Source organism: Halomonas zincidurans B6 (genome assembly GCF_000731955.1).
Lineage (GTDB): Bacteria > Pseudomonadota > Gammaproteobacteria > Pseudomonadales > Halomonadaceae > Modicisalibacter > Modicisalibacter zincidurans.
In genome coordinates, this window is record NZ_JNCK01000001.1 from 505065 (window position 1) to 617907 (window position 112843).

The window sequence follows — 112843 nt, forward strand, 5'->3', positions numbered from 1 at the left end:
CGACGAGGTTGTGGTCGGCCTGCTCGGCGACCACGATGGCGCCGTCCACCAGCATGCCGGCGACCAGGATCAGCGCGAACAGCACCACGATGTTGAGCGTGTAGCCGACCGCCCATATCAGCAGGATGCCGATCAGGAAGGCGCCGGGGATGGTCAGCCCGACGAGCAGCGCCGAGCGTAACCCCATGGTCGCCAGGATCACGATCAGCACCAGCACCACCGCGGTCAGCACGTTGTTGAGCAGGTCGTCGAGCAAGCGCTCGACAGTAGTCGACTCGTCCATGATGATGCGCACGTCGAGGGTCTCGGGCAACTGCGGCCCGGCCTCGGCGAGCAGCGCCTTGACCGCGTCGATGGTGGCGATGATATTGGCGCCGGTGCGCTTGGAGATTTCCAGCACCATCGCCGGCTGGTCGTCGATGCGCGCGTAGCCGGCGGGGTCCTTGAAGGTGCGGTTAATGGTCGCGACGTCGCCGAAGGTGACCACCCGGTCGCCGTCGACCTTGATCGGCATGCCGAGCAGGTCGTCGAGGTCCTCGATCACTCCGGGCACCTTGATCGCCAGACGACCGGCGCCGTTGTCGATGCTGCCGGCGGCGACCAGCTGGTTGTTGCGCGAGACCAGATTGAGCAAGGTGTCGAAGTCGATGCCGTAGCTGTCGAGGATCAGCGGGTCGACGACGATCTCCATCAGGCGTTCGCGCTCGCCGGCGATGTCGACCTCGAGCACCTGGGGGATGCTCTCGATAGCGTCCTCAAGGCCGCGTGCCGCGGTCATCAGCTCGGCGGCCGACAGCGGTCCCGACAGACCCACCGAGAGCACCGGGAAGCGCGATACGTTGACTTCCAGGACCCGCGGTTCCTCGGCCTGCTCGGGCAGGGAGCTGCGCGCGATATCGATCTTCTCGCGCACGTCGGCCAGCGCCTGGCGGGGATCGAAGCCGGCGTCGAACTCCAGGGTGATCGAGGCGAAGCCCTCGCTGGCCTGGGCGGTCATCTTCTCGATGCCCTCGATGGCGCGCAGTTCCTGCTCCATGGGGCGCACCAGCAGGCGCTCGGCATCCTCGGGGCTGACCCCCTCGAGGCTCATCGAGACGTAGATCATGGGAATCGCGACGTCGGGATTGGCTTCCTTGGGAATCGCCTGGTAGGCGAGGCCGCCGGCCACCAGCAGGAACGCCAGCAGCAGCAGGGTGGTGCGCGAGCGATCCAGCGCGGCATCGATCAGCGCACGCATCAGCGATCACCCGGGGCGGGTGAGGCGGGTTGGGCCGTGGATCGCTCGGCCGCCACCGCCTCGACGCGCTGCCCGGCTTCGACGAAACCGCCGCCCAGGGTGATCAGGCGCACCGCGTCGGGCAGGCCGCCGACCCAGGCCTGATCGGCATCGGCGCTGATGAGGTCGACCGGCATGAAGCCTACCGTGGCGTCGTCCGAGACGGTCTTGACGCCCATTCGGCCGCGTGCGTCGAGCACCAGCAGGGCCGGCGAGATGCGCTGTGCCGGCCGTTCGGGCAGGGCGATGTCGAGTGTCGCGCTGGCTCCGGCGATGCGCAGGCGCTGCGGGTTGGCCACGCGGACCTCGAGCGGGTAGCTGCGAGTGGCGTCCTCGGCGCTGCTGGCGAGGAAGCTGACCTGTCCCTCGAGGATGCGCCCATCGAGCAGCGTGACGGTAACCGGCATGCCTTCGCGGACCTCGTCGGCGCGGCGCTGGGGTAGCCACGCCTTGGCCTCGAGCTGGGCGATATCGACCAGCAGGCCGATCTCCTCGCCGGCTTGCAGATACTCGCCGATGTCGACCTCGAGCCGGTCGAGCACGCCGGCGAAGGGGGCCTCGATCTGCGTGTCGGCGAGCGACTCACGCAACTCGGCAAGCTCGGCACGGCTTTGTGCCAGCGCGCTCTTGAGGCGCAGCAATTCGTTGTCGGAGATCAGGTTGCGGCCGCTGAGCTTTTGCCCGCCGGCGAGTTCCGAGCGGCTCAGGGCGAGCTGCGCTTCGGCGCGCTCGATCTGCGCCGGCAGGTCGCCGGGGTCGACCTCCACGAGCTGCGTACCGGCGTCCACCCTGGCGCCCCGGGGCTGCGGCAGGGCGATGACCTCGCCGGCCCGGCGAGCGCGCAGGGTGACCTCCTGACGCGATTCGAGCTGCCCCTGGAGGATGACGTGAGGCGTATACGCCTGGGCCTGGGCGGTCTCGACCTCGACCCGCGGCAGGCTGGATTGAGCGCTCGCTTGCGCCTCGGGGGGCCGCTGGCGAAAGCGCTGCATGTCGCCGAAGGCCAGCCAGACCAATAGCGCCACGCCGAGCAACAGGGCGAGCCATGCAGGGGACAACGAGAATCGCCAACGCATAATAGAAGTAACCATCCCTTGGCCAAGATGGCCCGGGCCATCGTCCGTGTAAACGCACCTGCCCCGGGCATGGCCGGGGCAGTCAGTGTATCAGGCAAAGATGATTCAGGAAGCCGTCATCGACTCATGCCGCGTCTCATCGGCGTTGCGGCTCGGCACGCGGGTGGCGCGCGGTGTCGACTCGGCAGGGCGGCTGGAAGCGGGGTCGGCGGCGCCGAGCTTGAGGATTCGATGCGTCTCGCGGCGTACTTCGCCGAGCCGGGTTGCGTCCTTCTGCAAGGTCTCGGCGCGCACCGGCACCAGGCGCTTGAGACGCGCCTGCCACTGTACGGAGGCGAAGCGCTCGGGGAAGCAGCGCTCGATCAGGTCGAGCATGATCGAGGTGGCCGTCGAGGCGCCGGGCGAGGCGCCCAGCAAGGCGGCCAGGGAACCGTCGCTGGCGGTGACGATCTCGGTGCCGAACTGAAGTGTGCCTCCCCGCCGGGGATCCTTCTTGATGATCTGAACGCGCTGGCCGGCGACTTCGAGTTGCCAATCCTCGGCCTGGGCGTCCGGATAGAAGGCGCGCAGTTCCTCGACGCGTTGAGCGTGGGAGAGCCGAACCTGTTCGAGCAGGTATTTCATCAGGCTGACATTGCTGCGCGCGACGGACAGCATCGGGCTGAGATTGGTCGCGCGCACGGTCTTGACCAGATCGAGGATGGAGCCGTTCTTGAGAAACTTGGTGGTAAAGCCGGCGAAGGGGCCGAACAGCAGGGAGGGCTTGCCGTCGACATGGCGGGTGTCGAGATGCGGAACCGACATCGGCGGCGCGCCGACGGCGGCATTGCTGTATACCTTGGCCCGGTGCTGCGAGACGACCTCGGGCTTGTCGCAGCGCAGCCACTGCCCGCTGACGGGAAAGCCGCCATAGCCCTTGGCTTCGGGAATGCCGCTTTTCTGCAGCAGGCGCAGCGAGGCCCCGCCGGCACCCAGGAAGACGAAGCGCGAGCGTACGACGCGCTGCCCGCCAGCGCGGGTCTCGATCTGCAGATTCCAGGTGCCGTCGGCGTTGCGCGCGAGATCCCTGATTGTCTGGCCCGTGCGGATGCCGACCCGATCGCTGTCCTGTTCGGTCAGGCGGGTCAGCAGCCGGTTGGTCAAGGCCCCGAAGTTGACATCCGTGCCGGCTTCGACGCGGGTCGCGGCGACCGGTTCGTCGGCCGTGCGCCCTGCCATCAGCAGCGGGGCCCAGGCGGCGATGGTCGCGGGATCCTGCGAATACTGCATCGACTCGAAGCAGTGGTGGTTGCTCATGGCTTCGTGGCGAGCGCGCAGGAATCTCACGTTCTTCTCGCCACGCACGAAGCTCAGGTGCGGCACCGGCGACAGGAAGTCGGCGGGGTCGCCGAGGTTGCCATGCGCGACCAGAGCGCTCCAGAGCTGCTTGGATTCCTCGAACAGGGTGTTGATGCGGATCGCCTTGTCGATGTCGATCGAGCCATCGGCGCCGGGCGGCGTGTAGTTGAGTTCGCACAAGCCGGCGTGCCCCGTGCCGGCATTGTTCCAGGCAAACGAGCTTTCGCTGGCCATGGAATCCAGGCGCTCGACGAGCTCGATACGCGCCGTGGGTTCCAGTTCATGAAGCAGTGTTGCGAGCGTGGCGCTCATCACTCCGCCACCTACCAGTACGACGTCAACGGCCTCTTGCATGGTTGGTTGTCACCCTTTGGGCTGATTCAAATAAGCCCATTATACCGGTCGGCGCGGAAAAGACGAGCCACTCAAAAGGTATGGGTTATGCAGGAGGCGTTAGTCATAAGCAAAACATTGTCTTTGTGGTGGCCGAAAAAAATCCGCTTAGTCAATGACTTGAGCGGATGTCTGGCGAGGGTGCCGATGCCGCGATGCAGCATCTCTAGCACGGCTATTTTTCTATCGCAGGCTTATGATTCGCCAGTTACGTGCGCGGGCGATGCTGTCGAGGGTGGCGTCGGGGTCCACGGCGATCGGATGATCGACTTTCTCGAGCAACGGCAGGTCGTTGTGCGAGTCGCTGTAGAACCAGGCGTCATCAAGACTGACGTCGCGGTTCGCCAGCCACTCCTCGAGGCGCTGGATCTTGCCTTCGCGGAAGCTGGGGGTGCCCGATACGCGGCCGGTATAGCGACCTTCGCGAATTTCCGCATCGACGGCGATCAGCTCGTCGACGCCCAGGCGCCTGGCGATCGGCCCGGTGATGAAGCGGTTGGTCGCGGTGATGATCAACAGGGTGTCGCCGCGTTCGCGATGCCGGGCCAGCAATTCCTCGCCCTTGGGCAGGATGTGCGGCTCGATCTTGCTGGCCATGAACTGCTGATGCCAGGCGGCCAGCTGTTCGGGACTATTTTCGGCGAGCGGTTTGAGGGCCATGGCCAGGTAGGCATGAATGTCCAACGTGCCGTCCTGGTAGGCCGCGAGAAAACGCTGGTTGGCCTCGCGATAGCTGATCGGATCCACGGCGCCCTGTTCGACCAGGAACTCGCCCCAGGCATGGTCGCTGTCGATGCCCAGCAGGGTGTTGTCGAGATCGAAGATGGCCAGGCTCAAGAGCACTCTCCTCTGGTTGGTGTCAGGCTGGTTGATGTCAGGCGCAGCCGGCGGTTTCAAAGGCGGCGGCGATTATTGCAGAACGCCCGGCGCTTGCCCACCGTCGCGGGTTTTCGGCCGTGTGTTGATGCGCTTTCGACGTTTGTGGAAGAATGAATCCAATATCGGATTCATAAGGTGAAGCCCGTGATCGACGCTGACGGCTTCCGCCCCAACGTTGGTATCATCATTACCAACCCTGAGGGCCAGCTGCTCTGGGCGCGTCGGGTTGGGCAGAATGCATGGCAGTTTCCTCAAGGAGGCATCAAGGGTTACGAGTCACCGCAACAGGCGCTCTACCGGGAATTGGAGGAGGAGATCGGCCTCACCCCCGACGACGTCGAAGTGCTGGCCTGTACCCGAGGGTGGCTGCGCTATCGCCTGCCCCGGCGCATGATACGCACGCAATCGCGGCCGATATGCATCGGCCAGAAACAGAAGTGGTTCCTGCTCAAGATTCGCTGTCAGGACAGTCGCATCTGCATGGATACCACGGCTAAGCCGGAGTTCGACGGCTGGCGATGGGTCAGTTATTGGTATCCGCTGGGGCAGGTCGTGCCCTTCAAGCGGGAGGTCTATCGCCGTGCCCTGCGAGAGCTGGCGCCAAGCGTCCAGCGACTCGCCCTGGGCGAGCGTTGACGCTGCGGCACCCCCCGATCCTTCGACTACAAGAAGAACGCCCATGCTCGATGTACTAAGACGCATCGTCCAGGAGGTCAATGGAGCACGCAGTCTTGAGGCCGCGTTGGCCACCATGGTGCGACGCATCCGCAAGGCCATGCACACCGATGTGTGCTCCATCTACCTGTTCGATGCCGCCCAGGACCGCCTGGTGCTGATGGATACCATCGGTCTGAATACCCAGGCCGTGGGTCATGTCTCGATGCGCCTCGGCGAGGGCCTGGTCGGCCTGGTCGGTCAGCGCGAGGAACCGCTGAATCTCGAGGATGCCCCGGCGCATCCGCACTTTCGCTATTTCGAGGAAACCGGCGAGGAGCGCTTCTCGAGCTTTCTCGGCGTGCCGGTCATCCATCAGCGCCGCGCGCTGGGGGTGCTGGTCGTCCAGCAGCAGGAGAAGCGTCGCTACGACGAGGGCGACGAGGCCTTCCTGGTGACCATGGCGGCGCAGCTCGCCGGCGTGCTGGCGCATGCGCTGGCCACCGGCACCCTGGCGCGACCGACGCGGGCCGACGGCATGGCGACCTTCAAGGGCATCGCCGCCTCGCCGGGCATGGTGATCGGCAAGGCGGTGGTCATCGCGCCACCGGCCGATCTGGACAACGTGCCCGACCTGATACCCACCGACATCGAACTCGAGATTCGCCGCTTGAGCGAGGCGATCGAGCGGGTGCGCCACGAGATCCGGCGCGCCGGGGAGCGTCTCGCCAGCCGCATTTCCAGCCAGGAACTGGCGCTGTTCGATGTCTACGAGCAGATGCTGGCCGATGCCGCGCTGGGTCAGGAGGTCGAGAAGCGCATCCGCGAGGGCCAGTGGGCGCCCGGCGCGCTGGCCGACGTGGTACGCCGCCACGTCCAGTACCTGGAGCGCGTCGACGACGATTACCTGCGTGAACGCGCCGCGGACATTCGTGACCTGGGGCGCCGCGTGCTGGCACATCTGCAACAGGATGCCGGCGAGAGTTTCGATGGCTTTCCCGAGCGCTGCGTGGTGATCGGCGACGAGCTCAGCGTGGCGATGCTCGGCGAGGTGCCCCGCGAGCGCCTGGCGGGGCTGGTCTCGTTGAAAGGCTCGAGTACCTCCCATGTGGCGATCCTGGCTCGGGCGATGGGCATTCCCACCGTGCTGGGCATGGTCGATCTGCCGTTGCCCCGCCTCAACGGTGCGCCGGTGATACTCGACGGTCACCGTGGGCGGTTGCTGGTGCGTCCCGACGATGACCTGACCCGTCATTACCAGAAGCAGATCGACGAGGAGCTGGCGCTCGCCGAGGTGCTCGAGCACGAGCAGCACCTGCCCAGCGAAACGCTGGACGGTCATCGCGTCCCGTTGATGGTCAATACCGGCCTTGCGGTGGATGCGGTGGCAGTGCTCAAGCCGCGTATCGCCGGGGTCGGGCTGTACCGTACCGAAGTGCCGTTCATGATCACCGAGCGCTTCCCGGGCGAGCACGAGCAGACTCGGCTCTATCGCGAGCAGCTGGAGGGGTTTGCGCCGTTGCCGGTGGTCATGCGCACGTTGGACATCGGCGGCGACAAGGACTTGCCCTACTTCCCGATTCACGAGGCCAATCCGTTCCTCGGCTGGCGCGGGATTCGCGTGACCCTCGACCATCCCGAGGTGCTGATGGTCCAGCTGCGGGCGATGCTGCGCGCGTCGGCCGGGCTGGATAACCTGCGCATCATGCTGCCGATGATCACCAACGTCGACGAAGTCGACGCCGCGTTGCGTCTGCTCGATCGGGCGCTGGCCGAGCTCAACGACGAGATCAACGAAGAGGGCGCTAGGATCAAGCGGCCCCAGGTCGGGGTAATGATCGAGGTCCCCGCGACGCTCTATCAGCTCGAGGCGCTGTCCCAACGGCTGGATTTCTTCTCGGTGGGCAGCAACGACCTGACCCAGTACCTGCTGGCGGTGGATCGCAACAATCCGCGTGTGGCGGGTCTTTACGACGCCTGCCATCCGGCGGTGCTGTCGGCGCTGGCCAGGTTGTCGGAAGAGAGCCATCGCCTGGGTGTTCCCACGTCGGTGTGCGGCGAGCTGGCCGGGGATCCCTGTGGCGCCTTGCTGCTCACCGGGATGGGCTTCGATGCGCTGTCGATGAATGCGCCGAGTCTGCCGCGGGTGCGTGCGGCGATTCGTCGCGTGTCGATGAGCGCGGCCCGGGAGCTGGTCGAGGAAACCCTGCGCTTCACCACGCCGACCGCGGTGCGCGCGCACCTGCGTGCGCGCTTCGCCGAATGGCAATTGACCCACCTGTTGCCGCCGCGCGACGACGCATAGCTATAGCGGCGTCTGGGTGCCATGCTCACCGCTATCGGGAATAAATTCGCTATCGGGAATAAATTCGCTATCGGGAATAAATTCCCTCCCACAAGGGCAAGCTCCCACAAGGGCAAGCTACCGGCAGAGATTGTGGGAGCGAACTTGTTCGCGATGATCCGAATATTTCGATTCTTACGCCAGGGCCGCTACCGGCAAGCGACATTGGCGGTGCCCGGCCGCAATGCCGCCGGGTTCGAAGCTTCGCTCGGCGATGACGATCTCGCCGTGCGCCCGCCATTCGAGCAGCGTGCTGGCACGCGTGCCATAGTCCTGGCCGAGGATGAATGCGGCCGAGAGCTGGCGCTCCAGCGTCAACCCCACGCCGGTGTCCGGAAGGCTCTCATCGTCGGCTTGCCGCGCATCGCTCAACAGCGTCCAGGCGTCGTCCAGAAAGTTGCGGCGGGGATCGTCGAGCAGCCTGGCCAGGTGCTCACGGGCCTGGGTCAGCTTGGGCCAGGGCGTATCGAGACTGGCGTTGGAAAGACCGTGCAGACCGGGTTTCACCTGCGCCAGCCGGGTGTCAAGGGGGCCATGGTGGAGATGCCAGAGCGTCTCGCCGTCGCATGCCAGCAGATTGAAGCCGGCATACGCCTGCGCCGCCTGGCTGGCAAGCCGCTCCAGCCAGGCGCCGAGCTCGGCTTCGACAAGCGCCTGATGAACCAGATGACCGCGGCTCGGCCCGGCCGCGCCGGCCTTGAAGCCGGGGGCGCGAACATTGGTGATCGCGGCCACGCGGCCGCCTGAGTGCGCGGCCAGCCAACTGCCGCCGGCCTCGAGGTCGCGACCGCCGAGGATCGCGGGACAATCGCGCCAGCGTGCCAGGGGGGCGGCGGGGCGGTCATGGCGCTCGTCGCGATTGGCGGCAAGGCGCAAGGGGGCGGCGCTACCGGGGCGCCAGTCGAGAACGATCAGACACATGGCATTGTCTCAAGGACGAGGGCAAAGCGCGGCATGACAGGTTACGGACGCTGAGCGTACACTCTGGCGATTGTCGATGACAGGGGTTGGGATGCAGGACATCTCCGAAGGTAAACGGCCAGCCCGGCCTGACATGCCGAGCGGCGGGCCGCCGAGGCTGTCGGCGTGGCTGTGGGGTCTCGAGGCCGGCCTGACATTTACCTGCCTGCTGGTGGCGGTGCTGGTTGGCCAGCGCTTCAATGCCGAGATTCGCGATGCCCTGGTGATGATCTGGCTGTCAGGCAGTCTGGTCTTCGCCCTGTTGGGCTGGCGCGGTGCCCGCCAGCGTCAGCGGCTCGAGCGCTTTCAGGCCGCGGTCCGGCTCAGCCAGCTGGTGCGCGAGTCCGATGTGCCCGAGCCTCTGCCGCCGGATCTCGATGCGGTGATAAAGGTGCTGGAGGAGAGCCTGCCGCAGCGACAGGCCGAGAGTCGTATCGAGGACCTGCTCGAGTCCTTGCCGCAAGCCGCCTTCCTGGCTGGCGGCAACCGGCTGGTGACGGTCAACGATCGTCTGGTTCAGCGTCTTGGGCGCTCGCGCCGCGACCTGCAGGACGTGTCGATCGATGCGCTGGATGCCAGCGAGCCCTTTCTTGGCGAGTCCGCCGACTACGCCGTACTCAGCGATGCCCACGGGGAGCGCCATGCGTTCCGCATCGATCGTCGCCTGGCTGCGCGGGGCCAGGCGTTGGGACTGTTGCACGACGACAGCGAGTCGCACCATCAGCTTTACCATCTCAGGCAGGAGCGCGATCGTGCCCGACAGGAATCGCAGCTCAAGTCGCGCTATCTCGGCCAGCTTCGTCGCGAGCTCGAAAGCCTCGAGGTAGCGCCTGGCGACGCCGAAAGCGGCTCATTGCTGGGCGAACGCCTCGCGGGGCTTGTCGCGCTGCTCGAGCGTGTCGCCGAAACCGAGGCCGACGAGGCGGATCAGGCCGGACGCGCGGACAGCGCCGCCTCGGGCAAGCGGGTATTGATCGTCGACGACGGCCCGGTCAATACTGCCCTGGCGCGACGGGTACTGACTGATCAAGGCCTGTTGGTCGATACTGCGCGCAGCGGCGAGGAGGCCCTCGAATTAGCGATGGAGCATCGCTACGCGCTGGTCTTCATGGATATCTACATGCCGTCGCTGGACGGTGTCGAGACCACCCGGCGCTGGCGTCAGCGGGAAAGCGTGCGGGGCGGGCGCAGCGTGATGGTGGCGCTGACCGCCAACACCAGCGCGACCGATCGCGCACGCTTCTTTGCCGCTGGCATGGATGACTATCTGGCCAAGCCCTATCGCCCCCAGGCGCTGATCGACGTGGTGCAACGCTGGCTGCCCGGCATGATCGCTCCTTCGATAGTATCTTGACTCATCTACTTGCGACTTTTTTGGACAAAACACTAAGGAGACGACATGCTCGACTATCCGCAGATCGACCCGGTGGCCATCGCCTTGGGACCGGTGAAAGTCTACTGGTATGGCCTGATGTACGTGGTCGGATTCATCGCTGCCTGGTGGCTAGGGCGGTTGCGGGCGGCGCGCTTGGGACTGAAGCCCGACGATATCGGTGACATGCTGTTCTACGGCGCACTGGGGGTGGTGCTGGGCGGACGCATCGGTTACGCGCTGTTCTACGGCTTCGAACGTCTGTTGGCCGATCCGCTATGGCTGTTTCAGGTCTGGGATGGCGGCATGAGCTTTCACGGCGGTCTGCTCGGCGTGTTGATCGCGGCGCTGCTGTTTGCCCGCAAGCATCGCCTGGGATTCTTCCAGACGACCGATTTCATTGCTCCGCTGGTGCCGATCGGCCTGGGCGCGGGCCGCATCGGCAACTTCATCAATGCCGAACTGCCGGGGCGCGTCAGCGACCTGCCCTGGGCGATGGTCTTTCCGGGGGGCAGTCAACCGCGCCACCCCTCGTCGCTCTATGAGTTCGCCCTCGAGGGTGTGGTATTGTTTGCCATCCTGTGGACGGTGTCGCGCACGCCGCGTCGTCGCGGTATGATTTCCGGCCTGTTCCTGGTGCTTTACGGCACCTTCCGCTTCGCCGTCGAGTTCGTTCGCCGGCCGGACCCGCAACTCGGCTTCATCGCCTTCGACTGGCTGACCATGGGCATGCTGCTGTCCCTGCCGATGATCCTGGCCGGCCTGGCGCTGCTGGCCTGGGCACGGAGCCAGCCGGTGGACGGCGACAAGCGCGAGGCGCGCGAAGCGACATCCTGATTCTGCGACAGGCGAGTTATGCAGCCCTACCTTGAATTGATGCGCCGGGTACTCGACACCGGCGTCAAGAAAGCCGACCGCACCGGTGTCGGCACGCAGAGCGTCTTTGGTCACCAGATGCGCTTCGACCTGGCCGACGGCTTTCCGCTGGTGACCACCAAGAAATTGCATCTGCGCTCGATCATCCACGAGCTGCTGTGGTTTTTGCGCGGCGATACCAATATCGCCTACCTGCGTGACAACGGCGTGCGTATCTGGGACGAGTGGGCCGATGACAACGGCGACCTGGGCCCGGTCTACGGCTATCAATGGCGTAGCTGGCCACGCCCCGATGGCGGCCATGTCGACCAGATCGCCAAGCTCGTCGAGCAGATCCGCCGCAATCCCGATTCGCGGCGGTTGATCGTCAGCGCCTGGAATCCGGCGCTGGTCGACGAGATGGCGCTGCCGCCGTGTCACGCCCTGTTCCAGTTCTATGTCGTCGAGGGTCGGCTGTCCTGCCAGCTTTATCAGCGCAGCGCCGACGTCTTTCTCGGCGTGCCGTTCAATATCGCCAGTTATGCACTGTTGACGCAGATGATCGCCCAGGTCTGCGATCTGGCGCCCGGCGAATTCGTGCATACCCTCGGCGACGCCCACCTGTATCTCAATCATATCGAGCAGGCCGAGCTGCAGCTCACCCGCACGCCGCGTGCGCGGCCGACGCTGATCCTCAACCCCGCGATCGACGATGTGTTCGCGTTTCGCTTCGAGGATATCGCCATCGAAGGCTACGACCCGCATCCGCCTATCAAGGCGCAGGTGGCGGTATGAGCGACGCAATACTCGAAGAATCGCGGGTGCCGGTGGCGATGATCGCCGCGGTGTCGCGCAATGGCGTGATCGGCATCGACGACCAGCTGCCCTGGTACCTGCCCGAAGATCTCAAGTTCTTCAAGCGCATGACCCAGAGCAAACCGCTGGTGATGGGCCGCAGGACGTTCGCCTCGATCGGCCGTGCGCTGCCCGGCCGACTGAACATCGTCGTCACCCGCGATGCCGGTTTCGAGGCCGAGGGCGTGCGCGTCTGTCACGATCTCGACGAAGCCCTGGCGCTGGCCGGCCATCAGGCGATCATCGACGGCGTCGAGGAGGTCATGGTCATGGGCGGCGGCGAGGTCTACGCTCAGGCCATGCCGCGGGCCTTGCGGCTGTACCTGACCGAAGTCGCCGTCGAGATCGACGGCGATGCGCGCTTTCCGGCCATCGACCGCTCGCTGTGGCGGGAAACGCAGCGCGTACCGGGCGAGGAAAGCGGCCGGCAGGGCCGGCCCACTTATGATTTCGTCGTCTATCAGCGTCGCTGAGCATGGGACGGCATGGACGAGGCTTGCCTTCTCGCCATGCGGACACGGCGACGCGAGCGAACGATAACAATAATGGCTGAATTTCCGGCGCAGGCTGACGCTGGCTAAACGCTGAGGCCAGCTATACGAAAGCAATGGAGGTTGCCCTTGATGACGCAACGCATAGTCGCGCTATTCGAGTCCCTTGAGCAGCATGTTCGGCATGAGCGCCAGGAGATTGCCAGCCTGCGGCAGCGACTAGCCGGTCTGGAGAGCGAGAATCAACAACTTCGCCATTCGCTGGCGAGGCAGGCCGAGCCTGCCGAGCGCTCCAGCGATATCGAGTCGCCTGCCCAGGCGAGCAATGCCGAACGCGGTTACCCCTTGCCGCGCCGGGTGGCGTCGTCGGCACCGACGCCCGAAGTCGCTGCCGAGACCCAGCGGCAAGCCGCCGTTACGCCTACCGAGGAACAGGGCTCCCGGAGTGGCCTGGCGATCGGCGAGGCACCCTCGCCGCAGGCGCTGCTCGACGAATGGTACCGGCGTTATACCGATACCTTCTTCAAGGGGCACACTCGGCCGCTGAAGATCGGCATTCACGAGGATCTGGTCGCCAGCGAACCCTGGCCCGACAAGCTGGTGCGCCGCGCGTTGGCCTGTTACGTCAACCTTCCGCGTTATCTCAAGGCCGTGCGCGCCGGCGCCGAGCGCGTCGACCTGGCTGGCCAGCCAGCCGGCGCCGTCACCCCCGGCGAAGCGCGCCATGCGCATAAAAAGCTGGAAGCGCTACAGGCCCAGCAGCGCAAGCGCGACAAGACGCTGCAGCGGGAAGAGCGCCAGAATCCGAGCGCCCGGCTCGACCGCAAGCTGGGCGACCTGTTGGCCAAGCATGGCAAGCATTAGCGCAGCGATTCGTGGGCTTACGTTAACCAGCCGTTGGAAAGCGCCGGCTATGGCGTTTATTAGGCGTCTTGCAATCAGTGGGATGGCTGACCATCATGAACAGCGTTCGCGTTTGTCACCTGGCGGTCATGAAAAGGCGCTAGGGTCATTGCGTGACGCGCTGCCGGCATGTTCGGTATCGGCAGTGTGCAGGGAATCGCGGGTAATGTAGCGATGAAACGGCGAGATTAAAAACAGTGTTTTTTCTTGTTGCGTTCCGCCAGAGCCCAGTATAAGGTTCCTCTGCGAGCATTGGATAATAACAAGGCTTCGCTAAGGCAAGAGCGCTTCACACCAGAATCTCAGGGGCGTGCCTGGCAAGCCGGTTGCAAACAACGATCGAACAGTAAGCTAGTTAAGGAACTATCGTGATGAAAAAGACGCTCTTAGTGACTGCTATTGCCGGTGCCCTGGGTGCCTCCGCTGCCCAGGCCGCCACTGTTTACAATCAGGACGGTACGCAGGTCGACCTGTACGGCAATATTCAGTTGATGTACATCTCTGAAGATATGGGCAGCGAATCTGACGATCAGATTGCTGACAACGGTTCCACCCTGGGTGTCGCCGCCGAGCATCAGGTCAACCCGGGCCTGATCGCCTACCTGAAGCTCGAACTCGACGGCTTCTCCGCCGACGAAATGAAGACTGCTCAGTACAGCAGCGGCGATACCGCCTACGCCGGCATGAAAGGCAACTTCGGTGACGTCAAGCTGGGTTCCTACGACGTGCTGGTCGACGATTGGGTCAAGGATCCGGTCGACGGTTCCTGGTACGCCGGTGTCTACAACTCCAGCCGCTATATCGGTAAAGTCAACGGCAGCGCCAATGTCAACGCTGAATACGTCAATACCGACCGTGAAGGCGACCAGCTGACCTACAAGTCACCGTCCTTCGGTGGCCTGCAGTTCGCCGTGGGTACCCAGTTCAAGGGTGACGCCGAGACCGACAACGACGCAGACCAGAACACCAATGGTAGCTCTGCTTCCTTTGTGGGTGGCGTGAAGTATACCGTTGGCGCTCTGCAACTGGCTGGTGTCTACGACAACCTGGACACCTACGACTATGACGCCAACGGTCAGAGTTATGATGCTGGCGATGCCTACGGCCTCTCCGCTCAGTACGCCATGAACGCGCTGACGCTGGCTGCCAAGTGGGAGCGTTACGACGGCAGCGACGACACTCGCACCGACAAGTCCGACATGTACGCCGTCAAGGCCAACTATGCCTACGGCATGGGTAACCTCTACGGTACCTACCAGTATGTCGACGAGCAGAACAACGGTACTGTTGCCGACGAGACTTACAACCAGGTGATGCTGGGCGCCGACTACAGCCTGACGCCGGCGGTCACCTACTTCGTCGAAACCACCATGTACGATCAGGCCCAGGACCAGGGCGATTTCGTCGCTACCGGTCTGGCCTTCACTTTCTAAGACCCTTTCGGTCGCTAGAAAGTGTGAAACCGAAGCCGGCCCCTCGTGGGCCGGCTTTCTTTTTAGCCGGGTTGATGCGAGAGGGCGCGCAGTGCAAACTCGTTGGCGCCATTCAGTTCAATTCGGCACCTCCCTGATTTTGTATGGATAGGACACTCGCTATGAATCATCGGTTTCTGGCTCCCGTTCTGCTCGGTTTCGGGTTGTATGCCGCCTTGCCGGTCGCCCAGGCCGATATGCCGCCCAATTATCAGGGGTCGACCATCGATGTGACGAAAATCTTCTCGAGTCGCAGCGATGCGAAGAGTCAGAGCTTCAACTTCGGGGGCTGGAACGAGCACACGTTCACCGTCGAGAAAGCCGGGCGCTACCTGATCGAAAGCTCGTCCCGGGCAGGCATGTCGACGCGCTATCGCATCGAGGCGCAATTGCTGGATGAGCGGGGCAATCTCGTCGCCGAGAGCGAAGCGCTGGGCTCCGACGACGGCGGCCTTGAAATGTCACAGCAGCTCGAACCCGGCGATTACGTGCTCAAGGTCAAAGCCCGGGAGTTCGGCGATACCAAGCTGAAGGGCAACCGCTATACCATCAGCGTGGCCGGGTTGAACGCTCAGGGCAAGCGCCTCAGCGGGGACGAGAGCGGGGTCGAGGGACCCAGCGGCATCGGCTTCGATCGCCAGGCCGAAGGGCCGACGACAGCCTTCGTGCGCTCGCCGGATGCCTCGGCGGCGCTCGCCGCGCCGGTTTCGCAGGCTTTCTCGGCGAGTGGCGCCGACGCGACGGCCGATACGAGCCAAGGCGATGCGGCGGCCTCGCAGGCCGCCGCGGCTTCATCCTCGAGCGCCGGGGCGGCGGATGGCGCCGGACAGGCAGCCGCCGAAGCCGACGGCACGCCGCCCGAGGGCTTCAAGGAGATCGTCACCGACGTCAATATGCGCAAGCGCGGCAAGGCGCTGAGTTTCGACGTCCGGCAGGCGGGGACGGTGTCGGTTTCCACCTCGACCATGAGCGGCTACGAGGGCACGTACCGCATCGAGGCGCGGATTCTGGATAACGACGGCAATGTCGTCGCCAGCGAGCAGGGCTCGCGCTTTGCGGGGGATATCGATATCCAGACGGTACTGCAGTCCGGCACCTATAGCGTGTGGGTTTCCGGTCAGAATTACGGCAATCCCAACGAGGTGGCCAACAACTATGCCCTGAGCGTGAAGCAGCTCGACGTGCGTTGAGCCTAGCTGTGTACACTTGGCAACGCGAAGACGCCCTGCTCGAGCAGGGCGTCTTCGTTGCAGCTTGGGTTGGAGTCTGTTTGGGCGCTTCACCGTGGCTGCGACAAAGGCCCATCAGGTGCAGAACATGGCGTGAGAAGCGTGCTTGGGTTATTCAACCAGCGCGCCGGCAATGCGCAAGATGGCGAGGCAGTCGTCAAGCAATCTGCAAGCCCGGTGCAACCTGAGCGGACCGCGGTCGACTGCGGCCTACAGCGACAGGAAGAACAGCGTCAGCGGCGGCGACAGCAGCGACAGGATGAACCCGCTGACCACGGCGATCGGCACGCAGGCGACCCCGCCGTGCTGCTGGATCACCGGCAGCGTGAAATCCATCGACGTCGCCCCGCCGAAGCCGATGGCCAGCGGTGCCCAGCGCCGGATCACCAACGGAATCAGCAGAAAGGCGATCAACTCGCGGGCCAGGTCGTTGAAGAACGCCACCCCGCCGAGCACCGGCCCCAGCCGATCGCCGACCAGAATCCCCGACAGTGAATACCAGCCGAAGCCCGAGGCCAGCGCCAGCCCCTCGTTCCAGCGCAGCGACAGTAGCGGCGCGGCGAGCAGCCCGGCGACCAGCGAGCTGACGGCGACGGTGACGGCGATCGCCAGGCCGTGGCGGTTGAGCAGGATCTGCCTGAGCGGCATGCCGGAATTGCGCAGCTGACAGCCGATCAGCGCGAGCAGCGCGTAGAGCACCCACTCGGCGAGTCGCTCGGCGAGCGCCGGGGCCGCCACCCAGCCCAGCCGGCCGAAGACGATGCCGACGACGATACCCAGCACCACCACCCCGGCCAGCATCAACGACCCGCGCATCGCGGCGAGCTTGCTGGTCGGCGCGCCCTCGACCACCGGCGAAGTGCCGGCGCGCAGCCGGCTGCGCCGCGATAGTGCGTACAGCGCGAGCAGGTTGATCGGCGCGATCACCGCCAGCAGCGTCGCCGCCTGACCGCCCATGCGACCAAGCTGGCCGGCCAGGTCGTCGAGCCCGGTCAGGCTGACGCCCATCAGCGCCAGGATCACATAGATCGAGCCGTTGACGCCGTGGTTGATCGCCGCCTGCAGCCCGGCATGGCGCACCGGCACCAGATAACCGAGGATCAGCGGTAGCAGGATGATCACTAGCCCTGAAACCATGCCTAGTCTTCCTTGTCGGTGGGCGCGCGGCTCGGATGGCCGCGCAATCGAGCCGGTCAGCTTACCAGAGCGGTGGGTCGGGCGGGGGTGGGGCGATAGTGACATTCGCTGATGCCCCATCAGCGCGGCTGATCGTCCGCGATGGAAACGTTAACCAGGCTCAAACGACTACGGCGCTCGCCATCGCGGCGGTAGCTCATGCCCAGCAGCAGCCCCGGCACGTCGCGATGGAAGGTCAGCGTCAGGCGCCGTTCGGGCTTGTCCGGCGACCAGGCCTCGACGGTCACGGCGGGAAAGCGACCCGCCGGCGTGGCGCGACTGTCGAGGCCCAGCACCCGATAGTCGAGGGCCTTCCGCGCGCCTTTGTGGTCCAGGTAGCCAATCGTGCAGGGCGTGGCGGCCTTGCCGCGACACGCGGCAGTGGGCGCCCGGCGCGCCAGGCTGAACAGCGCCGTCTGACGGTCGGGCAGCGTGGCGAGCTGGTCGGCGTCGAGGCGAAAACGCTCGCCGAAGCCCATCAGGCTATAGCGGCTGGTATACAGCAGCGCCTCGACGTTGCCGTCGACCATCCGAAAACGACTCGTCTCGCGAGCGCGGGCGATTGAGATCTCGGCCTGCATGCGGCTCTGCCAGTGATCGCTCTGCCGGCTCAGGCGATGAGCGATGGTCATGTCCGGCCAGCCATCGAGTGTCAGCCGGTAGCGGGCCTCGAAGGCGACCGGCGGCTGCGCCGCCCCGGCCGTGGCGGCCAACGGCGCCAGGATCAGCCAGGCCGCGCTCAGCAGAGCCTGCCACAGGGCGAGCGGTGGGCATCGACGATGGCGCATCGAGTCGGGCATGGCGGTGGCGACGCTCAGGGCCGGATGCGATAGCCGGTGCGAAAGATCCACGCCACGATGGCCAGGCAGACGCCCAGAAACAGCAGGATCATGCCCAGGCTGGCGGCGAGGCTGACGTCGTTGATGCCGAAGAAGCTCCAGCGAAAGCCGCTGACCAGGTAGACCACCGGGTTGGCCAGCGTCAGCGTCTGCCAGATGGCGGGCAGCATGTCGATGGAATAGAAGGTGCCGCCGAGGAAGGTCAGCGGCGTGATCACCAGCAGCGGCACCAGTTGCAGCTTCTCGAAGTTGTCCGCCCAGATGCCGATGATGAAACCCAGCAGGCTGAAGGTCATCGCGGTGAGTAGCAGAAACAGCAGCATCCATAGCGGATGGGCGATCTGCAGCGGTACGAACAGGCTGGCCGTGGCCAGGATCAGCAGCCCCAGGATGACCGACTTGGTGGCGGCGGCGCCAACGTAGCCGAGCACGATCTCGAAGTGCGAGATGGGCGCCGAGAGCAGCTCGTAGATGGTCCCCGAGAACTTGGGAAAGAAGATCGCGAACGAGGCGTTGGATACGCTCTGGGTGAGCAGCATCAGCATGATCAGCCCGGGCACGATGAACGCGCCGTAGCTGACACCCTGGATCTCGCTGATGCGCGAGCCGATCGCCCCGCCGAAGACCACGAAGTACAGCGAGGTCGAGAGTACCGGCGAGACGATGCTCTGCAGCAGCGTGCGCCGGGCGCGGGCCATCTCGAAGCGGTAGATGGCGCGGACCGCGGTGAGGTTCATTGGCGCTCCTTGACCAGGTTGACGAAGATATCTTCCAGCGAACTCTGCCGGGTATGCAGGTCCTTGATCTCGATGCCCGCCGCGCTGACCGCGTCGAGCAGGCCGGTGATGCCGGTCTGCTGCTGCTGGGAGTCGTAGCTGTAGACCAGCTCGAAGCCGTCGTCGGCGAGTTCCAGCGGATAGCCGGCGAGTGCGGGCGGAAGCGCCGCGAGCGGCTGCTGGAGCTGCAGAGTCATCTGCTTGCGCCCCAATTGGCGCATCAGCTCGCGCTTGTCGCGCACCAGGATGATCTCGCCTTTGTTGATCACGCCGATGCGATCGGCCATCTCCTCGGCTTCCTCGATGTAGTGGGTGGTGAGGATGATCGTCACGCCGGCCTCGCGCAGGCCTCGCACCACGTTCCACATGTCGCGGCGCAGTTCCACGTCGACCCCCGCGGTGGGCTCGTCGAGGAACAGGATCTGCGGCTCGTGGGACAGCGCCTTGGCGATCAGCACCCGGCGCTTCATGCCGCCCGACAGGGTGATCAGCTTGTTGTCGCGCTTGTCCCACAGCGCCAGGTCCTTGAGCACGCGCTCGACATGCGCCGGATCGGCGGGCTTGCCGAACAGCCCGCGGCTGAAGCTGACGGTGTTCCATACGCTTTCGAAGGCGTCCGAGGTCAGCTCCTGCGGCACCAGGCCGATGCGCTCGCGGGCCGCGCGGTAGTCGCGGACGATGTCGTGGCCGTCGGCCAGCACGGTGCCGCCGCTGGGGTTGACCAGCCCGCAGATGATGCTGATCAGGGTGGTCTTGCCGGCGCCGTTGGGGCCGAGCAGGGCGAAGATCTCGCCGCGGCGGATCTCCAGGTCGATCGGCTTGAGCGCCTGGTAGCCGGAGGCGTAGGTCTTGGTCAGGTTGCGAACGCTGACGATCGCCGGCGCGACGTCGCTCGGGGCGGTCGTCGCGCGGGAATGCTGCGTCGCGGTCAGGCTGTCGTTCATGGGATGTTCCGGGCGGCCTTGCTGGGTGTTTGCGGGGCAGACACCTTATCATATCGGCGACCCGCTTCGGGCCGGGCGGCGCCTCAATAGCCCGCACCGGGGTCGATGGTCTCGACCTCCCCGCCGTTGTCGAGCGCGGTGATCAGCGCGGCGACCTGGTCGGCGGCGTCGCGCACCGGGGTCGGCGCGGCCATGTGCGGGGTGATGCGCACCCGCGGATGGCTCCATAGCGGGTTGTCGCGAGGCAGCGGTTCCTCGCTGAAGGCGTCGAGCAGCGCGCCGCGCAGCCGGCCTTCCTTGTCGCCGGGGCCGAGCGCGGCGAGCAGCGCGCCCTCGTCGATCAGCGTGCCGCGGCCGGGGTTGATCAGGCTGGCGCCATCGGCCATCAGCGCCAGCGTGCGGGCGTTGACGATGCCGCGGGTGCTGGCGGTATCCGGCAGCAGCGTGATCAACGTGCGCACCGTGCCGAGCAACTCGTCCAGGCCCGCGTCGCCATGATGGCAGGTGACGCCGTCGAGCGCTTTCGGCGAGCGGCTCCAGCCGTGCACCGGGAAGCCGTCCTCGGCCAGCGCCTGGGCGACATGCGCGCCGATGGCGCCCAGGCCGAGCACCCCGAGCGGCCAGTCGGCCTTGTCGACGAGCGGCGATTCGTGCCACACGGCATGCGTCTGTTGGGCGAAGTAACGATCGAAGTCGCGCTGAAAATACACCACGCCGAAGCGCACGTAATCGCTCATCAGCGGTGCCATGCCGGCATCGCGCAGCTTGACGATCGGCACGTCGCGGGGCAGGCCCGGATTGTTGAGCAGCGCATCGACGCCGGCGCCGAGATTGACGATGCCCTTGAGCCGGGTCTGGCTCTCGAGCAGTTCGGCGGGCGGCTTCCAGACCGCCAGGTAATCCGCCTGTTGGGGTTGGCCGTCGGCCTGCTCGCTGGTGATCACCTCGGCGTGGGGCAGGCGTTGGGCCAGCGCGTCGCGCCAGGTGGCGGCGTCGTCGATATGTACTAGTATGCGCATCGGCTCTCCTCTCCAAGCAGTCTGTGAGCGATTGTCGCGGCGAATCAGTAGACCATTGCCAGCATGGGTGGCGGCGCCTCGTTGAGCAAGCGGGCGACCAGTTCGAGGCCACGATCGAGGCGCTCGATATCGGGTTCGGCGCCGAGGCTCAGGCGCACGCGGCGCGGCGGCGGGGTTTGCTCGACCATGAACGGCTGCGAGGCGGTCAGCGCCAGGCCCTCCTGTTCGGCCTGTTGGCGCAGCTCCTCGGCACGCCATGCGGCGGGCAGCGTCACCCAGACGTGCAGGCTCGAGGGCCGTGCGGCGATCTCGTGGCCCTGCAGGCGGCGCGCGGCCAGGCGCTGGCGTTCGGCGAGCAGGCTGCGCTGCTGGGCGGCCAGCGCCTCGACGCTGCCGTCGGCCAACCAGCGGTCGGCGATCTCGAAGATCAGCGGCGTGGCCATCCAACTGGTCGCGCGCAGGCGCGGCAGGGCATGATGGAGCTGGCCGCGCGGCACCGTCAGATAGCCGGCGCGCAACCCCGGCACGGTGACCTTGGTCAGGCTGGTGACATGAAAGCTCTGCCCGGGCAGGCGGGCGGTGAGCGGGGCGAGGCCCGGTGCTTCGAGCAGCGCATGCACGTCGTCCTCGATCAGCCAGATGCCGTGGCGCTCGAGTATCGTGGCAACGGCGTCGCGGCGCGCCTCGCTCATGGTCGCGCCGGTGGGGTTGAGCTGGCTCGGGGTGAGGCACACGGCGCTTGGCTTGAAGCGGCGGCAGGCGGTATCCAGCGCCCCGGGGACGACGCCTTCGGCATCGACCGCCACGCCGCGCAGCTGAAAGCCCAGGGTCCGCGACAGCGCGATCAGGCCGTGATCGCTGAGCGCTTCGGTGAGCACCACGTCGCCGTGCTGGACCACCGTGGTGATCGCCACCATCAGGCCATGGGCGGCGCCGTTGCAGAGAATGCGCTCCTCGGTGTCGCCGGGTACCCCGAGCCGCTCGCGCAGCCACTGGCCGGCCCGCTCGCGCTGATACACCAGTCCGGCGATCGGTCGGCAGGCCGAAATCACTTCGGGCGAAGCCGATTCGGCGAGTTCGGCGAGCGTCTCGCGAAAGCGCAGATGGTGGGTCGGCGGGCATACCGGGTGGGCGATCGACAGGTCGATCAGCGCCGCTTCGGGGCGCGTTTCGCCGGTGCGCAGGTATTCCGTCTCGCGCTTGTCGTCGAGTGTGTTGATCCAGGTGCCGCTACCCACCCGGGCCTGGACCAGGCCCATCCTGTCGGCCTGGGCATAGGCCCGCGAGACCGTCTGCACGCTGACCCCCAGTGCCTCGGCGAGCTGGCGATGCGGCGGCAGGCGCGTGCCCGGGGTCAACTCGCCGTGGCGGATCGCCTCGGACAGCGCCCGGGCGATGGCCAGGTACTTGGGGCCGTGCGACGACAGGTACGGCGTCAGGTCAATTGTCATGATTCAATAAAGCCTTTGACGGCTGGCTCAGCCTTGGTGCTAGTATCGCCGTAGGACATTGGCAGGTAATTGTCATGTTTTCAACAAACTCAAGTCATGACAATTTCGGTGTCGGCTTGTTACCAAGCGTCCAGGCAAGCGGCTCGGCCTCCCGCATGGCGGCGAGGGCCGAATTTGGCGATTCGTGTTGGGACGAGGTCCATGATCCAGGTGACCCTGCCGTTCACGCGTGAGGAATATGCTCAGCGTCTGTGGAAAGTACGTAGCTCGATGGCCAGCCGGGGCATCGATGTCTTGATCATCAGCGATCCCTCCAACATGGCCTGGCTGACCGGCTATGACGGCTGGTCGTTCTATGTGCACCAATGCGTGCTGCTCGGCCTGGAGGGCGAGCCGGTGTGGTACGGCCGACGCCAGGACAGCAACGGCGCGCTGCGCACCTGCTGGCTGGATCCCGACAATATCACCTACTACCCGGATTACTACGTCCAGAATCCCGACATGCACCCCATGGAATACCTGGCCCAGTCGATCATGCCCGAGCGTGGCTGGGACCGCGGCGTGGTGGGCATGGAGATGGACAACTACTACTTCTCGGCGAAGGCCTATCAGAGCCTGCTCAAGGAATTGCCGCATGCGCGCTTTGCCGATGCCAACGCGCTGGTCAACTGGTGTCGGGCGATCAAGTCGCCGCAGGAAATCGAATACATGCGGGTCGCCGCGCGGATCGTCGAGTGCATGCATTCGCGGATTCTCGAGGTGATCGAGCCCGGCCTGGCCAAGAGCAAGCTGGTCTCGGAGATCTATCGCGTGGGCACCGAGGGCTGGACCGACGGTCAGGGCACGGTGTTCGGCGGCGACTACCCGGCGATCGTGCCGCTGTTGCCGACCGGCTCCGACGCCGCCGCGCCGCACCTGACCTGGGACGACACGCCGTTTCGCAAGGGCGAGGGCACCTTCTTCGAGATCGCCGGCTGCTACAAGCGCTACCATGCGCCACTGTCGCGCACGGTGTTCCTGGGCACGCCGCCCAAGGAGTTCGTGCGCGGCGAATCGGCACTGCTCGAGGGCATCGAGAACGGCCTGGCGGTCGCCAAGCCCGGCAACCGCTGTGCCGACATCGCCATGGCGCTGGGCGCGGCGATGGACAAGTACGGCTTCGACCGCGGCGGCGCGCGCTGCGGTTACCCCATCGGCATCAGCTATCCGCCGGACTGGGGCGAGCGCACCATGAGCCTGCGTCCCTCCGACGAGACGATCCTCGAACCGGGCATGACCTTTCACTTCATGCCCGGCATGTGGATGGACGACTGGGGTCTCGAGATCACCGAGAGTATTCTGATCACCGAAAACGGCGCCGAGCCACTGGCCGATTTCCCGCGCCAGCTTTTCGTCAAATAAGGCGCGCCAGCCGTTCGAAAAAATGGAGAGAGCCCCATGAGCCAACGTCCCAGCCAAATGCGGCCCAGCCCCATCTCCGCGACCGTCGACTTCGATGCCGACGGCGTCCAGCACGGCTTTCTCAAGCTGCCGGTCTCCACCGACGAATCGGCCTGGGGCGCAGTGATGATTCCGATCACCGTGGTCGGCAATGGGGAGGGTCCCACGGCGCTGCTGACCGGTGGCAATCACGGCGACGAGTACGAGGGCATCACTGCGCTGCTCAAGCTCGCCAATTCGCTAAAGGCCGGCGACGTTCATGGCCGGGTGATCATCGTGCCGATGATGAACGTGCCCGCCGCCCAGGTCGGCCGGCGCACCTCGCCGATGGACGGCGGCAATCTCAATCGCAGCTTTCCCGGCGACCCCGACGGCAGCGTCACCGAGCAGATCGCCGATTATTTCACCCGCTACCTGGTGCCGCTGGTCGACGTGGTGCTCGACCTGCATTCCGGCGGGCGCACCCTCGACATCATCCCGTTCGGCGCCTCGCATCAGCTTGACGACAAGCAGCTCCAGCGCCAGGCCGTGGAGGGCGCCAAGGCGTTCGGCGCGCCCACCGCGATGCTGATGTTCGAGCTCGACGCCGCCAAGCTGTTCGACACCGCGGTGGAGAGCCAGGGCAAGGTGTTCGTCGCCACCGAACTCGGCGGCGGCGGCTCCACCAACCCCGAGCGCATGGCGATCGCCGAGCGCGGCATACGCAACTTCCTGATTCATTACGATCTGATCGACGGCGAGCTGGAATTGCCCGAGACGCCGCAGGTCTACGTCGACATGCCGGATGCCTCCTGCTACGTGCAGAGCGAGCATACCGGCCTGCTCGAGTTGACCCTGGCGCTCGGCGGAACGGTTCGCGAGGGCGAGGTGATCGCACGCATCTACGACATGACCCGCACCGGCGCCGCGCCGGTCGAATACCGCGCCAAGCGCAGCGGCGTGCTGGTGGCGCGGCGCTTCCCGTCGCTGGTCAACATGGGCGACACCATCGCGGTGATCGCCGAGGTGGTCGATTCCCTCGACGCCTGATTCAGCTCAACGTCCGTCGGCGCCGCCGGCGGCCTCGACAACGGACCCGCATGAAGCTCGACCGCTACGATCTCAAGATCCTGGAAATCCTCGCCACGGACGGGCGCATTACCAAATCGCGGCTGGCCGAGGCGATCAACCTGTCGGTCAGCCCGTGCTGGGAACGGGTGCGCCGGCTGGAAGCGGCCGGAGTCATCGAAGGCTACTCGGCACGCATCAACCCGCGGACGGTCGTCAAGCGCAACCCGGTATGGATGCAGATCGAGCTCAAGGCGCACAACGCCGAGAGTTTCCAGCGCTTCGAGAACGCCATGCGCGGCGAGCCCCTGGTCACCGAATGCGTGGCGGTGGGCGGCGGCGTCGACTACCTGGTCAAGGTCGAGGCGACTTCCATCGACGCCTACCAACGGCTGATCGATGACTGGCTGTCCTCGGAGCTGGGCATCGAGCGCTATTTCACCTACATCGTCACCAAGACCGTCAAGCATCAGGCGCCGCCGATAGCTCTCGACGCAGAGGACTCATGAGGCCATCCTGAGAGGGCGTTTACAAAATACCATGCTCTCTCGTTGACCGGGGCGTTCTGCATGCCTGCATCTCAACCGACTCACGCCAGCCCGCCCGCCGATGGCTACGACGATCAGCGAGCCCGGCCATTGCGCGATTTCGGCGATCCCGCCGAACAGCCGGTCACTCTGACGCTCAACGACACGGCCATGGTCACCTTGCTGGCGAGCCCCGAATCGCTCGAGCCGCTGGCGCTGGGCCATGCCTTCACCGCCGGCTGGATCGAGCGCGCCGCCCAGGTCGAGGCGATCGAGCTGTCGCACTTGCGCCACGGCCTGAGCGTGCGCCTGTCGGTGGCGCCGCGCATCGCCGAGCGCGCCGCACGCTTGCAGCGCGGCGGGCCCTCGGTATCCAGCTGCGGCGCCTGCGGGGTAGCCGAGGAGGCGCAGCTGATGTTCGGCCTGACCCGCTTGCCGGCGCATCCGCCGCTGGCGGCGGATGCGCTGCAACGGGGTTTCGAGGCGCTCAGCCAGGGCGGGCGCGCCGGGTTGCACACCGCGCTGGGTCTGGACGAAAACGGCGAGGTGATTTTCAGCGGCGTGGATATCGGCCGTCACAACGCGCTGGATCGGGTGATCGGCGCGGGGCTCGCGGCTCGCGCCATGCCCGTCGCGGTGCTGCTGTCCAGTCGCTGCAGCCTGGAACTGGTACAGAAGAGCGTGCGCGCGGGCATCGCCACGCTGGCGACCCTGGCGTTGCCCTCGGCGTTGGCGGTGGAAGTCGCTCGCGCCTGCGAACTCAACCTGATCTGCTGCCATCGCGGCCGCCGGCTGGAACTGCTCAGTGGCGGCGGCTGAGCCGGCATCGCACCGTCGCCGAAAAAAACCGCTTTGACGCCGCGCTTTGCAGAAAAAAACCGCCTTGGCGCTGCGGCGAACAGAAACACCCCTGGCGCCGAATCCTCTAGCCTGACAGGCAGACGGGTAGCGATACCCGGCCATGTCATTTGAGGTTCGTTTCAGGGAGGCTGACCATGAAACTCAGCGACCTGCGGTTATTCCGCCAGTACGCCTACATCGACGGCAAGTGGACCCACGGCGATGCGGGCCGCGAACAGGCCGTGACCAACCCGGCCACCGGCGAAGTCCTGGGGCATGTGCCGCTGCTCGAGGCGGAGCAGATCCGTGGCGCCGTCGGCGCCGCCGACCGGGCCTTCGTGCACTGGCGCGGGCTGCGCGTCGACGAGCGCTGCGACCGGTTGCTGGCCTGGTACAACCTGTTGCAGGCTCATCGCGAGGACCTGGCGACGCTGATGACCCTCGAGCAGGGCAAGCCGCTGCCCGACGCCCGGGGCGAGGTCGAGTACGGTGCCAGCTTCGTGCGCTGGTTCGCCGAGGAGAGCAAGCGCACCTTCGGCCAGACGATTCCCAGCCACATCCCCAACTCGACGCTGGGCACCCTCAAGGAGCCGGTCGGCGTCGCCGCGCTGATCACGCCGTGGAACTTTCCGCTGGCGATGATCACCCGCAAGGCCGGCGCGGCGCTGGCCGCCGGCTGCCCGGTGGTGGTCAAGCCGGCCGGCGAGACGCCGTTCACCGCGCTGGCGCTGGCCGAGCTCGCCGAGCGCGCGGGCATCCCCGCCGGGGTGTTCAACGTGGTGCTGGGCGATGCGCCGACGGTCTCCGAGGTGCTGTGCAAGGATACCCGGGTCATGGCGCTGTCGTTCACCGGCTCCACGCCGGTCGGGCGGCTGCTGCTCGAACAGTCGGCCAGCACCGTCAAGCGCGTGTCGCTGGAACTCGGCGGTAACGCGCCGTTCATCGTCGGCCCTGACGTCGACCCCAAGGAAGCCGCGCTGGCGGCGGTGGCGGCGAAGTTCCAGACCGCCGGGCAGGATTGCCTGGCCGCCAACCGCATCCTGGTCCACGAGGACATCCACGACGCCTTCGTCGCGCACTTCGCCGAACGCATGAAGGCGCTGACGGTGGGCAACGGGCTGGACAGCGAGGTCGATCTCGGCCCGCTGATCCACGAGCGGGCGGTGGAGAAAGCCACCGCGATCGTCGACGACGCGCTGTCCCGCGGCGCGACGCTGGTGCACGGCGATCAGTCCCAGGCGCCGGGGCGCAACTTCTTCATGCCCACGCTGCTCACCGGAGTGACCGCCGAGATGCAGGTCTGGCGCGAGGAGAACTTCTCGCCGGTGGCCGGCATCACCCGCTATCGCAGCGACGACGAGGTGATCGAGATGGCCAACGACACCGAGTACGGGCTGTCGGCGTATCTCTACACCTACGACGTGCGGCGCATCTGGAAGATCATGCGCGCGCTGAAGAACGGCATGGTCGCGGTCAACACCGTCAAGATGACCGGGCCGCCGATCCCGTTCGGCGGGGTCAAGCAGTCCGGTCTGGGCCGTGAGGGCGGCACCGCGGGGATCGAGGAGTTTCTCGAGACTAAGTACTACTGTATCGGTGGATTGGGAACACTATCCGGAAGCTGATTGAAACTGGCTGCGCTCGGCCAGGCGTTGTTGAGCCATTGACGTGAAATGCTCATGGACAATAGTCCACTCCGCTTTCCCGCCAATGCCTCGCCTAACCTGGCCATCGCTCGCTCAGTTTCACACTGAATAAGAACGAATCTAATCACTTGTATTTTGAGGAGCGTGCCGTGAGCACCCATCAGGATCTGATCGATCGCGACCGCAAGGTCACCTTTCATGCTTCGACGCACCTGCGCGACTTCGCCCATGGCGACGCGCCGGGTCGCGTGATTACCGGCGGCAAGGGCATCTCGATCGTCGACAAGCAGGGCCGCGAGATGATCGACGGCTTCGCCGGGCTGTACTGCGTCAATATCGGCTACGGGCGCACCGAGATGGCCGAGGCGATCTATAAGCAGGCCCTCGAGCTGTCCTATTACCACACTTACGTGGGCACCTCGAACGAGCCGCTGATCGAGCTTTCGGAGAAGATTCTCAAGCTCGCCGGCATGGGCATGTCCAAGGTCTACTACGGCATGTCGGGCAGTGACGCCAACGAGACCCAGCTCAAGCTGGTGCGCTATTACCACAACGTGCTCGGCCGTACCGAGAAGAAGAAGGTCATCGCGCGCAGCCGCGGCTATCATGGCTCGGGCATCGCCTCGGGCTCGCTGACCGGGCTGCCGACCTTTCACAACCATTTCGACCTGCCGATCGCCGGTATCCTGCACACCGAGGCGCCGTACTACTATCGGCGCAGCGATGCCCAGGCGGGCATGAGCGAACGCGAGTTCGCCAGGGATTGCGCGGCCAGGCTCGAGGCGATGATCCTCGCCGAAGGCCCGGACACCGTGGCCGCCTTCATCGGCGAGCCGGTGCTGGGTACCGGCGGCATCGTCGCTCCGCCGGAAGGCTACTGGGACGCGATCCAGCAGGTCCTGGCCAAGTACGACGTGCTGCTGATCGCCGATGAAGTGGTCACCGGCTTCGGCCGCATCGGCACCGATTTCGGCAGCCACTACTTCGGCATGCGCCCCGACCTGATCACCGTCGCCAAGGGCCTGACCAGCGCCTATCAGCCGCTGTCCGGGGTGATCGTCGGCGACAAGGTCTGGCAAGTCCTCGAGCAGGGCACCGGCGAGTTCGGCCCGATCGGCCACGGCTGGACCTACTCCGGCCATCCGCTGGGTGCCGCCGCGGGCCTGGCGAACCTGGCGATCATCGAGCGCGAGGGGCTGACCCAGAACGCCGCCGAGACCGGCGCCTATCTGCAGCGTCAGATGCAGGCGACCTTCGCCGAGCATCCACTGGTCGGCGACGTGCGCGGCATCGGCCTGCTGGCGGCGCTGGAGTTCTCGCCCGACAAGGCCAACCGCGCGCACTTCGCGCCGGGGCTCAAGGTCGGCCCGCGGGTCAGCGCCGCGGCGGTCGAGGAGGATCTGATCGCCCGGGCCATGCCGCATGGCGACATTCTCGGCTTCGCGCCGCCGCTGGTGATTACCCGCAACGAGGTCGACGAGGTCGTCGCCCGCGCCAAGCGCGCGGTGGACAGGGTTACCGATGAGCTCGTCCGCTCGGGTGATTTCAAGGCGTGAACGGGCTGCGCTCGGCCAGGCGTTGTTGAGTCGCTGACGGGAAATGCTCATGGACTCCAGTCCACTCCGCTTTCCCGCCAGCAACTCGCCTAGCCTGGCCTTCGCTCGCCAACGTTCACTCACCTGCAATGGGTAACTAGTCATCGCCGCGGAAGTCCTGCTTTCGCGGCGCTATCGTTTATGGTGAATGGAAATTTGCGAGGTAAACCATGACCCAGCCCAGCCACGGCGTGACGCTGGCCTCGATTTATCGCGCGCGTGCCAATCTCGTCGGCCAGGTCGTGCGCACGCCGCTGATTCGTTCGCAGGCGCTGTCGCGGCGTTTCGATGCCGAGGTGTTCCTCAAGCTGGAGAACCACCAGCCGAGCGGCGCCTTCAAGCTGCGCGGCGCGACGCACATGATCCGCACGCTGATCCAGCAGCACGGTCCGGATGCGCTGGCGCGCGGCGTGACCACGGCATCGACCGGCAATCATGGCCGCGCGGTGGCGCTGGCGGCATCGAATCTCGGCGTGCCGGCGGTGATCTGTCTGTCGCGGCTGGTGCCCGACAACAAGGCGCGCGCCATCGAGGCGCTGGGCGCCGAGGTGCGTCGCGTCGGCAACAGCCAGGACGAAGCGTTCGGCGAGGTCGCGCGGCTGGTCGACGAGCAGGGCATGACCCTGATCCCGCCATTCGACGACCCGTTGATCGCCAGCGGCCAGGGCACCATCGGCGTCGAACTGCTCGAGGACCAGCCGGAGCTCGACCGGGTGTTCGTCGGGCTCTCCGGCGGCGGTCTGTTGGGCGGCATCGGCGCGGCGCTCAAGGCGATCCGCCCGGCCACCCGGGTCACCGGGATCAGCCTCGCCCAGGGCGATGCCATGTGGCAGAGCCTGCAGGCCGGCCGGCCGGTGGAGGTCGACGAGGTCGAGAGCCTGGGCGACTCGCTGGGCGGCGGCATCGGGCTCGACAACCGTTGTACCTTCGCGCTGGTGAACGAGGTGATGGACGATCATTACCCGGCCAGCGAGGCGGCGATCGCCCGCGCCATGGTCGCCATGCTGGCCGACGAGAAGATGCTCGTCGAGGGCGCGGCGGCGGTGGGCCTGGCGGCGCTGGACGAGCACGCCATCGACATTCGCGGCCAGCGCGTGGCGCTGATCGTCTCGGGCAACGGCGTGGCGCTGGAAACCTTCGATCGCGCCCGGGCGCTTGCCAAATCCGATTAATCTTGCTGCGCTTGGGAAACACCGCACAAAATGCCTGCGCGGGCAAATCGCTGCGTTGCGCGGTGCTCGGAATCCTCACCTATACCCCATAGGCTCCGGTTCCTGTGCTCCGTGCGCCTAGCGCTTCACACCGCTCGGCAATTTTGTTCAGCGTTTCACTTTAATTTCTTTAGGACAAAGGACCTCCGCCATGCAGCTCTATCAACGCGACGCCATCGAGTCGGCGGTCAGCATCGACACGGCCGCCCTGGAAGCGGTGGAAAACGCCTTCGCGGCGCTCGGCCGCGGCGACGTCGTGCAGCCGCCGATCCTTTCCATGGCGATCGAGGAATCCAACGGCGAGGTGGACGTCAAGACCGCGCATATCCGCGGCGGCGAGCGCTTCGCGATCAAGGTCAGCCCCGGCTTCTTCGACAACCCCAAGATCGGCTTGCCGAGCCTCAACGGGCTGATGATGGTGTTTTCCGCCAAGACCGGGCTGGTCGATGCGGTACTGTTCGACGAGGGCTATCTGACCGCGGTGCGCACCGCGCTGGCCGGAGCCCTCGCCAGCAAGCACCTGTCCCGCGAGGACAGCCGGCGGGTGGCGGTGCTCGGCGCCGGCGAGCAGGCCGAGCTTCAGGTGCGCGCGCTGCAACTGGTCCGCGATATCGACACCGTCGACGTCTGGGCGCGCAGCCGCGAATCGGCCGCGGCCTATGCCGAACGCGTGCGCGGGCTGGGGCTTTCCGTCAACGTTCACGACGAGGTTCGCGCCGCCTGCGAGCAGGCCGACATCATCGTCACCGCGACGCCGGCCCGCGAACCGATCCTCACCGCCCAGGACCTGCCTGACGGCGTGCACGTCACCGCCATGGGCTCGGACAGTCCCGACAAGCGCGAACTCGACGAGGAGGTGATGATCCGCGCCGACGCCTTCGTCTGCGACACCCGCGCCCAGAGCGAGGTCAACGGCGAACTCAAGGCGTTTGCTCGACAGGCCGCGAACGCTTCGACCAGCTCGGGGAGCGGTTCGGCCGGTTCGAGGACTGATTCAGCTGGCTTCGGGGCTAATTCAGCCGGTTTCGGGGCCGGTTCGGCCGGCTTCGGGGCTGATAGAGAGCGCCAGCGGCAGCCGCCGTTCAAGGTCTACGAGCTGGGCCGGGTGATCGCCGAGGGCCAGCGCCTGCGCGTCTCGGACGCCAGCATCACCGTCTGCGACCTGACCGGCACCGGGGTGCAGGACACCGCGATCGCCAGTTTCGCCCTCGCTCGCTTGAGCTGAGCCAAATCCGCTTCAGCGATCGATTCATGAAACAGGGAAGTTTCGATGCGACATTCCGCCAAGCCGCTATTCGCGGGGTGGAACTGCCGCTGACGGCCCGGTGGGCGGGGAGCTGCTGAAGCTGTGGCGCTGACTCGTGCGGGCCGTTTAGTGCACCGCGAGACCGCTGGCTTCGTCGAGCCCCAGATGGATGTTCATGCTCTGTACCGCGGCGCCGGCAGCGCCCTTGCCGAGGTTGTCGAGGCGAGCCACCAAGGCGAGTTGTTCTTCGCCGCCGTAGACGAACAGGTCGACGCGGTTGGTGTCGTTGGCGCCCTGAACGTCGAAGAAGCCGTGATCGAGGCTGGCCTCGTCTGCCAGCGGCATGACGTTGACGAAGCGCTCGCCGGCGTAGTGCTCCAGATACGTCTCGCGGATCATTGCGCCACTGGCGCCCGGCGCGAGCTGGCTGACGTGCAGCGGCACGGTCACCGCCAGCCCCTTGAGAAACGGCCCGACCACCGGGCTGAAAATCGGTGAAAGCGTAAGCCCGCCATGCACGCGCATTTCCGGCAGGTGCTTGTGGCTCATGTTCATGGCGTAGGGGCGCGGCGCGCTCAGGTGGCCCGCCTCGGCGGCCTGATACTCCTGAATCAACGTCTTGCCGCCGCCGCTGTAACCGGTCAGCGAGAACGCCGAAAGCGGGTAGTCGGCGGGCAGCAGGCCGGCGTCGACCAGCGGGCGCACCAGCATGACGAAGGCGCTGGCGTGGCAGCCGGGGTTGGCGATGCGCTTGCTCCGGCGGATGCGCTCGCGCTGGCCGGGGGCCAGTTCCGGCAGGCCGTAGGTCCAGCCGTCGGCGATGCGAAACGCCGTGCTGGCGTCGATCAGGCAGGTATCGGGATTGTCCAGCAGCGCGACCGCTTCGCGCGAGGCGTCGTCCGGCAGACACAGGAAAGCGACATCGGCGGCGTTGAGCAGGCGGCCGCGCTCGGTGCTGTCCTTGCGCTTGGCAGGGTCGATGCGCAGCAGCTCGAGGTCGTCGCGCGCCTCGAGATAGTCGAGCAGGCGCAGGCCGGTGGTGCCTTCCTGTCCGTCTACGTATACCTTGAATGCCATCGGGAAATTCGGTGCCTCATTGAGCGGATCCGTACATGCCGACAGCGCTTGTCAGCGTATCGACCTCCATTGTGCGGTGATGCGAACGCGCTGTCACGTTTCGGGCGTCAATCGGCAGGGCTATCGCAGTTGGCGTTTCGCTCGGGGCTGATCCGTCGATAAGCCCGCGAGGAGGCGCTGTGAATACCTCCATGTACGCTACCGACGCCATCCATGGCGCCGGACCTCCTCTTCGGCTTATCCCCGGCGCCCTTCGTCAGTTCAACTGCGATGTCAGTTCAACTGCGATAGCCCCTGCGTCAATCGGCAGGCCGATCTCGATCGTCGTAAAGTGTCTACCGGCCAATGCGTGGCCAGGTATCGGCGATACGGTAGCCGGCGGGCCAGGGGTCATGCGGGTCGAGCGTATGCTGATGGGTGCCGGTGATAAACGCGCGCCCGCGGATCAGTGGCGTCACCGCTGCCTTGTCGCCAACGCGAGTGGTACCGTCGAGCCGGCAGACAAAGCGTGAATCGATGATCGATTCACCAATGAAGGTCTCGCCCACTCGGAGCTTGCCCTGGGCGTGCAGCAGTGCCATGCGCGCCGAACAGCCGGTACCGGTGGGAGAACGATCGAGCTTGCCCGGCTGAATCACCACCGTGTTGCGCCCGAGCCAGGCATCGCCCTTGCGCGTCAGCGGTGCGGCAATCTGGCAGAATGAGACGTGCCGCCAGTCGGGATTGGCGGGATGATGGAAGCCGAACTGCTCGTTGACCGCATTGGTGATGCGGATGCCGGCCTCGACCAGTTCCCGCGCTTCGTCCGGCACCAGCCTGAAGCCGAGATCGGCGGCATCGACGATCACGAAGCTGTCGCCGCCGAACGCCGTATCGACGCGCAGCGTGCCGAGCCCTGCGACCTCGAGCTGCAGGTCCTGCCGGTCGACGAACGCCGGCAGGTTGCGCACGGTAACGTCCAGTACCCGGCCGTTCTCGCAACGCGCCATGATCTCGATCACCCCGCCCGGCGCTTCCAGCACCAGTTGCGTCTTCGGTTCCTGCATCGGCAGGATACCGGTCTCGAGCAGCACGGTCGCGACACACAGGCTGTTGGAACCGGACATCGGCGGCGTGTCCTCGGGCTCCATGATGATCCAGCCCATCTGCGCGCGCGGGTCTTTCGGCGGCACCAGCAGGTTCACATGACGAAAGACGCCACCCCGCGGCTCGTTGAGCATGAAGTGGCGCAGCGTCTCGTCGCGGGCGATCCAGCGCGACTGCTCCCACAGCGTCTCGCCGGGCGGCGGAGCCACTCCGCCAACGATGACGTCACCTACCTCGCCTTCGGCATGGCAACTGACGCTATGAATCACACGAGTGGTCTGCATACGCTTCTCCGATGCTCAAGAGCGGGCTGACGTTCCTATCCACCGGCGTCTTGTCATTCACCCATGCCCAGATAGGCCTTCACGATCGACTCGTCCTCCCGGATCCTGGCGGCCTCGCCCTGCATCCGGATCTCGCCGTTTTCGATCACGTAGGCATAGTGCGCCAGACGTAGCGCCAGCCGCGCATTCTGTTCGACCAGCAGGATGGTGGTCCCCGCTTCATTGAGGCGCTTGATGATGCGCATGATGTCGGTGACGAGCTTCGGCGCCAGCCCCATCGAGGGCTCATCCAGCAGCATGACGCTGGGGCCGTGCATCAAGGCGCGCCCCATCGCCAGCATCTGCTGCTGGCCGCCGGAGAGCAGCGAGCCGTCCTGATGACGGCGTTCGTGCAGGATCGGAAACAGCGCGTAGACCTCGTCGAGCCGCTGGCGACGTAGGGCATTGTCCTTGACCGTGAACGCGCCCAGCTCCAGGTTTTCCTTGACCGTCAGGCCGCGCAGGATGTGGCGGCCTTCCGGCACGTGAACCACCCCGCGGCGGGCGATTTCGTGGGCGGCCAGCCTGGCGATCGATTCGCCCTCGAGCTGGACGTCGCCACGCTGTGCTCGCACCAGCCCAGAGATGGTCTTGAGCGTGGTCGACTTGCCGGCGCCGTTGCTGCCCAGCAGGGTGACGATTTCTCCCTCGTGAACGGCCAGCGTCACGCCTCGCAGGGCCTGAATCTTGCCGTAGAAGGCTTCGACGTCGCGGATACTCAGGCGCACCTTGCCAGGCCGTGTGGCGCTGGCCGGCGGGTCGGTTTGAGTGATGGTTTCCGTCACAGCGCCAGCTCCTCGTCGTCCTGGCCGAGATAGGCCTCGATCACCTTGGGGTCGTTCTGCACCGTTTGCGGATCGCCTTCGGCAATCAGGCTGCCGTGATCGAGCACGCTGATATGCTCGGAGACATTCATCACCAGCCCCATGTCGTGTTCGATCAGCAGTACAGCCACGCCGCGTTCGTCACGGATGCGCCGGATCAGTTCGATCAGCGCCTGCTTCTCGCCGCTGTTGAGACCCGCCGCCGGCTCGTCGAGAAGCAACAGCTTGGGTTCGGTGGCCAGAGCGCGGGCGATCTCGACACGTCGCTGATGGCCGTAGGCGAGATTGGTCGCCAGCCGATCCTGATGTCCCGTCAGGCCCACGAAATCGATGCACTCGAGGCTGGTCTCGAGAATTCGGCGCTCCTCGGCGCGCTGGCTCGGCAGTCGCAGGATGGCCGCCAGCGCACCGGCTCGGCTGCGACAGTGCTGTCCCGCCATGACGTTCTCGCGCACCGACATTTCGCGAAACAGTCGCACGTTCTGGAACGTGCGCGCGATACCCAGGCGCGTCACGGCATGTGGCTTGCGCTTGACGATGGGCTCGCCATCCAGCGTGATCTCGCCTTGCTGAGGGCGATAGAAGCCGGTGATCACGTTGAACATCGATGTCTTGCCGGCGCCATTGGGGCCGATCAGGCTGTGGATCCGGCCCGCGTCGACGCCGAAATTGACATCATACAGTACGGTGTTGCCGGCGAAGCTCAGCGACACCTGTTTCAGTTGCAGCAGCATCGCTTCCCCCTAGGAACGCTTCTCGGGCCAGATACCGCTCGGCCGGAACAGCATGATCAGCAACAACAGCACCGCGAATATCAACAATCGCAAGGTGCCGAAATCCCGCAGCAATTCAGGACCGAGGACCACGATAAACGCCCCCAATATGACGCCGGGTATCTTGCCCATGCCGCCAAGCACCACTGCCAGCAGAATCAGTACCGACTGCTGGAAGCTGAAGCTCTCCGGCGAGATGGCACCCAGATTGACCGAGAAGAAGATGCCCCCAATCGCCCCGAAGATAGCGCCGATGACATACGCCGCCAGCTTGGTTGTGACCCGATTGATTCCCATCGCCTCGGCGGCGTCCTCGTCGTGGCGCACATAGAGCCATGCTCGCCCCAGGCGGGAATCGAACAGCCGCTGGCTGGCGATGTAGGCCAGCACCGCCAGCACCGCGAAGACATAGTAGAAGTCGATCGAGCTGTCGATATACCAACCGAACAGCGATGGCTCCGGAATCTGTGACAGACCGCTGGCGCCGCCGGTGATCTCCAGGTTGCGCGCGGAAAACCGCACGATCTCGCCAAAGCCCAGCGTCACGATGGCCAGGTAGTCGCTGCGCAGGCGTAACGTCGGCCCGCCGATAATCACGCCGGCGAGTGCTGCGGCCATCAGCGCGAAGGGAATCGCCGCCCAGAAATTGACGCCGAACTGCTGGGTCAGAATGCCCGCGGTGTAAGCGCCGACAGCAAAGAAAGCGGCGTAGCCGAGATCGAGCAGTCCGGCATAGCCGACCACGATATTCAGTCCCAGACAGAGCACCACGTAGAGCAATGCGTTAGTCAGGATCACCGTGGTGTACTGACTCGAGATCCACGGCGTGACAATCAGGATCACGAGAATCACCGCATGCAGCGCACGCCGTCGTCCCGGCGACTCGAAGGCCGCATACAGGCGTTGAAACGGATTGCGTGACTGCGGCTCGTCGGCATCCGACGGCGTGGATAGCGAATGTTTGTCCATGTCACATCCTCTCCACTTCGGATTTGCCCAGCAGGCCGGTGGGCTTGAACACCAGCACCAGGATCAGGATCGAGAAAGTGAAGACGTCTTTCCACTCGCTGCCGATAAAGGGAATGTGCGTCCCGAAGGATTCCAGCAATCCCAGGATCAGGCCGCCGAGCATCGCCCCGGTGATGCTGCCGATCCCCCCGATCACTGCGGCAGTGAAGGCCTTGAGCCCGATCAGAAAGCCCATGAAGTACCAGATGCTGCCGTAGTACGCGCCCGCCATGGTGCCGGCAGCCGCTGCCAGACCAGAGCCGATGAAGAACGTCACCGCAATGACGGCGGAGACGTTGATTCCCATCATTCGGCACATGTCCTTGTCGATGGAGACCGCACGCATGGCACGCCCGTACAACGTCTTGGAGACGAACAGCTCGAGCGCGATCATCAATACCGCGGCGGTCGCGACCAGCACGATCTGGTTGTAGGAGAGAAACAGGTTCCCCAGGTTCAAGCCGCCGAACCCAAGCTCGGTGCGAAACGCGGTGTACTGGCCGCCGGTCAGTGCCAGTGCCGCGTTCTGCAGCACCAGCGAAACGGCCAGTGCGGTAATCAGGATCGACAGCCTCGGCGCGCCAAGCATGGGATGATAGGCCACCCGCTCGATCAGCACGCCGAGACATCCGACCGCCAGCATTGCCAGCAGCATGGCGACGAAGATGCCGAGCCAGCCGGCGCCGAGAAATCCAGAAACCAGCGACAGTCCGCCGAAGCCGACGAAGGCACCGGTCATGTAGAGATCGCCGTGGGCGAAGTTGAGCAGTTTGATGACTCCGAACACCATGGTGTAACCGAGCGCCACCAGGGCATAGAAAGAGCCCAGCACCAGCCCGTCAACGAGCTGCTGTAGAAAGGAATCGTACCAGGTCATGAGCGTGCATCTCTGGACAGCGGAAAGGGCGGACGAACAGGTTGCACTACGTCATTTTCAGCAACGTCATTTTCAGCAACGTCATTTTCCGCGACGCGTATCGTCATCTCCGGCTCGAGCTAAAGCTCGAGCCGGAAAGCTAGCCGTTATTTTTCGTAGCGGGTCCACTTGCCGCCTTGACCTTCGAGGACCACGAAGTTACTGCGTGCCAGCGTATGCTGCGGGGTAAAGGAGATCGGGCCGGCCAGCCACTCCTGGCCATCGGCACTGTTCAGCGCCTTGATGATGGCATCGGCGTCTGTCGAGCCGGCCTGGTTGATGGCCCAGACCATCAACTGCAGGCCATCGTAGGCGAGTGGCGCATACGGCCCCGGCGCGTTATCGAACGTGGACCGATAGTCGCTGATGAACTGCTGGGCGGCCGGCAGGAAGTCGGCGGTGGGGTTGGAGAAGGCGAACACGCCCTCGGCGGCCTGGCCGGCGATATTGAACAGTTCCGGCGAGTTGGAGCCATCGCCCACGGCGATGGTGCCCTGGAAACCGCGCTGACGCAGCTGGCGGATCAGCAGGCCACCGTCGGCATAATAGGCGGTCCAGAATACGGCCTCGGCACCGGAGCCGCGAATCTTGTTGACCAGCGCGGAGAAGTCCTGCTCGCCCTTGTTGACGTATTCGAAGGCCGAGACGGTGTGGCCTGCCTTGGTCCAGGCATCGCGGGTCAGGTTGGCCAGATCCTGGGAATAGGCATCCCCTTGATTGACGATGGCCAGCTTCTCGATGCCCTTGCCTTCAAAGAAGTCGAGAGCGGTCTTGGCCTGATCGTTGCCCGTCGAGTTGATCATCACCGCGTTGCCCGGATTGGCCGGGATCAGTTGCGTCGAATTGGCCGCCACGATCACGAACGGGATATTGGCGTCACCGTAGATCTTGAGCGTGGGCTGCGTGGCGCCGGAGCAATACCCGCCCACCACCCCGACGACTTCCTGTGACGCCAGGCGACTGGCCGCGTTGACCGATTGCTGCGGATCACAGGCGGTATCGCCGGTCACCAGCTCAATCTGGCGGCCGCCCAGCAACCCACCGTCGGCATTGATCTCGTCGGCAGCCAGCGATATGGCATTGAACATATCCTTGCCGTAGGTCGCTTCGGAGCCGGTCGTCGGTACCTGAACGCCCAGTGTGATGGGGTCTTCCTGCGCCATGGCAAGAGAGCCGGTGGCGAGATTGACGATGGCCGCGGAGGCCATCAATTTGAGAAATTTATCCATACAGCGATTACTCCCTTTAGCGCTTATTGTTACTTGTTTGTTCGTACTGCAAAGGGGTCGGACGTTGCGCCCTTCCGAGCTTGGGCCGCGTTGAATGCGGTTTTTTCATCCTGCCATGGAAAGTTACGTTCTGACACCATGCTTTCTGTTGATACCGACTATCGATATCGACTGCCGATACTGATCGTTTGTATAAAATATACAGAAGCGCCGTCAAGCAGCATTTCGTTGTATACGTCGCCTTTTGGGGCGTGCATGCCTCCAACGTCTGCAGCGTCGCAGCACAGGTGTATCAACAACCCGCTAGGGCTCGCTCAGCCTTTCCCTTTCCTGACAGGGCTCGGCCCGCCTAACCGAAGCGGGCGAGTCGATAGGGTTCGAGTGGTGGCAGGTTCTCTCGATCGATTGACGTGACGGGCGCGCCATGCTCGCTTGGCCCGGCTAGATCGGCGATCAGCTCGGCGGTGATCGCCGACTGGGTCAGTCCCAGATGGTGATGGCCGAAGGCCAGCAGTACGCGGCCGCCGTACACATGATCGATGATCGGCAACGAATCCGGCAGCGAGGGGCGAAAGCCCATCCACGGCGTGGCGCCCTCGACGTCGAGATCGGCCTTGAACAGGCCTCGGCTCAGGTGGTGCAACTGCCATGCCCGCGCCATGTTGGGCGGTGCGTGCAGTCCTGCGAATTCCACGGTACCGGCGAGCCTGAGCCCGGTTTCCATCGGCGTCATGATGAAGCGGCGTTCCAGCGAGGTGACCGCGAAGGGCAACCGATTGTGTTCGCGAGGCAGCATCAGGTGATAGCCGCGCTCGGTATCCAGCGGCACGCGCTTGCCGGTGAGCTGGGCGGTCAACGCTGCCGAATGCGCGCCGCAGGCGATGAGCACCTGGCGGGCCACGAGCTGTTGGCTGTCGGTGACGAGTCGAACGCCGGACTCGACGACTTGCGCCGAGCGCACCGTCTCCTGGGCGAAGCGCACGCCCTGGCGGCGGGCCGCTTCCACCAGTGTGGTGACAACCCGCCAGGGATCCAGCACATGTCCTGTGGCAGGAAAGAACAACCCGCCGAGCAGATCCTCCGAAAGCTGCGGTGCCGCGCGCTGGATCGTTTCGCGCTCCCACCACTCGACCGGCACCTGCTGTTCGCGCATGCGCGACTCGAGCGCTGCGAGTTTCTGACGTGACTCGGGTTTTTCGTAGACCAGCAGCGACCCACCCACTTTCAGCAGATGAACGCTGTCGACCGACGCCAGCAGGCGTTGCCACGCCGCCAGGCTGCGCTCGTTGAGGGCGCGGATGCCGGCCACACTCTGGCGGAACGGTGCTGGTCGCAGGTTCAGTACCAGCTGCGTCAGCCACGGCAGCGCGCGGGGCAGATATTTCCAGTCCAGCCGCAGCGGGCCCATCGGATCCATCAGCATGCCGGGCAGGGATTTCAGAATCGACGCATCGGCGATCGGGAAGACCTGTTCGGTGGCCAGATGGCCGGCATTGCCGTAGGAGGCGCCGCGCCCCGGCTCCTGGGTATCGAGTACCAGTACGCGGTGCCCCTGACGCGCCAGCGCCAGAGCGCTGGTCACGCCGACGAGGCCGGCACCGACGACGACGATATCGATATCGGCCGACGCCGAATGGGATGGGTCCGACATGCGCTACCTCATGACCAGGGCGATAACGAACGAGTAATGGCTCACGCGCTACGCAGGCTCTTGTCCAGCACCGCCGCGATGCCTTCCGCGGCGTCCTTGATATGAGTTTCCAGTAGCTGACAGGCCTGGTCGATGTTGCCCTGCCGAGCCAGCTGCAAGAGCTCGCGGTGTTCCTGTTCGGCCTTCTCGATCTCGCGGGTATAGAGCAATTGCATGCGGATATAGCGTCCCGCCTTGGTGTTCAACTGACCAACCATGGCCAGGGTTTCGGGCAGCGCGGAGGAGGCATACAAGGCGTGGTGAAACGCGCAGTTGTAGTCGCTCCAGTTGTCGATCTGACTGCCGGAATCGAGCGCTGCATCGTATTGGCGAAGAATGCCTTCGGCACGATCGAGATCCGCCGCCGTCAGATTGGGGATCGCGTAGCGCAGTACGTATGTCTCGAGCAGAATGCGCAGATCGAACAGCTCGCGAATCGCGGCCACGGAGAGCTCGGTGGTGAACGCGCCGCGATGGGCGTGGAACTCCACCAGCCCCTCGGACTCCAGGGTCAGCAGTGCCTCCCTGACGGGAATGCGGCTGACGTCGTAATCTCTGGCCAGCGCGTCCTGTCGCAGCTGGGAGCCGCCCTTGAATTCGCCGCCGAGAATACGTTCGCGCAGGTCGTCCGCGACGTGCTGGGCTCGGGTCTTGAAAGTTGCCATGGTTAGCGAATATCCCGTTGATTTTCGGATATTGTATCCAATCCAAAAATCGAACGCCGACTTTTCAGGCGGCGCTGGTCTGGGCCGACCACTGCGCATACCATTCGCGGAACAGCGCGTACTGAGTCTCGACGTAACGCCGCTGTGCTTCGCTCAAGGCATCGCTCTCGTTGAAGTGCAGCTCGTAGGCGCTGTCGCCATTGAGCACCATCAGTTGCTTGTAATAGAGCACCAGGTCGACCCCCTCATCGAAGGAGGAGAGCACCGCCAGCGCGGATTCCAGTTCGTGGGCCAGGCGTCGCGCCTCGACGTCGCCCTTGGCGGCTTTCTGGCTCAGCGCGATCAGTTGCAGTACTTCCCGGGGCAGCGCGTTGCCGACCCCGGTGATCGCGCCGGTGGCGTTGCAGTTGACGAAGCCGTGGACGACCTGGGTGTCGACGCCGATCATCAGGCTGACATCGTTGTCCTGGGAGGTAATGTGCTCCGCCGCATAGCGCAGATCGTCGGCGCCACCGAACTCCTTGAAACCGATCAGATTCGGGTGCTCGCGACGCAACTCGAAGAACAGCTCGGCACGGGTGGTGAAGCCGTAGTACGGGCTGTTGTAGATCACTGCCGGCAGCTCGGGGGCGGCGTTCAGAATCGCCGCGAAGTGCGCCTTCTGAGCGGCCGGTGCGGTGCCGCGGGAGAGCACGCGGGGAATCACCATCAGCCCTTGCGCGCCGACCCTGGCGGCATGGGTGGCGTGAGAGACCGCTTCTTTTGAGTTGACCGCGCCGGTGCCGACGATGGTAGGCACGCCGGCGGCGACCAGCCTCGTCACCCCTTCCTGACGCTCGGCTTCGCTGAGCAGCGGCCAGTCGCCCATCGAGCCGCAGTAGACCACGGCGCGCATGCCGAGATCGACGAGCTCGCGCCCCTTGGCGACCAGCGCATCGTAATCCGGTGCGCGGTCGGCCGTGCACGGGGTCATCAAGGCGGGAATACAGCCGGAGAAGATGGAGTGGTTCATGGTTGTCCTCTGGAATCTCTGAGTATTGTGGTCGGAACAGTGTCTCGAAGCGTTGCTATGACGCGGTGATGCCCCAGGCAAACGGGTCGTTGTCGTCGATCAGTAGCGTGGCATCGGCGGTGACGTAAGCGTTGCCGGTGATGGAGGGCAGTACTCGATCGTCCCGCCACTCGTAGCGTCCTTCGAAGCGGCTACCGGTGATGCCGGCCTGCACCCAGGTCTCGCCGGGGGCCAGCTTGCCGTCCGCCGCCAGGCAGGCCAGCTTGGCGCTGGTACCGGTGCCGCAGGGGGAACGGTCATAGGCCTTGCCCGGGCAGAGTACGAAGTTGCGACTGTCGGCCGGTGTAATGGTATCGGCGTCGGTGGCGACGTCATCGGCGAACAGCTCTATGTGGTCGATGTGGCCGCCGTTCTCGCCGCTGATTGCCTGCGTATCGAGCGCTTGGCGGATCGCCCAGGTAAAGGCTGTCAGTGCTTCTTCGTTGGCCAGCGTCACCGTCTGGTCATGCTCGCCGACCAGAAAAAACCAGTTGCCGCCCCAGGCGATATCGCCATGCACCACGCCGTAGCCGGGCACCTCGACCGGGACGCGCTGGCGATAGCGGTAGGCGGGGACGTTGCGTACCGTCACCGCGCCGTCTTCGTGCAGCGTGGCGCTGACCGGTCCGACGGGGGTATCGATCCTGTGATCGCCGGGCTGGATCAGGCCGAGATGCTGCAGCGATGCCACCAGGCCGATCGTGCCGTGACCGCACATGCCCAGATAGCCAGTGTTGTTGAAGAAGATCACGCCGCAGGTCGCGCCCGGTGAAACGGGTTCGCAATAGAGCGCACCGACGAGAACATCGTTGCCACGCGGCTCGAGCAGACAGGCACGACGCCAGTGGTCATGGGATTCCCGCAAGGCGTCGCGCTTTTCGACCAGGGTTTCGCCCGGCAGGGCCGGGAAGCCGTCCATCACCAGACGCGTCGGTTCGCCTCCGGTGTGGGAATCGATGACATGGATGCATTTCATGCACGCTTTCCTCTGCTCTGGCGGGTCCATGACGCATGCGGCAAGGGCCGAATGAATGAGCGACCAAAATGTTGTAGATTTTATACAATCTCTAGAAGTGTTCGTGCAAGTGACTTTCAGGTCAATCGGCTTGTCGTGACTCGAAAAAACGACCAGTTTGAGAGAGATTGGAGATTCTCCAGCAATTCAGGCAAGCGTGATAAGGACGACCCATGAGCAAGCGCGCACTGGCTTTCGATGTCTACGGTACCTTGATCGACACCCACGGCGTGGTCGAGGAACTGAGCCGGCGGATCGGCGAGCGTGCCGGCGAATTCTCGCAGCGCTGGCGCGAGAAGCAGCTCGAATACGCTTTTCGTCGCGGCCTGATGGGTGCCTTCGTCGATTTCTCGCAATGCACCCGCGAGGCCCTGGAATTCGTCGACCGGGCGCTGGGTACACGGCTGTCCGACACCGACAAGGAACGGCTGATGGCTACCTATGGCCAGTTGCCGGCGTTTGCCGACGTCGCGCCGGCGCTGGAACGGCTCGGGCAACTCAGGATGCAGCGAGTGGCATTTTCCAATGGCAGCCGCCAGGCGGTCAGCCAGTTGCTTGATCAGGCCGGGGTGCTCGATCGTTTCGACGATATCGTCAGCGTCGAGGAGCTCAAGCGCTTCAAGCCGGATCCGGCGGTCTACGCCCATCTTCATCAACGTATCGAAGCCGACGCCCACGACACCTGGCTGGTCTCCAGCAATCCCTTCGACGTGATCGGCGCCAAGCACGCCGGCCTGCGTGCCGTATGGGTACGGCGCAGCGCCGAGGCACCGTTCGACCCCTGGGGCGGCGAACCCGACATGACCGTCGCCGATCTCGGCGAGCTGGCGTCGGCATTCAGTCAATGAACCTGTTCTGCTCATGAATCTTCGAGTTCCGGGCAAGCTGAAGCTCGTCAGACGCCGCGTCAGCGTGGTTCTGGTCGTGCTGGCGGCGCTCGTGGCGCTGTTGCTGGTCGTCTGGCTGTGGGTGTTGCCGGCGTATATCGACCAGCGTTTCAGCCGGATGCTGGCTGACAAGACCGGCCGTCAGGTGGATATCGAGGATGTCGCCATCACGCCGTGGCGCTCGCGGGTAACGCTGGAGGGGTTGAGCATTGCCGGCCAGGGCGATACCCCGGTGTTCGCCAGTCGCCGGGTGGTGGCGACGCTCGACTGGCGCTCGTTGACTGCAACGGGCTGGCGTTTCGAACGGATCGATCTTGAGGCGCCGAGGCTGCAACTGATCTGGCGCTCGAGCGGCGAATGGAACCTGGCCCAGCTGTTCGGCGGCAGCAGCGGCGGCAATAAAGAATCGATGCAGCTACGTATCGCTCGGCTCAACGTCAGCGATGGCCGGCTGGACTGGATCAACCGGCGGCCAGACCAGCCGTTGACGCTGACTCTAAAGGGCCTCGAGCTCGAGGCCCGCGACTACGACAACACCGCGCAGCGGCCCTTCGGCTTGAGCGGCCAGGCGGACTGGAACGGCGGCACTCTCAACGGCGAGGGCGAGATGGGCTTCTCGCCATGGACGCTGGATGTCGATCTGAGCGCCGAGCAGGTGCCGCTGACCACGCTGTCGGGCTACCTGGCCTACGTGGTTCGCGCCCAGCCGAGCGCCGGTGAAATGGGCGCGCAGATTCGCCTGCGTGCGGGCCGGGCCAGCGATGCCGGCACGCGGGTCTCCGGCGCCGGGGCAATCGAGGGCCTCCAGATGCGCGACCCCGAGGACGGCGATCCCATCGCCCGCGCCGAGCGCTTCGCCGTCGAGGGGCTGACGTTCGCCAGTGCGCAGCCCGAGCTGACCGCCAAGCGAGTGACGCTCGAGGCCCCCTGGCTCAGGACGACCATCGACGAGCAACTCGACACCAATCTCGATGCCTGGCGACCGCCGAACGATGGTTCGGGAGGCGCCGGCATGCGCTACGCGATCGACACCCTGGCCATCGAGCAGGGCGCCGTGGCTTTCAGCGACCGTCACCTGCCGCGCCCGTTCACCATCGATTTCTCGGCCTTGACCGGCGAGTGGCGTGACATCAATTCCGGCCGGGAAGGCGACGGCCAGCTGTCGCTGAAGGGCCAGGTGGCCGATGGCTCGCCGCTGCGTATCGAGGGTGCCTTCGACCCGCTGGGCGATACCTTGAGCGGCCGCCTCAACCTGCACTTCGAGCGCCTCGACCTGAAAACCTTTGCGCCTTATCTGCGCGCGTTCGGCGGCTATGCGATCGAGCAGGGCCAGGCGACGCTGGATCTCGATTATCGACTCGAGCAGGGCCGGTTAGAGGCGCAGAACCATCTCGTCCTGCGTCAGTTGCAACTCGGCGAAGAGGTCGACGCCTCGGCCACCGATCTGCCGCTCAAGACATTGATCGGCGTGCTGAAGAACGACGATGGCGTCATCGAGCTCGACATCCCCATGCGTCTCCCGCTGGATAATCCCGGTTCGGTGGATTTCGGCAGTGTCGCCGGCCAGGCGATCCGCGAGGCGCTCGAGAACCTGGTTTCCTCGCCGCTCGAGACGCTTTCCGAGGTGGCCGGGGGTGGTGGTGAAGACGGTTCGGACGCCGGCAATGACAGCGGCACGGGCCAAACGAGCGCTGCCCGGAGCGATGCCGAGTCCACGGAAAGCGACGAAGACGGTCCGACGGCGCTCTACGAGCGGGCCCGCACTCGCCAGTGATCTTGCGGCGCCCGATTGGCTGATGACGGTCGCGCTGGGCTAGTCTGAACACAGCATCACTCGATTGCACGGGGAAGTCATGTCGCCACGAGACCCGGACTCCAGCCGTTATCGCCGCCTGCTCTGGCTGACCTGCCTGCTGGGCGCGATGCTGCTGGCCTGGGCGGCGAGCGCCCAGCAGCCGTCCCAAACCCAGCGCCATGCGCTGGTATTGACGCTGCAAGGCAGCGTCGGTCCGGCGACCAGTGACTACTTTCAGCGCGGCCTGGAAAAGGCCCAGCGCGACGGTGCGGCGCTGGTGGTACTGCGCCTCGATACGCCCGGCGGGCTGGCCGTGGCGATGCGCGACATGATCAGCGCGATGCTCGCATCAACGGTGCCGGTGGCGGTGTACGTCGCCCCCGAAGGCGCGCGTGCCGCCAGCGCCGGCACCTATCTGGTATATGCCAGCCATGTCGCGGCGATGGCGCCGACCACCCATCTGGGCTCGGCGACGCCGGTGCGTATCGGCGGCGGCGAACAGCCCGATGAGAGCGCGGACGAGGGCGATGCCAGCGGCAACCAGGCTGAGGATGAAGGCCCGCGGCGCGGCGACACCGCCATGCAGCGCAAGGTACTCGAGGACGCGGTGGCCTACATTCGCAGCCTTGCCGAGCGCCAGGGGCGCAATGCCGAGTGGGCCGAACGCGCGGTGCGCGATGCCGTCAACCTGACCGCCCGCGAGGCGCTCGATGCCAACGTCATCGAGGTCATCGCCGGCGACGTTGCCGAACTGCTGGAGCGCATCGACGGCCGTGAGGTGGTGATGGCCGACGGCACGCGCAGCCTGGAAACCGCCGGGCTGTCCCTCGAACGTTTCGATCCTGACTGGCGCACCAAGCTGCTGAGCGTGATCAGCGACCCCAACGTCGCTTACCTGCTGATGATCGTGGGTTTCTACGGCCTGGTCTTCGAGCTGATCAATCCCGGCATGCTGGTGCCAGGGGTGGTTGGCGGCATCAGCCTGTTGCTGGCGCTGTTCGCCTTCCAGGTGCTGCCGATCAACTACGCCGGGCTGGGGCTGATCCTGCTGGGGCTGGCGCTGATCGTCGGCGAGGCGATGATGCCCAGCTTCGGGGTGCTGGGCATCGGCGGTATCGTCGCTTTCGTGGCAGGCTCGGTGATGCTGATGGACGATCGCAACCTGGCGGTGTCGCTGCCGTTGATCGGTGGGGTGGCGCTGGTCGCCTCGGGGTTCATGCTATGGGTGATGCTGCGTTTCATGCATCTGCGGCGCCGCCCTCCACGTGCCGGGCAGAGCGAGCTGATCGGCGCCGAGGCTTGCGCGCTGGAGGCTTTCGGTACGCCCCAACAGCGGCACGGCCACGTGCGGTTGCGCGGTGAACGCTGGCGGGCGCGCAGTGCTCGGCCGGTAAGCACCGGCCAGCGGCTGCGCGTGGTCGCGGTCGATGGACTGACCGTCGAGGTTACTACCGAGCCTGGCGTATCCACGCAGGAAACACCCGCATCGAATGCTCTTTCACGGCCGAAACCAGGAGGTCCGACATGATGCTTTACTATCTTGTGCCGATCGTGCTGCTGCTATTGCTGATCGCTGCTTCGATCCGCATCCTTCCCGAGTACAGGCGCGGAGTGGTGTTCTTCCTCGGGCGTTTCCAAGGGGTCAAGGGGCCGGGGCTGTTCATCATCATCCCGGTGATCCAGAAGATGCAGGTGGTCGATCTGCGGCTGGTCACTCTCGATGTGCCCGAGCAGGACGTGATCTCCCAGGACAACGTCACCGTCCGCGTCAACGCGGTGCTGTACTTTCGCGTCGTCGATCCCGAGAAGGCGATCATTCAGGTCGAGCACTTCGCCACCGCCACCAGCCAGCTGGCCCAGACCACGCTGCGCTCGGTGCTCGGCAAGCACGATCTCGACGAGATGCTCTCCGAGCGCGATCGGCTCAACGACGACATCCAGGAGATCCTCGACGTGCAGACCGAAAGCTGGGGAATCAAGGTGGTCAACGTCGAGATCAAGCACGTCGATCTTGACGAGAGCATGATCCGCGCCATCGCCCGTCAGGCCGAGGCCGAACGCGAGCGGCGCGCCAAGGTGATTCATGCCGAGGGCGAACTGCAGGCCTCGCAGAAGCTGCTCGAGGCGGCCAACGTGATGTCGGCCAACCCGGCGGCGCTGCAGTTGCGCTACCTGCAGACGATGAGCGACATGAGCGCCAAGAACGCCTCGACGATCGTCTTTCCGTTGCCGCTGGACGTGATGGAGGCGTTCCGCGCGATGCGCGGCGAGCACGCCACGCCCCCGACCGATGACCCTGCAGCGCCTGAGCGTCAGCGTCCATAGACGCGCTGCATCGCCTCATCGCTGTAGGCGCGACCATAGCGGCGCAGGGCATACAGGTACATGGCCAGCCCGAAGATCATCCAGCCGCCGAACACCAGCCATTCGACCGCGGTCAGCGCCGAGGGGCTGCCGGGCAGGTACAGGCAGGCCATGGCGAAGGACAGCACCACGGCGAGACCGCCCACCAGCTTGCCTCCGGCGACCCGGAACGGCCGCTCCATCTGCGGCTCGCGCGAGCGCAGCACCATGAACGACAGCGCCACGAACAAATAGGCGATCACGATGCCCAGCCCACCGGCATCGACCAGCCAGACCATCGCCGGGCGGCCCAGGAAGGGGGCGATGCTCGACAGTGCGCCGATCATCACGATGGCATTGGTGGGCGTTTTATAGATCGGGTGCAGCTTGCCGAGGAAGGCGGGCAGCATGCCGGCGTGAGCCAGCGCGTAGATCGCCCGCGAACCGCCGATGTAGAAGGCGTTCCAACTGGTGATGATCCCGGCAATGCCCGCCAGGACCATCAGCTTGCTGCCCCACGGACTGGCGAAGACCGCGGCCATGGCGTCCGGCACGCTCAGCGAACTCGTGGTGAGCGCCTCGTGGTCGAGCATCAGGCTGGTGCCGAGGATGATCAGCGAATACCAGGCCACCGCCATCAGCACCGCGATGATCAGCACCTTGCCGATATCGCGAAACGGCAGGTCGATCTCCTCCGCAGCCTGGGGAATCACGTCGAAGCCGACGAACAAGAACGGCACCAATACCAGCACCGCCATGATCCCGCCGGCCCAGCCGCCGCTGGCCTGGTGATTGAACAGCGGGGCCATGTTGACGCCGTCCCCGGCGAACAGCGCACCGGTTATGAACAATACCCCGACGACCAGGATCAGCCCGGTGACCAGCTTCTGGACCAGCGCCGCCGTGCTGATGCCGAGGTAATTGATGGCCATCATCGCCAGCGAACCGATCACGCCCACCGCCACCCAGGTGGCCTTGACGTCCCAGCCGGCGACGGTCCACAACAGGCCGACATCGTAGCCGGGCAGCAACTGCTCGAAGACGGTGGGAAGCGCCACCGCCTCGAACGACACCACGCTGACGTAGCCCAGCACGATGCTCCAGGTGCACAGGAAGGAGGCGAAATGCCCCAGCGCGCGGTAGCTGTAGACGTGCTCGCCGCCGACCTTGGGCATCGCCGCGGCCAGCTCGGCGTAGGTCAGCCCCACCAGCAGCACGGCGATGCCGCCGAGGATGAAGGCGAGGATGGCGCCGAGGCTGCCGCCATCGAGGATCGCGTTGCCGGTCAGCACGATCCAGCCCCAGCCGATCATGGCGCCGAAGGCCAGCGCCAGTACGTCGCCCCGCGCGAGTACGCGTACTAGTGTGTGGTCATGCGAAGTCTCATTCATGGGTATTCCAGCCGTGTTGGTGGTCGTCCGTGATGGTCCGCCGCGAGTGGCCGGGCGGGGCCTGTCCTTCAAACCTATTCATCAAAATAGCAGTGGGGCGGAGCCGCGTTGTACAGCTCGCCAGGCTGGCGTTGAGTTGGATTGGCGATATCACCGAGGTCTAGGCTAACTTGCCTTGTTAGGCGCAGTTGTCCGCGACCGCTGACCTGCGCATGAAAAGCCAGGTAGGGCATCCAACTTTCAAGGAGATTGATCATGCATATTACTCGGAAATCGATTTTCGTCACGGGCGCCGGTAGCGGCATCGGCCGTGCCACCGCCGTGGCGCTGGCACGCAAGGGCGCGCGGTTGACGCTATCGGGCCGACGCAAGGAACCCCTCGAAGAGACGGCGCGCCTGGTACGAGAGGCCGGCGGCGAGGCCTTGGTATTGGCCGGAGACGTCAGCGACGAAACCTGGCAGCAAAGCACCCTGCGCCAGATCGTTGCGCATTTCGGCGGTTTGGATGGCATCGTCAATAGCGCGGGGAGCGTGAGTGCGGGCGAGCTAGAAACGATCGAGCCCGGCGATATACGCAAGCAAGTGGAAGTCAATCTCATCGCACCGATACTGCTCATTCGCGCCGCCTTGCCCAGCCTGCGCCAGAGTGAAGCGGCCGTTATCGTCAATGTTTCGTCTTCCATCGGTCTGGTCGGGATGCCTTTCTATGCGCCTTATGCCGCGACCAAGGGCGGGCTTGCGCGGTTTGGCGAGGCCCTGCGGCGGGAACTCTCCGATGAGCGCGTACACGTCATGACCGTCTACCCCAGTGCCACGGATACGCCGATGATGGAGACGGCCGACTCCGGCGATAAAGCGGGCTACGAGACGCCCGAAGCGGTCGCCGACGCGCTGGTGGCCGGTCTCGAAAACGACGCTATCGATGTGATCCGTGGCGGGGATGACTTCATTGATCTGGTTAAAACCAATCACGACAATCCGCGCAAGGCCGACAGCCTGATCGAGGAAAAGAAAGCCAGTCTCGAACAGCGCGCTGCGCGCCATCGCAGCATGTGAGAGGTGTCCGGCTTGAGGACCTAATAGTTGACGGCATGATCGGGAAGCTGCGTGTCGATCGAGGCGGGCTTGATCAGCGTCACCGCGATGGGTGCCCGCTCCTGCTCGGTTTCGAGCCGAAAGGCATCGATGAACCCTTTGATCGCATGCTTGGACGCCGAGTACATGCCCTGAACCGGAAGCGCGAACTCGCAAGCGGCGCTACCCACCGCGATGATCGCGCCCCCGTATTGCCGCAAATGTTTGCGGGCGGCGGGCGAGCCGAAAACGACACCCCAGAAATTGGTATTGAACAGTCGGCGGTACTCCGCCGACGAGGGCGCATCCTGCCGCTTTGCGCAGCGTCTGGTTGATCGACATCCTTGCCTTCCTGTTCTTCCGTAACTTTTTTCGTCATTTGGGCCATACGGCCGGGGATGCTGGCGTTATCGCGCTTTCAGGAAACGACCCAGAATTTCCGCGACCTCATCCGGGCGTTCTTCGGTAATCCAGTGCGCGGCGTCTACCCATTCGAGGCGTGTATTGGTAGCGTCGCTTTGAGCTTCTCCGCGTACTCGGGTTTCTGAAAGGGATCGTGACGCCCCAGAGCACATCCGGCTCTGCGCTTCGATGGAGACGTTGGCATCGTCGGGCTTGTCGGACTTGCCGTAGTTGAGCAGGTCCGGCGCGATCACGCGATGCGTGCGTGCCAGGGGCGGGATGACGTTGCGCCAGAGCAGGCTGGACGTCGGAATGCCATGCAGCAGAAGCACCGGCGGGCCCGCGCCCTGCTCGAGGTACGCGATGCGATGGCCGCCGACGTGTAGGTATTGATGATTGAAGTTGCTCCATCCATGCGTTTTTTCCTTGGCTGTTCCTTCAACTGTTCCTCCACTCTAGTTGTCATTGGAGGCGGTTTCTTGCATGAATTTAACTCTTTTTGCCACCGATCGCAGACGCTCACTTCGAAGCAGTGACGACGATTCCGGTTGGCCAGGACGCGGCGAATGATCTAGTTGTACCAGTGGTTCCATTTGCGTTGCGGTGAGTGGTTCGCCAAACGCATGCCAACACCGCATGGGCGGAAAGGAGGCATCATGCCCCGGCATATCATATTCGACGTGAACGAGACGCTGCTCGACGTTGCGGCGCTCGATCCTTTCTTCGAGCGGCTGTTCGGCGATGCTCGTACGCGTGTCGAGTGGTTTCTGACCCTGGAAGAGAGCTGGCTTACGGCAACCGTCATCGACCGCTACCAGCCCTTCGGTGAGCTGGTCCAAGGCGCCTTGACCATGACCGGTCGGCGACGGGGAATCGACGTGACCGACGCTCAGCGACAGGAACTGGTGGAGGGACTCAAGACGCTGCCGCCCCATGCGGACGTGCTGCAGGCATTGCAATCGCTGCGCGACCATGGCCTGCACCTCACCGCCTTGACCAACGGCAGCCTGGACACGGCGAAGCAGCAACTGGCATCGGCCGGATTGACGGACTGCTTCGACGCCATCATGGCGGTGGAAGAGGTAAAGCGCTACAAGCCAGCCCCCGAACCCTACCGGATGGTCGCGGAGCGCCTGGGCATCACCACGGCCGAGATGACGATGGTTGCGGCACACGCGTGGGACATCGCCGGTGCGGCGAGTGCCGGCTGCCAGACGGCGTTCGTCGCGCGGCCGGGCAAGGTGCTCAACCCGGTGGGGATCCAGCCGGACATAAAGGGAGACGACATGCGAGAGGTCGTCGAGAAGATCCTCGCTCGCCAAGCCTAGGATTTTCGCACCGCAAGTCGATCGAGACGCAGTCGCTCACGCGCGTCGAAGAGCCGAACCCGTCAACTCGCACTGCAGATGAATGAGGCCGGTCAGCGATGGACACTGAAGCGAGATCGCATGGCGGCCTGGCGGCCACCCAGCATGCCCTGGATCAGGCCGACGTCGAGTAGCAGGTCTGTCGTGAACCGATAGCGGAACACGGCGGCGATGTTGCCGACCTCATCGGGCCGGGGCAGGCCGGTGACGGTTTCCAGCGGTTGGGCATCGAGGCGCTGCTCGACGGCTTGTTGAGCAAGCGTGAGGATCTCTTTCTTGCGCGCGCGGTAATCGTCCGATTCGACGCGTGCTTTCACTTGCTGCCAGACCGTGGAAAGAAACGCCGGCCAATGGGCGATCCCCCGATAATAACTGGCGACCCCCGGGTGGGCATGAGTAGCCTTTATATCCTCGAAGATCGCTTTTACATCGGCCGGCGCCTCCTGCTCGCTCAGCATGGCGAGCGCCCGCGTGCCGGGCGCTACGGCGCGTGGCAGGATGGCGCTATCACGCGGAGCGGGAACGAGCCCAAGGTCGAGACAGGTCGCGAGCAGTACGAGCTTGGGCAGGACGTAGTGGATGCTGTCGGTAAACGGTTGGATATCCTCCAGCGCCCCGAGCGCCGACCAATCCGTGTCGGTGGGGAGTGGATCGAGTATGGCTGCCGCCCTGAGCTCATCGGCGACTTCTTCGAATGCGTACGTGCCGACGCCAGGCGCCAATGCGCGCCATGCGCCATCGAAATAATCCGGCCAATTGGCAAGTGCACGGAAGAGAAAATTGTTGAACGGCACGCGCAGTATCGTCTGTATAGACTCATAGGTCTCGCGAATCTGGGCATCGGCCTTGTCCGGCGTGATGTCGGTCAGGGAAGGGAGAAGGGCTTCGCCAGCGGCCAGGCGCTGCTGATCTGCTTCGTTCATGGGCATTCCATCCAAGGCATCGAGGTGTTTACAACAACGATAGGCGTCGCTCTTCTCTGGAGCAAAACCCATCGGGCCGGACCGGTTCTTGTGCGGGTCCGTAATTCATTGCGTTGGAGAGAAGAGGGGCATATGCCTACCCTGTGCAGACAGAGCAAGGATTGGGTAGGACAGCCGCTGTGCATGATGCGGCGGACACTCTCGAAGGAGCGAGTGATGAGCGATGAACGGACGACCCTGGGCGATGCACAGTCTCGCCTGGAGGCGATCTACAGCGATCTCGATATTGCCGAGGAGACGCGGCGTCGGCTGGCGCAACCTGCGCTGACCCTGCAGGTAAGTATCCCCGTACGCATGGACAACGGCTCGTTACAGGTCTTCCAGGGCTGGCGTGTGCAGTACGACGATACGCGGGGACCGGCGAAGGGGGGGTCCGCTTTCATCCAGACGTTACCGCGGACGAGGTGACCGCGCTCGGCTTCTGGATGGCGATCAAGTGCAGCGTCCTCGATCTGCCCTTTGGCGGGGCGAAAGGGGGCGTGTGCGTCGACCCCAAGGCCTTGTCGCGGCTCGAGCTGGAGCGGATCTACCGCCACAAGCACGCGACCCGCGAGCTCAAGGGCATGGTCTATTGCGAGTCGTCGCTGTGCGAGGAATCCGGGGTCGAGCGCATGAGCAACGCCGACCTGCTGGCGCTGGGTGTCGATGTGCTGGTGCTCGCTCGCCGCCCTGGAAAACCAGATCGATGACGCCAATGTCGGTCAGGTGCGGGCCAAAAGCATTCTTGAAATCGCCAATGGGCCGATCACCGCGAATGCCGACGCCACGCTCGAGGAGCGCGGCGTTACCGTCCTTCCGGATGTGCTGGCCAACGCTGGGCCGGGCTCCTGGCTGGGCAACGCCTTCGCGGTGATGGCGGCGTTGGCGATGGCCTCGAACTTCACGCTGTGCCGCACCCGTCCCGGCGTCGACATGACGCCGATGCTGGTGCTCTCGGGGCTGCTGGTCGCCGCTGCGGCGTGGCTGGCAGGGCTGGCCGCCGGAGACGCCGTGGTCGTGCCCACGGCGGCCCAGGCCGGCTACCTGGCGCTGCTCTGCCTGGTGCTGCTGCCGCTGGGCTTCACGCTGATTCAGCGCGGGCCGCTGTATCTGACGGCGGCCGATGTCAGCCTGCTGATGCTGCTGGAAACCGTCACCGGCACGCTATGGGTGTGGTGGCTACTCGGTGAGACGCCTGCGCCGCTGGCCTTCGTCGGCGGCGCGTTGGTAGTGGGCACGCTGATGACCAAGGGCCTGCTCGACCGGCGTCGCGAACGCGCGGCAAGCGGCCCCGCGCGGGGTGAAGCCGCTGGCGATAGCTGCTAGACTCCGCCACTTGTCGTCGATAGCCTTTAGACCAAGGTCGCAACCTTTCGACGGCTGACGCACACACCCGGCTACCAACCACGGGATCGACACGGCCATGCCCTCGAGTGCCGCGAGCAGTCCACCCTAGCGAACCGCCTGCCTCCCCGCGTGCCCGGCACGCCGCGACGTGAGCGTGCCTTGGGCATTCTCCGCTCGCCGCCGTCTTGCTGTGCCCGACACTCAGTGCAGAGATCATCGCCATTCATGGAGCGGCCGGCTCAGGGCCGCGTTGACTGCGCGCTGCGTCTCCGACAACAACGGAACCGAGAATGATTCGCTCCCTTCGACAGACCTGGTTTTCCAACATCAAGAACGACTCGCTGGCCGGCATCGTCGTCGCCCTGGCGCTGATCCCCGAGGCGATCGCCTTCTCAATCATTGCCGGTGTCGACCCCAAGGTCGGCCTCTATGCATCTTTCTCGATTGCCGTGATCACCGCCTTTGCCGGCGGCCGGCCGGGGATGATCTCGGCGGCCACCGGCGCCATGGCGCTGTTGATGGTCACCCTGGTCCGCGAATATGGCCTCGAGTACCTGCTCGCCGCCACGCTGCTCACCGGCGTGCTGCAGATCGTCGCCGGCTACCTGCATCTGGGCGAGCTGATGCGCTTCGTCTCGCGCTCGGTGGTCACCGGCTTCGTCAACGCCCTGGCGATCCTGATCTTTCTGGCTCAGATTCCCGAGCTGACCGGCGTCACCTGGCATGTCTATGCGATGACCGCGGCCGGACTGGGCATCATCTACCTGTTCCCGCTGCTGCCGAAGATCGGCAAGGCCGTGCCCTCGCCGCTGATCTGCATCGTGGTGCTGACCCTCGTCTACTTGGTCAGCGGCATGGACATTCGCACCGTCGGCGACATGGGCGAGCTGCCCGACACGTTGCCGATATTCCTGTGGCCCGACGTGCCGTTGAACGTCGAGACGTTGGCGATCATCTTCCCCTACGCGGTGATGCTGACCGTGGTCGGCCTGCTCGAATCGATGATGACCGCGACCATCGTCGACGATCTGACCGATACGCCCAGCGACAAGAACCGCGAGTGCAAGGGGCAGGGCATCGCCAACATCGGCGCCGGGCTGTTCGGCGGCATGGCCGGCTGCGCGATGATCGGCCAGTCGGTGATCAACATCAAATCCGGCGGGCGCACCCGGCTGTCGACGCTGATCGCCGGCGTCGGCCTGTTGCTGCTGGTGGTATTCCTCAGCGACTGGGTGTCGCAGATTCCCATGGCCGCGTTGGTGGCGGTGATGATCATGGTCTCGATCGGTACCTTCAGCTGGGAATCGCTGCGCGATCTGAAGAAGCACCCCATGAGCACCAATATCGTCATGGTGGCCACGGTCATCGTCGTGGTCGTCACCCATAACCTGGCGATAGGAGTGTTCGTCGGCGTGTTGCTGGCCTCGCTGTTCTTCGCCAACAAGGTCGGCCGAGTGCTGTATATCGGCAATGCCATGAGCGAAGACGGGCGTACCCGTGAATACCGCGTGGTCGGCCAGGTGTTCTTCACCTCGGCGGATCGTTTCACCGACGCCTTCGATTTCAAGGAAACCGTCGAGCGGGTGAGCATCGATCTGACCCATGCGCACTTCTGGGATATCACCGCGGTCGGCGCGCTCGACAAGGTGGTGATCAAGTTCCGCCGCGAGGGCACCGACGTCGAGGTGATCGGCCTCAACGAGGCCAGCGCGACCATCGTCGATCGCTTCGCCATCCACGACAAGCCGGACGCCGTCGAGAAGCTGATGAGCGGCCACTGATAATAAGGAGCGACTACTAATGCGAGAGATAATGGCATGTATCGATGGCTCCAGCTTCTCGCCTGCCGTATGCGATGCCGCAGCCTGGGCCAGCCTGGTGGGTAGCACCACCACCGACATGATCCGCCATGCCAGCGTCCCCGTCCTGATCATCCGTTGATCGCCTGGCCTGGCTTCGACAGGCGCTGGGGTTCCGGCTGATCGGACCTGGCGCCATCGAAAGGGGCTTCTCGCGGTGCAATACCGGATGGCGGCCCGGAAAGGCCCTAAGCGCCTGCTCTGGGAGCAGGCTGCAGGCAGCGCGCTAACAGGGAGCTTCGATCATGAGTTACAAGGATGTCGTCAAGCAGTATCCGGGAGTTCTCGCGCTTTGCTTCATAGCGGTCTTTTCGGGAAACCTGGGACAGACCTTCGTCGTCGGATTCTTCCAACCGGCCATTTCCGAAACCTTTGCACTGACCAACGGGCAGTTCGGCATGGCCTACTCAGCGGTAACGCTGATCTCCGGTTTCTTGATCTTCTTTATCGGGCCTACGTTGGATTGGGTCCCCGCCCGCCTGTTTGCAGCATTTATCGTACTGGCCATGACGCTGGGGGTTCTACTTCTTACGCTGACGTCATGGCCCATTACGGCGCTTATCGGGCTCGGGTTGGTCCGGTTTTGTGGCCAGGGCTTGCTCACTCACCTGGGTACGACGGTTGTCGCCAAACAGGTCGCTCAGGCCCGTGGCCGCGCGCTTGCACTGGTCACCCTGGCGATGCCGATCGGCGAGGCGATACTGCCCTCCGCCATTGCGGGGGCCTTGCTTGTCATGGGCTGGAGGGAAGTGTGGTGGGTAATGCTGGCGACATTGCTGGTTATCTGGCTGCCTGTATTGACCTTGACTGACACTTGGCCAACGCCATCCCATCAGCATCATCCTAAAACAGATAAAAGCGACACCGACTCGTCTCCCCGGCCTTTGAGTGACATGCGCTTCTGGCGGCTCAGCTTGATGATGATGTCGATCGGGATAGTCAACACCGGAATTTTCGTATTTCAAGCGGACCTGGTCGGAGAGTTCGATGCGACGCCCTCGGCCTTTGCCGTGGGCTTTGCGCTGGCAGCAACGGGGCGCGTATGCGGCGCCCTGATCGCAGGGCGTCTGGTCGATAGGCTGGGTGCGGCAATGATGGCGCGTTTATATCTGTTCCCGCTGATGGCGGGTCTATTGATCGCCGTCGGCCTTCAAAATGCCTATGGAATTTTTGCCTACATGCTCTTGTCGGGCCTGGTCACCGGCATGCAGGAGCCGACTATAACGAGCCTGCTCATTCAAATATGGGGAAGCAGGAACCTGGCGACGCTGCGCTCGGTCTTTGCAGCGGGGATGGTATTCTCGTCAGGCCTGGCGCCTGCGGTGTTCGGCCTTCTGCTGGATGCCGGCATAGCGTTCACGACGATATTGTTGTTGATGGTCGCCATGGCCGCTATCGGATGGTTGCTGGCCTGGAAGCCCCTGCAGGAAGCTGCTCGTGGCGTCAGCCGGCAATAGAGCGGCTTGCCGTAATCACCTCTGTGCGTGGCCTTAATCTGCGCAGTCGATGCACTTGAGTACGGTCGGGTCCCATTGCAATCTTGCTAATGAAATCCATTCGCCACAGTCGATGCACTCGCCGAATTCGCCTGACTCGAGTCTCGCCAGTGCAGACCGGATTTTACGCAACGTGACTTGGCGTCTTTGCTCTTCGGCCTTGGCCATTGCCTGGGCCTGCATGGCGTCCATCCGCGAAAGACGGCCCACCGATGTCTGATCGAGCATGACCGTGGCACGCGAGTCGGTGCTATCGGCACTCTCTTCGAGCAGCTTGTCGCGGGTGCTGTGCAGCTTCGCAATGATGCTTTCGACATCAATCTCGGGGTGATTCATCGAACTCTCCAGTACGCTCGCGACAGGACCACGGCTAAACGGTAAGCCATGGCGAAATTCTAGGAGATCCAGATCCGGCTGTGTAGCGATTGCCCCGGGCCGATGCATGATCCACAGGCGACCGGGCTTCGCAGGATAGCCATGGACGGATGCCCTCGAGAGGCTGGTGAGCCGACTCCGATCGTCCCGGGGATGTGTCGGGTGCTGTTCACGGCGCACCGGATGAGTTAGAAACGAGGTAAATGGACAGAGAGGAAGGACGCGCGCGATGAGTGAGCAAGTCATGGCCTGTATCGACGGTTCCGGCTATGCGCCGGCGGTCTGCGACTACGCGGTATGGGCCAGCCAGCGGTTGGCTGCGCCATTGGTGTTCATGCACGTGCTGGACAACCATCCGCCACCGCAGGCCGGCGACCTGTCCGGCAATATCGGCCTGGGCAGTCGCGAACACCTGCTCGACGAGCTTGCCCAGCTCGACGAGCGGCGCGCCAAGGTCGCCCAGCAGCAGGGCCGGCTGATGCTTGACGAGGCCCGTCAGCGCGCCCAGCAGGAAGGCGTCGCCGAGCCCCAGACCCGCCAGCGCAACGGCGAGCTGGTCGAGACGCTGAGCGAACTCAGCGGCGACATCCGGCTGCTGGTGTTGGGCAAGCGCGGCGAGTCGGCGCACCGGGCCAGTGAGCATCTGGGCTCGAATCTTGAGCGCGTGGTGCGGGCGATGCATCGGCCGATCCTGATGGTGCCCGAGCGCTATCGCGCGCCCGAGCGGGTGATGATCGCCTTCGATGGCAGCAAGACCACCCGCAAGGGCGTGCAGATGATCGCCGATAGCCCGCTGTTCAAGGGCCTGGCCTGCCATGTGGTGATGATCGGCGCGGATATCGCCGATATCCAGGCCCAGCTCGACTGGGCGCTCGATATCCTCAACGACACGGGGATCAAGGCCCACGGGGCGATTCGCGCCGGCGAAGTGGAAGCCAGCCTGCACGAATACCAGCACGAGCACGCCATCGACCTGCTGGTGATGGGCGCCTACGGTCATTCGCGAATCCGCCAGTTGCTGGTCGGCAGCACCACCACGGCGATGCTGCGCAATGCCGACATTCCGCTGCTGCTGCTACGTTGAACGCCCAACCGACGGTACCCGCGCTATTCAAGGAGCCAACAGCATGATTCAGCGTCACGATATCCAGACCCGCATGAGCCGGGCGGTCATCCATAACGGCGTCGACGCATTGCTTGGCGAGGTCGGCGATCAAGGCCGAACACACCCAGCCGACCCCGCAGACCCGGCTGTACTGAGCCGCCGGGCGAGCGCCAGGGTCTACAGCGCGCTCTCGTCGGCGATCGCCGGCGGCGAGGGTTGGAACTGCAGCAGCGGTGCCAGGCGTTCCGCCCGGACTTCGCCGACCCGGCACAACTGGTCGGCGATCTCGGCGTACTGGCGCAGGATCGGCTCGATCAAGCGATACTGCGCAGGGTCGTTGCGGGCTTCGTCGGCGGTATCGGCGAGCCATTCGAAGAGCCGTGCCAGGCGGTGGTAGTTGGGATCGCCGCGCCCGGTATTGCCGCGTAGCGCATCGAGTCCCAGGCAACGCTGCACGCTGCGCTTGTTGGGATCGAGGCTGTCCTTGGCAAGCAGCATTTCGGCCTGATGAACGAAGCGCTCCATCAACTGGGCGGTCTCGAGACTGCGCTGCTGGCGTTGCTGGCCGGCCAGACTCTCGATCAGCGTCTGCTGCTGGTGACGCTGCTGGGCGACGATCACCACCAGCAGCACGACCAGGCCCATGGCGGCGACCAGCGCCAGGCCATAGACCCCGAATAGCGCCAGGGTGTCCGGCGCCAGCGGCCAGCTCGGCGCACTGGCGACGATGCCCAGCCCGCCCAGCAATAACGTGGCGACTACCACGAAAACGATCAGTGTTGTCACACCCGGCTCCCGGCTCCGGCGAGGCGGAACCCACCTCATCTCTGGCTGTTATCGGCTGCACGGACGATAACTTGACGATGTCGCTCGTCGCTGGACAGCTGCGTCAGCACAGCCCGCCATTGACGGCCAGCGTCTGGCGGGTGATGTAACCGGCATCGGGGCCGCACAGGAAGCTCACCGCGCCGGCCACTTCGTCGGCGCTGCCCAGGCGCTGCATGGGGATCGCCCGGCGCGCCTCGGCGAAGTCGCCGTCGGCGGTCATGTCGCTGTCGATCAGCCCCGGCGCCACGCAGTTGACGGTGATGCGGCGCTTGGCGAGCTCCACGGCGAGCGCTTTGACCGCGCCGATCAGGCCGGCCTTGGCGGCGCTGTAGTTGACCTGGCCGCGATTGCCGATCAGCCCCGAGACCGACGACATCACCACGATGCGCCCCGGCGCGCGGCGGCGGATCATCGGCATCACCAGCGGCTTCACCACGTTGTAGAAACCGTCGAGGCTGGTGTCGATCACGCTGTCCCAGGCCTCGTCGGTCAGCGCCGGGAAGGCGCCGTCGGCGGTGATGCCGGCGTTGCAGACCACGCCGTAGTAGGCGCCGTGTTCGGCGATGTCGGCTTCGAGAGTGGCGCGCGCCTGGGCGCGCTCGGTGACGTCGAAGCACAGCACGCGGGCTCGACGGCCCAGCCCGCGAATCTCCTCGGCGACCGCCTGAGCCTCCGCGATCCGGCTGCGGCAGTGCAGCACCACGTCGAAGCCGTCGCGGGCCAGGCGCAGGGCGATCGCCCTGCCGATGCCACGGCTCGAGCCGGTCACCAGGATCGTGCCGGAGACGCGGGCGGTCGTGGAGAGCGAGGCGTTGTCACGGGTCATGGGCGGCGTCCTGGGGCGGCTGATAGATGGTCAACCGGCCCTCGGCCAGCGGCGCGGCGCCGGGAGTATCCACTGCCAGGATCTCGCCGCTGAACTGACCGAGGCCGTTGGCGGCGACGCAATCGCAGCCAATGCGCACCTCGAACGTCACGCCAATCGAAAAGTGCGGTCTGCAACTGGTGTAATGCCGACTGCCCACCAGAACACCCATCGCCGACGACTCGCCGCGTTGCGCGGCCTGCCAGCCGGCCCAGGCCGCGACCGCCTGGGCCAGCCACTCGATGCCCACCCAGCCGGGGATGCCCTGGGCAGGCATTCCTGCGGCAGGCGCCCCTGCAGCCTCGGCGAACAGATCGTCGGCGCGCGGCGCGAGCCGGGCGGTCAGGCCGTGTTCATCGGCAGCGATTAGCGTGTCGAGCAGGCACATGCCCGCAGCGTGGGGGACATACTCGGCGATGGGTCGGGGCAGGGCGAGGGCGATGTCGGGGGGCGAGGCGTAAGTCATTCAATCCTCCCGGCTCAACAGCAGGCTGGCATTGTTGCCGCCAAAGGCGAAGGAGTTGCTCAGCGCATGGCGTGGCGGCCGGGCGGGCATGGGGTCGTCGACCAGCGTCAGCGGCGCCAACTCGGGATCGTAGGCGCCGTCGTAGACGTGGCGCGGCAATCGGCCATGCGCCAGCGCCAGCCAGCAGAACGCCGCCTCCAGCGCGCCGGCGGCGCCCAGCGTGTGGCCGGTCAGCGCCTTGGTCGAACTCACCGGCGGCGAATCGGCGAACAGCGCGCCGACCGCCAACGCTTCCATGCGATCGTTATGCAGCGTGCCGGTACCGTGCAGATTGAGATAATCGACCTGCTGCGGCGCGATACCGGCCTGCTCGAGCGCGCCGCGCATGGCCGCCAGTGCGCCGCTGCCGTCGGGGCGCGGCGCCGAGATATGGTAGGCGTCGGCGCTTTCGCCGACGCCGGCGAGCTGGATGCCGCCACGCTCGGCGGTGACCATGAACAGCGCCGCCGCCTCGCCGAGGTTGATGCCGTCGCGATGCGCGGAAAATGGCAGGCAGGGACGCTCGCTGACCGCCTCGAGGCTGGCGAAGCCGTTGACGGTCAGCCGGCACAGGCTGTCGGCGCCGCCGGCGATCACCGCGTCGCACTCGCCGGAAAGCAGCAACCGCCGGGCGCTGGCCAGCGCCCGGGCGCTCGAGCTGCAGGCGGTGGACAGCGCATACATCGGACCGGTCAGCCCCAGTTGCTCGGCGACGAAGCGCGCCGGCGCGCCGAGCTCCTGGCGGGCGTAGCGAAAGTTGTCGGGCAGCGGCGCCGAGCGTCCGGCGGTGGCCAGCGCCGCCTCGGTCTCGCCGATCCCCGAGGTGCTGGTGCCGATCACCACGCCAACACGCCTCGGTGAATAGCGCGTCAGCGCCGCCTCGAGGCTTGCGTCTAGCTGTTCGCCGAGCCGTTCCAGCGCGAGTGTCAGCAGCTGGTTGTTGCGACTGACATGCTCGGCGGGCCAGGCGCTGGTATCGGCCAGTGGCGTCGCGACCTGGCCCACCGGTAGCGGTCGTCCTGGCGTGAAGGCGTCGCTGACGGTGAGACCGCGGCGGCCATTGAACAGCGCTTCGGCGATGCGCTCATTGTCGTCGCCGAGGCTGCACACCATGCCGGGCGGCGAGAGTCGGCAGGGTACGCAGCGGGACGCGGCGTCGCTCATGGGGAATCCTTCAGCGGGATGATACGTAAACGGTACTGACCCTGACGATCGTCGAGCAATACCGGCTGGCGAGTGCCGGCGTGACTGTCGGCGGGGCTGATGCGGGCGATCAACTGATCGCGGTAGCGAATCTCCCGCGAGCGCTCGCTCAGCGTCAAGCGCCATGGCGTGCCGGCGAACGCCTCGCGCAGCGCCTCGGCGGGCCACAGGCACCACTGCAGCCGCGCCGCCAGCCAGTCGGCCGGCGGCAGGCGCTGCTCGATCTCGGCGAGCGGCACGTCGCCGGCGACGTAGCGACTGCCGCCGACGTCCTGGACCAGCGTCACCAGGCGCTGGCCGTAGGGAGTCAGCAGCGCCACGCGCAGCTCGCTGCCAGCGAGGCGAATCAGCGCGATCAGCGTCTGGGTCTCGCGGCGGTCATCGCGCTCGAAGATCAGCTGACGCTTGAGCGTCGCCGGCTCGGCGAGCACCGGCTGGCTGGGCGCGGGCGGCAGCGGCGGGGCCAGCGAACAGCCGGCGAGCAGCGCCAGCAGCAGCGCGGCGCCGAGCACTCGGGGATAGGCGATGCGACTCATTTCAGCGCACCGCGGCGGACGCGGCGCCGATCACGATCACATCAGCGTCGAATGCTTGCTGACTAGTCATGCGTTCTCCTGTCGCGTCGTCATGTCTGGCGAACGGACCCAGGGCACCAGCAGCCAGACCAGGGTCAGGCCGATCAGGCAGGTCAGGCCCAGGTTGTGCAGCGCCGGGGTGGCGCTGAAGGCCAGCAGGCCGAAGGCCAGCACGCTGGTCAAGGTCGACAGCGTGATCGCCAGCCAGGTGGCCGGATGGCGGCCATGCTCGGCGCTGAAGATGCCGGCGTCGAGGCCGATCCCCAGTACCAGTAGCATACCCAGTTGGCTGAACAGATTCAGCGGTATGCCGGCGATCGCGAACAACGTGAGCACACCGAGCAGCGCGCCCAGCGCCGGCGCGGCGACCCGCCAGGCGCGGCGGCGATAGCGCCAGGCCAGCACCAGCATGAGCCCCGCCAGCGCGGCGGCCACCCAGCCGGCGATGTGCCTGCGCAGCTCGCCGAGCAGCGCCGACAGCCGGGCGACACGGTCGACGTAGCTGACCGCGTCGTCGCCGGCGGCCAATTGCTGCAGCGCGGCGACCTCGTCGGGGGCGTCGACGCCGGTCAGCAGCAGCGTCGCCGCCAGCATGCCGGCTTGGTCGCCGCCAGCAGCGTCCACGCGACCCAGCCACAGCCGGCGATCGCGTTCGCCGGCGGGCATCGCCAGCCAGTCGGCGACGCGCAACAGCGGCACGTCGTCGAGAGTGGCCCGGGCGCGGGTCAGCGTCTGCGGTGGCAGCCCGGCGCGCTCGACCAGCGCGGCCAACGGCGCGCCGTAGAGCCGGCGCACCCGCGCGAGGTTGGCCCGTTGCTCGGCCGGCGGGGGCACGCGCTCGGCGAGGTTGTCGTAGCCGATCGCCAGGCCGGCGTCGATCCGCGCATCCAGTGCGTCGCCAAGCGCGGCCAGACGTTCGAGCAGGGCGGCCTCGTCACCGGCGCGTACCAGCAGGTAGTGGCTGCCGGTGTCGCTGCCCAGCAGCGTTTGCACCTGGCGCTCCTCGGCGAGTCGCTGCGGCGACGACGGATTGAGCAGGCGCAGGCTGTCGTTGACCTCCAGACGCCCGGCGACGATCGCCAGCATCAATGCCACGCCGAGCAGCGCCACCCCTGGCGACAGCCGCCGGCGCGGCGTGGTGGCGCGCCACAGCCGCTCGGCCAACCGCGCGGTGGCGGGGTGCGCCGGCAAGCGCAGCCGCGGCAGCCACAGCACCACGCACAGCCAGGCGCCGATCAGTCCCAGCGCGGCGAATGTCGCCATCTGGCGCAGCCCGGGCAGCGGCGTCAGCGCCTGGGCAAGATAGGCCACCAGGCTCGAGGCGAGTCCCAGCGCGAGCCCCGGCAACAGCGGACGCAGCCGAAAGCTCGCTCCCCGGATTGCGCGGTCGCTCTGCAGATGCAGGGCGTAGTCGATGGCCACGCCGATCAGGCTGGCGCCGAACGCCAGGGTGAGCAGATGCAGCCGGCCGAACAGCGCCAGGGTCAGCGGCAGGGCGAACAGCAGTCCCCCGATCAGCGGCAGCAACAGCGCCACCAGCGTGCGCGGCGAGCGAAAGACCGTCAGCAGGATCACGATCAGTCCGGCGAAGGCGCCAAGGCCGATGGTAGAGATCTCGCTGCGCGCCTGACGGGCGCCGGCGGCGGCGTGAAAGATCAGCCCCGATTGCAGCAGCTCGGCCTTGGGGTGGGCGCGCTCGAACGCCGCCAACTGCGCGACGAGGGCCTGCTGGGTCGGCAGCGCGTAGGGGCTGCCCGCCAGTTGGCCGGCCAGCAGGGCGCGGCGCGTGCCGGCGCCGTCGCGCACCGTCAACAGGCCCTGCCAGGCCTCGATGCGCGCGTCGTCCTGAACGTTCAGCCAGCGTGCGAGCAGGCCGAACGGGTCGCGCACCGGTTGCGGCGAGCCGAGTGGCGAGAACAGCCGTTCGAGGGCCGGCTCGATCAGCGTGGTACCGCCGTCGGCATCGATCGTCGCCTGCAGTGCCGGGGTCAGCAACCGATAGCGATAGTCACCCAACGTCTCGCTGGGGTCGGCGTCGGCAAGGTCGACGTCCCGCCAGTCGAGGCAGGCGAGATCGGGGAGCTGGCTCAAGCGTTCGGCCAGCGCGGCGCTGGCCTTGGGCAGATCGTCGGCGGCGAGCAGCAGCACGAAGCGATTCTCGAAGGGCTGGCCGAGCTGCGCGGAGGCCTGCTCGATCAGCGACGCCTGGCGATCCTCGGGCAGCAGTGCGGTGAGCCGGGTGTCGCTGGGCAGCCCGTCGCGCAACTGCCAGGCCAGCAGCAGCGTGCAACCGACGAGGATGGCTGCCCAAAGCCAGGCCAGGGGACGTGGGGAGAGCCAGGCTGCGGGGCGCGAAGAAAGCCAGGCCAGGCGGCGATGCGGCTCACTCGCCATCCGCGCTCTCGCCGTCCTGGGGCCTGTCCGCGTCGAGTGGGCGCTGGTCGCTGAAGGTCACGTTGAGCGTGTCGTCGTTGGCGGCGCGCAGGCGGAGCGTCTGAGGGTAGCGGCCGCCGGCGAGCTGAATGCTGTCCAGGCGTTGGCGAACGGCCTGCTGGCGCGGTACCAGGTCGACGCGCCAGGCCTTAGCGTCGCCGGCAAGGGTGATCTGAAAGCGCTGCTCGAGCGCGCGCCAGTCGCCGTCGAGCAGGCTCAACAGCAGCTCGGCGGCCTGCTGGCGGCGGCGATCGCCTTCGCCCCCCGACTCGTCAAGGCGCGTGGCATCCTGCGGGGTGAAGACCAGGCGCTTGTCGATCGGGGTCTCCAAGGTCCATACCACCCGCGTGTCGCGTTCGTAGCGAAAGCGCCCGCGGCTGACCAGCTCGGTGTCGAGATCGGCCAGATAGCGCGTCTGCTCGAAACGTCCGGCAATGTCGGGGGTCGCCGCCAGTCGCGCCTGCAAGTCCTCCAGCTCGAAGGCCCGCGCCGGGACGCTCCACAGCAGTAGCAGCAGTAGGCTCAGGATACGCATGGCGGGCTCCTTCTTGTCAGTGGCTTGGCGGCGACTCATGGTGCGCCGCGGTACAGCGGCGCGGCGAGCGTCTCGAGCTCAGCGCACAGCCGGCGCAGCTCGCTGTCCAGCGCGCGGTCTTCGCCGAGCGGGGCGATGCGCGTGCGGCATACGGCGACGAAGCCGGCGAGCGCCGGCGGCGGTGGGCCGGCCTGAATCTGGCGCAACTCGACGCCCTGACAGGCGGCGTGCAGCACCCCGGCGGCGACCTGTTCGGCGAGAGTCAGCACGCGCAGCGCATCGCGGGCGGCGATGGTGCCCATGCTCACCTTGTCCTGGTTGTGGCTTTCGGTGGAGCGCGAGAACACGCTGGCCGGCAGGGTGTGCTTGAGCGCCTCGGCGGTCCACGCCGAGACGCCGATCTGCAGCGCCTTGTAGCCATGGTTGAGCGGCGCGCGCTCGACACTGGCGCCGCTCAGGTTGGCCGGCAGGCCATGGTTGTAGCGTTCGTCGACCAGCAGCGCGAGCTGACGGTCGAGCAAGTCGGCGATATTGGCGACCAGCGTCTTCAGCGAGTCCATGGCGAAGGCAATGTGGCCGCCGTAGAAGTGGCCGCCATGCATCACTGTCTCGCCGAGCGGGTCGATCAGCGGATTGTCGTTGGCGCTGTTGAGCTCGCCCTCGATGAAGCCGCGCAGCCAGTCGAGGCTGTCTTCGAGCACACCGATCACGTGCGGCGCGCAGCGTGTGGAATAGCGATCCTGCAGGCGCGAGGCGTTGCGCGGCGGCTGCGCGTCCAGGGTGGCCAGATCGCCGCGTAGCCGCGCGGCGCAGCGTTGCTGACCGGGATGCGGCTTGGCGGCGAACAGCGTGGCGTCGAAGTGATAGGGATTGCCGGCCAGCGCCCAGACGTTGAGCGCCGTCAGGCGCGTGGCGAGCCTTGAGAGGCGCTCGCCGCGGGCGTAGGCCTGGCAGGCCAGTGCGGTCATCACCGCGGTGCCGTTCATCAGCGCCAGGCCTTCCTTGGGGCGCAGCCGGTAGGGCGCGAGGCCGCGCTCGGCGAGCGCCTCCGCCGCCGCGCGCCGGCGGCCATGGTCGTAGACCTCGCGCTCGCCGCAGAGCACCGCGGCGAGATACGACAACGGGGTGAGATCGCCGCTGGCGCCCACCGAGCCTTCGCTGGGAATCACCGGCACGACGTCGTGCTCGAGCAGCCAGGCCAGCCGTTCGAGCAATTCCCAGCTGACCCCCGAGACGCCGCGACACAGCGACACCAGGCGCACCAGCACCACCGCGCGGGCGGCCTCGACGTCGAGCAGCTCGCCCAGCCCGCAGCCATGGAAGGTGTACAGATGGTGGGGCAGCGCGGCGAGCTGCTCGGCGGGCACTGCACGGGTGCAGGCGTCGCCGTAGCCGGTGGTCACGCCATAGACCACGCCATCCTCGGCGAGCAGCCGTTCGAGAAAGGCCGGGCCGGCCTCGATGCGCGCCCGGAACGCGGCGTCTGCGGCCAGGCGCACGTGCGCCTCGCCACGGGCGACGCGGCAGACATCCTCGATGGCCAGCGGCGTGCCGTCGAGCACCAGGGTCGGGGTGTCGGGGTTCTCAGCGCTCATCGGCATGCCAGTAGGGAAAGAAGTTGAACCATTGCAAGGGATACTCGCGGCACTGCTCGCCGAGCCAGCCGACATAACGCCGCATGGCGGCCTCGCGCCACGCCTCGCGTTCGGCGCGCTTCAGGTGCGTGGTGTCGTCGAACGGCTGGAAGCGCACCCGGTGATGATCGCCCTCGCGCACGCAGCTCAGGGTATAGAGCGGGCAGCGCAGCAGCGTCGCCAACCAGAACGGGCCTTCGGGAAACGACGCCATGGCGCCGAGGAACTCCAGATCGCGGGTCCGGCCGTTCTCGGCGAGTGGCACCCGGTCGGCGGCGATCACCACGAAGCCGCCGTCGTTGATGCGTTGCGCCAGGCGCATGGCGGTGGCCGGGGTGATCTCGCTGACCTCGACGATCTCGGGGCCGCTTTGCTGCGTGGCGCGCTCCATCAGGGCATTGAATTTCCGGGCGTTGCGGGTGTGCATCAGCTGCGAGACGTGAAAGTCGTCACGGGTGTCGCTCATCGCGCTGCAGATTTCCAGATTGCCATGATGCGAGACCAGCATCAGCCCGCCGCGCCCGCCGGTGATGGCTTCGTCGAGGCAGGCGCGGTCGGCGGCGTCGAGGCGCACGTCGAGCGGCACGCCGCTCCAGGCGTCGACCTTGTCCATCAACGACTGACCGAAGACCTGGAAGTGGCGCAGCACCAGACGCTGCGGCCAGCGCGGCGGATGCCCGGCATGCTGCGGCCAGATGCGCATCAGGTAGTCGCGCGAGGCGCGCCGCGCCAGCGGGTGGCGAATGAAATAGTAGAGGATCACCCACTGCAGCATGAAGGTGAACGGCAGCCGGCCCAGCCGGCGGCGGATCCAGACCATGATCCGCATGCCGGCGACGCTGCCCGATTCCTGAATGCGCGCCCAGTGCTGTCGCGGCGCCTCTCGCGTGGCACTCACCGGCGTTTCCTCCGTTGCGTCAGGCGCCGCCCCAGCAGCCGCGGCAGGCGGATCAGCATGCCGGCGAACAGCCTGAGATGCATCAGCGTCAGCAGGACGTTGTCGCGGGCCATGGCGAAGTGCGACACGCCATCCAGCGGGTAGTGTACGCGAACCGGCAGGTTGATCACCTCGCCGCCGGCCCACAACCAGCGCACCGGCAGTTCGGTGTCGAACTGCATGCGTTCGCCGCAGCCGTGGGTCTCGACCAGCCGCAGGGTCGCGGCGACGGGGAACAGCTTGGCGCCGCACATGGTATCGCGCAGCGTGAACGACAGGGTGTTCAGCCACACCAGCGCGTGGGTCAGGTAGCGCGCATAGTAGCGGTGGCGGGGCACGCTGGCGTCGAAGCGCGGGTAGCCGATGCGCAGGCGCTGATCGGCGCCGTCGAGGTCTTGAAGGAACGCCGGCAGGTCGGCCGCCTCGTGCTGGCCGTCGGCGTCGACTTGCAGGGCGTGGCTGAAGCCTAGCCGGGCGGCTTCGCGCAGCCCGGCCTTGACCGCCGCGCCCTTGCCGCGATTGATCGGCAGGCGTACCAGGCTGACATCGTCGGCCTCGGCCAGGCGCTCGAGCAGTGCCGCGCACGCGGCGTCGCTGCCGTCGTCGACCAGCAGCAGCGGGATGCCCAGCGGGCGCACGCCTGCGCAGGTCGCGGCGATCGCCCCGGCATGGTTGTAGACCGGGATCAGCACGCAGGGATTGGCCGCATCAGCCATCGTCCACCTCCGTCGCGCGCTCGGCGGCGAACGCCACCCGCCCGCTGGCGTGGCGGCCGCGCGCGCTATCGACGCTGAAACCCAGCGATTGCCGGTCGCCGCTGGCGGCAGCCAGATTCAATACCAGCCGCGCTCGCTCGCCGGGCAGCAGCAACAGCGGGAACTTGACCCGCTCGAGGCCCTGAAAAGGCGCGGCGAGGGCGAACTGCTCGCGGGCCAGCTGACAGGCCCACTGCACCAGCACCACACCCGGCACCACCGGCTGGCCGGGAAAGTGACCGTCGAGAAAGGCGAGCCGTTCGGGGACTTCGAAATCGATCAGACAGCGCCCCTCGCCGCTGTCGATGGCCCCCAGCCAGCGCGGTTGGCGGCGGTCGTCGAGATCGCGAAATAGTCGCGAGACCAGCGCCGCGGTGAGTTTGCCCTGGGCGTTGCTCGGCCAGTGGGCGACGAAGCGCCAGTAACGCGGGACCACCGTCGGCTCGTAGCCGGCCAGCAGCCGGCTGCGCAGACTGGCGATCAGCGTGCGTCGCGCGGTGTGCTCATGGGGCAGGTCGACTGCGTCGAGGCGCACGATCGCGCCGAGCCGGGTGGCATGCTGCGCAAGGGTCACGGTGCGTACCTCGCGCACCCGCGGGTCCGCGCCGAGCGCCCGGTCCATGGCGGTCAGCGAGACCCGCTTGCCGCCGACCTTGGCGATGCGGTCGCTACGTCCCAGCAGCCGAAAGCCGTTGTCGCCGGGCTCGATGCGGTCGGCCTGGCGCTGCCAGTCGCGGGCGGCGATGAACGGCGAGCGCAGCCACAGCTGGCTTTGCTCATCGGCACGCACTTCGATGCCCGGCAGCGGCGTCCAGCGCTCGCCGTGGTGCTGGTCGCGCCAGGCGATGCCACCGGTCTCGGAACTGCCGTAGATTTCCAGCACCGGCGCGTCGAGCAGCGCGCGGGCCCGGGCGCTGGCCGCGGCGGACAGCGGCGCGCCGGAGGAGTGGACGTAGGCCAGCCGCGCACGCACCGCCGGCCAGTCGAGGCTTTCGGGCAGGCGCTCCAGCGGCGGCGGGGCGCTGATCAGCACCGCCTCGTCGGCGGCCAGTGCCGCAAGCCAGGCGTGCAGCGTCTCGGGGTAGCGGCAGGTGGCGTCGGCCAGCGGCGCGCCTTCGCAGAGCGGCCGCAAGATGGCGAACAGCAATCCATAGATGTGCTGGTGGCTGACCTGGCTGATGACCAGCCGTGCGCCGAGCGGCCAGAGCGCCTGGTGGGTGGCCAGTTCGGCGTCGAGCTGGGCAAAGCGCTTGTCCAGCCGCTGGGGCTCGCCGCTCGAGCCCGAGGTGTACAATGTCAGCGCTCGCCGCTCGGGGTCGAGCCGGCCCCAGCGTGGCGCTCGGCCGGGCGAGCCGGGCACCTGTCCATCGGCGATGTCGCCGAGCCGGGCGCGGGTCAGGCGATCGGTGGCGGCGAGCGTCTCGGGGCGGTCGTCGGCGGGCAGCAGCGCGCTGTCGCCGCGCTCCCACAGAGCGATCAGCGCGGCGGCGAACTCCAGCGGCGCGCGGGCGTAGAGCGACCAGTGCTGGCCGGGTTCGGCGATGGCATCGAGGCAAGCCTGCCAGGCGCCGATGCGTTGCTGGAATTCGCCGAGCGTCACGACGCGCGACGCGGTTTCGGACGCTGTGCACCCGGCACGCCAGCCGACGCGGCGCCCTGGCTCGCTGGCGCGCCAGGGCGCCGAGAGTAGCGGGGATGCGGTCATGAGGCGCTGTTCTTCTTGAGGCGTTGACGCAGGCACCAATCGCCGGCGAACAGCAGCGCCATCGCGGCATAGGCGACGCCGCCGTTGTAGAGCGTCCACAGGGCGCGATCGCCGTGGATCACCGTGGCCAGGGCGAGGCTGGCGTTGATGGCGAAGAAACCGCACCAGACCTGGGTCACGCGGCGCGTGTAGCGTACCCCGCTGGCGGGAAGGTCGGGCTGTTCGCGGCGCGCCAGGCGCTCGATGACGCTGGGTGGATGGGTCAGCGACCAAGCGAACACGCCGAGCAGCGCGACGTTGATCACCACCGGCCAGAGCAGCACGGTAAGCGCGGCGTGACCGGCCAGCGCCAGCAGCGCGGCGGGGATCAGCACCACGCCGCCCCAGCGTCGATAACCCGTTGGCAGCCGCCAGCAGGCCAGCCCGGCAACCAGCGTCAGCAATGCCCAGCCGCCGGCGCGCTCGGCGAGCAGCCCCGACAGCCAGGGCCAGCCCAGCGCCAGGGTGCCGAGCAGCAGGTTGAGCAGGGCGCTCGGCCCGGCGGTGGATTTGCTGAGGGGCGTGTTCGTCGCGGCCATCGGTGCGTGCTTCGCTGCGGACTTGTCGGGTTGCCTGATTGGTTACTTGACGCGGCGTGCCTCGACCAGCGCAGCCAGACTGTGAAGGTTGGCGAAATGCTGGCGAGTGTCCTCGCTGTCGGCCTCGAGCTGGATGCCGTAGCGCTTCTGCAGGGCCAGGCCGAGCTCGAGGGCATCGATGGAATCCAGCCCCAGCCCCTCGACGAACAGCGCCTCGTCCGGGTCGATGTCATCCGGCGTGACGTCTTCCAGTTCCAGGGTGTCGATGATCAAGTGCTTGAGTTCGCGTTCCAGCTCGGTGGTCATCGGTGGATCCCTCTTCCCATGGGGGGCTGTTGAAATAATCTTCCAGGCGCCGCGTCAGGTCGCGAGCGGCCTGTCGTGAGGTGTCGCCGCTGGCGAGCGGCGCCAAGGGGACGCCGATCTCGATATGAAAACAGGGGCGGCTCGGCGGCACACGATACCATGCTTCGCCCTTGGTCAGGGTGGCCGGGGCGCAGCGAATGCGCACCGGGGTGATCCAGGCGCCGCTGGTCAGGGCGATCGCCGCCGCACCGCGCCGTAGCCGGACGGGCCGGCCGGGCAGCGAGCGGGTGCCTTCGGGGAACACCAGCAGCGGTTGGCCTGCGGCGAGCGCGCGGCGGGCCGCACCGATTACCGTGCGCGGTTCGCAGGTGGTGATATAGCCGGCTTCCAGGATCACCCGGCGCAGGGTGGGGTTGTCGGCCAGCTGGCCCTTGACGATGCAGCAGGCGTCGGGAGTCGATGCCAGCAAGAACAGCGCGTCGATCAACGTGGGGTGGTTGGCCAGCAGCAACCGTCCGGGCATGTCGAGGCGCTCGATGTGGTCGATACGCACAGCGATCACGCCGAGCCGGCGCAACGCCTTGATGAGACCGTGACAGGCAAGACGCACGAGTCGGCGCACGCGGCGCTGGGCGCTATGCGGGTGACGCGAGGCAAGTCGGATCGGCGGCGCCAGCAGCCAGCCGATGATCAATGCGCACAGGCCGAACGCGATGAAGCCCAGCGCAGTGCCGACGCCGCGCCATAGCCGAGACAATTGCCAGGTGCCGGGCTGTGCCTGAATGGACATCAGTCGTCGAGCTGCCATGCCAGGCCGCGCCGAGGGCTCAGAAGCGGCGCTCCGCAGGCCAGCCAGTCGATGACGTCGACCGGCTGCGGCGCGCCGTGAGCACCGATGTTGGTGTCGGTGGCCGGTTCGCTGCGCACGCGGCGTCCACGATCGGCCGTTAAAACCAGCGCCACGGCGGCCGTGCCGCGGCTGGGCGGGGCGTGTTCGACAAAGCGCGCCGGCACCGGGGCATCGCTGAATACCGCGATGACCCGCGGCTCACCAGCGGCCAGGTAACCGCGCACCTCGCTGAATAATGCAGCGAGCTCGTCGCCGCTGGCGGCCAGCGCCTGCAGCGAGCGGCGATTGTCGTTGGCGATCGAATGCACGCCGAGGATGGCGTTGTGTACCGACATGCCAAAGCGCGCCGGCGACAGTACGTCGCCTTCGGCCAGGGCATAAAGCAGCTCCAGGGTGCGTTCACCGTCACCGTGTCGGGATGCATGAATCAATAGCGCCGTGCCCTTGGGGTCGAGCTCGGCGAGCATGTCGCAGACCGCGCGCCCCAGACCATTGAGCCGCCGGCGCAGCATGGCCGGCAGCGACTGCCCGCCGGGGCGTTCGCTCGTCGAAAGGCGTGGGTCGTCGTCGCTGGCGGTGGGGCCATGTTGCTGCCCGGCCGGCTGCCAGGCACGCCAGTCGCGAAGATACATCGGGGCCGTGGTCATGATCGAGTCCTGGGTTGCCGGTAACATCCGAGCGGCCTGACAACCAGGCGCTGCATTCAGGATCATACCCTACGCGAGTCATCCTCGGCAGGCCATCGGCATGATGTCGCTCAGGCGAGCAGACCCAGACTCGAGTGCGGATACCGGTCGCATGGGCCGTCTAAGACAAGGCTTCACCAAGGCCGTGATCGGGGTGTCATGGATCTTTCGGGGTCATTGATCGCCGTCTATAGTGATGAGTAGGCTAAACGGATTTAGCGACCATGGATGCAAGGAGAACGGCAATGACGGCGATCAGGAAGTGGGTCCATAAGCACCAGAGTCAGCCTTATATTCTGGAGATTCACCAGGACAGGGCCCGGGACGGGGATTATAGCTTTCGGGTCTCGATGCCCATCGAGGTGAGTCACGACTATTCCTCCTGGCACATGCCGGGAAGGGAATACCCCAGCGAGGATCAGGCCCACAAGGCGGGCGAGCAGTATGCGATGCGAGTGATCGAGAGAATGAGAAACGTGTCGCGGGATTCCTGACCGGCAACACCCGGCCCAGGCCATGCCTGGCGGCTTTCGAGTTGCATGGTGCCGAGTCGACGGCGGCATCGCTGAGGCGGCGTCGCCGTTTTACTTGATGTTTCCCTTGTCTGACCTTCGCTTGCCGACTTTTCAGACACAGCCTGAGCGCCAATGGCATTTTACGCACAGGCCGTGTCGGCAATCTCTTACAGGGAATGGCAACCTGGATTAAAGGCGACGGAATCGATGGCTGCCATAATGCATCCAGTGAGTACGGACACGCTCATGGCATGGAAGACGAGCACAGGGACGGCTCAATCCAGGGATGCACGGGCAGGATGCCTGTGGAGATAGCAAGGATGCAGCGCTGTAAGCCCGGCCCTCATGGTCGGGTTTTTTTCGTCTCAAGATCGAGCTTGGCCATATCGGTCATCGGCCGACCGGGGGAATACTTTAATCCGTGTATACGTTTATCCGTTCACCGATTGCACGGATCGTCCATCACCACGTCGCGGGGCCGATAACGGCGGGCTACGGCGTCGACGGCGATGTTGATCATTGCGGTGACCAGCAGCAGGAAGAACGCCTGATCGAACATCAGATAGGCGAAGCTCGAGTCGATGTAAAAGCCCAGCGTGGCCACCCCGAGCATGCCGAGCAGCGCGGTCTCGCGGATGATCACCTCGGCGCGGTAGAACAGCAGCGCGAGCAGCCCGGGGTAGAGACGGGGCAGCAGTTCATAGGCGTAGCGACCGCTGGCGGGCAGCCCGGGCATTCCCGGTTCGAGGTTGTCGGCATGGCGCGCGGCGAGAAACGCCAGCAGCGCGCCGTTGTGCAGTGCCAGTGCCAGCCAGGCCGGCAGCATCGAAGGGCCGAGCAGCAACAGGAAGATGAACGCCAGCATCAGTTCCGGGGTCGAGCGCAGCCCGATCAGCAGTGCCTTGCCGGCGAAGCGCGACGGGCGATTGCCGAAGTGACGGCTGGCCAGCGGCCAGGCCAGCAGCGCGATAAGCAGCGCGCCGACAGTGCCCATCAGCCCCAGCAGCAGGGTGTTGGCGATCGCCGGCAGCAGGTCGGGAATTTCGGTGAACCAGGCGACCAAGCCGGTCCAGTCGCCCGCCAGCAGCGGCGCCGGCCACAGATCCTGGCTGACGAAGCGCCACAGCAGGCCGCCGTCGACCTGCGGCCAGGGGCCGAGCACGAACAGGCTGGCCAGTAACAGCCAGGGTACCAGCCGGCGATGGCTCCACACGCCGATCGAACCGATCAGCAGGTAGAACAGCCAGAGCAGCGCGCCGGCTTCATGATAGCGGCCCTCGCGAAAGGCACTCTCGAGATGGAAGCCCAGCGTTGGCAGGCCGACGAAGCCCAGCAGCACGCTGGCGCGCAGCGAGCATTCGAAGCGATAGCGGGTATAAGCGGCGAGCCGCGCCCAGACCAGCGGCAGCTCGGCATAGATGAAACGTGAAAAGCGACCGGCCCCCGGGGGCAGGCTGTCGGCGGCGCTGCCCGGCGTCTGCTCGAGGATCTCGGCGTAGACCTTGGCGAAGATCCCGGCATAGGGCACGGCGAGCGCCGCCAGCGCGGTGACTGCCGATAGGCCGAACACCTGCAGGAATAGCAGCGCCCAGAACACTTCGTGAATTGCGCGGACGAAGGCGCAGCCGGCGCGCACCAGCCGCGAGCGGGCGAACACCAGCGCTAGCGGAAAACCCAGCAATATGCCGAGAAAGGTGCCCCACAGCGCCACGCCGACGGTCAGCGCCGTGGCCTGCAGCGGCGATGAGAGCGTGCTCCAGCTCGGCCAGGCCAGCCCGACGGCCATTCGCGCCAGTTCCGCCCAGGGGTCGTGGGTGAAGATGGCCAGATCGGCGAACGGCAGCGCCAGCAGGCACAGTGCGACGAGTATCAGCGAACGCCGGGCCAGGCTCAGTCCCGGTGAATCACCGCGCAAGGCACCGGGTGCCGGTAATTCACGCATCGCCGGCCACGGCGCGGCGTCGGGCATCGGCGGCAGGATGCGGGGCGTCGGCCGTGCAATGAGGCGGGGCGTCGGCCGCCGGGTACAGCCGGTCGAGATCGGCAAGATTCAATTCGCGGGTTGGCGCGTCGAGCTCGAGCCGGCCGTCGCGCAGCCCCCACACGCGGTCGAAGTGGGTCAGCGCCAGCTCGCGCTGATGTAGCGCGACGACGCTGGTGGCGTGGCGGGCATCGATCAGCGCCAGCAGGCGCAACGCCTGGTGCGGGTCGACGCTGGCCACCGGTTCGTCACCGAGGAAGATCCGGCGCTGCTGGTAGAGCGCGCGAGCGATCGCCACGCGCTGGCGCTGGCCGCCGGAGAGTTGCGCGACCGGTCGCTTGAGCAGGCCGTCGAGACCGAGTTCGTCGCACAACGCGGCGATCTCGGTCCAGGCGCGGCGCTCGGGGCGCACCAGGTTCCACAGATTGGCAAGCGCGGAGTGGCGCTCGAGGCGACCCATGTAGACGTTGTGATAGACCGCCAGCTGCGGAACCAGACCGTGGCTCTGCGGGCACCAGGCGACATCGCCGGCCAGGCGGCTGCGCAGTGCGGCAAGCAGCGTCGACTTGCCGGCGCCGCTCTGGCCGAGCAGCGCGACACGCTCGCCGGCGTTGAGGGTCAGCGAGAGCCTGGCCAGGAGCACCCGCCGGCCATGGCCAATATCGGCGTTATCGAGCCGTAATAGCGGAGCGGATCCAGCCATCAGCGCAACAGGCCGAGTTCCTCGCCGACCTGCTCGATCGGCGCGTAATCGTCGTTGTCGGCGGGAATGAAGGCGTCGCGCGGGAAGCTTTCCAGCAGTTCGGGATCATTCATGCCGAGCAGCGCCTGGCGCACCCGGGCGGTGAAGCCGTCGCCGAAGCGCGCATCGACGTCGCCGCGGATCGTCCATTGATAATCGGGGTAGGCGGGGGTCTCCCAGATCACCTTGACCTTGTCGGTGTCGACTCGGCCGTCTTCCACCGCGGCTTGCCAGACGGTGAAGTTGACCGCGCCGATGTCGTAGGTGCCGGATTCGACCAGCGCGATGGTCCGCGAATGATCGCCGGAGAAGCCGACCCGCGAGAAGAGTTCTTCCGGCGCCTGGTCGAACTGCCGGCGCAGGTAGAACTCGGGCATCAGCCGGCCCGAGGTCGAGGTCTTGGCGCCGAAGGTGAACGAGTGGCCCTCGATCGCCGCGGGTAGCCCGGCATCGCTCGCTTCGAGCCCGGTCGCGCTGTTGGCGATGAAATAGCTGTGGAAGGCCGCGTCCTCGCTGCCCTGGGCGAGCACCTGCGAGCCGGGGACCAGGCGCCGGGCCTGGACGCCGGACAGTCCGCCGAACCAGGCCAGCTGGACCTGGTCGTTGCGAAACGCGCTGACCGCGGCGCTGTACGACTTGACCGGCACGTATTCGACCTCGACGCCGAGCTCGTCGGCGAGGTAGTCGGCGACCTTCTGGAAGCGCTCGACCAGCCGCGACTGGTCCTCGTCGGGGATCGCGGTGAAGCGAAAGGTCTCGGCGCTGGCCATGGGAACGCTCAGAAGGCTCAGACACAACAGCAGGGCGGTGGCGACTAGCCGGCGCATGAAAGCACTCCTCGCTTGTAAAAGGGGCTATTGTTGGGCCTCGGCGAGGCCCGGGCAAGTGCAGCCGGGTCAGGGCGCCGTCTGCGCTCGTCGTTCAGCCGTCGTTGGGCGGGAAACGGGTCGCCTGCAGGCTGTCCTTGATCTTCTTGAGGTGGGACTGGAAATCCTCGCCACGGCGCAGGGTGACGCCGGTGGCCAGCACGTCGATCAGCGCCAGATGAATCATCCGCGAGGTCATCGGCATGTAGATGTCGGTGTCCTCGGGGGCGATGACCTCGAGCGTCTCGGTGCATTCGCCGGCCAGCGGCGATTTCGGCGCGGTGATGCCGAGCACCACCGCGCCGTTCTCGCGGGCCAGCCGGGCGATCTCGACCAGCTCGCGAGTACGCCCGGTGTACGAGATGATCACGATCACGTCGCCGGTATGGCTGGCGGCGGCGACCATGCGCTGCATCAGCACGTCCTCGTGGACCATCACCGGCAGGTTGAAGCGGAAGAACTTGTGCTGGGCGTCCTGGGCGACCGGCCCCGAGGCGCCGAGGCCGAAGAAATGAATCTGCTTGGCCTGAATCAGATAGTCGACGGCGCGCTCGATGCGCCTGGCGTCGAGCGCCCGGCGAGCGTCGTCGAGCGCGGCGATGGTTGCGCCGAAGATCTTGTCGCCGTAGCGGGCGGCATCGTCGTCGTGCTCGACGCTGCGGCTGACGTAGGGCGTGCCCCCGGCTAGACTCTGGGCTAGCTTGATCTTGAAGTCCGGGTAGCCCTTGGCGTCGAAGTTGCGACAGAAGCGGTTGACGGTCGGTTCGCTGACCGAGGCGCTCTGGGCCAGCGTGGCGATGCTCAGCCCGGTGGCGGTCGCCGGATCCTTGAGGATGACGTCGGCCACCTTGCGCTCCGAGCGATTGAGTTCGTCGAGGCGGGCGCGGATACGGTCGAGAAGATCGTGACTGGCCATGCAGGGAAAGACTCCGATACTGTCATCGTGTAGTGATTTAACTACATCGCTGGCGACATCCTAGCGTGGCGCCTACCGGGCCGCCAAGCGGCCCGATCTTCGGGGCAGCGGCAATCCAATAATATCTGGTGGTAAAATTACCAATATCAATTGCTGATCAGCCCAAAGATGACCTATTTTATGCGTAAGATAACCAGATTGAAGGGGTTCGAGGCATGATCCAAGACGCTACTCCCGAGATTGATCTGGCGCTGTTTGGCGCCATGGGCGATCTGGCCATGCGCAAGTTGTACCCGGCGCTGTATAACCTCGATCGCGACGGGCTGCTTGCCGCCGAGACCCGCGTGCTGGGCCTGGCGCGCCAGGAGATCGACGGCGACGCCTTTCGCCAGCGGGTGGAAGAAGCGCTCGACAAGTACCTCAAGCCAGGCAATCTCGATCAGCAGTGCGTCAAGCGATTCATTGCCCGCCTCGAGTACATCCAGCTCGACTTCGCCACCGTCGAGGGCTACGAGGCGATTCGCGAGTGGCGCGAGGGCGTCTCGCGGCCGATGACCGTGTATCTGGCGGTGCCGGCGGCCATCTACGGCGATATCTGCGGCAACCTGGAAGCCAGCGAGAGTCTCGACAACCAGTCGCGGGTCGTGGTCGAGAAGCCGATCGGCTACGACCTGGAATCCTCTCAGGAGATCAACGACGCCATCGGCGCAGTCTTCCCCGAGGAACGGATCTATCGCATCGACCATTATCTGGGCAAGGAGACCGTCCAGAACCTGATCGCGCTGCGCTTCGCCAACCCGCTGTTCGGCAACCAGTGGAACCAGAACCAGATCTCCCACGTCGAGATTACCGTCGCCGAGCAGGTGGGCATCGAGGGCCGCTGGGGCTACTTCGACAAGGCCGGCCAGCTGCGCGACATGGTCCAGAACCACTTGCTGCAGCTGCTCTGCCTGATCGCCATGGACCCGCCGTCGAATCTCGACGCCGACGCCATCCGCGACGAGAAGGTCAAGGTGCTCAAGGCCCTGAAGCCGTTCTCGCGGGACAGCATCGGCCGTGACGTGGTGCGCGGCCAGTACACGGCGGGCTCGATCGACGGCACCAGCGTGCCGGGCTATCTCGACGAGGAAGGCTCGGATACCGAAAGCCGCACCGAAACCTTCGTCGCGATGAAGACCGAAGTCGCCAACTGGCGCTGGGCGGGCGTGCCGTTCTACCTGCGCACCGGCAAGCGCATGCCGGACAAGCTGTCGCAGATCATCATCCACTTCCGTCAGCAGCCGCACTACATCTTCGATCCCGACCAGCGCGACCTGGCGGCCAACAAGCTGATCATCCGGCTGCAGCCGGAGGAGGGCATCGCGCTGCAGGTGCTGACCAAGGATGGCGGGCTCGACAAGGGCATGCGGCTGCGCCCCGGACCGCTGCACCTGGATTTCAACAGCGCCTTTCCCAAGTCGCGCATTCCCGACGCCTACGAGCGCTTGCTGCTCGAGGTGATGAAGGGCCAGCAGTACCTGTTCGTGCGCCGCGACGAGATCGAGCATGCCTGGCGCTGGTGCGACAAGCTGGTGGCGGGCTGGGCCGAACGCGACATTCCACCGCGGCGTTATCCGGCGGGCTCCTGGGGCCCGGTGGCGTCGATCGCCATGATCACCAAGGATGGCCGCAGCTGGTACGAGGATTATTGACCATGACTGCTAGCACCCCCCGCGAGCAACTCGCCGCGCAACTCAGTGAAGCGGTCGCCAGCGCGCTGGCCGTGGATCTCGAAAACCACGAACGGGCCTTGCTGGTCGTCTCGGGCGGCTCGACGCCGGTGCCGTTCTTCAAGCGCCTGGCGAGCATCGAGCTGCCCTGGTCGCGGATCGACGTGACCCTGGCCGACGAGCGCTGGGTCGCCGAGGATGCCGAGGACAGCAATGCCCGGCTGGTCCGCGAACACCTGCTGCAAGGGCCGGCCGCGGCGGCCCGTTTCTGCCCGTTGACCAGTGACGACTCGACCCCCGAGCTGGGTGTCGAGGCGGTGACCAAGCGAGTCACCGAGCTGCCCTGGCCGGCCAGCGTGGTGGTGCTGGGGATGGGCGGGGACGGCCATACCGCCTCGCTGTTTCCCGACAGCGGCGAGCTCGGCCTGGCGCTGACCACCGACGATCCGCTGGTCGCCACGCGTTCGCCCAGCGTGGTGCAGCCGCGAATCACCCTGAGTGCCGGGCGTCTACACCAGGCGCGTCGCCACGTCCTGCATGTCGTCGGCGACGACAAGCGCAGCGTGCTGGCGCATGCCATGGCCGGCGACGACGTTCGCGAGCTGCCCATTCGCGCCTTTCTGGCCTGCCCGCTGGCGGTCTACTGGGCGCCCTGAACCGATCTTGCTGGAGCCTGACATGAGCAATGACAAGCAGTTGCCCTCGACCCGGACCACTGAACTCGACAGCATCTGCCAGAAGGCGTCGGTGATTCCGGTGCTGACCATCGAGCGTCTCGAGGACGCCGTGCCGCTGGGGCGCGCGCTGGTGGAAGGCGGTCTGCCGGTGCTCGAGATCACCCTGCGCACCGACTGCGCGCTGGAGGCCATCGTCCGCATGCGCGAGGCGCTGCCCGGCGCCAGCATCGGCGCCGGCACCGTGCTGACGCCGGCCCAGTACCGCCAGGCCGAACAGCTCGGCGTCGATTTCGTGGTCACGCCCGGTGCCACCGATGCACTCTACCGCTACGGCGTGAGCAGCCCGGTGCCGATGCTGCCGGGGGTGGCGACGATTTCCGAGCTGATGAACGGCTGGCAGTACGGCTACCGGCGCTTCAAGTTCTTCCCGGCCGAATCCAGCGGTGGGGCGGCGGCGATCAAGGCGTTCGGCGGCCCGATCCCCGAGGCGCGCTTTTGTCCCACCGGCGGCGTGACCCCGGAAAACGCCGACGACTATCTCAAGCTCGCCAATGTGATGTGCGTCGGTGGTTCCTGGGTAACTCCCAAGGAACTGATCGAGGCCGGCGATTGGGCCGGTATCGAGGCGTTGGCCCGCGAGGCCGCCGAGCGCTTCAAGTAAACCCGTCTAGTCTTTAACCCACCGCCTTTGCCGATGGCAGGCACGCTTCTCTCTCGACAGTCCGTGCTGTCGTTCGGCCCGCCGCCTGGCGGGTCTTTTTTGGGGTGCGTCCGGCGCGAGCCGCGGGTCGGGATTTTTAAGAGCGCGTCGGGCAAGGCAGAATGACCCAGCCTGTTTGGCACATCGACAATAGTGGGGTAGCGCATGCAGGAGGAACATCGGACCGGTGACGCACGACTTTTCAGTCCCGCCGCGGCGCGTAACCGAGCGCCGATCCAGGACGTCCTGACGAAGGCGCTGGAGGGCTCCTCGCGAGTGCTCGAGATCGCCAGCGGCAGCGGCGAGCATGCCGTCCATTTCGCCGCGGCCCTGCCGAACGTGCATTGGCAGCCCAGCGATCCCGAGCCCCGGGCGCGGGCGTCGATCGCTGCCTGGCGCGACGCGGCGGCGCTCGACAACCTGGCGCCGCCGCTCGAGCTGAACGTGCTGGAGCGCCCTTGGGCCAAGCAGGAATTCGATGCGCTGGTGGCCATCAACATGCTGCACATCGCCCCCTGGGAGGCGAGCCTGGCACTGTTCGGCGAGGCCGGGGCCCGCCTGCCCGAGGGTGGGGTGCTGTTCCTCTACGGACCTTTTCTGCGCGATGGCGTACCGACCGCACCCAGCAATGCCGCCTTCGACGCCGATCTGCGTCGCCGCGATCCGAGCTGGGGCATTCGTGCGCTGGAAGCGATTCGCACCTTGGCGCGGGCCAACGGGCTGGCGATCGAACGCATCGTCGAGATGCCGGCCAATAATCTCAGCGTGGTGCTGCGTCGTCGGGCAGCTTGAACAGCGCTGCGTCGTCGGGCAGCTTGAACAGCGCTGCGTCGTCGGGCAGCTTAAATGGCGCTGCGGCGTCGGGCAGCTTGAACAGCGCTGCGGCGTCGGGCAGCTTGATAAATCCGCCGATGCCCCCAAGACTAGCTAAGCGGCCGCAACATGGCCGATTGCGCAACATCAATGGAGTGAGTGCCAATGACCAGCAACGATCTGTCCGAGGATTTTCGCATGCCGGTGGCGTGCCCCAAGTGCGGTAGCCATCTGATGCGCGTCTCCGAGGTCCACAATCCGGACGACAAGGTATTCTGTGCCTCATGCAATACCTATATCTGCCTTTATCATGAAGCGCAGAAGATCATGAAAAAGGGCCCGGGCAGCGAGAGCGAGGCGTTACTCGAGAAAGCGGTCAACGCTGATCATAAACACTGAGCTACGAGCTACGAGCTACGAGCTACGAGCTACGAGCTACGAGCTACGAGCTACGAGCAAGTGCTCGAAGCCCGGAGCTTTTTATAGTTAGGCATGCACTCCATACTCGAAATTATAAAAGTTCCTCGGCGGCCAGCGCCAGGCGCGAACGCTCGACGCTCTTGAGGGTGACGTGCCCGGCGTGCGGCCAGTCGCGAAAGCGTTCCACCAGCGCCGCCATGCCGCAGGTGTTGGCGGTGAGGTACGCGGTGTCGATCTGGCCGACGTTGCCCAGGCAGACGATCTTGGTGTTGCGCCCGGCCCGCGAGACCAGCGCCTTGAGCTGCTTGGGGGTGAAGTTCTGGGCCTCGTCGATGATCAGGAAGGTGTCGTTGAGCGTGCGCCCGCGCATGAAGGTCGGCGAGCGTATCTGTACCCGCGAGCCGATCAACTGGCGCGTGGCGCCCTCGCTCCAGCTCGAGGTGCCGTCCTTCTCGTCGCGCAGCAGGTTGTCCATGTTGTCGTGGAAGGCACCCATCCAGGGACCCATTTTCTCCTCCTCGGTGCCCGGCAGAAAGCCGATGTCCTCGCCCATCGGAATCGGCGCCCGGGTGAATACGATGCGTTCGAACAGCTTGCTGTCCAGCGTCTGCTGGAAGGCTGCGGCCAGTGTCATATAGGTCTTGCCGGTACCGGCGTTGCCGGCAATGCTGACCAGGTCGATCTGGGGGTCCATCAGCAGGTTGAGAGTGAAGTTCTGGCGGCTGTCGTGGGCGTGGACGCCCCACACGCCGTCGTGATGGCGATAGTTGGTCAACAGTTGCAGGCATGCCGAGCTGGGTGCCACTTCGCGGACGATGGCCTCGAAATCGGCGCCGTTGTCGCTGTCCGAGACCAGCATGCCGACATGCCAATCGGCGGGAATGGCACCGCTGAGACGGTAGTAGATGTGATGGTCGATGCGCTCGACGGCGACCTCGACGTTCAGCGATTCCCACAAGCCCGCGCCGTCGCGTCCGGCCTGGGCGTAGACCTTGGCGCCTTCGATCATCGCGTCGCTGTCGCTGAACGCCCGATCGTTGAGATAGTCCTCGACCGGCACGTTCAGGGCCGAGGCCTTGACCCGCAGGTTGATGTCCTTGGTGACCAGGATCACCGAGGCGTCGGGGCGTTCGTCGCGCAACCGGCAGGTCTCCGCCAGGAGGCGGTTGTCGGGGCTTTCCTCGAGATGATCGAGTGGCTTGAGGTCGCTGTAGCACAGAAAGCGCAGACGACCGCTGTGGCCGTAGGCGTCGGTCAGCGGAATGCCGCGGCGGATTTCGTCGAAGCTGACCTTGGCGGTGAGTTCGGAAAGCGTGCGGCTGATCTGGCGGGCGGTGCGGGCGATTTCGCGAATGCCGTTCTTGTGTTTGTCGAGTTCCTCGAGCACGGTCATCGGAATGACCACGTCGTGTTCCTCGAATTGGTAAAGCGCAGCGGGGTCGTGAATCAGGACGTTGGTGTCGAGTACGTAAAGGCGGGTCGCTTTCTTGTCGATCAGAACCATCGGCAAGCACTCCTCGAATTGACGGCAGGTACGACGCTGGCAGTGGTCAGTTACATGATTGTGACGACGGGCCAGGCGTGGCTACATTCGGCATCACTTCCTGGGCGCTATGTCGGCGGACCTCCTGAAGACTGAATGGAAGAGTCGTTTCAAGATGAACCGGCTCGTCGAGGAATGCCAGCGCGGCGTTCCACGTTAATTCCGCTGAAGCTGAAAAAGCCGCGGCGCCACGAACGCCGCCGCCGACACATCGGCACAGGGCGAGTGGTTCAAGTCTTGATACCGCCCCAGCCGTGCTTGTGGCAGTCGCACTTGGGGTTCTGGCAGGGTCGGCGATCGTCATGCGCGGTCGCGCAGGCGGTGCAACAATAGTAGCGACCGTTGACGGGAACCGCCGTGTCGGGAACCGGGCAGTCGCAATGGGGGCATTCGCAGATCCTGGCGGTCATCTCTTTCTCCTTTGCTTGGCGAACGGTAAGTTCAGTGTAGCCACGCCGTTGCGGCATCCCAATGCAATGTGTCACGGACTATTCAGCCCCCCCTGTCGGCCCGATAATAAGACAATCATTACTTGTTCAGGAGTGCCCATGCCATCGTTAGCGACTCATTGATGGAAGTGGATGACGCGCGTGAAGCCCCGCGTTTCGCCGCCAACCCGCTGGTCGTCGACGATCACTTCAAGCGCGTCAACGACACCTATGGCCATCTGGTCGGCGACGAGGTGATCCGCGCGCTGGCCAATCTGCTCAGGCGGCGATTGCGCGAGTCGGACCTGATCGGGCGCTACGGCGGCGAGGAATTCCTGCTGGTGCTCAACGACTGCGAAGCGCCCCAGGCCGTGCGCATCATCGACGAGCTGCGCGAAGCCTTCGCGCAGTTCAACTTCGGCAAGGCCGACCAGCGTCTCTATCGGTAGTTGTCAAGGAATCTGTCGTGTCTGATGTTATTCAGGCCACCTGTTTTTCCGGTTCGGCGACGGTGATCTGGAGCTCCCGCTCGGGGTTAAGCGACACGATGCCAATCGGCGTCCAGTTGCGGGTCTTGCCGCTCCAACGGTCGGGCCGGCCCACGTGCCACTGAGGTAACGCATTTGCGTTTCCGGCCATCGCTGTTAGGTTTAAAAAGACGGGTAAATTTACGCTATATGCCCTGAAAACAACCGTATCGGACAATCACGGGGGCTGAAATGTGCAACAAGCTCGCTAAACGCATTCTGGCGGCAACTCTTGGCCTGGCGTTGACGACGTCCATGGCCTGGGCTCAATCCACTTCCTTCATCACCATCGGCTCGGGATCGACGTCCGGGCTGTATTACCCGACCGCAGTCGGTATCGCCAACATCCTCAACAATGCCGATGTCGGGTTGCGTGCCAACGCGCGCTCCACCGGCGCTTCGGTATTCAATGCCAATGCCATCGGCGAAGGCTCCATGCAGATGGGCATGATGCAGAACAATATCGCCTATTACGCCTATAACGGCACCGGCGTGGAAGCCTTCGAGAACAACCAGATCGAGAACCTGCGTGGCCTGGTGGGGCTGTACCCCGAGGCCATTCACATTCTGGCGCGGGCCGATGCCGGCATCGAGAGCGTGGCCGACCTGGCCGGCAAGCGCGTCTACGTGGGCGATGTGGGCTCGGGTACCGAGCAGGACGCCAAGAACATCATGGGCGCCTTCGATTTGACCTTCGATGACCTGCAGGCGACGGTGCGCGGCAGTTCGGGCAATGCCGTGGGGCTGCTGCGCGACGACCAGATCGCGGCGATGTTCTACACCGTCGGTCTGGGCTCGTCGGCCATCGTCGAGGCGGCGCAGACCGCGCCGATCACTGTGGTGTCGATTTCCGAGGAGGAGCTCGGCCAACTGCAGGAAGAATACGCCTTCTATACCCCATTCACGATACCCGGCGGTACCTACCCCGGTGTCGACGAGGACGTGCAGACAGTGACCCTGAAGGCCATGCTCGCCGCCTCGTCCGAGCTGTCCGAGGACGACGTCTATACCTTCATGAACACGATATTCAACGAGAAGCTGGAGGCCTTCTACAACGACGTTCAGAATCCCAACCTGGACAAGTATTTCACCGTGAAAAGCGCGCTCGAAGGCATGTCCATCCCGTTGCATGCCGGTGCCGTGAAGTTCTTCGAGGAACAGGGCGTCGAGATTCCCAGCGAGCTGATGCCACCCGAGTCGGATGGCGCTCAACCAGCATCCGAGTGACAGGGCTCGATACGACGGGCTCCGGCGATGCCGGGGTTCGTCGGCTTGCGTGAGCGGCCCGGAATCGGGCCGGGACAGGGAGCAATGGGCGATGGCCGAACCGCCAACCGATAACGAGACCGGCAAGGCGACCGACGAGGATCTCGCCGAGGCCCAGCGCATCGTCAAGGCCAGCGAATTCGGCGCGCGAGTGCCGCGGTGGGCGTGGCAGCGATGGCTGCTGGTCCTGGTCGCGGTCGGCTGGAGCCTGTTCCAGCTTTACGCCACCTACTCCGGTGCGCTGAGTCCGCAGAAGCTGGGCGCCATTCACCTGGCCTTCGGCTTCGCGCTGGCATTTCTCGCCTACCCGGCCAAGCACGGTTCCACCCAGCGCATCCCTTGGTACGATTGGCTGCTTGCCATCGTCGGGGTCGCCACCGCGCTGTACATCGTGGTCAATTACTACAACCTGATCGCGGTGCAGGGTGGCCTGCCGATTACCCGCGACGTATGGATGGGCTCGGCGCTGCTGATCGCGCTGACGCTCGCGGCCTCGCGCATCGTCGGCATCGCCCTGCCGATCATCGCCGGCATCGTCGTGCTGTATGGTATCACCGGCCCCGCCGGCATCATTCCGCTGACGCCGCCCGACGTCATCTTCCTGCACAACGGTTACGACTGGCGGCAGATCATCCAGCAGCTCTACATCACCACCGAGGGCATCTGGGGCACGCCGATCCAGGTGTCGGCGTCGTTCGTGTTCCTGTTCGTGCTGTTCGGCGCGCTATTGGATCGAGCCGGCGCTGGGCAGTACTTCGTGGATCTCGCCTACAGCGGCCTGGGCACCTACCGCGGCGGCCCGGCCAAGGCGGCGGTGGTGGCGAGCCTGCTGACCGGTGTGGTATCCGGTTCGTCGACGGCGAACACGGTGACCACCGGCACCTTCACCATTCCGCTGATGAAGAGGCTCGGTTATCCGGGTGTGAAGGCCGGCGCCACCGAGTGCGCGGCCTCGACCAACGGCCAGTTGATGCCGCCGATCATGGGCGCGGCGGCCTTCATCATGGCGACGTTTCTCAACATGCCGTACTCCCAACTGATTATCTATGCCATCGTACCGGCGCTGCTCTCCTACCTGGCATTGCTGTTCACCGTGCACCTGGAGGCGCTCAAGCTCAATCTGGCCGGCATGCCCCGGGCCGAGCTGCCGCCGTTCTGGCCGACCTTCATCAAGGGGGTGCACTACCTGATTCCGGTGGCGTTCCTGCTCTATGAGCTCATGTGGGTCCAGCTCACCCCGGAGCGCAGTGCGCTCAATGCGCTGTTCGTGTTGATCGCATTGATTCTGGTCCAGGAAGCCTGGCGCGGCGTGCGCGGAAATGGCGCCTCGGGCTTGGCCGCCGGGCTATGGAAGGGCGGCAAGGCGGTCTTCCAGGGGTTGGAGATGGGGGCGCGCAACATGACCACCATCGCCATTGCCACCGCGGCTGCCGGCATCATCGTGGGAATGGTCACCATGACCAACCTGGGCTACGGCCTGACTCAGGTCATCGGTGTGCTCTCCATGGGCAACATCTGGCTGGTGCTGATCCTCGCGGCGGTGACCTCGCTGATTCTGGGCATCGGCCTGCCCACCACCGCCAACTACATCGTGATGGCGGCGCTGGTGGCGCCGGTGATCGCCAACCTGGCCGGCGATGTCGGCATCGTCGTGCCGATGGTGGCCATTCATCTGTTCGTGTTCTACTTCGGCATCCTCGCCGACGACACGCCGCCGGTGGGGCTGGCGGCCTACGCGGCCTCGGCCATCTCCCGGGCCGATCCGGTACGCACCGGGGTCCAGGCATTCGCCTACGATCTGCGCACGGCCATTCTGCCGTTCATGTTCTTCTTCAATCCGGCGTTGCTGCTCTACGAGGTGGAGAACTGGTATCGAGGGGCCTGGGTGATCTTCACGGCAACGGTGGGCATTCTGGCCTTCGTCGCGGCCGTTCAGGGCTACCTGGTGACCTGGATGCGCTGGTACGAACGCCTGCTGGTGCTGGGCTGCGCCCTGCTGCTGATCAAGCCCGACCTGATGACCGACGTTCCCGGCCTGGCGCTTCTGGCGCTGGTTTTCCTCTATCACCGCCATCGTTCCATCGCCGGGGGCGGCCCTTCGGCGCCATTCGGCCGGGGCAGCTATCCGGCCAAGTCGGGTGCCGCGGGACGCTTGCGCAACGAGGAGTGTTAGCCGGTTATCGAGTCCGGTTTCCTCGCCGGCAATTCAGGACTGTCAGCCGAGACCGATCATCACCTTGTCGTCGTCGAAGCATACCGGCCAATGGCGCAGGCGCACCGCGGCGTCTTCCAGACACACGCCGTCAGCGAGCCGGAAATGCTGCTTGTAGAGCGGCGAGGCCACCACCGGCTCGCCCTTGAGGTCACCGACGATGCCGCGGGCGATCACATTGGCCCCGGAAAACGGATCGCGGTTGTCGACGGCGAACAGCTCGGTCTCGTAACCAGGAAGGTAGAACAGGGCTACTTGCGCAGTGCCGCTGGCCGTCTCCAGCCAGGCCGCCACGCCGGAAAACGCGACCAGGTCGGCCTTGCGACACAGCGGTTGCCAGATTACGTCGTTGTCGATTGCCGTTGCTGTGTGCATGGTTGTTACCTCATCAAGTCGCTACGTTCGTCTCTTCCAGTCCATGGCTCCGTGGAGCCTCGATCGGGAACAAGTTCCCTCCCACAAAGCCCTCAAGGTGGGGGTCCATATAAGCGAATTTATTCGCGATGAAAACCTGCATCCATTGGGAGCAAGCTCCCTCCCACAAATGCTGCTAGCTCCGGGTGTCATGGAGTGGGTATCAGGCTGGCCGCAATTGGCCGCGTTCCTCGGTGACGATAATCTCGGGGTCGGGGCGAGCGTCGTTGACGAAGCTGCGGAAGCGCTTGAGCTTTTCCGGATCGCTGAGGGCGCCCGCCCACTCGCACGCGTAGTTGTCGATGACCGTCTGCATCTGCTGCTCGAGCTCCTCGGCCAGGCCCAGGCTGTCGCTGCAGACCACGTTCCTGAGATAGTCGAGCCCGCCTTCGAGGTTCTCGCGCCACACCGAGGTGCGCTGCAGGCGATCGGCGGTGCGCACGTAGAACATCAGGAAACGGTCGATGGTCTTGATCAGCGTCGCGTCGTCGAGGTCGGTGGCCAGCAGTTCGGCGTGGCGCGGGCGCATGCCGCCGTTGCCGCAGACATAGAGATTCCAGCCGTGCTCGGTGGCGATCACCCCGACGTCCTTGCTCTGTGCCTCGGCACACTCGCGGGTGCAGCCGGAGACGGCGAGCTTGAGCTTGTGCGGCGAGCGCAGGCCCTTGTAGCGATTCTCCAGCCGGATCGCCATGCCGACGCTGTCGGCTACGCCGTAGCGGCACCAGGTGCTGCCGACGCAGGATTTCACCGTGCGCAGCGACTTGGCATAGGCGTGGCCGGTCTCGAAGCCGGCCTCGAGCAATTCGCGCCAGATGTTGGGCAGGTCCTCGAGTCGTGCGCCGAACAGATCGATACGCTGGCCGCCGGTGACCTTGGTATACAGGCCGTACTTCTCGCCGACCCGGCCGAGCACGATCAGCTTGTCCGGGGTGATTTCGCCACCGGGCACGCGCGGTACCACCGAGTAGGTGCCGTTCTTCTGCATGTTGGCCATGAAGGTGTCGTTGGTGTCCTGCAACGGCACGTGGGCGGCATCGGTGATCGGCTCGTTGAAGCACGAGGCGAGGATCGACGTCACCGCCGGCTTGCAGATGTCGCAGCCTAAACCTTGCCCATGCTTGGCAATCAGCTCGCTGAAGGTCCTGATGCCCTCGACGCGCACGATCGAGTAGAGCGCCTGGCGGGTGTGGGCGAAGTGTTCGCAGATCGACTGGTCGACCTCGACGCCGCGCGCCTCGAGCTCGCTGTCGACCACGCTCTTGAGCAGCGCCGCGCAGCCGCCGCAGCCGGTACTGGCCCGGGTTTCGCCCTTGACCGCGGCAAGCTCGGTGACGCCGGCGTCGATGGCCGCACAGATCGCACCCTTGGTGACGTTGTGGCACGAGCAGATCGACGCCGAATCGGGCAGGGCATCGGCGCCCAGCGTCGGCACGCCCTCGGACGAGGGCAGGATCAGCGAGGCCGGGTCCTCGGGCAGTTCCAGACCGTTGGCGTAGTACTGCATCAGGGTATCGTAGGTGGCGTTGTCGCCGACCAGCATCGCGCCGAGCAGCCTCCTGCCGTCGCCGGAGACCACCAGCTTGCGATACTCCTGCTTGATCCCATCCAGGTAGCGGAACGTACGCGCGCTGGGCGAACGGTCGCCGTGGGCATCGCCGATCGCGCCGACATCCACGCCGAGCAGTTTCAGCTTGGTGCTCATGTCGGCGCCGCGGAAGGTCTCTTCGTCATCGGTCAGCGTCGCGAGGGCCACCTTGGCCATCTGATAGCCCGGGGCCACCAGGCCGAAGATGCTCTCGTTCCACAGTGCGCACTCGCCGATGGCCAGGATCGCCGGATCGCTGGTCTGGCAGCGGTCGTCGATCGTCACGCCGCCGCGCTCGCCGATCTCGAGTCCGCACTCCCGGGCCAGCTCGTCGCGCGGGCGGATGCCGGCGGAGAAGACGATGAGGTCGGCCTCCAGCACCTTGTCGTCCTGGAACACCATGCGATGGGCACTCGCCTCGCCATCCTCGATGCGCTGGGTGGCGCGGTCGGTGAGCACCTGCACGCCCAGCGACTCGATCTTCTCGCGGAGCAGTTCGCCGCCCTCGGCATCGACTTGCATCGGCATCAGCCGGGGGGCGAACTCCACCACGGCAGTGTCCAGGTTCAGGCCGCGCAGGGCGTTGGCCGCCTCCAGGCCCAGCAGGCCGCCGCCGACCACCACGCCGGTGGTCGCGCTTGCGGCCGCCGTACGGATGGCGTCGAGATCGTCCAATGTGCGATAGACCAGGCAGCCCTCGCGGTCGTTGCCGGGAATCGGCGGCACGAAAGGGTAGGAGCCGGTGGCCAGCACCAGGCGGTCGTAAGGGTAGCTATCGCGGTCGGTGACGACCCGGCGGGCGTCGCGGTCGATTCGGGTCACGGCCTCGCGCAGGTGCAGCTCGATACCGTTGGAGGCGTAATGATCGGCGTCGCACAGCGCCAGCGACTTCGCATCGCGCCCGGTGAAATACTCCGACAGGTGCACGCGATCGTAGGCCGGGTGGCGCTCCTCGCCGAAGACGTGAATGTCGAAGCGCTGGGTGGCGTCACGCTCGATCAGTTGTTCGACCAGATGGTGGCCGACCATGCCGTTGCCGATGACGATCAGGCGTTGCTTGTTCATGCTATGCGGCCTCCTCGAGAAGCGGTTTGGCGTCGCCGGCGCCGAAAAGCAGGGCCTGACGGCAGGCGCCGAGATCGCGCCCGGCCAGCGACTGCTCGAAGTACCAGGGGCCGAAGGCGGTATCGCCGTAGAGAATGGCGCCAATGATGCGGTTGTCGCGCAGCAGCAGGCGGCGGTAGTCGCCGTGCTGCGGGTCGTGGTAGGTGAGCACCTCGTGCCCGGCGTCGGGCTCGATGGGGCCGAAGGCGTAAAGCGAAATGCCGCTGACCTTGAGCTTGGTGGCATTGGGGCGCTCGCGATAGCCGTCGCCGGATGCGCCGCACAGCCGCGCGGCGAGGACCTCGACCTGGCGCCAGATTGGCTCGACCAGGCCGTAGGTGCGGCCCTCGAACTCGCAGCATTCACCGAGGGCGTGGCTCATTGGGTCGCTGGTGGTCAGCCAGGCATCGACGACGATGCCGCGTGCCGTCTCCAGGCCAGCCCGACGGCCCAACTCGGCGTTGGGCACGATACCGGCGGCGACCACCACGCAGTCGGCCGGGAGCCGCCGGCCGTCCTCGAGGCGCACTGCGCAGACACGGCCTCGACCGTCGTCCTCGCAACCGGCCAGGCGGGCGCCGGTCATGATCGTGAGACCGCGGCGCTCCAGCTCCTGGCGAAGCAGGCCCGCCGCCGTGGCGTCGAGCTGGCGGTTCATCAGTCGCTCGCCGCGCTGGAGCACGCAGACCCGCATCCCGCGCTTGCCCTGGCTTCGTTTGCGTAGCCCCTCGGCGGCCTCCAACCCCAGCAGGCCGCCGCCGATCACCACCGCACGCCGCCCGGTGCGGCTGGCCCGGGTCAGGGCGGCGGCATCGTCGAGATCGCGAAAGCCCTGCACGCCGGCGAGCCCGATACCCGCCACGTCGGGCATCGCCGGGCGCGAGCCGGTGGCCAGCACCAGGCGGTCGTAGCCGATCTCGCGGCCGCTGCCGGTGGTCACGCGGCGCCGCTCGCGGTCGATGTCGTGGGCGCGCTCGCCGAGCATCAACTCGACGCCCTGTTCGGCGTACCAGTTGGCATCGCGCAGGGTCAGCGCCTCGCGCTCGGTCTCGCCGGCCAGCCAGGGCGAGAGCAGGATGCGGTTGTAGGCCGGGGCGCACTCGTCGCCAATCACGCTGATCCGTCGCGGCCGGTGCTCATGTTTGAGCAGGGCTGCCAGCAGGCGGTGGCCCGCCATGCCGTTGCCGACAATCAAAAGGTGCTCTTGGGATCGCACGGCGCTTCTCGCTCACTTTGGGTAGTTGCTGTGTATTCACGAGGAGCAAAGCCAATCGTGTGCCAGGGAGGGGGTAACGTTTTTACATTCAAGGGATTGGCGCTGAATCCCAAGGTGACGTCTCCCCTTGAGAGCCGGCGCCGCGTGCAACCGCTGTGCAAGGCATGGATGCGCTGCACCAGGCTGGCGCGTCGACGGCCGCGAGACGTGAGGGACACGCTGTCGGCTGACATTCATGGGATTGATTTTTCAGTGGAAAAGCCTGGCCGGTCCCGGGCTTGCATTTGAGGCAGGCATGCGAGCAAGCGACGGAACTCAACGAGGGATGGCCATGCATGCTTCCACCACCTGCCCCTATTGCGGTGTCGGCTGCGGGGTGATCGTCACGCACGACGGCCGGACGGCGACCGGCGTCGAGGGCGACCGCGAGCATCCGGCCAATCATGGGCGGCTGTGCGTGAAGGGCTCGGCGCTCGCCGAGACGCTGGGCCACCACGGGCGGCTGACGCACCCCCGGGTCGATGGCGTCGAGGTCGACTGGGACACGGCCTTGTCGACCGTCGCCGAGCGGCTCGAGGCGACCCAGGCCGCGCACGGGCGCGAAGCGGTAGCGGCGTATCTTTCCGGTCAGCTGCTGACCGAGGACTATTACGTCGCCAACAAGCTGTTCAAGGGCTTTCTCGGCACGCCGCACCTGGATACCAACTCGCGGCTGTGCATGGCCTCGGCGGTGGCCGCCTACAAGCGTTCACTGGGCGCCGATGCGGTGCCCTGCAACTACGAGGACCTGGAGAAGGCCGAACTGGTGGTGCTGGTGGGCTCCAACCTGGCCTGGAACCACCCGGTGCTCTACCAGCGTCTGCGCACCGCCAAGCAGCGCAACCCGCTGATGCGCGTGGTGGTCATCGACCCGCGGGTCACCGACACCTGCGAGATCGCCGATCTCTACCTGGGCATCCGGCCCGGCAGCGATGCGCGGCTGTTCAATGGGCTGCTGGCTTTCATGGCCGAGCGGGGGCGGCTGGATCGCGTCTACCTCGAGAGGCATACCCAGGGCATCGATGCCGCCCTGGCCGCGGCACGTGAGGACGACTGCTCCATCGAGGCCATCGCCGCCGACTGCGACGTCGATGCCGAGCGCCTGGAGACCTTCTTCTACTGGTTCGCCAGCCAACTGCACGTGGTGACGCTCTACTCCCAAGGCATCAACCAGTCGAGCAGCGGCACCGATAAGTGCAACGCGATCATCAACTGCCACCTGGCCGGCGGCAAGCTCGGCCTGCCCGGCGCCGGGCCGTTCTCGATCACCGGCCAGCCCAACGCCATGGGCGGGCGCGAGGTAGGCGGGCTGGCCAACCAGCTCGCCGCGCACATGGACTACCACACGCCCGGCGCCATCGATCGCGTCACCCGCTTCTGGACCACCGACACGCTGACGCCGCGTCTGCCCGACGGTCCCGGCCACAAGGCGGTCGAGCTGTTCGATGCCATCCAACGCGGCGAGATCCGCGCCGTGTGGATCATGGCCACCAACCCCGGCGTCAGCCTGCCCGACGCCAACCGCGTGCGGCGCATCCTCGAGGCCTGCCCGCTGGTGATCGTCTCCGACTGCATGGCCAACGCCGACATTCTGCCGTACGCCGACATCGTGCTGCCGGCCTCGAGCTGGTCCGAGAAGGACGGCACCGTAAGCAACTCCGAGCGGCGCATCTCGCGCCAGCGCGGTCTGTTGCCGCCGCCCGGTGAGGCGCGCCACGACTGGTGGATCATCAGCCAGGTGGCGTGCCGACTGGGCTTCGCCGAAGCCTTCGCCTATACGCACCCGGGTGAGATCTTCGACGAGCACGCCCGGCTGTCCGACTTCGAGAACTACCCTGACAACCAGGGTCAGGGCGCACGCCTCTTCGATATTTCCGGTCTCGCCGGGCTCGACCGCGCCGCCTACGACGCCCTTGAGCCGATCCAGTGGCCGGTCAACGCCCGCGCGCCCCAGGGCACCGCGCGGCTGTTCACCGATGGCCGCTTCGCCACCCCGGACGGTCTGGCCCGGCTGATTCCGGTGCGTCCGTGTGGACCCCGACAAGCACTCAGCGAGGCGCGTCCGCTGCGACTGAACAGCGGCCGGGTGCGCGATCAGTGGCACACCATGACCCGTACCGCGCGTTCGCCGCGGTTGATGAACCACCGTAGTGAGCCGTTCATCGAGGTGAATCCCAATGACGCCGAACGCTACGGTGTGAAGGATCAGCAACTGGCGCGACTCGAGGGCGCCGGCGGCGACTATCTCGGCCGGGTGCGGGTCTCCAATGCGCAGCGGCGCGGCGAGGTGTTCGTGCCGATGCACTGGAACGACAGCTTCAGCGGCCAGGCGCGCATGGGCGGGTTGCTCGCCGCGCACCTCGACCCGGTGTCCGGCCAACCCGAATCCAAACATGGCGCGGTGAGTCTCGCGCCACTGGCGCCCGGCTGGGAGGCCACACTGATTCTCGCCGCCGATAGCGACTGTGAGTTCGTCTGGCGTGACGAGAGCACGTACTGGGCCTACATCCCGCTGGCAAACAGCCGGCGCTGGCAACTCGCCGGTGGAGAAGTGGGAAGCGCCTGCGGCGGGGTTGAGAGCGCCTGCGGCGGGGTTGAGAGCGCCTGCGGCGGGGTTGAAAAAGTATCTCGCGACTGGCTGGCCTGGGCCAGGCAACATCTACCCGGCGAACCGGCGCTGTGGGCCGAGGATGCCGCCAGCGGCCGCCTGCGCGCCGCCGGTTTCGCGGGCGGCCGGCTGAGCTGGTGGCTGATGGTCGGCTCGCCTCTAGAGCTGCCTGCGCTTCACTGGCTCGACGAGCGCTTCGCCGAGGCCGCCGCCGGCGAAGCGCTGCCCAGCGACCTGCGTCGTCGCCTGCTGGCCGGTTGCGACGCCGGCGAGGCCGACGCCGGGCCTACCGTGTGCAGCTGCCATCAGGTCGGCAGGAAGGCGATCGTCGAGGCGATCCGCGCCGGCGACGACGATGTCGAGGCGCTGGGTGCACGGCTGGCTTGCGGCACCCAGTGCGGCTCGTGCATTCCCGAACTCAAGTCCCTGATCGAAGAGGAGGCGGCCCATGCCGGCACCGAGCAAGCGCTTGTACACGAAGCGGTTTGATCGCGCGGACCTATTGGCGCGCGTGGGCGCCGGGGCGAATCGCGCCTGGACGGCGCTGGCCGGGTGGGTCCCGGTTGGGCACGATACGCCCGAGCTGGGGTCGGGCGACGCCCGGCCGGGGCGCGTCTATCTGGTCGGCGCCGGGCCGGGCAGCGCCGATCTGCTCACCCTGCGTGCCGCGCGACTGCTGAATCAGGCCGACGCCATCGTCTACGACCGGCTGGTTGGCGACGCCATCCTGGCGATGATTCCCGCCGGCCGCGAGCGCTACTACGTCGGCAAGGCGCGCGGCCATCACAGCGTGCCGCAGGCCGAGATCGGCGCATTGCTAGTCAAGCTGGCCGGGGAGGGCAAGTCGGTGGTGCGCCTGAAGGGCGGCGACCCTGGCGTGTTCGGACGCATGGGCGAGGAACTCGCCGCGCTGGCCGAGGGCGCGATACCCGCCGAGATCGTCCCCGGCATCACCGCCGCCTCCGGCGCCGCCGCGGCGATGGGCATGGCGCTCACCGACCGCGCCCACGCTCAGCAGCTGCGCTTCGTCACCGCCCAGCTGTGCCGCGAGGGTGGAGCGCCCGACTGGGCCTCGCTTGCCCGTACCGACGAGACCCTGGTGTTCTACATGGGGCTGGCCAAGGTCGAAGCGATCTGCCACGGCCTGCGAGAAGCCGGCCTGCCCGACGACTGGTCGATCATGCTGATCAGTAACGCCTCGCTGGCCGACCAGCAGTCGCTGCTCGGCACGCTCGGCGACATGCCCGAGAAGCTGGCCGAGAACCCGCTGCCGTCGCCTTGTCTGATCGTTGTGGGGGGCGTGGTGAGGATGGCGGAGGTGACGCGGTGGCAAGAAGAAGTGGCGGAGCAGGCGTGAGGGGCTTTGCCCTCTGCCTCTTCAATCAGCCAGTCGATAAACCGCTGCACCGTCGATGGGGCGTTGCCGGTGACGGGCAGGATCAAATCGTAGGTGAACGGCGAGTCGATCACGTAGCGGTCGCCGAAGGGACGCACCAGCACGCCGCTGGCTAGGCGGTCGGCGACCACGGCTTGCCGCGCGCCTCGGAGTAACGAGGCATGAGTGTCTCCTTTCGCCCCCTGGTCGGTTTATAAGAACAGGGTATCAAAGGGCACGACACTCATCCTGACACTGGGGGCCATGAACGGTTCCAGAACGCCCATGCCCTGTGACGATTCGGTGTTGAGTTGCACTCACGCTTGCCGGTCCATCGACATGTCGGCCAGCGGCTTGATGACGCTGTTCTGTCTGGTGCTCGGTTTCCAGCAGGTCGCCATTAAGGCGGTGGCTGCGGATCTCTCGCCCTGGCCCAGGTCGGCCTGCGCTCGCTGGTGGCGCTGCTCGCCCGCTGGTGCGGCATCGGGATCCATTCTGGGCGGCATCGTGCTGGTCAGTCGCTAGCGCAACGCCTTGTGCATGATGTGCGTATCGACGAGCCCGTGGCGGGCGTGGCGGTAGCCGCCCGGCACCGTGCCGATGATATTAAAGCCCAGCGATTGCCAGAGCCCGATGGCGGCCTCGTTGGTTGCGACGACCGCGTTGAACTGCATCGCTTGGTAGCCCGCCTCGAGGGCCTGGTCCTGGGAGTGCAGGCAGAGCGCACGCGCCACCCCCTTGCCGCGCGCCTCGGGGGCGACCATGTAGCCGCAGTTGCAGACGTGAACCCCCGGCCCGGCGGCGTTGGGCTTCAGGTAGTACGAACCGAGGACCACGCCGTCCTCCTTGGCGACATAGGTGAGCTGCGGGAGTTCGCACCACAGGGCATAGGCGTCGTCGAAGGTGATTTCCGGGTCGAAGGCGTAGGTTTCCCGCGACTCGACCACGGCCTTGAAGGTCGGCCAGAAAAGCGCGAAATCGTCTGGGGTGATCGGCGTTATCTGCATGAGACTGTCTCCGGAGCGCGAGCCGCTATCCTCGCAGGGCGGGGCGCGGTGGGCAATCGGGGCTTTGTGGCCAAAAGCGTTGGCCGGTACTGGGTCACTTTACTTGGCCATTAACATTCGCTCGTCGACTTTTCAGACAGTGCCTAGTCGAGGATAGGTTGCTAACTTCGACAACCGTTGGCGCCTTGACTAGGGTTTCAGGGAGGCAATGGATTGGCTCTGGCATCGCACAGTCTTTCGATCATGGTGATGATGCCCCGATGGCCTGTCTATCACGCTGCAGCGCCCTGCGCGATGGATCGATGCAGGTTGGCCTGGGGCCAATTTCTCGTTTTCACCCATCTTGCAGGCCTGTACAGGTCACCGGCAGGCGGCCCGAGCCCCGATCATTGCCTGGCCTGTTCGGTCTAGGTTGGGTCCTGCGACCCGACCGTCCGCGACGACCGATACAGCGCCCACAACAACCCGACCGACCGATGGGCCTGACAGGGAGAGATCAGCCATGGCCAAGGCCAACGTTAGCGATTGCACGATCGTCTATGATGGGGAGCGCCTGACGGGCAAGGCGGGCACGCCGCTCGTTCAATTTCTCGAAGCGCACGACATCGACCTGCCGCACGTGTGCTACCACCCCTCGCTGGGCCCGCTCGAGACCTGCGACACCTGCTGGGTCGAGATCGATGGCGAGCTCAAGCGCGGCTGTACGATCCGCGCGGAAGAAGGATTGGCGGTATCCAGCCAGGACGACTTCGCCAAGGCCGCCCGTGAAGAGGGCATGGACCGACTGCTGGGCAAGCACGAGCTGTATTGCACGGTATGCGAGAACAACACCGGCGACTGCACCCTGCACAACACGATGGTGGACATGCAGATCCCCATCCAGCGTTACAAATTCCAGCGCAAGCCCTACGAAAAGGACGAATCCAGCCCGTTCTACACCTACGATCCCGACCAGTGCATCCTTTGCGGACGCTGTGTCGAGGCCTGCCAGAACGTCGAGGTCAACGAGACGCTGACCATCGACTATTCGATGGACAATCCGCGGGTACTCTGGGATGGCGGCGAGAAAATCGACGATTCCAGCTGCGTGCATTGCGGCCATTGCGTCACCGTCTGCCCGTGCAACGCGCTGATGGAAAACACCATGCAGCCCGATGCCGGGCCGTTCACGGCGATGCCGCAGTCGCTCAAGCGACCGATGATCGACATCATCAAGACCCTCGAGCAGACCGTCAGCGCCACGCCGGTGAGCGGGCTGTCCGAGATGGACATGCACTGGCGCCAGCCGGAGATCAAGCGCACCAAGACCGTCTGCACCTATTGCGGGGTCGGCTGTTCCTTCGAAATGTGGACGCGCGATCGACATATCCTTAAAGTCCAGCCGGTGGCCGAGGCCCCGGCCAACGGCATCTCGACCTGCATCAAGGGCAAGTTCGCCTGGGATTTCGTTAACAGCGAAAAACGCCTGACCATGCCGCTGATCCGCGAGAACGGGCGCTTTCGCGAAGCCGGCTGGGACGAAGCGCTCGACCTTGTCGCTCGCCGTCTGATCGAGACTCGTGACAAGTACGGTGCAGACAGCCTGGGCTTTATCGGTTCGAGCAAGGCGAGTAACGAAGAGGCTTACCTGACCCAGAAGATCGCCCGGCTGATCATCGGCACCAACAGCGTCGACAATTCGTCGCGCTACTGCCAGAACCCGGCCACCAAGGGCTTGTTCCGCACCGTCGGCTATGGCGGCGACGCCGGCTCCATCGAGGATATCCAGAAGGCCGAAGTCGTGGTGATCGTCGGCAGCAATACCGCCGAGAACCATCCTGTCATCGCCTCGCGGATCAAGGCGGCGCAGAAACTGCACGGCCAGAAGGTGATCGTCATCGACCCGCGCAAGCACGAGATGGCCGAACGCGCCGACATCTACCTGAAGCCCAAGGCCAGTACCGACCTGATCCTGGCCTCGGCGCTGTCGCGCTACATGTTCGACAACGGCTACGCGGATCAGCAATTCCTCGACAAGTGGGTCAACCAGGTCGACGAATACCGCGAGTCGCTGGAGCCGTTCACCCTGGAGTTCGCCGAGGAAAAGACCGGCATCTCCAGACAGGAGCTGATCGATACCGCAGAGATGATCGGCAAGGCGGGGAGCGTCAGCCTGCTGTGGGCGATGGGCATCACCCAGCACAGCCATGGCTCGGATACCAGCACGGCGCTGTCCAACCTGCTGGTGGTCACCGGCAACTACGGCAAACCGGGCACCGGTGGCTACCCGATGCGTGGCCACAACAACGTTCAGGGTGCCAGCGACTTCGGCTGCCTGCGCAACATGTATCCCGGCTACGAGAAGGTTACGGATGATTCCGCCCGCGAACGCTGGGCCAAGGGCTGGGGCGTGGACAAGGAGCGGCTCTCCGACAAGGTCGGCGAGGGCAACTTCTTGATGGTGCAGTCCGCCGAGAAGGAAAAACTCAAGGCGATGTACGTCATCGGCGAAGAAACCGCCTTCTCGGATGCCGATAGCGCCAACGTGCATTCGGCCTTCGAGAAGCTCGACTTCATGGTCGTGCAGGATATCTTCATGAGCCGCACCGCCGAGTTTGCCGACGTGGTGCTGCCGGGCTGTCCGAGCGTCGAGAAGGAGGGCACCTTCGTCAACACCGAGCGGCGTATCCAGCGTTTCTACGAAGTCATGCCGCCGCTCGGCGACAGCCGGCCCGACTGGTGCATCCTCACCGACCTGGCCGCACGCATGGGCTACGACTGGGGTTATACCCATCCCTCGCAGATCATGGAGGAGTGCGCCAGCATCTCGCCGCTGTTCGCCGGCGTGACCTACGAGCGCCTGGAGGGCTGGAAGTCGTTGCAATGGCCGGTCAAGGCCGACGGCAGCGACTCGCCCCTGCTGTATACCGAGGGCTTTCACAGCGAGGACGGCAAGGCCAGCCTCTACCCGCTGGAGTGGAAGGAGCCCGATGAGGCCCCCGACGAGAAGTATCGCTTCTCGCTGGACAACGGGCGCATGCTCGAGCACTTCCAGGCCACCAACCAGACCGGCCGTGGGCCGCGCATCTGGGATGAAGCGCCGGGCTGGTTCGTCGAGGTCAGCCCCGAGCTCGCCGCCGAAAAGGGCATCGAGGATGGCACCTGGGTGTGCCTGTCCTCGCGCCGCGACAGCATCGAGGTCAGGGCACTGGTCACTAGTCGGGTCAGCGGCGATACGCTGTTTTTGCCGATTCACCAGGGCAAGCCCGGCGTCAACGCGCTGACCGGCGAGCACCACGATCCCGATGTCGATACGCCGGCCTACAAGGAAACCGCGGTCAACCTCGAGGTGCTCGATCGGGAGAAGGGCGAGCCGCCGCTGAAGCGCAACAACTATCGCTATGGCCACCGGACGCCGACACAGGGCGTGCCGGTCGAGGTCAAGTGGATGCAGAAGGATTACGTGGAACCGCCTGCCCAGCAATCCAATCCGAGGAAAATGTAATGGCTGAACGCATTTCACATACCGTGACGCCGCCCAAGATCGGCCCGGATGCGCACGAAGAGCTCGAGCGGTTGCTGCAGACCATGCACGAGCACGGTGTATTGCGCTTTGCCAACGACGTGGTGGCCGCCAATCCGCAGATCGCGCAGGTCCTCGTCGGTGGGCTCCAGAAGGAGGGCACCCTCAATGCGATCCAGAACGCTTCCGTGCTGGGCATGGCGCTGTCGACCATCGAGCCCAGGGACTTCTATCGCGTCACGTTCGCCTTGCGCGATGGTCTCCAGCGTGTCAGCCAGCACAGCCCCGAGGACGATGACGGCGATACGCCGGGGGTGACCGGCGCCTACAGGATGCTTCACGACGAGACGCTATGGCACGCCCTCACGCCATTGCTCGATGGGCTCAAGGCGTTCGCCGAACGGCTCGACAAGCCGGTGGACAAACCGGTGACCGACTTCACCGGCAAGCCCACTGATGGCCCTTAGGCGCTATCGAGACTTCCAGCGCTTGAGGAAACGAGCAAACGCTAAAAAGCCGCGGGTGTATCCGGCTGCGCATCGAGCCCTTCGCCGCGTACACGCCGCGGCTTTCGCGTGTTGCCTTGCCGTTGATAGTGGCTATTTCCATAATGCAAGGGGGAGACTTTCCTCTCGCATGGATGGATGTCGGCCGCACCGGTCCAGCATGGTCACTTTCATTGCATTTCGCTGAGGAGAGTCGATCCATGTTTTCCGGTCTGAGTGCCTTTCCCTTGACCCCCATGAAGCATGACGTAGTCGACGAGATGGCCTTTATACGGCTGATCGAGCGCTTGACCGATGCTGGCGTTGACTCCATCGGTGCGCTGGGGTCGACGGGGAATTACGCCTATCTCACCCGGGAGGAACGGGCACGCATCGCGCAACTCGCGGTGAAACATGCCGGCGATGTCCCGGTCATCATTGGCATCAGCGCCTTGAGTACCCGAGAGGTATTGGCGCTAGCCGAAGATGCGCAGGAGGCGGGGGCGAGCGCTGTGCTACTGACGCCGATGTCGTATCAGAAATTATCCGAGGATGAAGTCTTCGGACTGTATGAAGCCGTGACACGCCAGCTGTCAGTGCCGCTATGTGTCTACGACAATCCTGGCACCACCCATTTCGAATTCAGTGACGAGCTGCATGGGCGCATCGCCCAACTTCCCAACGTCGGCTCCATCAAGATTCCAGGCGTTCCAGCAGAACCTAATGCCGCCAGGGTGCGTGTCGAGCGTCTGCGAACGTTCATCCCGTCTCATGTCACGATCGGGGTCAGCGGTGACCCCTTGGCAGCCACAGGCATGAATGCTGGGTGTGAGGCCTGGTATTCGGTGGTTGGCGGCCTGTTCCCGAAAACAGCACTGGCCATTACCCGTGCCTCCCAGGCGGGCAATACCCAGGAAGTCCTGCGCCTTTCCGAAAGATTGAACCCGCTGTGGGCACTGTTCAGCCAACATGGCGGCAGCCTACGCGTGGTAGCCACAGCAGCGGAACTCAAGGGCTTGGCCGCGTCTCCCTGCTTACCGCGGCCACTCAAAGCGCTGGAAGGAGCAGACCGACAGGAGCTTGCCGGGCAGTTGCATGAGTTACAGCTGACCTGACGCGGAGTGCAAGGCATGATCCGCCGCCCGCCGCTAGCCATCGGCCGGTTTCGAGAAAGCCTCGAACACCTCGGCGCCGGTCAGGGTGCGGGTATCGTTGGCAAAATCGTAGTGCGCGGGTTTCTCGTCGATGAAGATCTGCAACGCCATGGCCCAGGGGTCGCCGTTGTCGATCAGCCCCACGGGAAACGCATAGTGGCCGCCCTCCTTGAGGCGATAGAACAAGTGTGTGCCGCAATGGCGACAGAAACCGCGCTCGGCCCACTCCGACGAGGCGTAGACGCTGACGCTCTCCTTGCCGCGCAGGGTCATCGGAGTGCGGCTTTCTATGGCCAGCAGCGGGCCGCCACCCCAGGTCTGGCACATCTGGCAGTGGCAAGCGCTCACTTCATGGCTGTCTAGCTCGACGCTCAGGTTGACGGCGCCGCACAGGCAGGCGCCCTGACATTGATGGTTGGCTGACATGTTCGGATCCTCGTTGTGTTGTTGCCGTTATGTCGAAGCTGTGCGATTTGCGGCATGCCAGCGACGGCGGGCCGCCATCCAGTGTAACCATGGCCGGCGCTTCACAGCTCGCGGCGGCGTTGCCGGCGACGCTGTGCCCGTCGTTTCAGTAACGCTGCGGTGGCGTCCTCTTGTAGCGGCAAGCCGGCGGCCCATTCGATGTCGTCGCGGCAGTGGCCCATGTCGTCGAGGATTGCATCGTCGTAGGCAAGCAGCGGCAAAAAGCGCTGCCTGAAGGCGCGCCGGCGCTTGCGGTCGGCGAATGCGCGGCGCCGGCGCTTTTCGATCGCCTCGATCAGCCCGAGTGGTGGCATCGCCGGCATGTAGAAGTCGGGAAATTGCGTTCGCTCGGGTTGTGGCTCGCCGAACCGCGGACGGTTGGCCTGGTTGAGGTCGTTCATGGCGATGGCTCCTCATGGCCGCTCGCCCCTGCGGGGCGGCCGTTTCAGGGAATGTCGATGAGGGTCGCGACCTCGGGGTCAAGCTTGGCCCGAGCTTATGGTTCAAACAAACGAAAAGAACTACAGTGTGGTTTAAGGAAATCTGAAAGGTAAGCCGGCATGACGACGATTCCACAGCCCTCAGAAGGCATGAACAGCCATGCAGACGTGGCCCGGGTGCCCTCGGCCTTGCCGTTGCTGGACAGCGATGTGTTGCGCACCTTCGTGGCCATCGCCGAAAGCGGCAGCTTCACGCGGGCGGCGCACAACGTGTTTCGCACCCCGTCGGCGCTGAGCATGCAGATCAAGCGGCTCGAGGAGACGCTCGGCCAGTCGCTGTTCGTGCGCGAGGCGCGGCGGGTGCGGCTGACCCCGCAGGGCGAGGTGTTGCTGGGCTATGGCCGCCGCCTGCTGCGCCTCAACGAGGAAGCGGTCGCTCACTTCATCGCGCCGCCGCTGGAAGGCAGCGTGCAGTTCGGCTCGCCCGACGATGTCGGCTCGCGCATCCTGCCGCGTGTGCTGGCGCAGTTCGCACGTTCGCACCCCGGCGTGCAGGTCGAGGTGGTGGTCGGGCGCAGCGTGGACCTGCTCGAGCGAGTGGACGCCGGCGAGTTGGACCTGGCGCTGGTCACCGTCGGCAACCAGGGGCCGCCTGCCGAGCGCGGCGAGGTAGTGTTCAGCGAGCCGTTGGTGTGGGCGAGCCTGGCGGGCGGCGTGGCCATCGAGCGCACGCCGCTACCGCTGGCGCTGGCCAACCACGGTTGTGCCTGGCGCAGTCTGGCGCTCGATGCGCTGGATCGCAGCGGGCTCGATTATCGTGTTGCCTACACCAGCGAGAACTGCGCCGGGCAGGAGGCCGCGCTGCTCGCCGACCTGGCGGTGGCACCGCTGCCGCTGAGTCTTTTGCGCGCGCCGCTGCGGATCGTCGAGGCCGGCGCCGGTCTGCCGGCTATCGGCGAGTATCAGATGGCGATGGTGCGTGGGGCCAATACCGGCTCGGCCTGCGAGGTACTGGGCGGGCACGTCATCGAGGCGCTGCAGGGCTTGCGGTAAATGGGGTACGCCGCGTTCGCCGAAGCGTATCGCTAACCACTTCCAGCTGATCATCGCCGCGGGGGCGCTGGTGCCCTTGGCGGCGTTGCTGGGCGAACTCGAGGCGATCGACGTGACCGGCCCGGTCGTCGCGAGCATGACGTTCCAGACGCTGGTGATCTCGTTCGGCGCGTTGCTGTTGTGGTTCGCGCTGCTGCGGCGTTACCTGGCCTCGCAGCTTGGCGTGTTCTCGTTTTTGTCGCCGGTGTTCGGGGCGCTGTTCGGCGCGCTGCTGCTCGGCGAGCCGCTGACGCTGAATTTCGTTGCCGGCGGCCTCGCCATTGTGTTGGGGATCGTTCTGGTCAGCCGCTGAGGGACTGCCGAACACCAGTCGCTGGCGGGAAGACGAGCCGGCTGGTGACGGCGATGACGGCGATCGTCATCACCAGCACCAGCAGGGCGAGGGGCAGCGTCAGAAAATGGGTCAGTCCACCGATGACGGCGGGCCCCAACAGGAACCCCGTATAGCCGAACGTCGCCACCGAGCCGGCCGATCGTCATGCCGACCGAGAAGGCGAAGAAACCGACGGCGAAGCCGCCTTCCAGCACGCCTTGCAGATAGATGCTGCTCCAGTCGGCGATGGTGCCTTCGGTGAACAGGGCACAAAACGCCACCAGGCACAGCCCGGCGAGTCGAGGGTCGAGTCGCCCCTGATCGCGTGTCGAGGTTTCGTCGTCTGGCGCCGGCATGGGGGGCTGATGGGCGCCGGCCGAAACGGCCAGTGTCGCGGCCGACAGCAAAGCGGCAAGCGAGAGTATCGTTACCGGCCCGAAACCCAGGGGGTGAGCACGCCGGCCAGCGCGGCGCCGGCGCCCCGCCGAGGCTCCAGGCGGCATGGAAAGATGACATGATCGGACGATCTTAGCGGTTCTCGATCAGGCTGCCGCGGGCATTCATGGCGACATCGAGGGCACCGTTGATGGCGCCCAGCAGGACCAGCGCGACCATCAGCGTGACGGTGTCCCGGGCGAAGCAGGGCAGCAACAGCGCCGCGGCGAAGGCGAGCCCCAGTACCCCGCAGATGCGGGTGAGTGGCCAGCGGTCGACCGCCCGGGCGGCCAGCCGCATCCCTATGAGGGCGGCCGCCGCGAAGCCCAACAGCGCCAGCCCAGGACGAACTCCGAAACGCCGACGATCAGCCGCACCGGGGCGATTTCGATTGACCAGACGCCGATGCCGAGAAACGTCAGGGTGTTGCGCCAGCGCATCTGGTGCAGGCGGGCTTCGCTGCTCATGGTTTTTCTCCCTCAAGGGCCGCGGCGTCGCAGCAACGCTGGTGAGTGATGGGCAGGTGCTGTTTCTCGACGGAGGAACGACCGCGTTGCGCCTCGCTGAGTCTCTTTCCTCGCGAACGTTCCAATAACGAAGTCAATGGCTTGATCGATGAGAGAAGCTGGCTGCTCACGGCGCCTCGACGGCTTCGATCAACGCGCCGATCACGGCCTTGGTACGGTCGAGATAGTCGCTACCGTTGGAAGGCGGCGTGGGGTCGGCGGTCATCACGATGGTCATGGCGCGTTGGGGTACCACGAACAGCAACTGCCCGCCATAGCCCCAGCCGTAGTAGACCGGCACGTCGGCCAGCGTGGTGATGAACCAGCCGTAGCCGTAGTCGTCCTGATTGAAGTGCGAGCGGGTGCGCGGCCGCCAGGAGCGCTCGATCCATTCGGCGGGCGGCACGCGTTCGCCGGCGTACTCCCCGCCCTGGCGATAGAGTTCGCCGACACGCAGCAGCGCCTGAGGCGTCAGCCCCATTTCGTTGCCGCCGAAGTAGATGCCCTGCGGGTTGCGGGTCCAGGGCGGAATGGCGATGCCCAGCGGCTCGCCCAGCCAGTCGCGCATCAGCGCCAGGGTGCTGCGCCCGCTGGCCTCGGTCAACGCGGCGGAAAGCAGGTGGCTGTTGCCGGTGGAGTACAGCATGCGCCCGCCGGGTTCGGCGACGAAGGGGCGGGTCAAGGCGTCACGAACCCAGTTGTCGCTGGCCACCCAGCCGCCGTAGTTGGCGCCGGAGGTGCGCTCCAGCCCGGCCTGCATCGACAGCAAATTGCCGACGCTGATGGTCTCGACGCGCGGGTCGATGTCGGCCGGCACACGCTCTCCGAGCAGTTCGACGATCGGCTGGTCGACACCTTCGACCACGCCGCGCTCGATTGTCGAGCCGGCGCCAGCCGGCTCTATTACCGTTCAGCGGCCGAGTCTCAGAGCTTGCCGAGCACCGTTTCGGCGCTGCTCTGATCGACACCCTTGGCATCCACGCCGAGGTATTCGACCACGCCGTCGTCGACGATCATCGCGAAGCGCTTGCTGCGCGTGCCCATGCCGCCGGCGCTGGCGTCCATGTCGAGGCCCAGCGCGCGGGCGAACTCGGCGTTGCCGTCGGCGAGCATGGTAAACGCCTGGGCATTCTGCGCCTTCTGCCAGGCGTCCATGACGAAGGCATCGTTGACCGCCATGCAGGCGATGGCATCGACGCCCTTGGCGAAGATCTCGTCGGCCTTGATGACGAAACCCGGCATATGGGTGTTGGAGCAGCCCGGGGTGAAGGCACCGGGCACGGCGAACAACACTACGCGCTTGCCGGCGAACAGCTCGCCGGTGGAGATGTCCTGGGGCCCGTCGGCGCCGTTGGTCTTGAGGGTGACGTCGGGGATCTTGTCGCCTGTAGCGATGGTCATGTCTGCATCCTTTCTTGACGAAGTGAGTGCTCATTACAGTGCACGTTAGCGCCATGCAATGTAGCAAAGCGATGGCTCGTCACTGTAGCAAGCGGGTTATGGAGTGGCTAACTGACGTCGTGAGTCGGGTTCTTCAATGCCTCCTGAGTCTCTTTGCATCCGTGCATCGGGCTAAGTGATAAACTGACGATGGGGTCAGGAAACCGAACAGGTCCAGAGGGCTGCATGGCCAAGCGCAAGGGTGAAATTCGTCAGCGCAATGTCGAGAACATTCTGCTGGCGGCGGAGCAGATATTCGCCGAAAGGGGCTACGCTGGCGCCTCGATGGGCGAGATCGCCCAATTGGCTCAGCTACCCAAGTCCAACGTGCATTACTACTTCTCGACCAAGGAGGAGTTGTACCGCGAGGTTCTGCTGGCGCTGCTCGAGGTCTGGAAGCAGGATGCGTTGTGCTTCGAGCTCTACGACGACCCGCGCGTGGTGCTGTCGACCTACATCCGCGCCAAGATGAATCACTCGCGCAATCGCGCGGCGGGCTCCAAGGTGTGGGCGGCCGAGGTGATGCAGGGCGGGGCGGTACTCGGTGCGAGCCTGCGCGACAATCTCTACCAGTGGGCCAAGCTCAAGGAAGCCAAGATCCGCGAGTGGATCGACGATGGCCGTATCCTGCCGGTCGAGCCCTCCTATCTGCTGTACATGATCTGGTCGTCAACCCAGCATTACGCCGATTTCGATTATCAGATAGCTCTGCTTAACGACGATGCGCCGCTCGACGACCGCCAGTTCGAGCACGCCGTCCAATCGGTGACCAGCGTCATCCTGCGCGGTATCGGCTTGTCACCATGAAGGTATTCCGAGGTTGGCTAAAAAGCCCCGGCCAACGCGCCGGGGCTTTCGTTCGTGCTTCGTGCACCAAAGTGGGCTGGTGGGCGGCGCTTAAGCTATTTCCCGGAACGGGTTGCGCGGGTCCTCGTTCCAGCTCATGTAGGGCTTGTCGCTGGGCTGCGGGACCATGCTGATGCAGTCCTCGACCGGGCAGGTGATCTGACACAGGTTGCAGCCCACGCACTCCTCCTCGATCACCTCGTAGCGCCTGGCCCCGGCGTCATCGACCAGCTTGGCGATCGACTGATGCGAGGTGTCCTCGCAGGCGATGTAGCAACGCCCGCACTGGATGCACTTGTCCTGGTCGATATGCGCGATGGTCTGGAAGTTCATGTCCAGATACTTCCAGTCGGTGGTGTTGGCCACCGCCTTGCCGGAGAACTCGGCGAGGCTGCGATAGCCCTTCTCGGCCATCCAGCGCGCCAGGCCGTCCTGCATCTCCTCGACGATACGGAAACCGTGCAGCATGGCGGCGGTGCACACCTGCACCGCGCCGGCACCGAGTGCGGCGAACTCGGCGGCATCGCGCCAGTTGGAGATGCCGCCGATCCCGCAGATCGGCAGGTCCTGGGTTTCCGGGTCGCGGGCGATCTCGGCGACCATGTTCATGGCGATCGGCTTGACCGCCGCGCCGCAATAGCCGCCATGGGTACTCTGGCTGCCCACGGTGGGCATGGCGACCATGTTGTCGAGATCGATCGAGGTGATCGAATTGATGGTATTGATCAGCGAGACCGCGTCGGCGCCGCCGCGCATCGCCGCCCGCGCCGGGGCGCGGATGTCGGTGATGTTGGGGGTCAGCTTGACGATCACCGGCTTGGAATAATACTGCTTGCACCAGCGGGTGACCTGCTCGATGAGATCGGGGTTCTGGCCCACCGCGGCGCCCATGCCGCGCTCGGGCATGCCGTGCGGGCAGCCCAGGTTGAGCTCGATGCCGTCGGCGCCGGTGGCTTCCACCAGCGGCAGGATCGCCTTCCAGCTCTCCTCGACGCAGGGCACCATGATCGAGACGATCAGCGCGCGATCGGGCCAGCGCTTCTTGACCTCGGTGATCTCGCGCAGGTTGATCGCCAGGCTGCGGTCGGTGATCAGCTCGATATTGTTGAAGCCCAGTACCTCGCGGTTCTTGCCGAAGTGCGCCGAGTAGCGCGACGACACGTTGACCGGCGCCGGGTCCTCGCCAAGGGTCTTCCAGACCACGCCGCCCCAGCCGGCTTCATAGGCACGTTCGACGTTGTAGGCCTTGTCGGTGGGCGGTGCGGAGGCCAGCCAGAAAGGATTGGGCGAGCGGATGCCGGCGAACTCGATGCTCAGATCGACGTCGGGCTTTTTCGCGGTTGCCTTCATTACGCCACCTCCTGCCGGGCCATGATGTCGTTGTGAATGGCCTGGGCGGCCAGCTTGCCGTGCTGCACGGCCTGGACGGTCAGATCCTGGCCGGCCGCCACGCAGTCGCCGCCGGCATACACGCCGGTGAGGCGGGTGTGGAAGTTGCCGTCGATCTCGATCTTGCCGGCTTCGCGGCCGAGCTGGGCGGCTCGGGTGTCGCTCAGGCTGGCGGCCTCGAAGGCCTGGCCGATCGCCGTGAATACCGCGTCGGCGGGTATGTCGAGGGTTTCGCCGGTGGCGGTGAGCGCACCGCCGCGGGACTCGGTGCGCGCGAAGCGCATGCCGGCCACGCGTCCGGCCTCGTCGAGCAGGACCCGGTCGGGCTGGGCCCAGGTGACGATGCGCACACCGTTGGCCTTGGCGATCTCCTGTTCGTGGCCGGTGGCGGCCATCGTCTCGCTGCCACGACGATAGACCAGGGTAACCGCCTCGGCGCCCAGCCGGGCCATCTGCACCGCCATGTCGATGGCGGTATTGCCGGCGCCGATCACCACGCAGCGCTTGGCCAGCGCCAGGTCGGCGAGGTCGTCACTCTGGCGCAGCTCGTGGATATAGTCGGTGGCGGGCATCAGTCCTTGGGCGTTCTCATCAGGCAGTCCCAGCTGGCGGCTGGCGCCGAGGCCGAGGCCCAGAAACACCGAATCGTAGTCGCGCTGCAGGGTGGCGAGCTCGAGGTTGTCGCCCAGGCGCTGGCCGTGGCGGATCTCGATGCCGCCGATCCCGAGCAGGAAGTCGATCTCTTGTTGCGCATAGTCGTCGATGAGCTTGTAGCGGGCGATGCCGTATTCGTTGAGCCCGCCGGGCTTGGCCTCGGCCTCGAAGATAGTCACCCGGTGGCCATGGGTGGCCAGCCGATGGGCGCAGGAGAGCCCGGCGGGTCCGGCGCCGACGATGGCGATGTGCTTGCCGGTATCGGCGGCGCGCACGAACGGGTGGCTGTCGAAGTGCATGTGGTCGACGGCGTGGCGTTGCAGCAGGCCGATCAGTACCGGCTGGCATTCGGCGTCGTGATTGCGCACGCAACTCTGCTCGCAGAGGATCTCGGTGGGGCAGACCCGGGCGCAGCTGCCGCCGAGGATGTTCTCTTCGAGGATGGTCTGTGCGGCGCCGTTGATGTTGTCCTCGGCGATTTCGCGAATGAAGCGCGGGATGTCGATGTCCGACGGGCAGGCTTCCACGCACGGCGCATCGTAGCAGTACAGGCAGCGCTGGCTTTCGATGAACGCCTGGCGCTGGGTCAATGGCGGGTGCAGATCGCTGAAGTTGGCCTCGAGCGAGGCGCTATCGCTGCCATGACCGGCGCGGGGCAGGTGATCGAGTGGATGAGTCACGGTGGAACTCCTTCGGCTCGTCGGGGCCCGGCGATGAGGCCGATACCGCAGCGAGCCGAGCATTGTTATTGGATGACGGTTATCGGCGACTCAGCGCTCGACGGCGGTGGCCGCGTTGCGCTCGGCGCGTTTCTTGAGTACGTCGTAGACGCCGGGATAGGCGGGCCGCTCGATATAGCGACCGGCGCCTCGCTCGGCGTGCAGATCCTTGCCATCGCGCCATACCCACTTGCCCTGGCTGATGGTGTGACGCGGGATGCCGCGTACCGTCTTGCCCTCAAAGATGTTGAAGTCGACGTTCTGATGGTGGGTCTTGGCGGAAATCGTGCGCGTGGCGTTGGGATCCCAGACCACCAGATCGGCATCGGCGCCTTCCTGCACCGCGCCCTTGCGCGGGTACATGTTGAAGATCTTGGCGGTGTTGGTGGAGGTGACGGCGACGAAAT

The 112843-nt window shown here is 65.6% G+C and carries 108 protein-coding genes and 2 pseudogenes (2 of these 110 only partly in view); 46 read left to right on the forward strand and 64 right to left on the reverse strand.

Features of this window, described 5'->3' with window-relative positions; all coding sequences use genetic code 11:
* From HALZIN_RS0102400 to HALZIN_RS0102415, 4 genes are all read right to left on the reverse strand, one after another.
* Positions 1-1237 carry the 5' end (the start) of an efflux RND transporter permease subunit gene (locus HALZIN_RS0102400; RefSeq protein WP_031382653.1) on the reverse strand. The gene continues 1847 nt to the left of window position 1, outside the view, so the window shows 1237 of its 3084 coding nt (coding positions 1-1237); it begins with the start codon at positions 1235-1237; the stop codon falls past the left edge of the window.
* Positions 1237-2334 carry an efflux RND transporter periplasmic adaptor subunit gene (locus HALZIN_RS0102405; RefSeq protein ID WP_236254948.1) on the reverse strand — a complete coding sequence of 366 codons (1098 nt, stop codon included), beginning with the start codon at positions 2332-2334 and terminating at the stop codon, positions 1237-1239. The genes HALZIN_RS0102400 and HALZIN_RS0102405 overlap by 1 nt, the downstream gene beginning before the upstream one ends.
* Before the next feature lie 123 nt (positions 2335-2457).
* Entirely contained in the window at positions 2458-4044 is a 1587-nt protein-coding gene (gene mqo, locus HALZIN_RS0102410; RefSeq protein ID WP_084173286.1) for a malate dehydrogenase (quinone), read from the reverse strand.
* 222 nt (positions 4045-4266) lie between these two features.
* On the reverse strand, positions 4267-4920 hold the full coding sequence (locus HALZIN_RS0102415) for a histidinol-phosphatase (protein WP_031382656.1): 654 nt from the start codon (positions 4918-4920) through the stop codon (positions 4267-4269).
* Positions 4921-5106: 186 nt separating this feature from the next.
* Here HALZIN_RS0102415 and HALZIN_RS0102420 point away from each other — a divergent pair, with 186 nt between their 5' ends.
* Both HALZIN_RS0102420 and ptsP read left to right on the forward strand, forming a co-directional pair.
* Positions 5107-5598 (forward strand): RNA pyrophosphohydrolase, encoded by a 492-nt coding sequence (locus tag HALZIN_RS0102420; protein WP_031382657.1) that lies wholly within the window; start codon positions 5107-5109, stop codon positions 5596-5598.
* Between the two features lie 43 nt (positions 5599-5641).
* On the forward strand, positions 5642-7921 hold the full coding sequence (gene ptsP, locus HALZIN_RS0102425; RefSeq protein WP_031382658.1) for a phosphoenolpyruvate--protein phosphotransferase: 2280 nt from the start codon (positions 5642-5644) through the stop codon (positions 7919-7921).
* Positions 7922-8095: 174 nt separating this feature from the next.
* On the opposite strand, the gene HALZIN_RS0102430 is transcribed toward ptsP, so the two are convergent.
* Positions 8096-8881 carry an NRDE family protein gene (locus HALZIN_RS0102430; RefSeq protein ID WP_031382659.1) on the reverse strand — a complete coding sequence of 262 codons (786 nt, stop codon included), beginning with the start codon at positions 8879-8881 and terminating at the stop codon, positions 8096-8098.
* Positions 8882-8972: 91 nt separating this feature from the next.
* On the opposite strand from HALZIN_RS0102430, the gene HALZIN_RS17050 reads away from it, so the two are divergent.
* From HALZIN_RS17050 to HALZIN_RS0102465, 7 genes are all read left to right on the forward strand, one after another.
* Positions 8973-10274 carry a response regulator gene (locus HALZIN_RS17050; protein ID WP_160171081.1) on the forward strand — a complete coding sequence of 434 codons (1302 nt, stop codon included), beginning with the start codon at positions 8973-8975 and terminating at the stop codon, positions 10272-10274.
* Between the two features lie 45 nt (positions 10275-10319).
* Entirely contained in the window at positions 10320-11129 is an 810-nt protein-coding gene (gene lgt / locus HALZIN_RS0102440) for a prolipoprotein diacylglyceryl transferase (RefSeq protein WP_031382661.1), read from the forward strand.
* An 18-nt stretch (positions 11130-11147) separates the two neighbouring features.
* On the forward strand, positions 11148-11942 hold the full coding sequence (locus HALZIN_RS0102445; RefSeq protein ID WP_031382662.1) for a thymidylate synthase: 795 nt from the start codon (positions 11148-11150) through the stop codon (positions 11940-11942).
* Positions 11939-12475: a dihydrofolate reductase gene (locus tag HALZIN_RS0102450; protein WP_031382663.1), complete on the forward strand. Its 537-nt coding sequence runs from the start codon at positions 11939-11941 to the stop codon at positions 12473-12475. The genes HALZIN_RS0102445 and HALZIN_RS0102450 overlap by 4 nt, the downstream gene beginning before the upstream one ends.
* Before the next feature lie 150 nt (positions 12476-12625).
* Positions 12626-13357, forward strand: a complete 732-nt coding sequence (locus tag HALZIN_RS17055; protein WP_051907338.1) for a ProQ/FINO family protein — start codon at positions 12626-12628, stop codon at positions 13355-13357.
* A 410-nt stretch (positions 13358-13767) separates the two neighbouring features.
* Positions 13768-14829: a porin gene (locus HALZIN_RS0102460; protein WP_031382665.1), complete on the forward strand. Its 1062-nt coding sequence runs from the start codon at positions 13768-13770 to the stop codon at positions 14827-14829.
* 161 nt (positions 14830-14990) lie between these two features.
* Complete coding sequence (locus HALZIN_RS0102465; protein WP_035575098.1) at positions 14991-16058, forward strand: hypothetical protein; 1068 nt, start codon at positions 14991-14993, stop codon at positions 16056-16058.
* Positions 16059-16307: 249 nt separating this feature from the next.
* Here HALZIN_RS0102465 and HALZIN_RS0102470 read toward each other — a convergent pair whose 3' ends face one another.
* The 6 genes from HALZIN_RS0102470 to ehuR all read right to left on the reverse strand — a co-directional run bounded on the left by HALZIN_RS0102470 (position 16308) and on the right by ehuR (position 22302).
* Positions 16308-17234 (reverse strand): LysO family transporter, encoded by a 927-nt coding sequence (locus HALZIN_RS0102470; protein WP_031382667.1) that lies wholly within the window; start codon positions 17232-17234, stop codon positions 16308-16310.
* Between the two features lie 119 nt (positions 17235-17353).
* A complete protein-coding gene (locus tag HALZIN_RS16680) occupies positions 17354-18124 on the reverse strand; it encodes a hypothetical protein (RefSeq protein ID WP_236254949.1) in 771 nt (256 codons plus the stop codon).
* A complete protein-coding gene (locus tag HALZIN_RS0102480) occupies positions 18088-18849 on the reverse strand; it encodes an ABC transporter permease (protein WP_031382669.1) in 762 nt (253 codons plus the stop codon). Before HALZIN_RS0102480 ends, HALZIN_RS16680 begins: the two co-directional genes overlap by 37 nt.
* Entirely contained in the window at positions 18846-19832 is a 987-nt protein-coding gene (locus HALZIN_RS0102485; protein ID WP_084173290.1) for an ABC transporter ATP-binding protein, read from the reverse strand. The genes HALZIN_RS0102480 and HALZIN_RS0102485 overlap by 4 nt, the downstream gene beginning before the upstream one ends.
* An 83-nt stretch (positions 19833-19915) precedes the next feature.
* Positions 19916-20851 (reverse strand): 2-hydroxyacid dehydrogenase, encoded by a 936-nt coding sequence (locus HALZIN_RS0102490; protein WP_031382671.1) that lies wholly within the window; start codon positions 20849-20851, stop codon positions 19916-19918.
* Positions 20852-20895: 44 nt separating this feature from the next.
* Positions 20896-22302, reverse strand: coding sequence for a MocR-like ectoine utilization transcription factor EhuR (ehuR, locus tag HALZIN_RS0102495; protein ID WP_031382672.1), 1407 nt, complete (start codon positions 22300-22302; stop codon positions 20896-20898).
* A 201-nt stretch (positions 22303-22503) separates the two neighbouring features.
* Here ehuR and doeA point away from each other — a divergent pair, with 201 nt between their 5' ends.
* The 8 genes from doeA (at position 22504) to HALZIN_RS16685 (ending at position 31833) form a co-directional block, all read left to right on the forward strand.
* Positions 22504-23703, forward strand: coding sequence for an ectoine hydrolase DoeA (gene doeA, locus HALZIN_RS0102500; protein WP_031382673.1), 1200 nt, complete (start codon positions 22504-22506; stop codon positions 23701-23703).
* A gap of 36 nt (positions 23704-23739) precedes the next feature.
* The gene (doeB, locus tag HALZIN_RS0102505) at positions 23740-24771 is read left to right on the forward strand and encodes a N(2)-acetyl-L-2,4-diaminobutanoate deacetylase DoeB (RefSeq protein ID WP_031382674.1); all 1032 of its coding nucleotides are present in this window, start codon (positions 23740-23742) and stop codon (positions 24769-24771) included.
* Positions 24772-24821: 50 nt separating this feature from the next.
* Entirely contained in the window at positions 24822-25298 is a 477-nt protein-coding gene (locus HALZIN_RS0102510) for an Lrp/AsnC family transcriptional regulator (RefSeq protein WP_031382675.1), read from the forward strand.
* Between the two features lie 60 nt (positions 25299-25358).
* A complete protein-coding gene (locus HALZIN_RS0102515; RefSeq protein WP_084173291.1) occupies positions 25359-26135 on the forward strand; it encodes a formate dehydrogenase accessory sulfurtransferase FdhD in 777 nt (258 codons plus the stop codon).
* Between the two features lie 176 nt (positions 26136-26311).
* The gene (locus tag HALZIN_RS0102520) at positions 26312-27781 is read left to right on the forward strand and encodes an NAD-dependent succinate-semialdehyde dehydrogenase (RefSeq protein ID WP_031382677.1); all 1470 of its coding nucleotides are present in this window, start codon (positions 26312-26314) and stop codon (positions 27779-27781) included.
* 170 nt (positions 27782-27951) lie between these two features.
* Entirely contained in the window at positions 27952-29358 is a 1407-nt protein-coding gene (locus tag HALZIN_RS0102525; protein WP_031382678.1) for an aminotransferase, read from the forward strand.
* A 209-nt stretch (positions 29359-29567) separates the two neighbouring features.
* Positions 29568-30569, forward strand: coding sequence for a hydroxyectoine utilization dehydratase EutB (gene eutB, locus HALZIN_RS0102530; protein WP_031382679.1), 1002 nt, complete (start codon positions 29568-29570; stop codon positions 30567-30569).
* A 190-nt stretch (positions 30570-30759) separates the two neighbouring features.
* Positions 30760-31833: a hypothetical protein gene (locus HALZIN_RS16685; RefSeq protein WP_035575101.1), complete on the forward strand. Its 1074-nt coding sequence runs from the start codon at positions 30760-30762 to the stop codon at positions 31831-31833.
* Positions 31834-31980: 147 nt separating this feature from the next.
* Here the strand turns inward: HALZIN_RS16685 and argC are convergent, their stop codons facing one another.
* The 11 genes from argC to HALZIN_RS0102595 form a co-directional block, all read right to left on the reverse strand.
* Positions 31981-32931: an N-acetyl-gamma-glutamyl-phosphate reductase gene (gene argC, locus HALZIN_RS0102540; RefSeq protein ID WP_031382681.1), complete on the reverse strand. Its 951-nt coding sequence runs from the start codon at positions 32929-32931 to the stop codon at positions 31981-31983.
* A 335-nt stretch (positions 32932-33266) separates the two neighbouring features.
* On the reverse strand, positions 33267-34301 hold the full coding sequence (locus HALZIN_RS0102545; RefSeq protein WP_031382682.1) for a trans-3-hydroxy-L-proline dehydratase: 1035 nt from the start codon (positions 34299-34301) through the stop codon (positions 33267-33269).
* A gap of 53 nt (positions 34302-34354) precedes the next feature.
* A complete protein-coding gene (locus HALZIN_RS0102550) occupies positions 34355-35125 on the reverse strand; it encodes an ABC transporter ATP-binding protein (RefSeq protein WP_150113069.1) in 771 nt (256 codons plus the stop codon).
* Positions 35122-35898: an ABC transporter ATP-binding protein gene (locus HALZIN_RS0102555; protein ID WP_031382684.1), complete on the reverse strand. Its 777-nt coding sequence runs from the start codon at positions 35896-35898 to the stop codon at positions 35122-35124. Before HALZIN_RS0102555 ends, HALZIN_RS0102550 begins: the two co-directional genes overlap by 4 nt.
* Before the next feature lie 9 nt (positions 35899-35907).
* Complete coding sequence (locus HALZIN_RS0102560; RefSeq protein WP_084173293.1) at positions 35908-36906, reverse strand: branched-chain amino acid ABC transporter permease; 999 nt, start codon at positions 36904-36906, stop codon at positions 35908-35910.
* A 1-nt stretch (position 36907) separates the two neighbouring features.
* A complete protein-coding gene (locus tag HALZIN_RS0102565; protein WP_031382686.1) occupies positions 36908-37822 on the reverse strand; it encodes a branched-chain amino acid ABC transporter permease in 915 nt (304 codons plus the stop codon).
* Between the two features lie 146 nt (positions 37823-37968).
* Positions 37969-39090, reverse strand: a complete 1122-nt coding sequence (locus HALZIN_RS0102575) for a branched-chain amino acid ABC transporter substrate-binding protein (protein WP_031382687.1) — start codon at positions 39088-39090, stop codon at positions 37969-37971.
* A 349-nt stretch (positions 39091-39439) separates the two neighbouring features.
* The gene (locus HALZIN_RS0102580) at positions 39440-40741 is read right to left on the reverse strand and encodes an NAD(P)/FAD-dependent oxidoreductase (RefSeq protein ID WP_031382688.1); all 1302 of its coding nucleotides are present in this window, start codon (positions 40739-40741) and stop codon (positions 39440-39442) included.
* Between the two features lie 41 nt (positions 40742-40782).
* Positions 40783-41445 (reverse strand): GntR family transcriptional regulator, encoded by a 663-nt coding sequence (locus HALZIN_RS0102585; protein ID WP_031382689.1) that lies wholly within the window; start codon positions 41443-41445, stop codon positions 40783-40785.
* A 64-nt stretch (positions 41446-41509) separates the two neighbouring features.
* Positions 41510-42457: a dihydrodipicolinate synthase family protein gene (locus tag HALZIN_RS0102590; protein WP_031382690.1), complete on the reverse strand. Its 948-nt coding sequence runs from the start codon at positions 42455-42457 to the stop codon at positions 41510-41512.
* Between the two features lie 55 nt (positions 42458-42512).
* Positions 42513-43472 (reverse strand): 4-hydroxyproline epimerase, encoded by a 960-nt coding sequence (locus tag HALZIN_RS0102595; protein WP_031382691.1) that lies wholly within the window; start codon positions 43470-43472, stop codon positions 42513-42515.
* 212 nt (positions 43473-43684) lie between these two features.
* Here HALZIN_RS0102595 and HALZIN_RS0102600 point away from each other — a divergent pair, with 212 nt between their 5' ends.
* The 4 genes from HALZIN_RS0102600 to HALZIN_RS0102615 all read left to right on the forward strand — a co-directional run bounded on the left by HALZIN_RS0102600 (position 43685) and on the right by HALZIN_RS0102615 (position 48518).
* Positions 43685-44359, forward strand: coding sequence for a haloacid dehalogenase type II (locus tag HALZIN_RS0102600; RefSeq protein ID WP_031382692.1), 675 nt, complete (start codon positions 43685-43687; stop codon positions 44357-44359).
* A gap of 13 nt (positions 44360-44372) precedes the next feature.
* A complete protein-coding gene (locus HALZIN_RS0102605; protein WP_031382693.1) occupies positions 44373-46172 on the forward strand; it encodes a DUF748 domain-containing protein in 1800 nt (599 codons plus the stop codon).
* A 79-nt stretch (positions 46173-46251) separates the two neighbouring features.
* A complete protein-coding gene (locus tag HALZIN_RS0102610; RefSeq protein ID WP_035575105.1) occupies positions 46252-47721 on the forward strand; it encodes an NfeD family protein in 1470 nt (489 codons plus the stop codon).
* The gene (locus HALZIN_RS0102615) at positions 47718-48518 is read left to right on the forward strand and encodes a slipin family protein (RefSeq protein WP_031382695.1); all 801 of its coding nucleotides are present in this window, start codon (positions 47718-47720) and stop codon (positions 48516-48518) included. Before HALZIN_RS0102610 ends, HALZIN_RS0102615 begins: the two co-directional genes overlap by 4 nt.
* On the opposite strand, the gene HALZIN_RS0102620 is transcribed toward HALZIN_RS0102615, so the two are convergent.
* Positions 48506-49927: an APC family permease gene (locus HALZIN_RS0102620; RefSeq protein WP_031382696.1), complete on the reverse strand. Its 1422-nt coding sequence runs from the start codon at positions 49925-49927 to the stop codon at positions 48506-48508. The two genes, HALZIN_RS0102615 and HALZIN_RS0102620, sit on opposite strands and share 13 nt — an antisense overlap.
* Positions 49928-50182: 255 nt before the next feature.
* Between HALZIN_RS0102620 and HALZIN_RS0102625 the strand changes: the two genes are divergently transcribed.
* A complete protein-coding gene (locus HALZIN_RS0102625) occupies positions 50183-50983 on the forward strand; it encodes an SDR family NAD(P)-dependent oxidoreductase (protein WP_031382697.1) in 801 nt (266 codons plus the stop codon).
* A gap of 20 nt (positions 50984-51003) precedes the next feature.
* Here the strand turns inward: HALZIN_RS0102625 and HALZIN_RS0102630 are convergent.
* A pseudogene (locus HALZIN_RS0102630) lies at positions 51004-51288 on the reverse strand (SDR family NAD(P)-dependent oxidoreductase); the annotation flags it as partial.
* A gap of 120 nt (positions 51289-51408) precedes the next feature.
* Positions 51409-51735 carry an alpha/beta fold hydrolase gene (locus HALZIN_RS0102635; protein WP_031382699.1) on the reverse strand — a complete coding sequence of 109 codons (327 nt, stop codon included), beginning with the start codon at positions 51733-51735 and terminating at the stop codon, positions 51409-51411.
* A gap of 324 nt (positions 51736-52059) precedes the next feature.
* On the opposite strand from HALZIN_RS0102635, the gene HALZIN_RS0102640 reads away from it, so the two are divergent.
* Positions 52060-52731 (forward strand): haloacid dehalogenase type II, encoded by a 672-nt coding sequence (locus tag HALZIN_RS0102640; RefSeq protein ID WP_031382700.1) that lies wholly within the window; start codon positions 52060-52062, stop codon positions 52729-52731.
* A gap of 92 nt (positions 52732-52823) precedes the next feature.
* Here the strand turns inward: HALZIN_RS0102640 and HALZIN_RS0102645 are convergent, their stop codons facing one another.
* Entirely contained in the window at positions 52824-53693 is an 870-nt protein-coding gene (locus HALZIN_RS0102645; RefSeq protein WP_031382701.1) for a halocarboxylic acid dehydrogenase DehI family protein, read from the reverse strand.
* A 354-nt stretch (positions 53694-54047) separates the two neighbouring features.
* Here HALZIN_RS0102645 and HALZIN_RS18275 point away from each other — a divergent pair.
* From HALZIN_RS18275 to HALZIN_RS0102675, 5 genes and pseudogenes are all read left to right on the forward strand, one after another.
* Positions 54048-54442 (forward strand): annotated as a pseudogene (locus tag HALZIN_RS18275) (Glu/Leu/Phe/Val dehydrogenase dimerization domain-containing protein).
* Positions 54399-55058: a DMT family transporter gene (locus HALZIN_RS18280; protein WP_051907340.1), complete on the forward strand. Its 660-nt coding sequence runs from the start codon at positions 54399-54401 to the stop codon at positions 55056-55058. Before HALZIN_RS18275 ends, HALZIN_RS18280 begins: the two are co-directional and overlap by 44 nt.
* A 311-nt stretch (positions 55059-55369) precedes the next feature.
* Positions 55370-56860, forward strand: coding sequence for a SulP family inorganic anion transporter (locus HALZIN_RS0102665; RefSeq protein ID WP_031382705.1), 1491 nt, complete (start codon positions 55370-55372; stop codon positions 56858-56860).
* Between the two features lie 19 nt (positions 56861-56879).
* Positions 56880-57020 carry a hypothetical protein gene (locus tag HALZIN_RS18030; protein WP_160171082.1) on the forward strand — a complete coding sequence of 47 codons (141 nt, stop codon included), beginning with the start codon at positions 56880-56882 and terminating at the stop codon, positions 57018-57020.
* Positions 57021-57183: 163 nt separating this feature from the next.
* On the forward strand, positions 57184-58395 hold the full coding sequence (locus HALZIN_RS0102675; RefSeq protein WP_031382706.1) for an MFS transporter: 1212 nt from the start codon (positions 57184-57186) through the stop codon (positions 58393-58395).
* Between the two features lie 33 nt (positions 58396-58428).
* Here the strand turns inward: HALZIN_RS0102675 and HALZIN_RS0102680 are convergent, their stop codons facing one another.
* Positions 58429-58770, reverse strand: coding sequence for a TraR/DksA family transcriptional regulator (locus HALZIN_RS0102680; RefSeq protein ID WP_031382707.1), 342 nt, complete (start codon positions 58768-58770; stop codon positions 58429-58431).
* A 268-nt stretch (positions 58771-59038) separates the two neighbouring features.
* Between HALZIN_RS0102680 and HALZIN_RS0102685 the strand changes: the two genes are divergently transcribed.
* On the forward strand, positions 59039-59893 hold the full coding sequence (locus tag HALZIN_RS0102685; RefSeq protein ID WP_031382708.1) for a universal stress protein: 855 nt from the start codon (positions 59039-59041) through the stop codon (positions 59891-59893).
* Positions 59894-60091: 198 nt separating this feature from the next.
* Here HALZIN_RS0102685 and HALZIN_RS0102690 read toward each other — a convergent pair whose 3' ends face one another.
* From HALZIN_RS0102690 to HALZIN_RS0102760, 15 genes are all read right to left on the reverse strand, one after another.
* Complete coding sequence (locus HALZIN_RS0102690) at positions 60092-60700, reverse strand: hypothetical protein (protein WP_031382709.1); 609 nt, start codon at positions 60698-60700, stop codon at positions 60092-60094.
* A gap of 103 nt (positions 60701-60803) precedes the next feature.
* A complete protein-coding gene (fabG, locus tag HALZIN_RS0102695; protein ID WP_051907341.1) occupies positions 60804-61568 on the reverse strand; it encodes a 3-oxoacyl-ACP reductase FabG in 765 nt (254 codons plus the stop codon).
* Entirely contained in the window at positions 61558-62073 is a 516-nt protein-coding gene (locus HALZIN_RS0102700; protein WP_035575107.1) for a hotdog family protein, read from the reverse strand. The genes fabG and HALZIN_RS0102700 overlap by 11 nt, the downstream gene beginning before the upstream one ends.
* The gene (locus HALZIN_RS0102705) at positions 62074-63276 is read right to left on the reverse strand and encodes a beta-ketoacyl-ACP synthase (protein ID WP_031382712.1); all 1203 of its coding nucleotides are present in this window, start codon (positions 63274-63276) and stop codon (positions 62074-62076) included. It lies immediately after the preceding gene.
* Positions 63273-63851, reverse strand: coding sequence for a DUF3261 domain-containing protein (locus tag HALZIN_RS0102710; protein ID WP_031382713.1), 579 nt, complete (start codon positions 63849-63851; stop codon positions 63273-63275). Before HALZIN_RS0102710 ends, HALZIN_RS0102705 begins: the two co-directional genes overlap by 4 nt.
* 66 nt (positions 63852-63917) lie before the next feature.
* Complete coding sequence (locus HALZIN_RS0102715) at positions 63918-66284, reverse strand: MMPL family transporter (protein WP_236254950.1); 2367 nt, start codon at positions 66282-66284, stop codon at positions 63918-63920.
* On the reverse strand, positions 66274-66858 hold the full coding sequence (locus tag HALZIN_RS0102720; protein WP_031382715.1) for a LolA family protein: 585 nt from the start codon (positions 66856-66858) through the stop codon (positions 66274-66276). Before HALZIN_RS0102720 ends, HALZIN_RS0102715 begins: the two co-directional genes overlap by 11 nt.
* Positions 66859-66893: 35 nt before the next feature.
* Complete coding sequence (locus HALZIN_RS0102725) at positions 66894-68453, reverse strand: HAL/PAL/TAL family ammonia-lyase (protein ID WP_031382716.1); 1560 nt, start codon at positions 68451-68453, stop codon at positions 66894-66896.
* A complete protein-coding gene (locus tag HALZIN_RS0102730) occupies positions 68443-69390 on the reverse strand; it encodes an LpxL/LpxP family acyltransferase (protein ID WP_031382717.1) in 948 nt (315 codons plus the stop codon). Before HALZIN_RS0102730 ends, HALZIN_RS0102725 begins: the two co-directional genes overlap by 11 nt.
* Positions 69387-70145 (reverse strand): glycosyltransferase family 2 protein, encoded by a 759-nt coding sequence (locus HALZIN_RS0102735; protein WP_031382718.1) that lies wholly within the window; start codon positions 70143-70145, stop codon positions 69387-69389. Before HALZIN_RS0102735 ends, HALZIN_RS0102730 begins: the two co-directional genes overlap by 4 nt.
* The gene (locus HALZIN_RS0102740) at positions 70138-71889 is read right to left on the reverse strand and encodes an ApeI family dehydratase (RefSeq protein WP_035575109.1); all 1752 of its coding nucleotides are present in this window, start codon (positions 71887-71889) and stop codon (positions 70138-70140) included. The genes HALZIN_RS0102735 and HALZIN_RS0102740 overlap by 8 nt, the downstream gene beginning before the upstream one ends.
* Positions 71886-72467, reverse strand: a complete 582-nt coding sequence (locus HALZIN_RS16690; protein ID WP_035575110.1) for a COG4648 family protein — start codon at positions 72465-72467, stop codon at positions 71886-71888. The genes HALZIN_RS0102740 and HALZIN_RS16690 overlap by 4 nt, the downstream gene beginning before the upstream one ends.
* A 42-nt stretch (positions 72468-72509) precedes the next feature.
* Positions 72510-72773 carry a phosphopantetheine-binding protein gene (locus HALZIN_RS0102750; RefSeq protein WP_031382721.1) on the reverse strand — a complete coding sequence of 88 codons (264 nt, stop codon included), beginning with the start codon at positions 72771-72773 and terminating at the stop codon, positions 72510-72512.
* Positions 72697-73563, reverse strand: coding sequence for a lysophospholipid acyltransferase family protein (locus HALZIN_RS0102755; protein WP_051907342.1), 867 nt, complete (start codon positions 73561-73563; stop codon positions 72697-72699). The genes HALZIN_RS0102750 and HALZIN_RS0102755 overlap by 77 nt, the downstream gene beginning before the upstream one ends.
* On the reverse strand, positions 73563-74270 hold the full coding sequence (locus tag HALZIN_RS0102760) for a beta-ketoacyl synthase chain length factor (RefSeq protein ID WP_031382723.1): 708 nt from the start codon (positions 74268-74270) through the stop codon (positions 73563-73565). Before HALZIN_RS0102760 ends, HALZIN_RS0102755 begins: the two co-directional genes overlap by 1 nt.
* A 284-nt stretch (positions 74271-74554) precedes the next feature.
* Here HALZIN_RS0102760 and HALZIN_RS0102765 point away from each other — a divergent pair, with 284 nt between their 5' ends.
* On the forward strand, positions 74555-74803 hold the full coding sequence (locus HALZIN_RS0102765) for a hypothetical protein (RefSeq protein WP_031382724.1): 249 nt from the start codon (positions 74555-74557) through the stop codon (positions 74801-74803).
* Between the two features lie 460 nt (positions 74804-75263).
* Here HALZIN_RS0102765 and HALZIN_RS0102770 read toward each other — a convergent pair whose 3' ends face one another.
* The 4 genes from HALZIN_RS0102770 to HALZIN_RS0102785 all read right to left on the reverse strand — a co-directional run bounded on the left by HALZIN_RS0102770 (position 75264) and on the right by HALZIN_RS0102785 (position 79329).
* On the reverse strand, positions 75264-76766 hold the full coding sequence (locus HALZIN_RS0102770; protein ID WP_231664487.1) for a PhnE/PtxC family ABC transporter permease: 1503 nt from the start codon (positions 76764-76766) through the stop codon (positions 75264-75266).
* A complete protein-coding gene (locus HALZIN_RS0102775) occupies positions 76759-77508 on the reverse strand; it encodes an ATP-binding cassette domain-containing protein (RefSeq protein ID WP_035575114.1) in 750 nt (249 codons plus the stop codon). Before HALZIN_RS0102775 ends, HALZIN_RS0102770 begins: the two co-directional genes overlap by 8 nt.
* Complete coding sequence (locus tag HALZIN_RS0102780; protein WP_031382727.1) at positions 77508-78374, reverse strand: putative selenate ABC transporter substrate-binding protein; 867 nt, start codon at positions 78372-78374, stop codon at positions 77508-77510. The genes HALZIN_RS0102775 and HALZIN_RS0102780 overlap by 1 nt, the downstream gene beginning before the upstream one ends.
* 94 nt (positions 78375-78468) lie before the next feature.
* Positions 78469-79329, reverse strand: a complete 861-nt coding sequence (locus HALZIN_RS0102785) for a MurR/RpiR family transcriptional regulator (RefSeq protein WP_031382728.1) — start codon at positions 79327-79329, stop codon at positions 78469-78471.
* A gap of 215 nt (positions 79330-79544) precedes the next feature.
* Here HALZIN_RS0102785 and zwf point away from each other — a divergent pair, with 215 nt between their 5' ends.
* The 4 genes from zwf to HALZIN_RS0102805 all read left to right on the forward strand — a co-directional run bounded on the left by zwf (position 79545) and on the right by HALZIN_RS0102805 (position 83207).
* Complete coding sequence (gene zwf / locus HALZIN_RS0102790; RefSeq protein WP_031382729.1) at positions 79545-81020, forward strand: glucose-6-phosphate dehydrogenase; 1476 nt, start codon at positions 79545-79547, stop codon at positions 81018-81020.
* A 2-nt stretch (positions 81021-81022) separates the two neighbouring features.
* A complete protein-coding gene (gene pgl, locus HALZIN_RS0102795) occupies positions 81023-81694 on the forward strand; it encodes a 6-phosphogluconolactonase (RefSeq protein ID WP_031382730.1) in 672 nt (223 codons plus the stop codon).
* A 22-nt stretch (positions 81695-81716) separates the two neighbouring features.
* Positions 81717-82376 (forward strand): bifunctional 4-hydroxy-2-oxoglutarate aldolase/2-dehydro-3-deoxy-phosphogluconate aldolase, encoded by a 660-nt coding sequence (locus HALZIN_RS0102800; protein WP_031382731.1) that lies wholly within the window; start codon positions 81717-81719, stop codon positions 82374-82376.
* A gap of 204 nt (positions 82377-82580) precedes the next feature.
* Positions 82581-83207 (forward strand): DUF938 domain-containing protein, encoded by a 627-nt coding sequence (locus tag HALZIN_RS0102805; RefSeq protein ID WP_031382732.1) that lies wholly within the window; start codon positions 82581-82583, stop codon positions 83205-83207.
* Here the strand turns inward: HALZIN_RS0102805 and HALZIN_RS0102810 are convergent.
* On the reverse strand, positions 83176-83376 hold the full coding sequence (locus HALZIN_RS0102810) for a hypothetical protein (RefSeq protein ID WP_031382733.1): 201 nt from the start codon (positions 83374-83376) through the stop codon (positions 83176-83178). The genes HALZIN_RS0102805 and HALZIN_RS0102810 overlap by 32 nt on opposite strands.
* 17 nt (positions 83377-83393) lie before the next feature.
* On the opposite strand from HALZIN_RS0102810, the gene HALZIN_RS0102815 reads away from it, so the two are divergent.
* Entirely contained in the window at positions 83394-83627 is a 234-nt protein-coding gene (locus HALZIN_RS0102815) for a hypothetical protein (RefSeq protein WP_031382734.1), read from the forward strand.
* Between the two features lie 112 nt (positions 83628-83739).
* Here HALZIN_RS0102815 and HALZIN_RS0102820 read toward each other — a convergent pair whose 3' ends face one another.
* Positions 83740-85152, reverse strand: coding sequence for a PhoH family protein (locus HALZIN_RS0102820; protein WP_031382735.1), 1413 nt, complete (start codon positions 85150-85152; stop codon positions 83740-83742).
* Between the two features lie 269 nt (positions 85153-85421).
* A complete protein-coding gene (locus HALZIN_RS17315; protein ID WP_160171083.1) occupies positions 85422-85601 on the reverse strand; it encodes a metallothionein in 180 nt (59 codons plus the stop codon).
* 161 nt (positions 85602-85762) lie between these two features.
* Between HALZIN_RS17315 and HALZIN_RS0102825 the strand changes: the two genes are divergently transcribed.
* The 3 genes from HALZIN_RS0102825 (at position 85763) to HALZIN_RS0102835 (ending at position 89585) form a co-directional block, all read left to right on the forward strand.
* Positions 85763-86068: a GGDEF domain-containing protein gene (locus HALZIN_RS0102825; RefSeq protein ID WP_031382736.1), complete on the forward strand. Its 306-nt coding sequence runs from the start codon at positions 85763-85765 to the stop codon at positions 86066-86068.
* Between the two features lie 270 nt (positions 86069-86338).
* The gene (locus HALZIN_RS0102830; protein WP_035575118.1) at positions 86339-87373 is read left to right on the forward strand and encodes a TAXI family TRAP transporter solute-binding subunit; all 1035 of its coding nucleotides are present in this window, start codon (positions 86339-86341) and stop codon (positions 87371-87373) included.
* 91 nt (positions 87374-87464) lie between these two features.
* The gene (locus HALZIN_RS0102835; protein ID WP_084173307.1) at positions 87465-89585 is read left to right on the forward strand and encodes a TRAP transporter permease; all 2121 of its coding nucleotides are present in this window, start codon (positions 87465-87467) and stop codon (positions 89583-89585) included.
* Positions 89586-89627: 42 nt separating this feature from the next.
* Here the strand turns inward: HALZIN_RS0102835 and nirD are convergent, their stop codons facing one another.
* The 3 genes from nirD to HALZIN_RS0102855 all read right to left on the reverse strand — a co-directional run bounded on the left by nirD (position 89628) and on the right by HALZIN_RS0102855 (position 93946).
* The gene (gene nirD / locus HALZIN_RS0102840) at positions 89628-89999 is read right to left on the reverse strand and encodes a nitrite reductase small subunit NirD (protein ID WP_031382739.1); all 372 of its coding nucleotides are present in this window, start codon (positions 89997-89999) and stop codon (positions 89628-89630) included.
* Between the two features lie 202 nt (positions 90000-90201).
* A complete protein-coding gene (gene nirB, locus HALZIN_RS0102850; RefSeq protein WP_031382740.1) occupies positions 90202-92691 on the reverse strand; it encodes a nitrite reductase large subunit NirB in 2490 nt (829 codons plus the stop codon).
* A gap of 1 nt (position 92692) precedes the next feature.
* Entirely contained in the window at positions 92693-93946 is a 1254-nt protein-coding gene (locus HALZIN_RS0102855) for an NAD(P)/FAD-dependent oxidoreductase (RefSeq protein ID WP_031382741.1), read from the reverse strand.
* Between the two features lie 331 nt (positions 93947-94277).
* On the opposite strand from HALZIN_RS0102855, the gene HALZIN_RS0102860 reads away from it, so the two are divergent.
* Together HALZIN_RS0102860 and cobA are read left to right on the forward strand one after the other, a co-directional pair.
* Positions 94278-97082, forward strand: coding sequence for a nitrate reductase (locus HALZIN_RS0102860; protein ID WP_150113071.1), 2805 nt, complete (start codon positions 94278-94280; stop codon positions 97080-97082).
* Entirely contained in the window at positions 97042-97950 is a 909-nt protein-coding gene (gene cobA, locus HALZIN_RS0102865) for a uroporphyrinogen-III C-methyltransferase (protein ID WP_031382743.1), read from the forward strand. Before HALZIN_RS0102860 ends, cobA begins: the two co-directional genes overlap by 41 nt.
* A 335-nt stretch (positions 97951-98285) precedes the next feature.
* Here the strand turns inward: cobA and HALZIN_RS18035 are convergent, their stop codons facing one another.
* Both HALZIN_RS18035 and HALZIN_RS0102875 read right to left on the reverse strand, forming a co-directional pair.
* Positions 98286-98462, reverse strand: coding sequence for a hypothetical protein (locus HALZIN_RS18035; protein WP_160171084.1), 177 nt, complete (start codon positions 98460-98462; stop codon positions 98286-98288).
* 27 nt (positions 98463-98489) lie between these two features.
* Entirely contained in the window at positions 98490-98975 is a 486-nt protein-coding gene (locus HALZIN_RS0102875) for a GNAT family N-acetyltransferase (RefSeq protein ID WP_031382744.1), read from the reverse strand.
* A gap of 502 nt (positions 98976-99477) precedes the next feature.
* On the opposite strand from HALZIN_RS0102875, the gene fdhF reads away from it, so the two are divergent.
* The 3 genes from fdhF (at position 99478) to HALZIN_RS0102890 (ending at position 104077) form a co-directional block, all read left to right on the forward strand.
* Positions 99478-102459 (forward strand): formate dehydrogenase subunit alpha, encoded by a 2982-nt coding sequence (gene fdhF / locus HALZIN_RS0102880; RefSeq protein ID WP_031382745.1) that lies wholly within the window; start codon positions 99478-99480, stop codon positions 102457-102459.
* A complete protein-coding gene (locus tag HALZIN_RS0102885) occupies positions 102459-102944 on the forward strand; it encodes a helical membrane plugin domain-containing protein (RefSeq protein WP_031382746.1) in 486 nt (161 codons plus the stop codon). Before fdhF ends, HALZIN_RS0102885 begins: the two co-directional genes overlap by 1 nt.
* A 239-nt stretch (positions 102945-103183) precedes the next feature.
* Positions 103184-104077 (forward strand): dihydrodipicolinate synthase family protein, encoded by an 894-nt coding sequence (locus tag HALZIN_RS0102890; protein ID WP_031382747.1) that lies wholly within the window; start codon positions 103184-103186, stop codon positions 104075-104077.
* Between the two features lie 33 nt (positions 104078-104110).
* On the opposite strand, the gene HALZIN_RS0102895 is transcribed toward HALZIN_RS0102890, so the two are convergent.
* Together HALZIN_RS0102895 and HALZIN_RS0102900 are read right to left on the reverse strand one after the other, a co-directional pair.
* A complete protein-coding gene (locus HALZIN_RS0102895) occupies positions 104111-104542 on the reverse strand; it encodes a GFA family protein (RefSeq protein ID WP_031382748.1) in 432 nt (143 codons plus the stop codon).
* A 101-nt stretch (positions 104543-104643) separates the two neighbouring features.
* Positions 104644-104982, reverse strand: a complete 339-nt coding sequence (locus tag HALZIN_RS0102900; RefSeq protein ID WP_031382749.1) for a hypothetical protein — start codon at positions 104980-104982, stop codon at positions 104644-104646.
* 189 nt (positions 104983-105171) lie between these two features.
* Between HALZIN_RS0102900 and HALZIN_RS0102905 the strand changes: the two genes are divergently transcribed.
* Both HALZIN_RS0102905 and HALZIN_RS18285 read left to right on the forward strand, forming a co-directional pair.
* The gene (locus HALZIN_RS0102905) at positions 105172-106074 is read left to right on the forward strand and encodes a LysR substrate-binding domain-containing protein (RefSeq protein WP_031382750.1); all 903 of its coding nucleotides are present in this window, start codon (positions 105172-105174) and stop codon (positions 106072-106074) included.
* A 76-nt stretch (positions 106075-106150) separates the two neighbouring features.
* Positions 106151-106426, forward strand: coding sequence for a DMT family transporter (locus HALZIN_RS18285; protein WP_031382751.1), 276 nt, complete (start codon positions 106151-106153; stop codon positions 106424-106426).
* Here the strand turns inward: HALZIN_RS18285 and HALZIN_RS0102915 are convergent.
* The 5 genes from HALZIN_RS0102915 to HALZIN_RS0102935 form a co-directional block, all read right to left on the reverse strand.
* Positions 106416-106595 carry a hypothetical protein gene (locus tag HALZIN_RS0102915; protein WP_031382752.1) on the reverse strand — a complete coding sequence of 60 codons (180 nt, stop codon included), beginning with the start codon at positions 106593-106595 and terminating at the stop codon, positions 106416-106418. The two genes, HALZIN_RS18285 and HALZIN_RS0102915, sit on opposite strands and share 11 nt — an antisense overlap.
* A gap of 380 nt (positions 106596-106975) precedes the next feature.
* The gene (locus tag HALZIN_RS0102920) at positions 106976-107182 is read right to left on the reverse strand and encodes a hypothetical protein (RefSeq protein WP_031382753.1); all 207 of its coding nucleotides are present in this window, start codon (positions 107180-107182) and stop codon (positions 106976-106978) included.
* A gap of 2 nt (positions 107183-107184) precedes the next feature.
* Positions 107185-107349, reverse strand: a complete 165-nt coding sequence (locus tag HALZIN_RS18040) for a hypothetical protein (RefSeq protein WP_160171085.1) — start codon at positions 107347-107349, stop codon at positions 107185-107187.
* Between the two features lie 166 nt (positions 107350-107515).
* A complete protein-coding gene (locus HALZIN_RS0102930; protein WP_328286626.1) occupies positions 107516-108253 on the reverse strand; it encodes a serine hydrolase domain-containing protein in 738 nt (245 codons plus the stop codon).
* 59 nt (positions 108254-108312) lie between these two features.
* Positions 108313-108789, reverse strand: coding sequence for a peroxiredoxin (locus HALZIN_RS0102935; RefSeq protein ID WP_031382755.1), 477 nt, complete (start codon positions 108787-108789; stop codon positions 108313-108315).
* A gap of 225 nt (positions 108790-109014) precedes the next feature.
* Between HALZIN_RS0102935 and HALZIN_RS0102940 the strand changes: the two genes are divergently transcribed.
* The gene (locus HALZIN_RS0102940) at positions 109015-109635 is read left to right on the forward strand and encodes a TetR/AcrR family transcriptional regulator (RefSeq protein ID WP_031382756.1); all 621 of its coding nucleotides are present in this window, start codon (positions 109015-109017) and stop codon (positions 109633-109635) included.
* A 90-nt stretch (positions 109636-109725) separates the two neighbouring features.
* Here HALZIN_RS0102940 and preA read toward each other — a convergent pair whose 3' ends face one another.
* The 3 genes from preA to hydA form a co-directional block, all read right to left on the reverse strand.
* Positions 109726-111024 (reverse strand): NAD-dependent dihydropyrimidine dehydrogenase subunit PreA, encoded by a 1299-nt coding sequence (gene preA, locus HALZIN_RS0102945; protein ID WP_031382757.1) that lies wholly within the window; start codon positions 111022-111024, stop codon positions 109726-109728.
* Positions 111024-112397 (reverse strand): NAD(P)-dependent oxidoreductase, encoded by a 1374-nt coding sequence (locus tag HALZIN_RS0102950; RefSeq protein WP_031382758.1) that lies wholly within the window; start codon positions 112395-112397, stop codon positions 111024-111026. The genes preA and HALZIN_RS0102950 overlap by 1 nt, the downstream gene beginning before the upstream one ends.
* A gap of 90 nt (positions 112398-112487) precedes the next feature.
* Positions 112488-112843, reverse strand: the end of a protein-coding gene (gene hydA / locus HALZIN_RS0102955) for a dihydropyrimidinase (RefSeq protein ID WP_031382759.1). The gene runs 1087 nt beyond the window's last position; only the last 356 of its 1443 coding nucleotides appear in the window; its start codon lies off the right edge, out of view; its stop codon occupies positions 112488-112490.

Coding starts and splice junctions, on each gene's coding strand:
- HALZIN_RS17315 (WP_160171083.1), bottom strand. CDS start 85,601: ATGACCGCCAGGATCTGCGAATGCCCCCATTGCGACTGCCCGGTTCCC.
- HALZIN_RS0102515 (WP_084173291.1), top strand. CDS start 25,359: ATGCCTGCATCTCAACCGACTCACGCCAGCCCGCCCGCCGATGGCTAC.
- cobA (WP_031382743.1), top strand. CDS start 97,042: ATGCCGGCACCGAGCAAGCGCTTGTACACGAAGCGGTTTGATCGCGCG.
- HALZIN_RS0102765 (WP_031382724.1), top strand. CDS start 74,555: ATGACGGCGATCAGGAAGTGGGTCCATAAGCACCAGAGTCAGCCTTAT.
- HALZIN_RS0102560 (WP_084173293.1), bottom strand. CDS start 36,906: ATGGACAAACATTCGCTATCCACGCCGTCGGATGCCGACGAGCCGCAG.
- HALZIN_RS0102920 (WP_031382753.1), bottom strand. CDS start 107,182: ATGCGGCTGGCCGCCCGGGCGGTCGACCGCTGGCCACTCACCCGCATC.
- HALZIN_RS17055 (WP_051907338.1), top strand. CDS start 12,626: ATGACGCAACGCATAGTCGCGCTATTCGAGTCCCTTGAGCAGCATGTT.
- HALZIN_RS0102595 (WP_031382691.1), bottom strand. CDS start 43,472: ATGAAATGCATCCATGTCATCGATTCCCACACCGGAGGCGAACCGACG.
- HALZIN_RS0102755 (WP_051907342.1), bottom strand. CDS start 73,563: ATGTCCATTCAGGCACAGCCCGGCACCTGGCAATTGTCTCGGCTATGG.
- lgt (WP_031382661.1), top strand. CDS start 10,320: ATGCTCGACTATCCGCAGATCGACCCGGTGGCCATCGCCTTGGGACCG.
- HALZIN_RS0102575 (WP_031382687.1), bottom strand. CDS start 39,090: ATGGATAAATTTCTCAAATTGATGGCCTCCGCGGCCATCGTCAATCTC.
- HALZIN_RS0102520 (WP_031382677.1), top strand. CDS start 26,312: ATGAAACTCAGCGACCTGCGGTTATTCCGCCAGTACGCCTACATCGAC.
- HALZIN_RS0102860 (WP_150113071.1), top strand. CDS start 94,278: ATGCATGCTTCCACCACCTGCCCCTATTGCGGTGTCGGCTGCGGGGTG.
- HALZIN_RS0102685 (WP_031382708.1), top strand. CDS start 59,039: ATGAGTGAGCAAGTCATGGCCTGTATCGACGGTTCCGGCTATGCGCCG.
- HALZIN_RS0102715 (WP_236254950.1), bottom strand. CDS start 66,284: ATGGCGAGTGAGCCGCATCGCCGCCTGGCCTGGCTTTCTTCGCGCCCC.
- HALZIN_RS0102605 (WP_031382693.1), top strand. CDS start 44,373: ATGAATCTTCGAGTTCCGGGCAAGCTGAAGCTCGTCAGACGCCGCGTC.
- HALZIN_RS0102480 (WP_031382669.1), bottom strand. CDS start 18,849: ATGAACCTCACCGCGGTCCGCGCCATCTACCGCTTCGAGATGGCCCGC.
- HALZIN_RS0102490 (WP_031382671.1), bottom strand. CDS start 20,851: ATGCGCATACTAGTACATATCGACGACGCCGCCACCTGGCGCGACGCG.
- eutB (WP_031382679.1), top strand. CDS start 29,568: ATGACCCAGCCCAGCCACGGCGTGACGCTGGCCTCGATTTATCGCGCG.
- HALZIN_RS0102830 (WP_035575118.1), top strand. CDS start 86,339: ATGTGCAACAAGCTCGCTAAACGCATTCTGGCGGCAACTCTTGGCCTG.
- HALZIN_RS0102800 (WP_031382731.1), top strand. CDS start 81,717: ATGAGCAATGACAAGCAGTTGCCCTCGACCCGGACCACTGAACTCGAC.
- ptsP (WP_031382658.1), top strand. CDS start 5,642: ATGCTCGATGTACTAAGACGCATCGTCCAGGAGGTCAATGGAGCACGC.
- HALZIN_RS0102890 (WP_031382747.1), top strand. CDS start 103,184: ATGTTTTCCGGTCTGAGTGCCTTTCCCTTGACCCCCATGAAGCATGAC.
- HALZIN_RS0102620 (WP_031382696.1), bottom strand. CDS start 49,927: ATGAATGAGACTTCGCATGACCACACACTAGTACGCGTACTCGCGCGG.
- HALZIN_RS0102485 (WP_084173290.1), bottom strand. CDS start 19,832: ATGAACGACAGCCTGACCGCGACGCAGCATTCCCGCGCGACGACCGCC.
- HALZIN_RS0102700 (WP_035575107.1), bottom strand. CDS start 62,073: ATGACTTACGCCTCGCCCCCCGACATCGCCCTCGCCCTGCCCCGACCC.
- HALZIN_RS0102450 (WP_031382663.1), top strand. CDS start 11,939: ATGAGCGACGCAATACTCGAAGAATCGCGGGTGCCGGTGGCGATGATC.
- HALZIN_RS0102430 (WP_031382659.1), bottom strand. CDS start 8,881: ATGTGTCTGATCGTTCTCGACTGGCGCCCCGGTAGCGCCGCCCCCTTG.
- HALZIN_RS0102785 (WP_031382728.1), bottom strand. CDS start 79,329: ATGGCCAGTCACGATCTTCTCGACCGTATCCGCGCCCGCCTCGACGAA.
- HALZIN_RS0102510 (WP_031382675.1), top strand. CDS start 24,822: ATGAAGCTCGACCGCTACGATCTCAAGATCCTGGAAATCCTCGCCACG.
- doeB (WP_031382674.1), top strand. CDS start 23,740: ATGAGCCAACGTCCCAGCCAAATGCGGCCCAGCCCCATCTCCGCGACC.
- HALZIN_RS0102940 (WP_031382756.1), top strand. CDS start 109,015: ATGGCCAAGCGCAAGGGTGAAATTCGTCAGCGCAATGTCGAGAACATT.
- HALZIN_RS0102760 (WP_031382723.1), bottom strand. CDS start 74,270: ATGACCACGGCCCCGATGTATCTTCGCGACTGGCGTGCCTGGCAGCCG.
- HALZIN_RS0102600 (WP_031382692.1), top strand. CDS start 43,685: ATGAGCAAGCGCGCACTGGCTTTCGATGTCTACGGTACCTTGATCGAC.
- HALZIN_RS0102725 (WP_031382716.1), bottom strand. CDS start 68,453: ATGAGCGCTGAGAACCCCGACACCCCGACCCTGGTGCTCGACGGCACG.
- HALZIN_RS18035 (WP_160171084.1), bottom strand. CDS start 98,462: ATGGATCCCGATGCCGCACCAGCGGGCGAGCAGCGCCACCAGCGAGCG.
- HALZIN_RS0102740 (WP_035575109.1), bottom strand. CDS start 71,889: ATGACCGCATCCCCGCTACTCTCGGCGCCCTGGCGCGCCAGCGAGCCA.
- HALZIN_RS0102780 (WP_031382727.1), bottom strand. CDS start 78,374: ATGCGCCGGCTAGTCGCCACCGCCCTGCTGTTGTGTCTGAGCCTTCTG.
- nirD (WP_031382739.1), bottom strand. CDS start 89,999: ATGCACACAGCAACGGCAATCGACAACGACGTAATCTGGCAACCGCTG.
- HALZIN_RS0102625 (WP_031382697.1), top strand. CDS start 50,183: ATGCATATTACTCGGAAATCGATTTTCGTCACGGGCGCCGGTAGCGGC.
- HALZIN_RS0102710 (WP_031382713.1), bottom strand. CDS start 63,851: ATGAGTCGCATCGCCTATCCCCGAGTGCTCGGCGCCGCGCTGCTGCTG.
- HALZIN_RS0102825 (WP_031382736.1), top strand. CDS start 85,763: ATGGAAGTGGATGACGCGCGTGAAGCCCCGCGTTTCGCCGCCAACCCG.
- HALZIN_RS0102645 (WP_031382701.1), bottom strand. CDS start 53,693: ATGAACGAAGCAGATCAGCAGCGCCTGGCCGCTGGCGAAGCCCTTCTC.
- HALZIN_RS0102720 (WP_031382715.1), bottom strand. CDS start 66,858: ATGCGTATCCTGAGCCTACTGCTGCTACTGCTGTGGAGCGTCCCGGCG.
- HALZIN_RS0102835 (WP_084173307.1), top strand. CDS start 87,465: ATGGCCGAACCGCCAACCGATAACGAGACCGGCAAGGCGACCGACGAG.
- zwf (WP_031382729.1), top strand. CDS start 79,545: ATGATCCAAGACGCTACTCCCGAGATTGATCTGGCGCTGTTTGGCGCC.
- HALZIN_RS0102585 (WP_031382689.1), bottom strand. CDS start 41,445: ATGGCAACTTTCAAGACCCGAGCCCAGCACGTCGCGGACGACCTGCGC.
- HALZIN_RS0102805 (WP_031382732.1), top strand. CDS start 82,581: ATGCAGGAGGAACATCGGACCGGTGACGCACGACTTTTCAGTCCCGCC.
- HALZIN_RS0102705 (WP_031382712.1), bottom strand. CDS start 63,276: ATGAGCGACGCCGCGTCCCGCTGCGTACCCTGCCGACTCTCGCCGCCC.
- HALZIN_RS0102665 (WP_031382705.1), top strand. CDS start 55,370: ATGATTCGCTCCCTTCGACAGACCTGGTTTTCCAACATCAAGAACGAC.
- HALZIN_RS0102885 (WP_031382746.1), top strand. CDS start 102,459: ATGGCTGAACGCATTTCACATACCGTGACGCCGCCCAAGATCGGCCCG.
- pgl (WP_031382730.1), top strand. CDS start 81,023: ATGACTGCTAGCACCCCCCGCGAGCAACTCGCCGCGCAACTCAGTGAA.
- HALZIN_RS0102875 (WP_031382744.1), bottom strand. CDS start 98,975: ATGCAGATAACGCCGATCACCCCAGACGATTTCGCGCTTTTCTGGCCG.
- fdhF (WP_031382745.1), top strand. CDS start 99,478: ATGGCCAAGGCCAACGTTAGCGATTGCACGATCGTCTATGATGGGGAG.
- HALZIN_RS18040 (WP_160171085.1), bottom strand. CDS start 107,349: ATGAGCAGCGAAGCCCGCCTGCACCAGATGCGCTGGCGCAACACCCTG.
- HALZIN_RS0102460 (WP_031382665.1), top strand. CDS start 13,768: ATGAAAAAGACGCTCTTAGTGACTGCTATTGCCGGTGCCCTGGGTGCC.
- ehuR (WP_031382672.1), bottom strand. CDS start 22,302: ATGACAATTGACCTGACGCCGTACCTGTCGTCGCACGGCCCCAAGTAC.
- HALZIN_RS0102590 (WP_031382690.1), bottom strand. CDS start 42,457: ATGAACCACTCCATCTTCTCCGGCTGTATTCCCGCCTTGATGACCCCG.
- HALZIN_RS0102580 (WP_031382688.1), bottom strand. CDS start 40,741: ATGTCGGACCCATCCCATTCGGCGTCGGCCGATATCGATATCGTCGTC.
- HALZIN_RS0102810 (WP_031382733.1), bottom strand. CDS start 83,376: ATGTTGCGCAATCGGCCATGTTGCGGCCGCTTAGCTAGTCTTGGGGGC.
- HALZIN_RS0102445 (WP_031382662.1), top strand. CDS start 11,148: ATGCAGCCCTACCTTGAATTGATGCGCCGGGTACTCGACACCGGCGTC.
- fabG (WP_051907341.1), bottom strand. CDS start 61,568: ATGACCCGTGACAACGCCTCGCTCTCCACGACCGCCCGCGTCTCCGGC.
- HALZIN_RS0102615 (WP_031382695.1), top strand. CDS start 47,718: ATGATGCTTTACTATCTTGTGCCGATCGTGCTGCTGCTATTGCTGATC.
- HALZIN_RS0102815 (WP_031382734.1), top strand. CDS start 83,394: ATGACCAGCAACGATCTGTCCGAGGATTTTCGCATGCCGGTGGCGTGC.
- HALZIN_RS0102775 (WP_035575114.1), bottom strand. CDS start 77,508: ATGGCTGGATCCGCTCCGCTATTACGGCTCGATAACGCCGATATTGGC.
- HALZIN_RS0102770 (WP_231664487.1), bottom strand. CDS start 76,766: ATGCGTGAATTACCGGCACCCGGTGCCTTGCGCGGTGATTCACCGGGA.
- HALZIN_RS0102465 (WP_035575098.1), top strand. CDS start 14,991: ATGAATCATCGGTTTCTGGCTCCCGTTCTGCTCGGTTTCGGGTTGTAT.
- HALZIN_RS17050 (WP_160171081.1), top strand. CDS start 8,973: ATGCAGGACATCTCCGAAGGTAAACGGCCAGCCCGGCCTGACATGCCG.
- HALZIN_RS0102895 (WP_031382748.1), bottom strand. CDS start 104,542: ATGTCAGCCAACCATCAATGTCAGGGCGCCTGCCTGTGCGGCGCCGTC.
- argC (WP_031382681.1), bottom strand. CDS start 32,931: ATGGCATTCAAGGTATACGTAGACGGACAGGAAGGCACCACCGGCCTG.
- HALZIN_RS18280 (WP_051907340.1), top strand. CDS start 54,399: ATGTGCTGGTGCTCGCTCGCCGCCCTGGAAAACCAGATCGATGACGCC.
- mqo (WP_084173286.1), bottom strand. CDS start 4,044: ATGCAAGAGGCCGTTGACGTCGTACTGGTAGGTGGCGGAGTGATGAGC.
- HALZIN_RS0102610 (WP_035575105.1), top strand. CDS start 46,252: ATGTCGCCACGAGACCCGGACTCCAGCCGTTATCGCCGCCTGCTCTGG.
- HALZIN_RS16685 (WP_035575101.1), top strand. CDS start 30,760: ATGCAGCTCTATCAACGCGACGCCATCGAGTCGGCGGTCAGCATCGAC.
- HALZIN_RS0102735 (WP_031382718.1), bottom strand. CDS start 70,145: ATGGCTGATGCGGCCAATCCCTGCGTGCTGATCCCGGTCTACAACCAT.
- HALZIN_RS0102675 (WP_031382706.1), top strand. CDS start 57,184: ATGAGTTACAAGGATGTCGTCAAGCAGTATCCGGGAGTTCTCGCGCTT.
- HALZIN_RS16690 (WP_035575110.1), bottom strand. CDS start 72,467: ATGGCCGCGACGAACACGCCCCTCAGCAAATCCACCGCCGGGCCGAGC.
- HALZIN_RS0102565 (WP_031382686.1), bottom strand. CDS start 37,822: ATGACCTGGTACGATTCCTTTCTACAGCAGCTCGTTGACGGGCTGGTG.
- HALZIN_RS0102640 (WP_031382700.1), top strand. CDS start 52,060: ATGCCCCGGCATATCATATTCGACGTGAACGAGACGCTGCTCGACGTT.
- HALZIN_RS0102935 (WP_031382755.1), bottom strand. CDS start 108,789: ATGACCATCGCTACAGGCGACAAGATCCCCGACGTCACCCTCAAGACC.
- HALZIN_RS0102555 (WP_031382684.1), bottom strand. CDS start 35,898: ATGCTGCTGCAACTGAAACAGGTGTCGCTGAGCTTCGCCGGCAACACC.
- HALZIN_RS0102900 (WP_031382749.1), bottom strand. CDS start 104,982: ATGAACGACCTCAACCAGGCCAACCGTCCGCGGTTCGGCGAGCCACAA.
- HALZIN_RS0102470 (WP_031382667.1), bottom strand. CDS start 17,234: ATGGTTTCAGGGCTAGTGATCATCCTGCTACCGCTGATCCTCGGTTAT.
- HALZIN_RS0102820 (WP_031382735.1), bottom strand. CDS start 85,152: ATGGTTCTGATCGACAAGAAAGCGACCCGCCTTTACGTACTCGACACC.
- doeA (WP_031382673.1), top strand. CDS start 22,504: ATGATCCAGGTGACCCTGCCGTTCACGCGTGAGGAATATGCTCAGCGT.
- HALZIN_RS0102905 (WP_031382750.1), top strand. CDS start 105,172: ATGAACAGCCATGCAGACGTGGCCCGGGTGCCCTCGGCCTTGCCGTTG.
- preA (WP_031382757.1), bottom strand. CDS start 111,024: ATGAAGGCAACCGCGAAAAAGCCCGACGTCGATCTGAGCATCGAGTTC.
- HALZIN_RS18030 (WP_160171082.1), top strand. CDS start 56,880: ATGCGAGAGATAATGGCATGTATCGATGGCTCCAGCTTCTCGCCTGCC.
- HALZIN_RS0102750 (WP_031382721.1), bottom strand. CDS start 72,773: ATGACCACCGAGCTGGAACGCGAACTCAAGCACTTGATCATCGACACC.
- nirB (WP_031382740.1), bottom strand. CDS start 92,691: ATGAACAAGCAACGCCTGATCGTCATCGGCAACGGCATGGTCGGCCAC.
- HALZIN_RS0102680 (WP_031382707.1), bottom strand. CDS start 58,770: ATGAATCACCCCGAGATTGATGTCGAAAGCATCATTGCGAAGCTGCAC.
- HALZIN_RS0102545 (WP_031382682.1), bottom strand. CDS start 34,301: ATGCAGACCACTCGTGTGATTCATAGCGTCAGTTGCCATGCCGAAGGC.